The sequence below is a fragment of the Pseudomonas sp. GW821-FHT02H09 genome (genome assembly GCF_059421425.1).
Window position 1 is genome coordinate 23,465 of record NZ_JBWKVA010000006.1, and the last position, 115,343, is coordinate 138,807.

Below are 115,343 nucleotides of genomic sequence, written 5' to 3' on the forward strand. Positions count from 1 at the left end.
TCTGCGTCACCGCAGAAGCGGACGCGGAGCGTCCATTGAGGCATTCCCACGCGGAGCGTGGGAACGATCATACGTAGCTACACCCCCAACTCCCCTTGCTGACGGCCAAAGACACCTCATTCTCGACCCTGGATGGAGTGAGTGCGGTGCGCTAAAGAGCTGCGCGCAACCCCACGCAGATCGTTCCCACGCTCTGCGTGGGAATGCAGCCCGTGACGCTCTGCGTCACCGCAGAAGCGGACGCGGAGCGTCCATTGAGGCATTCCCACGCGGAGCGTGGGAACGATCATACGTAGTTACACCCCCAACTCCCGCCACATATGGATCTTGTCGAAGTACTCCACACCCACCCTCACCGCCAACGGCTCGAGCCCGAACTGCACGAAACCGCAGCGTTGGTACAGGGTTAACGCCGCGTCATTGCCGGCGGTGACGGTCAGTTGAATCAGTTTCAACCCTTCACGCGCTCGCGCCTCGGCGAGTGCGGCTTGTACCAATTGGTAGCCCAACCCGATATGACGAGACGCAGCGGATACATACATGCCAAACAGCGTGGCCTTGTGCCGGGCTTTTTCCTGCGGTTCGAAGGCCAGACCGACGATGCCCACCAGGTTGTCGCCTTCAAACGCGCCGAGCACCAGATCCAGATCGCTGGTCAGGCGCGACTCCCACCAGGCCAATGGCATTGTGGCGCGCTCGGCGACGCTGGAGGTAAACGCCTCGGGATGCAGACCGTAGGCTTCAAGCATCAACGCCCGATACTGCACGGCGTGTCGTTGGTTCAGGCGTTGGATGCTCATGGCGCGTTCAAACCGGCAATGAAAAATGGCTCATGTGGATTATCAGGCAGTCCGACGTTGTTCGAGCATCAAACGCACCGCGAGCGCGGCCAGCACAAAGCCCATGAAGTAGCGCTGCACCGCCAGCCACAGCGGGTTGTGGGCGAACCACGCTGCAATTCCGGAGGCAAACAATGCGATCAGCAAGTTGACTAAAAAGCTCACGCTGATCTGGGTCAGGCCGAGAATGATGCTCTGGCTGAACACCGAGCCGTGCTCGGGGTTGATGAACTGCGGAAACACCGACAGGTAGAACACCGCGATTTTCGGGTTCAGGGCACTGGTGAGAAAGCCCATCAAGATCAGTTTTCTTGAGGAATCCGGCGACAGTTGCTGGGCCTCGAACGGCGAGCGCGCTCCCGGTTTGAGTGCCTGCCAGGCCAGCCACAGCAGGTACAGCGCGCCAGCCCATTTCAGCACTTCATAGGCCATCGGCACGGCGAGAAACACCGCCGTCAAACCTGCCGCAGCCGCGAACAGGTGCACGAAGAATCCCGCCACCACCCCCAGCAATGAAGTCACGCCGGCCTTGCGGCCCTGGCAGATCGAACGGGAAATCAGGTAGATCATGTTCGGCCCTGGCGTGAGCACCATCAGCAGTGCGGCAGCGGCGAACAGCAATAAGTCTTGAGTGGGAATCATGGAGCAGTCCTTTGTCCGTTGAAGATCAGGCTGGGGTCGTTTGTGATGCCCGATAAAACGGCAAGATCAGGTCCCGTGTCAATGGCGCCAACACCAGACCGCCGTCGGTGGCCGGATCGATCCAGACCACCTCTTCGATCTCCGCTGCCGCAGTCACATCAGAGGCGATGTTCAACTGGAAAAGTTCGGCTTCCACCACAGAACCCGGCTCGTTGGCGGCTGGAGCGCAGAACTTGCCCAGGTAACGGGCTGCCGTCGTATCGATACGCAATCCGAGTTCTTCTGCAAGCTCACGCGCCAGCGCCGCCACCGGTTGTTCATGAACTTCGATCTTGCCGCCCGGCTGCATGAACGCCTGAGTGCCGCGCTTGCGTACCAGCAGGGTTCGACCGTCCGGACCAATCAACAGCGCCGCGGCAATGCGGATGATGGAGGAAAATGTTGCGGATGATGGAAGAGTCATGGGTGAGAAATGGCCTTGGACGCAAAGGCGCAAGGATCCCATGAGTTTCAGTTTGTCGGCAATTGAGGAGCCGGGTATCGCAGTCGTTCGAACTTCGAGCGGGTCATGACAGCCAGTCCGTTCCCCAAAAGGGAGAGAGCTGGGTTTCGAGACAGGCAACGATTTCCCGCCCCCACACAACCTCGCTTCACCTCAAACAACGTCTAACCAACCTGCTGCAACCCCCCCACCTCCTCCGGCACTTTGACAAAAATGCTGTATTTGCCCCCCTCCATGGCTTCGAAGGCGATCAGTTTCGCCACCAGCGGCCCATTGAGCTGCTTGCCGGCATTGAGCAGGAGCATGCCATTGTCGGCATTGAGGTTGCGTGCCAGCACCATGCCGGGCGCCAGTTCACGGGTGCTCAGCACTTTGACCGATGGATCACCGACAGTGACATCGCTCAGGTACGCTGCGCAGACTTGAACGAAATCTTCCACCAGCTCCGGATCGTAAAGCTTGCCGGCGTAGTTGCGGATGAATACCAGTGCTTCATCACTGTTCATCTGCCGCTCGAGGATCAGCCCGCGCTGCAACTCGATAAAGTCCACCGCCAGTTTCAGCAGCCGCGAACCGAAAGGAATCGCCTCGCCCTTGAGGTGATCGGGGAAACCGCTGCCGTCCCAACGCTCCTGATGGTGAAGAATCAAGCGGGCCGCATCCTTCATCGGGTCCAGAGTCATCAACAGCGACTCACTCTGTTTCGGATACCCCCGGTAACGCTCACGCTCGGTGTGGCGCAGCAAGTCGGCGGGGGCCGTCATCATGCTGTCGCTCCAGCTCAACTTACCGATGTTGTAGAGGGCCGCGGCCATGGTCAGGTCGCGACTGGTGGCCTCATCCAGCCCATGGGATTTGCAGTAGACGCGCACCAGTTCGATGATCTGCCGGTTGGTTTGCTTGGCCTTCGGTAAACGCAGATTGGCCAACAGCGAGAACACTTCGGTACCCGTGACATAGCTGTGTTTGAGCTCTTCGTAGGCCAGGTCGAGCATGTCCGCCGTTTGCTGCAGTTCAGCAGTGCGTGCAGCGACACGCTTTTCCAGCGTCGTGTTGAGCGACTTCAATTGCTCGTTCTGCTCCCAGGTCAACTGCACCAGGCGCAGCCGTTCGCGCTCGGAATGCTGATGGGCCAGGGATTGGCGCAAGGTCAACAGCATTTCCTCATCGTTCCAGGGTTTGCTGATGTACCGATGGATCTGCCCTTCGTTGATCGCTTTGATGATCATCGTCAGATCCGCATAACCGGTCAGCAAAATGCGCATGGTCGAAGGGTGACGCCGATGAATTTCCATCAGCAAGGTGGCGCCATCCATATTGGGCATGCGCGCATCGGTCATCACCAGATCGATCGGTTGCTGCCCCATGACCTCCAGGGCCTGAGCGCCACTATTGGCCAATACCACGTCGTAAGGCTGGCTGCGCAGCAGACGGCGCAGGCTGTTGAGGATCGACTCTTCATCATCGACCAGCAGAACCTTGGGTCTGTAGGCCGAAGCCATCGCAGATTGCTCATCCATGGCAGTACCTCAATTCAACACTGGGACGTTCATTCTTTGGGCAAATGAAAGGTAAACATCGGCTATTGCGTGGGTTTGAGCTAGAGGCTAGACGATTTTCAGCTAAATCGATGGCAATTTGAGCTCAAGCGCCCGGCGAACCCAAAGGAGCCGGACTATGCTCAAGAAAATAGGATCCAATATCTGCTCCCGCATAAGCCCGCGACAGGAAGGGATGCCATATGAATTCAACGCGCACAATGGCCGTATTCCTTGGTGTATACCAATGAAGGCGTTGCAGGAGCCGGTAAACCGACGAATCCTGATCGTCGATGATACCGCATCGATCCATCAGGACTTTTACAAGATCCTCAGCCCGCAAGCGCTTGATGAGGACGCACTGAACAGCGTCGAAGAGGCACTGTTCGGCTCCCCGGTGGCCGCTTCCCTCCAGAGCTTTTTGCTCGATTCGGCGTTTCAAGGCCTCGAAGCCCTGAACAAGGTGGAGTCGGCGCTGGCCAACGACTTGCCGTACGCCATGGCCTTCATCGATATGCGCATGCCGCCCGGTTGGGATGGGCTGGAAACCATCGAGCGACTCTGGCAGGCCGACCCCAGGCTGCAAATCGCACTCTGCACCGCGTATTCCGACTACTCGTGGGAGGACATCACCGAGCGTCTTGACTTGGGTGACCGGCTGCTGATCCTGAAAAAACCCTTCGATGCCATCGAAATTCGCCAGATGGCCAGTGCACTGACGGTCAAATGGCAGATGACCGAAAACGCCTCAATGAAAATGAACCTGCTGGAACAGGCAGTCGAGGAGCGCACCCGGGAACTGTCCGACGCCAATATCATTGTGCAGAACAGTCCGACCATCCTTTATCGCCTGCGCGGTGAGCCGTCGTTCCCGCTGATGTATATCTCCCACAACATCACCAAGTTCGGTCACGTCGCGGCCCAACTGGTCGCGTCGGCGAATTGGGCCAAGGAGCTGATTCACGTCGACGATCAGGAGAAAGTCGACGCCGCCATGGCCCGGGTGCTGGACCGCCACGCCGCAGGCGCATCCATCGAGTTCCGCATGCGCACCGGCGGCGGTGCCTGGCGCTGGGTCGAAAACCGCTATATCCCGGTGCGCGATAACGAAGGTCGGTTGCTGGAAGTCGAAGGCATCATCATCGACATCACCGAGCGCAAGGTGGCCGAAGAGAAGATCTTCCTGCTGGCGCGTACCGACGGGCTGACCGGTCTGGTCAACCGCGCCACACTGATCGAGCGCCTGCACCAGGCCTTTGCCGCGGCCCGACGCGGCGCTGCACCCTTTGCGATGTTCTATCTGGATCTGGATCACTTCAAGCGGATCAACGACACCCTCGGCCACCCGGTGGGTGATCTATTGCTGCAAGAAGTCTCCAGGCGCATCAAGGCCTGCGTACGCGAAAACGATGTAGTAGCGCGCCTGGGCGGCGACGAGTTCGCGATATTGCAGCTGGACGTGGGCGACCCGACCCATTCTGCGGCCCTGGCGGCGAAGGTCCGTGATGCGCTGGTTCTGCCCCACTCGCTGGATGGCAACGATGTTCGGGTGTCGGTCAGCATCGGTATCAGCACCTACACACCAGACAGCGCGAGCGCCGATAACTTGCTGATCCAGGCCGATATGGCGCTGTACCGTTCAAAGGAGGAGGGCCGCAACCAGTACCACTTCCACTCAGAGGAGATCAATCAGGAGGTGGTCGACCGGATTACCCTGGCCAATGACTTGAAAACGGCCATCGAACAAGGCGAGCTCGAACTGCACTATTTGCCTGAAGTCGATCTGAGTTCGGGGAAAATCCTCGGTATGGAAGCCCAGGTGCGCTGGAACCACCCCGAGCGCGGGCTGCTGGAGGCCGATGTATTCCTCCCGGCGGCGGAAAAAACCGGGACCATCATTGCCCTTGGGCATTGGCTTCTGGATCAGGCCTGCCAGCAAATGCGCCTATGGCGCGACCAGGGCATGGCGCCACCAGTGATTGCGATCAAGCTCTCTCTGGCCCAGCTCAAGAGCGGCCCGGACCTGATCTATGACGTCCTGCGGACCACCGCCCGCTGGACCCTGTGCCCTTGGGATCTGCGGTTCGACGTCACCGAAGCGACCCTGGCCCAGACCAAATGGACCCACAATGATGTGCTGCCGCGCCTGCGAGAGCTAGGAGTGAAAATCGCCATCGACGATTTCGGCACCGAATATTCCTCGTTCGACTACCTCAAGACGTACCAGGTCAACCACCTGAAGATTGCCCAGGCGTTTATCGACAGCGCCACGCGGGATCCGGCCAGTGCGACGACCCTGCGTGCCATCATCAATTTCGCCCGCGAAGTCGGCATCGGCATCATCGCCGAAGGGGTGGAAACCCAAGAGCAACGAACCTCCCTGATCTCTACCGGCTCGCCGATGAATGCTCAGGGTTACTACTTCAGTAAAGCGGTCAGCAGCCAGCAGGCCGCGCAACTGTTGATGAACGGCAGCATCGTGCCGACGCCCCCTGCCGACGCCGCAACCCTTGCGGTCGAAGACTCGCACCGACCACCGGAGGCCGCGAGATGAAGCCATCGTTAGCCATTACCAACCGGCGCATTCTGATCATTGACGACACACCGTCGATCCATGAGGACTTTCGCAAGATCCTCAGTCCTGTACCTGCGGGTGAACAGCCCCTGGCCGGCACCGAAGAGACCCTGTTCGGCACTGCTCAGCCTGTACGCCCGACCTTCGAGGTCGACTCGGCCTATCGGGGCCAGGAAGCTCTGGAGCTGGTCACGCGCGCCTTGGCCGAGGGCCGGCCTTACGCCATGGCGTTCACCGACATGCGCATGCCAACCGGCTGGGACGGACTGGAAACCATCGAACATCTATGGAAGACCGACCCTAACCTGCAGATCGCGCTGTGCACCGCCCACTCCGACTATTCCTGGGAAGCCATGGCCGAGCGCCTGGAGTTCAGCGACCAGTTACTGGTACTGAAAAAACCCTTCGACAGCCTGGTAATACGCCAGATGGCCAGTGCGCTGACCTGGAAATGGCAGATGGCTCAGGATGCGGCGCTAAAAATGCTCAGCCTGGAGCGAACCATCGAAGACCGCGTCCATGAGCTGTTGAAAGTCTCTCATCTGTTGCAGTACGACGTGCTCACCGAACTGCCCAACAGCACCCTGCTCGGTGACCGGCTGACCCAATCCCTGGCGCTCTCCAGGCGCCATGACAAGCAACTGGCGGTGATGTTCCTGGGCCTGGATCGCTTCAAGCGTATCAACAACGCCCTTGGGCATCCGATTGGCGATGAAATGCTCAAACGGGTTGCCCGCAGCCTGGCAGCGACCGTGCGTGAGTCCGATTCGGTATTTCGCTACGGTTCCGACGAGTTCGTGGTGATCCTCGCCGATGTCCATCATCCCCAGCAGACCAAAGGCATCGCCGAGAAACTCTTGAGCGCTGTGAGTACCCCTCAGCACATTGCCGGTCATGACCTGAGCGTGACCGCCAGCCTGGGTATCAGCATTTATCCCGAAGATGGCTTCGATGCCCTGGTGCTGATCAAGAAAGCCGAAACCGCCATGCGCAACATCAAGGAAAACGCGCCTAACGATTTCGGATTTTTCATCGACGACATGAATCAGCGCGCCCGTGAACAGCAAAGTATCGAGTCCGGCATCCGCCTGGCCCTGGAACGCAAGGAGTTCGTCCTGCACTACCAGCCCAAACTCGACCTCAGATCCGGCAAAGTGGTGGGCGCCGAAGCGCTGATTCGCTGGTTCAAACCCGGGCACGGCTGGGTCTACCCATCGGACTTCATTTCGGTTGCCGAAGACAGCGGCCTGATTGTCCCGCTGAGCAAATGGGTGTTGGCCGAGGCCTGCCGTCAAGCCTGCACCTGGCAGGCGGCCGGGCTGCCGCCGATCAGCATCTCGGTGAACGTTTCCGCCATCGATTTTCGTCAGCGCGGTTATGTCGACGGCATAGTGCAGATACTCGAACAAACCGGTCTCGATCCGACGCTGCTCGAACTTGAGATCACCGAAAGCGTACTGATGCAAAACGTCGACGCCACCGTGGCAACCCTGCGGTCCATCAAGGCGCTGGGAGTCCGGCTGGCCATCGATGATTTCGGCACCGGTTACTCGAGTCTGAGTTATCTGCGGCGCTTTCCCATCGATGTCTTGAAAATAGACCAGTCCTTCGTTCGCGGCCTGAGCAACGACAGCAATGACGCAGCGCTGGTCAGCGCCATCATCAGCCTGGGCAAAAGCCTCAACCTGAACATCATCGCCGAAGGTGTGGAAACCCTTGAGCAACTGGACTTCCTCAAGACCCATCACTGTGAGGAAGGTCAGGGCTATTACTTCAGCAAAGCGGTAGAACCTCTGGCGTTTGCCCAGTTGCTCAAGGCCGATGCGCAACCTGCACCACCGGACGAATAGATCAACGCTTTGCCCCTTCAGGTTTAACGACACTCAGGTACCCGGCCAAGGAATCATCAGATGTCGCCATACCGTCCCAACCTGATCGGCGCCCTGTTGATTGGGGTTTGCCTGACAGCCAGTGCCGAACCACTCGACGAGCCGCTAAAACCACTGCCGCCGGTCCCTCACCAGGATCCCCAACGCGTAGAGCTGGGCCGCCGGCTGTTCAACGAAACACGGTTATCGGTCAATAACAGCCTGTCCTGTGCCAGCTGTCATCACCTGGAAAAAGGCGGTGCCGATGACAAGCCGTTTTCCCTCGGCTTCGACGGCAAGCCGTTGGCGGTCAACACCCCTAGCGTGTTGAATGCCAGCCTGAATTTCAGACAGTTCTGGAACGGTCGGGCCGATACCCTGGAAGCGCAGGCCCACAGCGTCGTGCAAAGCCCCACCGAAATGGGCAGCAACTGGAAGAACGTGGTCGAAACACTTTCCGCCGACCCGGCCTACCACTCGACCTTCAGTGCGGCTTACCCCGACGGCGTGACAGTCGCTAATGTGCAGAATGCTCTGGCGACCTACGAACGCACCCTGTTGAGCAGCCGCTCTCGCTTCGACCAATACCTGCTGGGCAACACCGACATTCTGACCCTCGATGAAAAGTACGGTTACCAGCGTTTCAAGGATTACGGCTGCATCGCCTGCCATCAGGGCGTAAACATTGGCGGCAACATGTTCCAGAAGTTCGGTGTGATGGGCGACTACTTCCAGGCCCGGGGCAACCCGACCGAGTCCGATCTGGGACGTTACCTGGTGACCAAGGATGAAGAGGACCGCAATGTCTTCAAGGTTCCCAGTCTGCGTAATGTCGCGGTTACCGCCCCGTACTTTCACGACGCGTCGGCCAGGACACTCGAAGACGCGGTGGACGTGATGTTCAAGTACCAGCTGGGGCGCGTCCCTTCCGAGCAGGACAAGACCTTGATCATCAAATTCCTCAAAACCCTGACCGGTGAATGGGAAGGCAAGCCGTTATGAAAATGTCCCGCAGCCTCAGCCTGGTGTTGCTCACTGGTATGTCCCTGCTGCTCGCCTCGATTCTGCTGTTCCTGTACCTCAAGTCCAGCTCCGATCAAACCACGACCTATACCGAATCACGGGATCTGATCGCACAGATAAAACAGTTGAACGCGCAGTGGGAAACCGAGGTGCTCAAGGCCAGAGTCGCCATCACCCACAACTACGATCCACTGGTTTCGCCGCTGACCGAAATGACCCGCCTTTGGGACAGGTTCGACATGATGGAGTCCAGCCATGGCCGCAATGACTCAGTGTTATGGCAAGCCAGTCATGACGCCTACCTGAACGCGATCAAGGAAAAAACCCGGCTGGTGGAGCGGTTCAAATCGCACAACGCCGTGTTGCGTAACTCCCTGGCGTTTCTGCCGACCGCCGAGGACGATATTCAGGGCCAGCTCGCCCGCTTCCCGGACAGTGACAAGCTGCGGCTGCAAAACTTTGCCGCCGACACCTACGACTTGTTGCTCAGCAGCCTTGAATTCGCCCAGGTCACCTCCGATGACAAAGCTGCCGATATCCAGGTCGGCCTGAACAAACTGTCGGTGGACCGGGAGCGTCTACCGGTGGCGTTCCACGGCCCGGTGGAAATTCTGGGCAACCACATCGCGCTGATCCTGCGCGAACAGCCGGTGGTCAACTCCTTGCTGGATAATATCGCCGCGATCCCTGTGGCTGAGCGCCTGGATGACATCACCAACCTGCTCAACAAAGACGAGCAACAGAACGACATCAGCGACCGCAAATACCACTTCTACATGCTGCTGTTCTCGACCCTGCTGGTCGTCTTGCTGCTGTACCTGGCGATTCGGCTGTTGCGTAGTTTCGCGGTGATCAATCGCGTCAACAAGGACCTGCAATCGGCCAACGAGGAGCTCGAACAACGGGTAGAAAAGCGCACACGTGAGCTCAAAGACACCCAGAGCGAATTACTGCATACGGCGCGCCAGGCCGGAATGGCGGAGATTGCGACCAATGTGCTGCATAACGTCGGTAATGTGCTCAACAGCGTGAATATCTCTGCTGACCTGGTCACCCGCAAACTGCGCACCAGCAAGGCGCTCGGGTTGGGCAAGGCCATGCATTTGATCAACGAACACTCGCACGACCTCGGCGAATTCATCACCCGGGACGAAAAAGGCAAGCTGCTGCCGGGATACCTGAACCAGTTGGTCGACGCCATCGCCATCGAGCAAAAAAGCATCACCGACGAATTGACCCAGTTGAGCAAAAGCGTCGATCACATCAAAGACATCGTCTCGACCCAACAGTCCTACGCCGGTGCCTCCAGCCTGGTGGAACCGCTGCAGGTCAGTGACCTGCTCGAAGACGCCCTGCGCATGAACTCCGGCGCCCTGACCCGGCACCATGTAACGGTGATCAAGGACTACAGCGATGTGCCACAGGTGATGGGCGATAAACACCGGCTGCTGTTGATTCTGATCAACCTGATCAGCAACGCCAAATACGCGATGTCCGACCTCAGTGACCGGCCTCGGCAAATGACCCTGGGGGTGAGGGTCGTCAACGATGAAACGTTGCAGGTCAGCGTCAAGGATGAAGGCGAGGGGATCGCACCCGAAAACATGACACGGATCTTTGCCCACGGTTTCACCACCCGCAAGGAGGGTCACGGCTTCGGCCTGCACAGCTGCGCCCTGGCCGCCATCGAGATGAACGGCCACCTCACCGCCCATAGCGACGGGCCGGGCAAGGGTGCGCTGTTCACCTTGCAAATCCCTTTGAAAACCGTAGCAGGTCAAGCATGAACAACCTGTCGAACCGACGCATCCTGCTGATCGATGACACACCTTCGATCCATGAGGACTTTCGCAAGATCCTCAGCCCGCAGGCGCAGCAAAACGCCGATCTGGAGCTGATGGAAGCCGCGCTGTTCGGCAGCGAGGTCAAGCGCTCGAGCACCGCGTTCGAACTGGATTCGGCCTATGGAGGTCAGGAAGGTCTGAGCAAACTCTGCGAAGCCTTGAAAAACGATCGGCCTTACTCACTGGCCTTCGTCGATATGCGCATGCCCGAGGGCTGGGATGGTGCGCAAACCATCGAACATTTGTGGAAAGAAGATCCGCGCCTGCAAGTGGTGGTCTGCACCGCCTATTCCGACTATTCCTGGGAAGAACTGCTCGACCGGCTGCTGGCCCACGACCGGCTGTTGATCCTGAAAAAGCCCTTCGACAATATCGAAGTTCAGCAGATGGCCAATATCCTCACCACCAAATGGGAAATGACCGAGCGAGCGCAGATGCAGATGAGCCATCTGGAACAGATGGTCGAGCAATGGACTCAGGAATTCAAAATGGCCAGCGACGCCCTGCAACGGGAAACCGATGAGCGTAAACAATTGGAAGACCAGTTGGTGCAATCGGAGAAACTGGCCTCCCTTGGCCAAATGGCGGCCGGTGTCGCCCATGAAATCAACAACCCCATCGGTTTCATTTCCTCCAACCTCGGCACGCTGAGCGGCTACTTCAACCATTTGCAGGAAATGCTCGACGCTTATCGCAGTGCCGAAGAAGCCATCGGTTCAAACGAGCGTCTTGAACGCCTGAAAAGCCTGCGTGAGCGGATCGAACTGGACTTCCTCATGGAAGACATTCCATTGCTGATCAAGGAGTCCAAGGAAGGTATTGGCCGGGTTGGACAAATCGTCAAAGACTTGAAGGACTTCTCCCGGGTGGACGCCAGCCAGCAGTGGCAATGGGCAAATCTGCAGCATGGCATCGACTCGACCCTGAACATCGTCGCCAACGAACTCAAGTACAAGGCCGACGTGGTCAAGGAGTATCAAGATCTCCCCGAGATCGAATGCCTGCCATCACAGATCAATCAGGTGATCATGAACCTGATCGTCAACGCCGCTCAGTCCATGGGGCCTGAACGGGGCACGATCACGCTGCGCAACGGCATTGAAGGGGAATCCGTCTGGCTGGAGGTCGCCGATACTGGCTCAGGCATTGCGCCGGAGAGTTTGCAGAAAATCTTCGATCCTTTCTTCACCACCAAACCGATAGGACAAGGGACCGGGCTAGGCCTGTCACTGTCCTACGGTATTGTGAAAAAGCATCGCGGGGATATTTCAGTGCGCAGTGAAGTCGGTGTGGGGACAACGTTTCGGGTTCAATTGCCGGTCCGACAGATGCTTTTGAACGATTGAATGAACCGTTCAAAAGCATCGCGGTGTATCAGACAGCTTACGCCGCTTCCTGGAAATCCATCTCCGGTGGCTGGCGACGGAAACCGCCGGTGAGCACCCCCAGATACACGAAACCAATCGCCAGCCAACTCCCCCCCAGATAAATCGCCAGATGATCGAGACTGACCATCAGCCACAAGTCCGCTACCAGCCCGATCAACGGAAAAATCAGAAACAGCAGCAACTCGCGCGGGCCGCGTTTGTCGCCACCGATCCAGTAGTGAAAGATCACCGACAGATTCACCAGACTGAACGCCAGAAACGCACCGAAGTTGATGAACGAGGTGGAGGTCGTCACGTCCAGTTTCAATGCCAGCAAAGCCACCACGGCACAGAGCAGGATGCTGTTGACCGGTGTGTCGAAGCGCTCATGCAAGGCGCCGAAAAAGGATTTGGGCAATACACCGTCACGCCCCATGGCGAACAGCAGACGCGAACCGCTGGCCTGCGCCGCCAGGCCCGAAGCGAACTGGCCGACGATCAGACCGATCAGAAAGATCGAAACGAACAGATCACCGCCAACGTTGCGGGCAATCTCATAGGCCGCCGAGTCGGCGTTGTCGAACTGAAACGACGGATGTGCGATCTGCACGAAGTACGACACGCCGACAAAAATCAGCCCGCCGATGAGAGTGATCAACATGATCGCCCGGGGGATGGTGCGACGAGGCTCACGGGTTTCTTCAGTGAGCGTGCTGACCGCATCGAAACCGAGGAACGAGTAACAGGCGATAGCCGCCCCGCTCATGACCAGCGGCATCTGCATGTCGCCGCTGAAGAACGGTGCGACCGTCCACAACGGTTTGCTGGCGTCACCACCGATGTAATGGATGCACAGCGCGACGAATGCCACCAACACCAGAAACTGCACCACCATCAGCAAGGCGTTGATACCGTTGGCCAGTTTCAGGCCGACGATGTTGATCGCACTGGTGATCCCAATGAACGCCAACACCCAGATCCACTGCGGCACCGCCGGGAATGCCGAGCTCAGGTATGCCGCACCGATCAACCAGATTGCCATCGGCAGGAACAGGTAATCGAGCAACACCGCCCAGCCAGCGATGAAACCGAGTTTGGGGCTGATGGCTTTGCGCACATAGCTGTAAGCGGACCCCGCAACCGGGAACGCTGCAGCCATTCGCCCGTAGCTCATGGCGGTAAAGAACATCGCCACCAGCGCCGCCAGATACGCGGCCGGGACCATGCCGGCGGTGGATTGCGCGAGAATGCCAAAGGTGCCGAGAACGATGATCGGCGTCATATAAGCGATGCCAAACAGCACCACCGACCCTAACGACAGGGTGCGTTGCAAACGAGCCATGAGCGACTACTCCGATTTATTAGATTTATGGCAGAGCCGAGTTCGGCGAAAACAGCAGGTGTTGCTTGTTGTTATTGGGTATTGATCGTTCCCACGCTCCGCGTGGTAACGCCTCTAAGGACGCTCCGCGTCCGCTTCTGTGACGCGAAGCGTCACGGGTTGCATTCCCACGCAGAGCGTGGGAACGATCTATGCCGCAGGAATCATCAACTCCCGCAGCCCATCAGCATGCTCAATCACCTCACCAGGCAACCTGAGCCGCTGGTCATCCAGGTACCGATAATCGCGCCGCGCTGCCGCCAGCCGACTCACATCCAGCTCAACAGCGAATGTCCCTTCTTCCCGTCCAGCCTCGAACAACAGGCTGCCGAACGGATCCACCAGCGCACTGCCACCGGCAAACAGCAGCCCGCCATCACCCTCTTCCACCCGGTTGACCATCAGCGCAAACGCCTGGTTTTCCTGGGCGCGAGCCATGATCGCGGTGCGGTGGGTCAGACCGTAGGGGTCCATGTTGCCGTTGGTGACAATCAGCAGCTCAGCCCCCAGCTGCGCCAACGCACGGGCGGTTTCCGGGAATTCGATGTCGTAGCAGATCAGTAAGCCCACCCGCACACCGTTCCACTGGCAGGTCGCGTAACGATCACCGGCACTGAACACCCCTCGATCCGAGGCCCAGAGGTGGGTCTTGCGGTACTTCAGGGCGATGCCTTCAGGCGTGATCAGCAAGGTGGTGTTGTAGAAATGCCCGTGATCGTTCTCCGCGACGCCGATCACCACAGCGATATTGCGCTCACGCGCGGCCTGCAGCACGGCAGTGACGGTCGGACCGTCCAGCGGCTCGGCGATCCGGGCCACGGTCTCGGCAGACGGGAAGCCCATCAAGTGGGTTTCCGGGAACACAATCAACTGCGTATCGACGGCGCAGGCAGCAATCGCCACCAAGGCTCGCTCAAGGTTGTAAGCTGTGCCGTTGTCACGGCCCGCCAATTGGGCTAATTCGACCTTCATGGGTTTTCCTTGTTCTATTCGCCGGACTGGCAGAATGTTGCCCGGCCACTGGATCTGCGTTCAGTATGCGCAGCTGCAAGCAGCCGGGGGAATTACGCGGCTGGGGTAACCCGATAGGGGTAGACATATGACGCTCACGCTTGAAGACATCGCCTGGCACCGCTCGGTCGGGCAAATGATCGATACCCTCGACAAACCCAACTTCTGGACGCAACTGGTGCGCCTGCTCGATCAGTACGTGGCCTTCGACAGCTGGGTCGCGCTGCTTTTCAGCAATGCTCAGCGCCCGCAAGTGTTCGCCGAATGCCCGGGCGAGGACGGCAGCCCCGATCAATTGTTTCAGGATTACCTCAAGGGCCTGTACCTGCTCGACCCGTTCTACATCGCCAGCCGCGAGCAATCCCAAACGGGTCTCTATCGCCTGGCCGAAGTCGCGCCAGAGCACTTCGAACTGACCGAGTATTACCAGCGCTACTTTCGTCTGAATGTGGTGGCCGATGAAATCCAGTTCAATTGCCAGCTCGATGGCGACCGGACGTTGTGCCTGTCGCTGGGCTCCCGGCAATGCTTCAGCCCCGAGCAGATCGCCCTGTTGTCGCTGATCCAGCCCTGGGTGCTTGGCCTGTTGCGCCAGCGCTTACCCTATGAAATCAACGAAGTGCTGGTGGCACCACAAACCGCGCCACAGGGCGACTGGCGGATTCAGCTGGAAGCTTCGGTGCAGCAGCTCAAGGGCGCGCAACTGACAGCCCGCGAGCTGGATGTCGGGCGTTTGATGCTCAGCGGCTGCTCAAGCAAGGAAATCGCCCGCAAACTGGAAATCTCCGTCGAAACCGTGAAGGTCCATAAGAAACACATGTACAGCAAGCTGGGGATCAAGTCCCAGTCCGAGCTGTTCTCGATATTTCTCCAGGCGCAAAGTGCCTGACACTGTAGGAGCAGCCGGTCGACGCTCGATTGCTCGCGATGGACGTTAACGATAACGCATGTTTTCTGAATAAACGCGTCGCCCTTGAGTCCATCGTCGGAACGCCGCCCGGAGCAAGCTCGCTCCTACAAGGGGGCGATTGACAGTCACGTCAGCGCCCGCTTCCAAGGATAAAAAGACGGGCTTCGACCTCCCCGCCCTTGATCGTCAACGTCTGTTTCCACTCCATTGGAAATGTCACGACATCTTCGGGCTGGGGTTTTCCCGTCACCCACCAGACTCTGCTGGCACTCAGTTTCAATGCGGAAACATCGTTGAAAAAAATCCAGTCCAGACGTTGGGGGATGAGCACCCATCCACCGTAATTGTAAGGTCCTCGGGACTCACCGGATGACGATCTGGAAACGTACAGCCTCGGCTGGATGCCCGTAGTGTTGTAGTACATGAACGGTAAATACCAGTACAAACCGTCGACCACGATCTCGTCATCTGGACGAGCCTGGCGATTGATACCGGCCGCCACAGTGTCCAGCCTGGCCACTTTGCGAACGGATGTCCCGTTCAGCCCATCCGTTTGCTCATAGACAATCAGCAGCCCCTGTATTTCCCCCATGACAAAAACAACCATGGCAATAAACGCGATGACCGCTCGTCGTTCGGCCAATGCATCCAGCGCAACCGCTGCGATGAGGGGCAATCCGACGGCCGCAAACACCAGGTACCTGGCGACAAACACTGGAACGACCAAGGACATCAGAAAGACAGTGAGTACCGGCACAAAAAAATAACCGACCAGCAACAGACTGAACCTTCGATCGTTGCGATCCTTCAGGACCACCATTGCCGCCGCCAAAACGACTAACGCTGACAGGACTATTGCCCACAACACCGAGCCATCCGCAGCATCCTTCATCACGGTGAATTGCGCTACAGCGCCCAACAATGTCTGCCAGGTGACAGGCGGTATCCATCCGAGCCCGCCTATATGTAGCAGTTGATCAATGAAATGGGGCAGCCAAGGTAAATAGAGCAAGACAATTGCACCATTAGCCAGTCCCCATGCCCGGGCGGGTAGCGCCGTGCCACGACCAGCGATTTGCCCCCTCCACCAGTAAAGCCAATGAACCAATGCGCAAAGAGCCGCGAAGTAATTCGTATAAAACGCGGACGTCATCAGCAACACGTAAATAACCGGATAACGTATGTGCTGCGGTGTTTTGACCCAACACACAAAAGCCACGGTTGCGCCCATGAGCCAAAAACCCACCATCGTGTACATTCGAACTTCCTGGCTGTAGCGAACCGAGATCGGCAGCAACGCCAGCAGCAAGGCTGCCATCCAGGTTGCTCTGCGGGTTGCAACCAGACTCATCAGTTTCATGCAGAGCAACAGTGTTCCCACATCGACCAGCGCACTCAGACCTCGTACAGACACGACGCTGTTTCCAAACAATCTCATCCAGTAATGCAGCAGGAGATAATAGAGAGGTGGATGAACGTCCCGCGCAGTATTGAACCAGATCAGCCTGGGAGACTTTTCGCTTAGCAGCAGGCTGTACGCTTCGTCGTACCAGATGACCGGCACACTAATACCGTGGAAGCGCACAATCAACGCGAGTGTGACTATAGCGACCAGGCCAAGGCCGTCGACGAACAGCTGCCGAGGGTTTGCTCGATCAACGGAATAAAGTCTCATCGCGTTAAACAATCCTTTTCAGAAAGGCTCGTTCATTTGACGCACTATTGCGCCTAGCGCTATTTACATATGAACTTTTCGATTCATGGTGGTTCTTTCATGACAATGAATCCATAGTCGCCCACCAAGTAGATGTTATAGAACTTGCTATCCACCACCGCTGGATAGCCTCTATAACCTACCCGCGTCGCATTTCGCCGTTCTCCTTCGGTGACCACATTAGTGATGCCTACCCTGGGCAAATTTTCGGACAACATGAAAAAGTCCACATTTAAAATATAAGCCAGCACCGGCATCAACTCAAAAGAGCCTGTCGCACCCGACAGCCAGTGATCGGAATAATTAACCGACATATATATTCGCTTGGCTTCTCGCAGGCGCTGATTGGACGCGATGTCATGCTCAAGCGAAAACAGTGCACTGGTGGCGAATTCTTTCTGCACATTCAGAACGCGTCCATACGCATAGGACAGAGAAAGCATGCTTAGCAGAGGTACCGCCAGTAGAACGCTCAGTCGCGGATCAATAGCCTCCAGCACCAGATGACTCAAATAAAACAAAAACACCAGCAATACGGCAAAGCCCATCAAGGTTCTTGCGCCCTCATTGAAATCCCTGAAAACCAGCGTGGCACCCGGAACAAGCAACAGCAGAACAGGCAGGGTCAGGAGACAGATCAAACTCAGTATTATTTTTTTCAGAACACTCTCTTTCCGTTTAACTATGGTGAACCCGACCCGTATTGTCCCGGCTCCGGCACAAAGCAGCACAGCCCAAAGCAACCAGAAATTCCCTCCATGAAAAAGCAGAGCAACTTTGTTTGCCAGGACACCGAGACTGGTTTCAACCTGGAGAAATCCATTAATACTCCATTCCAGCAGTGGCAAGCGCTCCTGAATAATAAATGGATAAGCTACCACGTAATAAACAACCCCGCCCACCATCAACTGTGCAATTTTCCACTTAACCAACGAACATAACGAACCCCATGACACTTCGTCATTGACAGCCCTGATCAGTTCGACACAGCAAAGTCCCAGAAATACATTAATACTCAACTGATAAAGCCCTATCCCCGTTGCTATCAGTATGCCGGGCACCACAACTTGCAGCACCGCAGACTTCGCCCGAAAGGTCATCGCATAAATAATGGCGACCAGACTTAACGTCATGGCAGGTCCATCGTATTGATAAGACAGGTTCTGCAGGAAAAACGGGTTATACCAAAGGGGTAACAGCACAAAGCAACATGAAACGGTGATTTTTTTGTAGTAGTGCATCGTCAGGCTCGTCAAGGCGTGGGCCATTGCGAACGTTGCAATTAAAAGTGGTAATGGGAAAATATTTGGCGCGCCCGACGAAAACGTCAACGCATTGTAAAACAGATCAGCCCATAACCGCCCCTGACCTGCCCAGGCTGTTCCGGCAGCCAATGACCGCCAGTTATCGTCAATATAATAGTAATCTGTCAGAACCAGAGGAAATATGTAAATGAAAGCGCTGATCAAAAAAAACACCCGTACTTCACGCCCATCCAGTTTCTTGTCCAAAAAACTGACCACACTCATTTCAGCGCTCCTTTCTCAGCCCTGAACTTCACTGGATTTTTTATAGCCCGGGCCTGTTTTTGCCGCCTATGACATCCTTCACCACGTATCTGGGCCGATGCTTCGCTTCAATATAAATTCTGCCGACATACTCACCGAGTATGCCGATACCAATAAGCTGCACACCGCCCAGAAACAGAATAGCGGTCATCAACGAAGGGTAGCCAGGCACACTGTTACCAAAGAAAATTTTATCCAGCACCATATAAATCGCGTAAAGGATCGCAAACAAGGAAATCCCGGTACCGATATAAGTCCACAACCGCAACGGCACAGTACTGAAAGAAGTAATACCCTCCAGTGCCAGGTTCCACAGTTTCCAACCGTTGAACTTGCTCGTTCCCGCCACTCGCTCGGCCCGCTCATACTCGATGACCACGGTATTGAATCCCGCCCACGACAGGACGCCCTTCATGAATAGCTGGTGTTCCGGAAGCGTGCGGATCACATTCACGACCTTGCGGTCCATCAGCCGGAAATCACCCACGTTTTCTTCGATCCTGGTGTAGGCGATCCTGTTTAGCAGGTGGTAAAACAGTGCCGCGCTATGCCGTTTCAGATAACCGTCGGCGGCGCGACCATGACGTTTGGCGAGAACCACATCGGCCCCGTTCTTCCACTCCTGGATCAACTGAGGAATTACATTGATCGGGTCCTGCAGATCGACATCCATCGGAATCACAGCGTCCCCTGTGGCGTACTCAAGCCCGGCAAACAACGCCGGCTCCTTGCCAAAGTTGCGCGAGAAATTGATGACCAACACATTGTCATCGGCCAACGCGAGGGCTTTGGCCTGCTCGGCGGTCTGGTCCGAACTGCCGTCGTTTACAAAAACGATCTCGACCTCGCACTCATCGAGCGACAATTGCTGGCGGACAGCGTTATAAAACAGGTTAATCGCCTGTTCCTCATTGAACACTGGAACGATCAGCGAAACTTTCACGTCTCACGCTCCTGGAAAACGAAGAATTTCGAGTAAAAGAAACCGCACACCAGACTGATGGCGGAAAAGACAACCAGGGTGATCAACCCCGGCAGCTGTAATCGGTCCCCCGCATAACCCACGCCAAGACTCAACACGCCCATAAACCCGACAAACAGCAGATAGCGCGAAGCAGTGGCTTTTAGTTTGAAGGTGTATCGCGCATTGGCATAAAAGGAAAATGAAACTGCCACACAAAAGGCCGCGAGGTTACTTGGCGCCTGACGAAAGCCCATGAGCGCGTGTAGAACAAAAAACGTCGACCAGTGAATCAACGTATTAAGAAGACCGACTGAGACGAATCTGTAAAAGCCGTGAAACACAGGCTTTACATCCATGGCCATGGCGTTTATTTCCGATTAACCTGCTGGCACCTGTTCCATTGACTTGAGTGGTCAATCCACGACTCACCGAACGACACCTTCCTGCTCCAGGAGATATGACGTACGCACCGTTCTTTGCGAACACTGCTGCGGCTTTCAGACAAGAGCGGTCTGTACTCCACGCTAGGCACCCTGTGCCCACTTGTCTACTTTCAGACCCGCAATTAGACCAGTGGACAAAACGCCATTCTACCGACTCGTTTTAATTAACAGATCACTGACAGCCCCCTGCGTTCCTGCGTCTGAGACATCCAGTAATACCCATCCTTTGCAATTGCCGGCGAACCACGCCACCCTGCGCGCCGCCGATGTGCGGCACGCAATCTTTTGTTTTGTCCGCCACTCCTTGCTTAATATTCGCTCAAGAGCCCGCTGTGATGCTTAACGGACGCGACCCTCGCATAGATTTCTTTCGCGGCCTGGCGCTGATCTTCATTTTCTGGGATCACGTGCCGCAAAGTCCGCTTGCCCATTTCACCGTGCGCAATTTCGGTTTCAGCGACGCGGCGGAAATCTTCGTGTTTCTGGCAGGTTATGCAGCGGTACTGGCCTACGGCAGGATCGTCCAGCGCGATGGTTATCTGATCGCCGGTGTGAAGATCCTGCGACGCGCCTGGGTGCTGTACGTGGTGCATATCTTCCTGCTGGCGCTGCTGATGGGCATCGTATTTTTCGCCAACAGCCATGTGCAAACCCGCGATCTGGTGCAGGAAATGGGTCTCCAGTATTTCCTGAGCAATCCGCAGCAAGCATTGGTCGATGAGCTGTTGCTGCGCTTCAAACCGAACCTGATGGACCCGCTGCCGCTGTACATCCTGTTGTTGCTCGGCTTGCCGCTGGTTTTGCCAATGCTGTTGCACAAGGCTGAATACGTGGTGCTGCTATCGGTGGCAGTGTATCTGCTGGCGCCGTGGTTCCAGTGGAACCTGGCGGCTACGGACGGCGGCGTGTGGTTCTTCAATCCGATGGCCTGGCAACTGCTGTTTATCCTCGGTGGTGCAACGGCAATTCACGGACAGCGGCCAGCCATGCCGCAAAACCGTTCCTTGCCTCGCCAGCCGTTGTTTGTCGCAGCGGCGATCTATCTGCTGATCACAGGGTTGATCGCACTCTCGTGGAAATGGCCGACCGTGCATGACGCCTTCATGCCAAAAATGCTCGGTGAATGGCTCTACCCGATCAGCAAGACCAACCTTTCGCCGACGCGTCTGCTGCACTTCCTGGCCCTCGCCTACGTCACCGCAAAGCTGTTGCCAAGCAGCGGCTGGACACAAAACTGGTTGGCGCAGCAAAGCTGCCGCATGGGTCGTTATTCGCTGGAGGTATTTTGTTTAGGCGTGCTGCTCGCGCCGCTGGCGGACATGCTCAACGCCCTGGCCGGAGATACCTTGGCGATGCAGGTATTCAGCGCCGTGCTGGGGGTGGGATTGATGGCCGTGCTGGCGGCGTGGCTGGATTTGAACAAGCGCTTGAACCGCCCGGTACAGGTCGTAGCGGCTTAACGTCAAAAGATCTTGAAAAACAAAAAGCCCCGATCACTCGGCCGGGGCTTTTGCTTTTCTCAATCTACCAATTACGACGCCGAACGCACCGCACCCTGCAGCGCATTGGCCGGTTGCAGCTTGAACACGTAGAACAGCACCGTCAGCAGCACCAGAAACGCCGGGCCGACATACAGGGCGATGCGAGTATCCGGGAAGTAAGCCATCAGGCCCACCACCAGCACCAGGAACGCCAGCGCCAGGTACGAACTTACCGGGTACAGCCACATGCGGTATTTGAGACCCGCACGTTCAGCCGGGCTCAGGCCTTTACGGAACTTGAGCTGTGCCAGCAGGATCATCACCCAGGTCCAGATTGCGCCGAAGGTGGCAATCGCGGTAACCCAGACGAAGACCTTCTCAGGCACCAGATAGTTGAGTAACACGCCCAGCAGCAAAGCACCGATCGACAGCAGCAACGCGCGACGTGGCACACCGTTGCTCGTCTTGGCAAAGACTGCCGGGGCCTGGCCATTCTGGGCCAGGCTGTAGAGCATGCGACCGGTGCTGAAGATGCCGCCGTTGCAGGAGGACAGCGCCGCAGTGATCACCACGAAGTTGATGATACCGGCAGCAGTCTTGATCCCCAGACGCTCAAAGGTCATCACAAACGGGCTGCCTTGAGTGCCGATTTCATTCCACGGGTAAATCGACAGGATCACCAACAGCGCGCCGACGTAGAACAGCAGGATGCGCCAGAACACCGAGCCGATTGCATTCGGAATAGTCTTCTGCGGGTTCTTCGCTTCACCGGCGGTCAGGCCGATCATCTCGACGCCCAGGTAGGCGAACATCACCATTTGCAGGGACATCAACACACCCTGGATGCCGTTAGGCATGAAACCGCCATGGTTCCACAAGTTGGAAATCCCCAGCGCCACGCCGTCGTTGCCGAAACCGAAAGCAATCACACCGATGCCGCCGACGACCATCGCGATAATCGTGACGATTTTGATCAGGGCAAACCAGAACTCGAATTCACCGAAGGCCTTGACCGCGATCAGGTTGATCGAGCCCATGCTCACCAACGCCGCCAACGCCCAGATCCAGCGCGGCACATCGGGGAACCAGATGCCCATGTAAACGGCGACCGCTGTGATTTCCGCGACGCAGGTCACCAGCCACAGGAACCAGTAATTCCAGCCAGTGAGAAAACCCGCCAACGGGCCAAGGTAGTCTTGAGCGTAGCGGCTGAAAGAGCCGGCTACCGGGTTATGCACGGCCATCTCACCGAGGGCGCGCATGATCACCAGAATCGCCAGGCCGCCGATGATGTAGGACAGCATGATCGCCGGGCCGGCCATTTCGATAGCCTTGGCCGAACCCAGGAACAAACCGACACCGATACAGGCGCCAAGCGCCATCAAGCGAATATGCCGTTCACCGAGTTCGCGTTTGAGCGGGCCGCCCTGAGCGGTCTCGCCGTGGGGCAGATGATTGCCAACTGGCATGGGTACAACCTCGTCTTGTTATTGGATATGAACCACTGGTATTCGAAATACCGACCGATAAGCCTGTACTTCCTGATACCGGGCCAACTTCGTGGGTTGGCACGTCTTGCAGGGCAAATCCTGCAAGATCAGCGGGCGTGCAGTATAAAAAGCTCTTATCAGGGCTTTTCACTATATAAACGACTGGATTCAGCGAGAACTCGCGGTATAAGCCGCTTGAACGGAGGGGGCATTACCTGGGTTTCGGGCCTCATCGCGTCTGCAAAACGGCATCGAGTATTGCACAGAAATGGTGCATCGCAATGCCCCCTACCTACGCCGTATTTACCTGAGCGATGGCTCTATTCAGATGCTTCCAGGGGCATGACCTATCAAGCCAAGTGCTCCCCCCTGTGGTGAGTGGTCGTCTCAAAACACATTCTCCTTCACATATTTTTCACCAGTTCCAACCACCGTCTAAGCTTCAAGCAAGTCCGATAAATCTGCGTGAATGGATCAGTCGACTATGGGCGCTTTGTGGCAATCCGATTCGAGTAAAACTATGGAGCCAACTGACCGCGTGGATGAAGCGCCTATACAGAAAAGACCTCGTCGCCGCCGGCACTGGTGGCGGCTGTTCTGGTTGTTACTGCTGATTACCTTGATTGTTCTGGGCTTCGCCGCCACCAAGGAGATGCGAACCTCGAAAGTGCAGGCGCGCGAGTTCAGCAAATTCGCCTCGTCGCTGAGTTACTCCATCGAGCCCGGCGCCAGCGATTCGATTTTCTATCCGGGCGCCGGCCCGTTCGACAAACGCCTGGGCTACAGCTCCCTGGGTGAATTCCTGCCGCGGCTGCTCAAGCGCAACTATATGATCCAGTCGCAGACCCGTTTTTCCCCGGCGTTATTCGGTTACAGCGAAAAAGGCTTCTTTGTGCCGTATACGGAGAAAATCCAGGCCGGGCTGTCGATAACCGATTGCCGCGCTGCGCCGCTGTACCAGTACAACTATCCGCAGCAGCTCTATTCAAGCTTTTCGGCGATTCCACCGCTGGTGATAAACAGCCTGCTGTTTATCGAAAACCGCGATCTGCTCGATCCCCAACAGCCATTGGCCAACCCGGCGGTGGACTGGCCGCGTTTTGGCAAAGCGGCGTGGTCACAAGTGGCGAAACTGCTTCATTTACCCGGCCAGACTGCTGGCGGCAGTACTCTGGCCACGCAACTCGAGAAGTATCGGCACTCTCCGGACGGTCTGACCGTTTCCGGCAGCGAGAAAATCCGGCAAATGATCTCCGCCAGCGTGCGCGCCTATCAGGATGGCCCGCAAACTCTTGAGGCACGGCAAAACATCGTCCGCGACTACCTCAACAGCGTGCCGCTGTCAGCGGTGCCTGGCCATGGTGAAGTGCATGGCATGGCCGAGGGCCTGCGGGTCTGGTATGGCGCGGACTTCAATCAGGTCAACCAGGACCTGGCCAGCAACGCGAGCGATCCGAAGAGTCTGGCGAAAAAAGGTCTGGCCTTGCGTGAGGTATTGTCGCTGATGATCGCCCAGCGCCGACCTTCGCATTACTTGGCCAAGGGTCGCAATGAACTGGCGGACCTCACCGACAGCCATATCCGCCTGCTCGCGCAAAACGGCGTGATAGATGATCAGTTGTCGGCCGCAGCCCTGGCCAGCAAGGTGACTTACCGCGACTGGCAGACACAACCGACCATCCAGCCGATTGAATCCAACAAGGGCATCAGCGTTGCCCGCAGTCGTCTGGCGGCCATGCTCAACCGTCCGTTGTATGACCTGGACCGCCTTGACCTGTCCGCCACGAGCACCTTGCAGAACGAACTGCAAACCAAGGCCACCGCGTACCTCAAGCATCTGGCCGACCCGGCGTACGCCGCACAACTGGGCCTGTTTGGCGAACACCTGCTGACGCCCACCAGCACCACGCAAGTGCGCTACAGCTTCACCCTGTTCGAACGCACCCCCGACGGTTCGCGGGTCCGGGTACAGACCGACAGCACCGATCAGCCGTTCGATATCAACGAAGGCAGCAAGCTGGAGCTGGGCTCCACCGCCAAGCTGCGGGTACTGACCACTTACCTGCAAATCATCTCCGAACTGCACGACCGTTATGGAGAGAAAACCCCGGCAGAGCTGAAAAATACCGAAGTCGCCGACCAGGACCGGATCACCCGCTGGGCTGTCGACTACATGATCCAGAACACCGACCGCAGCCTGCCAAAAATGCTCTCCGCGGCCCTCGATCGCACATACTCGGCGAGCCCCGGCGAGGCCTTTTTCACCGGCGGCGGGCTACACACGTTCCACAACTTCCGCAGCGAAGACAACGGTCGCAGCCCGACCCTGCGCGATGCCATACGCGAGTCGATCAACCTGCCGTTCATTCGCTTGATGCGCGACCTGGTGCGCTACAGCACCTACTCGAGCCCCAATAGCAGCGCCCTATTGCTCAAGGACGACGGTGACCCACGGCGTCAGGAGTATCTGGCCCAATTCGCCGACCGCGAGGGCACTGCGTTCCTGTTGCGCTTCTGGAAGAAATACCAGAAAAAGGACACCCAGGCCCGCCTCGAGACCTTCCTGGACGGCATGCACCCGACACCGATCCGCCTCGCAGCGGTACACCGCTACCTGCTGCCGGAGGCCAGTCAGGAGAGCTTCAACCGCTTCGTGCGCTCGCATTTGAAAACCGCCAAGAGCATCGACAAAGACAAAAAGGTCACCGAGAAACTCACTGACGAGCGCCTGGAAAAGCTCTATCGAAGCTACGGCCCCGGTACCTATGACCTGCCGGATCAGGGCTTCATTGCCAAAGTTCACCCTCTGGACTTGTGGCTGATGGGGTATTTGCTGAACAACCCTGACGCCAAGTTCAGCCAGATCGTGAAGGCCAGTGAATTCGAACGTCAGGAAGTCTATAGCTGGCTGTTCAAGAGCAAACACAAGAGCGCTCGCGACAGTCGGATCCGCACCATGCTGGAGATAGAGGCGTTCCTCGATATCCATCAGCGCTGGCAGAAAGTCGGCTACCCATTCGATCACCTGGTACCGTCACTGGCCACGGCCATCGGCAGCTCCGGCGATCGCCCGGCGGCTCTGGCAGAACTGATCGGCACCATCCTCAACGATGGCGTGCGTATGCCGACCCTGCGCATCGACAGCCTGCACTTTGCCGCCGGCACGCCCTACGAAACCTGGCTGATCAATGACCCGGACAAAGGTAAGCGCGTGATGCCTTCGGAAGTGGCGACGGCGATGCGCGAAGTGTTGTCGCAAGTGGTGGATGCCGGCACCGCGAAACGGGTCGCCGGCACTTTCAAACTGCCTAATGGCACACCACTGGCCATGGGTGGCAAGACCGGCACTGGCGACAACCGCATTGAAGCCTTCGGCCCCGGTGGGCGAGTTCTGAGCTCCAAGTCGATCAACCGCACCGCGACCTTTGTGTTCTACATCGGTGAGCATCACTTTGGCACGTTGACCGCGTTCGTTCCGGGCGCCTCGGCCCAAGCCTACAAATTCACCTCCGCGTTGCCAGTGCAAGTGCTCAAAGGTATGGCGCCGATTCTCACGCCTTACCTGCTGCCAGGTGGCAACACGTTATGCAAAGGAACGGTGGCAGGACGTTGAGGCCGGGTTGATCCGGCCCCAACCTTGCGCGTGAAAAACACAACATCAGCCGGCGCGGATCTTGCTGATCGACCGTATCGCCTCGTAAACGCCGCATCGCTGCAACGGTGAACGGCAGTTTTACTCCAGCCTCGCCCTGAACTCTGAAACAGCCAAGCGGCTGCAATCGATGCCTCGCCCAAGCAATATGGCCCCCCGAGCAATTCGTGAATCCGACCAATGAAGTACCCGATCGAGGGCCCACAGGTTTTGCGCGCAAGTCTGTCGAGATCCCTCAGTCAGAAGAAGAGCCCCACGCCGCCTCACATGCACTCAAAAAACACCACCGGTCTTGTCTTCTTGCTTTCTCTATAAGATATATCTTAAGTTGTATCTAAGTCCGAAGAGAGAACGGGAAAATGAGAGAGCATCATCCCCATCGAGAGCATGTTGACGGCCGCGACGGCTTCGCCCCCGGGCGTTTACGCGGTAGCCGTGGGCCGCGGGTCTTCGCCCCCGGTGATCTGAAATTATTGTTGCTGGCGCTGATCGCCGAACAGCCGTGCCACGGCTACGATCTGATCCGCCAGATCGAAGGCATGTTCGAGGGCGCCTACAGCCCAAGCCCGGGCGTGATTTACCCGACGCTGACCTTCCTGGAAGAAAGCGAACTGATTCTGGGTGACGCCGAAGGCGGGAAAAAACGCTACAGCGTGACCGACGCCGGTCGTCTTTCTTTAAGCGAGCAAGCGATTGCCCTGGATGGCGTGCGCATGCGCATTGATGTCAGCAAGCGCTCATTGCGCGGGCATGACCGTCCGGCGGAGATCCACGAAGCCGTGCACAACCTGCGCCATGCCCTGCATATGCATCACGGGCGCTGGAGCCCGGAAGAAATCCTGCGTGTTCGCGATCTGCTGAACAACACCGCCAAGGCCATCGTCGACGGCCCGGCCGTTCAATCTGCACCGGAGAAAGCCGAATGACTGCAGTTAATGTGCAAACGATTAATGTGCAAACGATTCACCGTGTCAGCCATGAGATCAAACGTCGTCGCCTGGAAGTGCTGCGAGTAGTCGACCTGACGCCACGCATGCGCCGGATCACGCTGGGTGGGCCGCAGCTGGCCGGGTTTGTCAGCCTGGGCACCGATGATCATGTAAAGCTGCTATTCCCCCAGACGGCCGCCGAACAGGCAGCGCTGGAAACCCTGGTGCTCGGCGCTGGCAAAGATGGCGGCCCAATGCCTGCCATGCGCGACTACACGCCACGACGCTATGACCTGGAAACCCTTGAACTGGACATCGACTTTGTCCTGCACGGCGACGGCCCTGCGTCGACCTGGGCCGAGCAGGCCAAGCCCGGCCAGTACCTGCATATCGGCGGGCCGCGCGGTTCGATGGTTGTACCGGACATCTTCGACAGCTATCTGCTGATCGGCGACGAAACCGCCCTGCCCGCCATCGCCCGCCGCCTTGAAGGCCTGAGTGCCAATCGTCGCGCGCTGGTGGTCGTTGAAGTGGAAAACGCTGCCGAACAGCAAACACTGGACAGCGCCGCGCAGGTCGAGGTGATCTGGGTGCTGCGCCAGGGCGGTCAACAGGATCTGTTGAGCACCGTGCAGCAACTGCAAATGCCGACCGGCGAGCTCTATGCCTGGGTGGCGACTGAAACCAAGGTGTCCCGACAGATTCGCCGGGTGCTGCTCGATGAACACCGGCTCAATGAAGCGTTCGTCAAGGCCGTCGGGTATTGGCGATTGGAGGGCAGTGACGAAGAGTGACTCCGAAAGGATCTGTTGTAGCAACTGCCGCCAGGCTGCGTTCGGCCACGAAGTGGTCGTAATCCAGACGACTCAATCTTCACGTCGAAACGCAGCATGGTTTTTAACGACTGCTGCGCTCGAACGCGACTGCGAAGCGAACACAGCCTTCGGTAGCTGCTACAGGACTTGCATCGCTTAACGTCTCCCCCGCCACCGATCCACCCCAACCAGCACCAGCGAAACCAGCACAAACCCCATCCATATCCCACCGGCATTGATGAACACCTGTGGGTAACCCAACCGGTCAACATCGATAAAGGGATATTGGTACAACCCCAGCGAATGCCCGCGCAGCAGGGCGTAGGCGAAATACACCAGCGGGTAGATCGCCCACCCTGCGATGTGCTTGAGACGCAATGTCCCTTTCGGTACACACCACCACCAATACAGGATGAACAACAAGGGCATCACGTCATGCAGCAACTCGTCAGCCAGCAGTTGCCAGCCTTGCGGATGCCAGAGATGGCGCAGCAACAGGCTGTAAGCCAGATTGACCACCGCAATGCTTACCGCGATCCCGCTGCTGACCCACGGCTGAAGAAAGAAATCCCGTCCCTTCGACACTCGCCTACTCAGCGCGTAGGTCAGCACCACTGCGACCAGCGTGTTGTTGAGTACTGTAAAGAAACTGAAGAAGTTCACCAGCCCGCCCAGCAGGCTGGCTTCAGCCGTCCAGCGAGAGTAAAGGATCAGATACTGCTGAATGGCTAGTCCCGACCAGCCCAACACTGCGGCAACCGCTATAAAACCACGCATCCGGCGTGAAGGCTGAGATTGTCCGTTGTGCATCCATTTTCCCTAGATTGGGCGTTTTGTGCGCTGCAATTTTACGTACAAGGCTTCAACTTTCTCACGCGCCCATGGAGTTTTGCGCAGGAAGGTCAGGCTCGATTTGATGCTCGGATCGCTCTTGAAGCAGCGAATATCAATGCGCTCGGCCAGCCCCGACCATCCGTAGTGTTCAACCAGTGCGGTGAGAATCTGTTCCAGGGTCACGCCGTGCAGCGGGTTGTTGTTCGGTGCAGTCATGCCAGGCCTTTGAACGAAGAAAGAAAAGGAAGCCGCGCACCTTAGCCGAGGGCATCGTCGGGTGGAAGGGCTCTATGCGCTAGAAAGTGAACTGTAGGTGAAATGGAAAAGATCGGCGCCCGAACCCTATGCGCAGGTCGGGGGCCTACGAACAAAACCCGTCGTATGTTGATCGCGGCAACGGTCTCAAGTTCAAAGGCAGCCGCGTCCAGGGGGCGATCCTGCCGATAGAGCAGGTCTGGACACCAACGTTCAACGGCCTGCCGGGGAATATCGCGCGGGTTACTACTACGGTAATGCCAAGGCCACTGACGTTTATAAAGACCGCAACGACCAGCCTGCTGCGTTGAATGGCCAAGCCTATCGCAGCAGTTCGAGTAAACACGGGGTCTGGCTGGGTGTGCAGCAGCTCATCAACCAGGCCCGCGCCTGATCCTCATCTACAGTAAACATGCGTGGGAATACCCTTAACGTCACGGAGAACCACACAATGAGCACTGACGGTCCTTTCAGTCCAAGCCGCCTGCCGCCGAGCCTGCTCGGTATCCTGCTGCTGCTAATGGGCTTGGCCTTGTTGGCCGGAGGGATCAAGCTGAGCATGCTCGGCGGCTCGCTGTATTACCTGCTGGCCGGTATCGGCCTGGTCGTGACCGGTTTTTTGCTGCTCGCTGCACGCCGTGCCGCTCTGAGCCTGTACGCACTGGTGCTGTTCGCCAGTACGGTGTGGGCATTGTGGGAAGTCGGCCTGGACTGGTGGCAACTGGTGCCACGTCTGGCGCTGTTGTTTGCCTTCGGTATCGTTCTGCTGCTGCCGTGGTTGCGCCGTCCGTTGCAGAGCGGCCAAAACGCGACGATGGGTACCAGCGCGCTGAGCATGGCCGTGGTCCTCGCCGGCGCTACGGCGCTGGCCAGCCAGTACACCAACCCAGGTGAAATCAAGGGCCAGCTGGCGCGCGATGCAGTACCCGGCATGACCAACACCGCCCCGGCCATGCCCGACGGTGACTGGAATTCCTATGGTCGCAGCGCTCATGGCGACCGTTACTCGCCGCTGACGCAGATCACTGTGCAAAACGTCAGTAAGCTGGTGCCGGCCTGGACCTATCGCACCGGTGACCTTCCAGGGCCTGGCGATCCAGGTGAAACCACCGCCGAAAACACCCCGCTGAAAGTCAACGGCATGCTCTATGTCTGCACGCCCCACAGCCGGGTGATCGCGCTGGACCCGGACACCGGCAAGGAAATCTGGCGCTTCGATCCGAAGTTGAGCACGCAGAATGCGGCGAATTTCAAAGGTTGGGCACACATGACCTGCCGTGGCGTGTCATACCACGATGACGCGGCCTACGCCGCCACTGCCACTAAGAAAATCCCGGCCAAGCCAGCTACCAAGCCAGCGACCAGGAAGCCAGCTGCAACGCCAACTGCCATTCCAGTCGCTGCGATTGTCGCCAACGTGTGCCCGCGTCGCATATTCCTGCCGACCGCCGACACGCGTCTGATCGCCCTGAACGCCGACACCGGCAAGATGTGCGAAGACTTCGGCGACAAGGGTCAAGTCGACCTGCGCGCCAACATCGGCACCTTCGCCCCTGGCGGCTACTACTCCACCTCGCCACCGGCGGTGACCAAGAACCTGGTGGTCATTGGCGGCCACGTCACCGACAACGTCTCCACCGATGAGCCAAGCGGCGTGATCCGCGCGTTCGACGTGCACACCGGTCGCCTGGTGTGGAACTGGGACAGCGGCAATCCGGAAAACACCACCCCGATTATTGAAGGCCAGACCTACACCCGCAACTCACCGAACATGTGGTCCATGTTCAGCGTCGACGAAAAACTCGGCATGCTTTACCTGCCGATGGGCAACCAGACACCTGACCAGTGGGGCGGTGGTCGCACCCCTGAATCGGAAAAATACAGCGCGGGCCTGACCGCACTCGACATCGACACCGGCCACGTACGCTGGACCTTCCAGTTCACTCACCATGACCTGTGGGACATGGACGTCGGTGGTCAACCTACGCTCGTGGACATGAAAACCACTGACGGTGTAAAAAAGGCGGTCCTCGCGTCGACCAAGCAAGGCAGCATCTACGTGCTGGATCGCAGCACCGGCAGACCAATTGTCCCGATCAATGAAGTGCCGGTTCCGCAAGGCGCGGTAGCTAGCGACCATACCTCCCCGACTCAGCCCAGGTCCGACCTGAACTTCATGCCGCCGCCCCTCAAAGAGCGCGATATGTGGGGCGTGACGCCATTCGATCAGATGCTCTGCCGGATCACTTTCAAATCCATGCGTTATGACGGCCCGTTCACCCCGCCATCGCTGCAAGGTTCGGTCATCTATCCCGGCAACTTCGGTGTGTTCGACTGGGGCGGTTTGTCTATCGACCCGGTGCGGCAAATCGCCTTCGTGAACCCTAGCTACATGGCGTTCAAATCCAGGTTGATCCCGGCTGCGCAAATCGCCGCCCAAGGCCCACGCAAAAGCGAAACCCAAGGCGTCCAGCCGAATAAAGGCGCGCCATATGGCGTGATCCTCGAAGCGTTGCTGTCACCGATGGGCTTGCCTTGTCAGGCTCCGGCCTGGGGTTATGTGGCCGCAGTGGACTTGACCACGCAAAAAACCATCTGGAAACACAAAAACGGCACCGTACGTGACAGCTCGCCGATTCCGATCCCTCTGAGCATGGGCGTGCCAAGTCTGGGCGGGACCTTCACCACCGCAGGAGGCGTTGCCTTCCTCAGCGGCACCCTCGACCAGTACCTGCGTGCCTACGACGTTAAAAACGGCAAGCAGCTGTGGGAAGGTCGCCTGCCAGCAGGTGCCCAAACCACCCCGATGACCTACACCGGTAAAGATGGCAAGCAATACGTGCTGGTCATGGCTGGCGGTCACGGCTCGCTGGGCACCAAACAGGGCGACTACGTCCTGGCGTTCAAACTGCCGGATTAAGCCTTGGCGGCAGTAAAGGAAGGGCGGCTACCGAGAAGTGGCCGCCTTTTTTCCGGGCGATGGCTAAAGATCACGGCCTGCGGTGAACCTGTCTGCCACCTGCAGCCTTGCATGAAATACCTGCCAACAACCGCTCCCCATTGAAACCACCGCTCACCTGCCCCATCTATCTTCCATACCCAATTGTGCAGGTGCCCCCATGAGCGACCAGCAAGAATTCCCGGAAAACCCGAGCGACTACGCCGATCCAGAAAACGCCGAACACCACGCCACGGGCACCGGTCTGGCCCTCCCCGGGCAGAATCTGCCGGACAAGGTCTACATCATCCCGATCCATAATCGGCCGTTCTTCCCCGCGCAAGTGTTGCCGGTGATCGTCAACGAAGAGCCCTGGGCCGAAACCCTGGACCTGGTCAGCAAATCCGATCATCACTCCCTGGCCCTGTTCTACATGGACACCCCCCAGGAAGATCCTCGGCATTTCGACACCTCGAGCCTGCCGCTCTACGGCACCCTGGTGAAGGTCCATCACGCCAGCCGCGAGGGCGGCAAACTGCAATTCGTCGCCCAAGGCCTGACTCGCGTGCGCATTCGCACCTGGCTCAAACACCATCGCCCACCGTATCTGGTGGAAGTCGAATACCCGCACCAACCGAGCGATCCGACCGACGAGGTCAAGGCTTACGGCATGGCGCTGATCAACGCGATCAAGGAACTGCTGCCGCTCAACCCGCTGTACAGCGAAGAGTTGAAGAACTACCTCAACCGCTTTAGCCCCAACGATCCGTCACCGTTGACCGACTTCGCCGCGGCACTGACCTCGGCCACCGGCAACGAGCTGCAAGAAGTGCTCGACTGCGTGCCGATGCTCAAGCGCATGGAAAAAGTCTTGCCGATGCTGCGCAAGGAAGTCGAAGTCGCGCGGTTGCAGAAAGAAATCTCTGCCGAAGTGAACCGCAAGATCGGCGAGCACCAACGTGAGTTTTTCCTCAAGGAACAGCTCAAGGTCATCCAGCAGGAGCTAGGTCTTACGAAGGACGACCGCAGCGCCGATATTGAACAATTCGAGCAGCGGCTGGTGGGCAAAGTCCTGCCGCCTCAAGCGCAAAAGCGTGTCGAAGAGGAAATGAGCAAGCTGTCGATCCTCGAAACCGGCTCGCCGGAATACGCAGTGACCCGCAACTATCTGGAGTGGGCAACCGCAGTGCCGTGGGGCGTGTATGGCGAGGACAAACTCGACCTCAAATACGCACGCAAAGTGCTCGATCAACACCACGCCGGGCTCGGCGACATCAAGACCCGGATCCTCGAATTCCTCGCGGTGGGCGCCTACAAAGGCGAGATCAGCGGTTCCATCGTGCTGCTGGTGGGGCCGCCGGGTGTGGGCAAGACCAGCGTCGGCAAATCCATCGCCGAATCCCTCGGGCGGCCGTTCTATCGCTTCAGTGTCGGCGGCATGCGCGATGAGGCGGAGATCAAAGGCCACCGCCGGACCTACATCGGCGCCCTGCCGGGCAAGCTGGTGCAGGCACTTAAAGAAGTCGAAGTGATGAACCCGGTGATCATGCTCGACGAGATCGACAAGATGGGCCAGAGCTACCAGGGCGACCCGGCCTCGGCACTGCTGGAAACCCTCGATCCGGAACAGAACGTAGAGTTTCTCGACCACTACCTGGACCTGCGTCTGGACCTGTCGAAAGTACTGTTCGTCTGCACGGCCAACACCCTGGATTCGATTCCCGGCCCGCTGCTTGACCGCATGGAAGTGATCCGCCTGTCGGGCTATATCACCGAAGAAAAGATCGCCATCGCCAAGCGCCACCTGTGGCCAAAACAGCTGGAAAAGGCCGGTGTATCCAAAGGCAGTCTGTCCATCAGCGACGGCGCCCTGCGCGCGGTGATCGACGGTTATGCACGCGAGGCCGGGGTGCGACAGTTGGAAAAGCAACTGGGCAAACTGGTGCGCAAATCGGTGATGAAGCTGATCGACGATCCGAATGCGCTGATCAAGATCGGCAACAAGGACCTGGAAGCCTCCCTCGGCATGCCGGTGTTTCGCAATGAGCAAGTGCTCAGTGGCACCGGGGTGATCACCGGGCTGGCGTGGACCAGCATGGGCGGCGCGACCCTGCCGATTGAAGCAACGCGGATTCACACGCTTAATCGCGGCTTCAAACTCACCGGGCAACTGGGTGACGTGATGAAGGAGTCAGCCGAGATCGCCTATAGCTACATCAGCTCCCACCTCAAGCAGTTCGGCGGTGATGCGAAGTTCTTCGACGAAGCCTTTGTCCATCTGCATGTACCCGAAGGTGCCACACCGAAAGACGGCCCAAGCGCCGGGGTAACCATGGCCAGCGCACTGCTGTCACTGGCACGCAACCAGCCACCGAAAAAAGGTGTGGCCATGACCGGCGAACTGACCCTGACCGGCCATGTACTGCCGATCGGCGGCGTGCGCGAGAAAGTCATCGCCGCACGACGACAGAAGATCCACGAACTGATCCTGCCGGAGCCCAACCGCGGAAACTTCGAAGAGCTGCCGGAATATCTGAAGGAAGGGATTACCGTGCACTTTGCCAAGCGCTTTGCGGATGTGGCGAAGGTGTTGTTCTGATAGAGCTGCGGTGCCTAGGCTGACGCTATCGCGAGCAAGCTCGCTCCTACATGGATTGCATTAACCCTGTAGGAGCGAGCTTGCTCGCGATGACGTCATAACTGCCGATGATGAACCGTCGCCCGTCCCGCTCGTCACACTTTGTCTTATCTTCGGTTATGCTCGCCGTTCGTCGTGTATGACCGGAGTTTTCTGACCCATGTCCCCCACCCGCCTGCTGCTCCCCCTCAGCCTCGCCCTGCTCGCCGCCTGCGCCAGTCAACCCAGGCAGAATGTCAGTGTGGATAAACAGAGCGAGTGCCCTGTGCAGTTGAAGACCGGGCAGAACCTGATCCTGACCCTGCCGAGCAATCCGACCACTGGCTATCGCTGGGCGATTCAGGACTCGGCTGGGGGCGTGCTGCGCAGCCTCAGCCCCGAGGTCTATAGCAACCCGCAAGACACAGGGCTGGTAGGCAGCGGCGGGCAGTCGACCTGGCGTTTTCAGAGCTTCGCGGCCGGTAACGGACGCTTGCGTCTGACTTATTCACAGCCATGGGCGCCGGAGGTGCCGGCGGTGGAAACCTTCGACTGCCCGATTTTGGTTAACTGATCATGGGCTGGCTGATTCTTGCACTGATGGGCACGGTGACATTCATCTACGGGCTGAGCGTTCATGCCGAACTGCTGTGCCTGGTGGTCAAGCCGTTGCCGGTGCTGGCGTTGCTCGGCTGGTTGCACGATGCACCACCGCGCGACTATCGACGCTGGATCAGCCTGGGCCTGCTGTTTTCCCTACTCGGCGATGTGCTGCTGGCATGGCCGGCAGACTTGTTTGTATTCGGCCTCGCAGCATTTTTGATCGCGCACCTGGTCTATCTGAAAGCGTATTTGAGTGACTGCCGTCGGCTGGCGCTGTTGCCGCTGTTACTGGCTTTCGGTGTCGGGGCGCTGTTGCTGGGAGTCCTGATATCCCATGGCCTTGGCCCGTTGCTGATTCCGGTGATTGTTTACGGCCTGGCCATCAGCGCCATGCTCTGGAGGGCGCTGGCACGCTTGGGCAGCACGGCGCCCAAGCGTTCGGCTTTGCTCGCGGCCGGCGGTGCCGTGGCGTTTGTGTTCTCCGACAGTGTGATTGGCATCAGCCGCTTTGTGGTGGCCTTCGAGGCCGCGCCGTACCTGATCATCCTCAGTTACTGGCTGGGGCAATGGGGGATTGCGGCGTCGGCGTTTGCGCAGCCTCGCCACGAGCAGGTTTAGATAGATCGTTCCCACGCTCCCGCGTGGGAATGCAGCCCGTGACGCTGCGCGTCACAAGAGCGGACGCGGAGCGTCCAGTGAGGCATTCCCACGCAGAGCGTGGGAACGATCAGCGTGGGGACGTGGGAACGATCATTGTGTGAACCCCGCGCTTTATCAGACAGAACGCGCATCCCCTCGTTAACCCGGCTAAAATGCCGGCCTTTTCCACCTACACCGCTGGAACCGCCGTGAGCAAAGAATCCGATCGCCTTTTCGCCCAGCCCCTGCCTCAGGTGCCGGACTTCGCCTTCAATGAGGACGTGGTGCGGGTGTTCCCGGACATGATCAAGCGTTCTGTGCCGGGTTATCCGACCATTGTCGAGAACCTGGGCGTGCTGGCAGCACAGTTCGCCCAGCCCAACAGCATACTGTACGACCTGGGTTCCTCCCTCGGTGCAGTGACCCAAGCCTTGCGCCGTCACGTGCGCACCGACGGTTGCCGGGTGATCGCAGTGGATAACTCGGCGGCGATGGTCGAGCGCTGCCGCGAATACCTGAACGGGCAGGACTCGATGTTCCAGGAGCTGCTGCCGGTAGAAGTGATCGAGGGCGATATCCTCGCGCTGCAGTTCCAACCGGCCTCGGTGGTGGCGCTGAACTTCACTCTGCAATTCATTGCCCCTGAACAGCGCCTGGCGCTGCTGAGCCGTATTCGCCAGTCCTTGTTGCCGGGCGGCGCGCTGATTCTCTCGGAGAAGCTGCGCTTCGTTGACGCCCAGGAGCATGCGCTGCTCACCGACCTGCATATCGCCTTCAAACGCGCCAACGGCTACAGCGAACTGGAAATTGCCCAGAAACGCAGTGCCATTGAAAACGTAATGAAACCCGACAGCCTCGAAGAACACCGCGAACGCCTGCTGGCGGCCGGGTTCTCGAAAGTCGTGCCGTGGTTCCAGTGTCTTAACTTTGCCTCGTTGATTGCCTTGCCATGATTGATCTGTCTCCCCTCGCCCGCCGTCTGGCCGGCACCCCGTTGGCCGAATGGGCCAACGGCCTGCAAGCGCAACTGGACACCAAAATGCAAAAGGGTCACGGCGACCTGGAGCGCTGGCAAAGTGCGCTGGATGCCCTGCCGAAGATTATGCCGAGCCAGGTCGACTTGCGGGACGGCTTGACCCTCGACACCGACTGCGACGACGAAACCCGCGCGCAGATGCGCACCGCGCTGATGGGCCTGTGCCCGTGGCGCAAGGGGCCGTTCGACCTGTTCGGTGTACACGTCGACACAGAATGGCGCTCTGACTGGAAATGGTCACGGGTCGCCCCGCATCTGGACCTCAAGGGCAAACGGGTGCTGGATGTCGGCTGCGGCAACGGCTACTACATGTGGCGCATGCTCGGCGCCGGCGCCGACAGCGTGATCGGCGTCGATCCGAACTGGCTGTTCTTCTGTCAGTTTCAAGCGGTACAGCGTTATCTGTCAGAACCGTCGGCGTGGCATCTGCCGTTTCCCTTTGAAGACCTGCCAGCGAATCTGGAAGGCTTCGACATGGTGTTTTCCATGGGGGTGTTCTACCACCGGCGCTCGCCGATCGAGCATTTGCTGGCGCTCAAGGATTGCCTGGTAAAAGGTGGTGAGCTGGTGCTGGAGACCTTGGTGGTGGAAGGCGATGTTCATCAAGTGCTGGTACCGGAAGACCGCTACGCGCAGATGCGCAATGTCTGGTTCCTGCCGTCGGTGCCGGCACTGATGCTATGGCTGCGCCGCGCCGGGTTCAGCGATGTGCGCTGCGTGGATGTCAGTGTGACCAGTGTCGAGGAACAACGCGGGACTGAGTGGATGAAGTACCAGTCGCTGAGTGACTTCCTTGATCCCGATGATCACAGCAAAACCATTGAAGGTCTTCCAGCGCCGATGCGTGCGGTGATTGTGGCCCGCAAATAGGAATTATGGAGATCTAATGTGGGAAGGGCCGGGCGACGTTCGCTTGCTCGCGATAGCATCACTGCGGTCGTTCAGATACACCGCGGTGCCTGCATCGCGAGCAAGCCCGCTCCCACACTCGATCCTCGCTGTTTTAAAGAGTGCATTCCTGAGTTAGTCCGCCGGTTTCGCCCTGCGCGCCTTGAAAAACTCGCTCAGGACCGTGCCGCATTCTTCGGCCAGGACCCCACCTTCGAACAACACCCGATGGTTGAGAAAGTCCTGGCTGAAGAACTGCCCCTGGCTTTGCACAATCCCCGCCTTGGGCTCCAGCGCCCCATACACCACCCGCGCAATCCGCGAATGCACGATCAAACCGGCGCACATGCTGCACGGCTCCAGCGTCACGTACAGCGTGCTGCCCGGCAGACGGTAATTGCTCGCAGCCTGCGCTGCAGCACGGATCGCGACCATCTCGGCGTGTGCGCTGGGGTCGCTGCCGCTGATCGGGCAATTGAAGCCGCGACCGATGATTTCACCATCCTGCACCAGCACCGCGCCCACTGGCACTTCACCCAGCGCGGCGCCTTCGGCGGCCAGGGCCAGGGCTTCGCGCATGAAGTCCTGATCACGGCTGCGATCAATGATTTTCGGTTGACGCATCTGGCGCATCAGGAGACCTCGATGGCGGCCATCAGACCGGTTTCCATATGGTCGATCACATGGCAGTGGAACATCCACACACCCGGATTATCCGCCACCAGCGCGACACGGGCGCGCTCGTTTTTACCCAGCAGGTAGGTGTCAGTGAAGTACGGAATGATCGTCTTGCGGTTCGAGGAAATGACCTTGAAGCTCATGCCGTGCAAATGGACCGGGTGCTGATACTGAGTCATGTTTTTCAATTCGAAAATGTAGCTTTTGCCCTTCTTGAGCGTGGCAATCGGGCGGTCGGCGCAGGTCCTGTCGGTGATGTCCCAGGCCTTGCCGTTGATCTGCCACAGACTCGGCGGTTTGCCATTGTCCACGTTCACCGAGACTGAGCCAACCCACTCGAAGTTGAAGTTGAGTTTCTCGGCGTTGGCAATGTCCGGCTCGGAGATCGGATTGGCCGGCAGCGCCGGTGGCCATTGGGTCGGGGCATCAGTGTTGGCCACCGAACGGAAAGTGCCGATACGTACCGGCCCGTTGCGCAGGGAGAGCTCTTCGCCGGCTGGCGGTGCCTTGATCGCCAGGCAGATACGCATGCCAGGTCCCAGCCAGTATTCCTTGCCCAGTGGTCGAGGCTCGATGGGGTTGCCGTCCAGCGCGTAGATCTGCGCTTCGACGCCGGGAATGTTGATCCGATAGGTCAGGGTGTTGTCGAGGTTGAGCAAACGCACCCGCGTGACCTGCCCGGCCGGGAGGTCGACCACCGCCTGCGATACGCCGTTGATGGTCGCCAGCCGGCCGGCCGTCCCGCCACGTGCAGCTTCGCGGGGAACGCTGAAGGCAACGAACGCGCCCTCTTCGTCGACGTGCCAGCTCTTCAGGCTCAGGGTCCGCTCGTACTTGAAACCGGTGGGTTGACGCTCTTCGACGATCAACGGCCCGACCAGCCCGCGGCCCAGCTCCTTGCTGCTGTTCACGTGCGGGTGATACCAGAAGCTGCCGGCGTCCGGCGCACGGAATTTGTAATCGAAATATTCGCCGGGCAAGACCGGCAATTGCGAGACGTAGGGTACGCCGTCCATCTCCAGCGGCAGGCGAATACCATGCCAATGAATGGTGGTGGCGACCGGCAAATGGTTGATGAAGCGCACCCGCAGCCACTCGCCCTGGCGCACTCGCAACTCGGTACCCGGCGCCGAGGGGCCAAAGGCCCAGGCTTCGGTTTTGTGCCCGGCAACCAGTTCGACGTCCAGGGGGGCGGCGATCAGCTCGTAGTCGTGGCCTGCATCGGCGTCAGCCATCTTCCCCAGCCAATAGCGCGACGCGCCACCAGCCCCGACGCCAACCACTACAAGACCGGCCAGACCACCGAGTATCTGTCGACGGGAAAAGGACATGAATTCAACTACCTCACGTATCAGCAGCGGGCCTGAGCCCGCAAAAAGGCGAATACGATACACCTGCAGATGAGAAACAGTAAGGGTGGCGTGGTGACTGGCCGCAGGGGCCCCGTAGCAGCTGCCGAGCCCGCGAGGCTGCGTTCGGCTGCGCAGCAGCTGCCGAGCCCGCGAGGCTGCGTTCGGCTGCGCAGCAGTCGCAATCCGGCACATGCGGCGTATATGAAAGATCGCAGTGGATGGTCTTGCGACCGCTTCGCGCTCGAACGCAGCCTCGCGGGCTCGGCAGCTGCTACAGGAGCTTGGTCAATTCGACTGCGGGTTTAGCCCGATCAAATGCACCACCCCACCCGCCAACACCATCACCGCCGGGACACCGGCCGCACGCAAGGCCACCGGGTCCATTTGCGTGTCATCGTGCAGCTCCACCCGCACCCGCGTCAGAGCAATTCGTTGCCGGGATTTGAGGTTATTGGCACCACCCAATGCGGCCACGACTTCTGGCTCCAACGATGAAGAGCTTTGCGGATCAATAACAACCTTGGGCTGATCCACCACCAGATCCGGTGTCAGGGCTTTCCAGAACGCCCGCTGCATTTTCTCGAACATATTCAGTTCTCCAGAACCAATGAGGTGACGACTGCCGTCTGTTGATGCCCGTGCAAGGCTTCACGCACCTGCTCGGCGCTTTCCAGGTTCAAGACCCGTTGAGCAATGGCCTGGCATTCCCTCAGGTCCACTTCGCGGATTGTCGCTTTGATCGCCGGAATCAACGGCACACTGACCGACAGTTCATCCACCCCCAGCCCCAGTAATAGCGGCACCGCCAGGGTCTCGGAGGCCAGTGCGCCGCACACCCCGACCCACTTGCCGTGGGCGTGAGCGGCTTTCACGGTGTTGGCGATCAGGCGCAGCACTGCCGGATGGAGACTGTCGGCCTGGCTGGCCAGCCGCGGATGATCACGGTCCATGGCCAGGGTGTATTGGGTCAGGTCATTGGTGCCGATGGAGAAGAAGTCCACTTCGGGAGCGAACAGATCGGCCATCAACGCCGCGGCTGGAACTTCGATCATGATGCCGAGCTTGGGCAATGCCTTGAGCCCCAGTGTCAGCGCTTCCTCTTCGAGCATCTGCCGGGCCTGGCGCAGCTCGGACAGCTGGGTGACCATCGGCAGCATGATGTGCAAACGGGCCAGTCCGGCGCAGGTCAGGATCGCTCTGAACTGCTCACGCAACAGCTCGGGGCGCTCCAGGCACAGGCGAATCCCGCGCATGCCCAGGAACGGATTGGCCTCACTCTCCATCGGCACGTAGGCCAGCGGTTTGTCGCCGCCAACGTCCAGGGTGCGCACCACCAGATTGCGCTCCGTCCCCAACGCGCGGGCGATGGCACTGTAGGTGACCGCTTGTTCATCATGGCTTGGTGCACTGTTACGCTCCAGATAGAGAAACTCCGAACGCAGCAGACCGACACCCTCACCGCCCAGCGTCACCGCCTGCTCAACCTCTGGCAGCGAAGCGACGTTGGCCGTCACCTCGAAGTGATGACCGTCACGGGTACAGGCTGCCAGTGAAGCCTGTTCGAGTTCGCGCTGACGCCGTAGCTGTTGCTGCTGACGTTTGGTCTGTAACTGTTCGATAGCCGACAGATCCGGGTCCAGGTGTAGCTCGCCCTTGTCGGCATCGAGCAAGACTTGAGTGCCGCTGGCAAGCTGCAGCACTTGCGCCGGTAACCCGCACAAGGCCGGCAGGCCAAAGGCCCGGGCGAGAATCGCCACATGACTGGTGGCGCCGCCACCCACGGTGACAAAGCCCAGCACCTTGCCGGTATCAAGGCCTGCGGTCTGCGAAGGCGTCAGTTGTTCGGCGATCAGGATCGCCTGCTCCGGCAAGACCCAGGCGTTGTCCTGCACACCGAGAATCAGTTTGAGCACCCGCTGGCCAACGTCCGCCAGGTCCAGAGCGCGCTCGGCCAGTAATGGACTGCCCAGGCTTTTGAACAGCTGCGAAGTCGTCTCGGTCGAACTGCGCCAGGCGAACGCGGCGCTTTTCCCTTCAGCGATCAAGGCGTGGGCCTGCTCCAGCAAGCCTGGGTCTTCCAGCAATTCCTGATGCGCCTTGAAAATCTCCGCTTGCGCACTGCCTGTCGCGTTGTCGCGCAAGCGTTGCAATGCTTGCGCAGACTGGAGCAATGCACGCTCCAGATGCCTGCGCTCTTCGGCTTGATCCGAGCCTGCCTCAACCACTTCAAGGGTCTGCTCCGCCACTTGGACGACCTGCCCGAACGCCGAGCCCGGCGAGGCACAGACGCCACGCAACAGCTTCGCCGAAGACGCTTCAACCAGCGCAACCGGCTCACTCATCGCCACCGCAACGATCGTTTCACCACAACCCGCCGCCAGCAACTCGGCCAGGGTCTTGATCGCCAGCTCGGCATCCTCACCCGCCGCACTGACCTGCAAGGTATCGCCCTGCGCAGTCTGCAACGCCATGATCGCAACCAGGGATTTGGCGTTGGCACTGGCCTGTTGTTTATGCAGACAAATGCTCGCCGAAAACCCCTTCGCCGCCTGGGCAAATACCGCCGCAGGACGTGCATGCAAACCGTTCAGGTTGGGCAGGGTCAGCGGTTTGGAGAACAGCGCTTCGCCCTCTTGCGCCACCACAGCATCCGAGGCCTGATCGCCCGGACTCAGACGCAACAACGGCTGACCGCTCTCGACCAAACCCGTGTCCGACGTCAGTGCCGTAAAGGGCTCAGCGCTGACCACCAGCATCAAGGTCAGCAGGCTGCGGGCATGCAAGCCAACGTAGTCGGCGTCGAACACGATCAATGCCTGCCCGGCCTCAACCCGCTGGCCCTCTTCCACCAACCGTTTGAAACCCTTGCCGGCAAGGTTCACCGTGTCCAGACCAATGTGCATCAACACCTGCACACCGCTGTCGTCGGTGATGCTGACCGCATGGCCACTCTGTTGCACATTGCTGACCACCCCGGCCAGCGGCGCGCAGAGGGTTTGCGACGTCGGATCGATGCACAGACCGTCACCGATCAGACGGCTGGAAAACACCGGGTCCGGCACTTGATCGAGCGGCATCAGCACCCCGGACAAGGGCGCTAGCAGTTGCAAATGTTGGGTTGTGGCCATGACGTCACCTGCTGTTTTGTTCTTTTAAGTGCTGATGGAGCACGCGCCCCGACAGCATCGCTTATTTCCACCAGTACTCGACCTGCAAACCGACATTCGAGCCATGCAACGCCGTACCGAAAGCGCCGGTATCGGACAATGCCGAACCCGCCGCCAATTCGTTCGCCGCGCGTTTGGCTGCTTCGTTCCAGCTGGCATAGGTGTAATACAGGCGCACTTCCGGGCGCGCCCAGAAATCCGGGCCCTTGGGCGACCAGGTCGGGGCGAAGGTGAACTTGCTCAATTTACGCGTGCCGCCGGGGGCCTCGACCTGATCGTGACCGAGTTCGGTGACCAGTTTGAACTGTTCAGTGATGGCATAGGCCGGACGAATGCCGAGGGAAATCCAGTTCTGATCGTTGCCGTCCGGGCGAATGTCTTTCTGATAGACCGCTTCGACCTGGCCACCGAAGCGCGGTGTCACTTGCCAGTCGAAGAATTCCACCACACGGTAGCTCTTGTTGCTGTCGTCGAGGCCGACATTGCCGGTATAGCCCAACCCGGTGCCAGGACCTTCGCCGTACTGGAATGCCAGTTTGTTCTTGCCGCCCAAAAAGTCTTTCTGCACATGCTGGGTGGTAATCGCCCAGCCACTGTGAGCGTCGCGACTGCCCGGTTTGTCGATGTAGCTCAGGCCGAACTCCAGCTCACCACCGGGGTTGGTCTTGAACCCGGCGACGTTGAAGTCGTGCCGGCTGATGTAGTCCTTCTGGAACAGGTTGTCCTTGCGCGAGAAGGCGTAGCTGTACTTCAGATCGCCGATCAGTACGTCCTCGACCCCACCGCCCGTGGCGCTCTGGTTCCAGTAGTAGAAGTCGGAAATATGGATGTCATTACGCTTGTAGTAACGCCGACCGGCCCACAACGAACCGCCGTTCAGGCTGGGCATCTTCGACCACTGGGCGTACATCTGCGGCATGCGCACCGAGCCGTTGTCGCCCTCGAACGTCAGGCTGCGATCGTATCGGTTAAACAGCGACGCCATGCCATCGACGCTGAGCACCGAACCGTCGTCAAGGGTGAACAGATCCTGGCGCAACTCCAGCTCTGCGTACTGCTCGCATTCGTTGCCGAGCCGGTATTTCGACTGCGCGCCGGGCAATTGAAAGCACGACTGCGAACTGCTGTTGACCGAGGTCCCCACGCCGCTGCGCAAGTAACCGGCGAACTCCAGGGCCTGGGCCGAGAACGGCAATGCCAGGCACACGCACGATGCTGCAAGGCTGCGATTTATGGTTGTTTTCATGAGCCACCCCATTATTTTTATTGTGTTTGCTCTGCAAAAGCGGCGCGCAACACTCCCCCGCTCGGCGCTCTGCGAGTTGTTTGAAACAGTGCTTGTCAGTGGTCGGTCAGGTGCAGGACGAACGACTCGTAAGGCCGCAAGAAGAGCTGTCGGCTGCGCGTTGGGCAGTCGCCATAGTTACTGATCACCAGGCGCTGCCCCATCCCGTCAGTGATCACCCCTTCCGGCAAATCAACTTCGCAGGCCGCGGCATAGAAGTTGTTCACCACCAGCAAGCGTTCACCGTCACCTTCGCGCAGGTAGGCCCAGACCTGGGTGTGGTCGGCCAGGAGCTGGCGATACACGCCGTCCTGAATCAGCGACTCGGTGCGGCGCAAAGCGATCAGTTGGCGGTAGTGATGCAGCACCGACGCCGGGTCGTCGAACTGCTGTTCGACGTTGATCAGCGCCGCATTTTCCGGCACGCCGATCCAGGGTTCGGCAGTGCTGAAACCGGCGTGGGCTTGAGCGTTCCATTGCATCGGCGTGCGGCTGTTGTCGCGGGACTTCTGCATGATCGCCGCCATGTTTTCAGCCTCGGATTCACCGGCCTCACGCTTGAGGCGATAGATGTTCAGCGTCTCGACATCGCGGTACTGGTCAATGTGATCAAAACCCGGATTGGTCATGCCCAGCTCTTCACCCTGGTACACAAAAGGCGTGCCCTGAAGGAAGTGCAGCGCGGTGCCGAGCATCTTCGCCGAGACCACTCGGTGTTCACCGTCATCACCAAAACGCGAGACCACCCGCGGTTGATCGTGGTTACACCAGAACAGTGCATTCCAGCCACCGCCGGCCTGCATGCCGGTCTGCCAATCGGAGAGGATGCGTTTGAGATCGAGGAAATCGAAATCGGCGCGTATCCATTTCTGCTGGTTCGGGTAATCGACTTTCAAATGGTGAAAGTTGAAGGTCATCGACAACTCGTTCGAGTCGGGACGCGAATAACGAATGCAGTGTTCGAGGCTGGTGGAGGACATCTCACCAACATTGATCAGGTCGCTACCTTCGAAGACTTCGCGGTGCATTTCCTGCAAATAGTCGTGGACGTTCGGGCCATCGGTATAGAAGCGTCGACCGTCACTGTTGTCCTCGGGAAAGTCCGCCGGTTTCGAGATCAGATTGATCACGTCCAGACGGAACCCGCCGACGCCCTTGTCACGCCAGAAGCGCATCATTTTGAACACTTCAGCACGCACCTGCGGGTTGTCCCAGTTCAGATCCGCCTGGGTGTGGTCGAACAGATGCAGATAGTACTGACCAGTTTGTGCCTCGTATTCCCAGGCCGAACCGCCGAACTTGGATTCCCAGTTGTTCGGCTGATCGCGCCAGATATAAAAGTCGCGGTACGGATTATCGAGACTGCTGCGGGCCTGCTGGAACCACGTGTGTTCGATGGAGGTGTGGTTGACCACGATATCGAGCATCAACTTGATACCGCGTTTGCCCGCCTCGGCAATCAACAGCTCACAGTCAGTCATGGTCCCGTAGCTCGGGTCGATGGCGTAGTAATCGCTGATGTCGTAACCGTTGTCGCGCTGTGGCGAACGCAGGAACGGCGTGATCCACAGGCAGTCGACGCCCAACCATTTCAGGTAATCGAGCTTGGCGACCACACCGAGCAAATCGCCCGTAGCGTTGCCTGCGTGGCTGTGAAAACTCTTCGGGTAGATCTGGTAGATCACCGAACGCTGCCAGTTCTGCATTGCGTATTCCTTCATTTAGTTTTGCGGTGGCAGGTCAGGCCCCATCGCGGGCAAGCCTCGCTCCTACGGGAGACCGATCGCCCCAAAATTTGCGGATCACCGCATCCCCCTGCTGGAGCGAGCTTGCTCGCGATAGCGATCCATCAGGCGACGCGATACCCCGGCCGGACGATCTTCATGCTCAACCCACAGGTCAAAACGAACGGCACCACCATCGCGATCACCATGCCGATCACAAACATCGGAATGAATTGCGGAATGATCGAAATGAACCCTGGCAGCCCGCCGACGCCAATCGCCGAGGCCTGGACCTTGTTCAGCGATAGGAACATGCCGCCCAGCGCCGAACCGGTCAACGCGGCGTAGAACGGAAACTTGTAGCGCAGGTTGACGCCGAACATCGCCGGCTCAGTGATACCGAAGTAGGCGGAAATCGCCGAGGTCGAGGCCATGCTCCGATCCCGCGCATTACGGCTCATGTAGAACACCGCCAGCGCCGAACTGCCCTGGGCCAGGTTGGACATGACGATCATCGGCCAGATGAAGGTGCCGCCCTGGGTCGAGATCAACTGCAGGTCCACGGCGAGGAACATGTGGTGCATGCCAGTGATCACCAGCGGTGCATAGAGCAGACCGAAAATCGCCCCGCCGACCATCGGCGCCAGATCGAACAGGGTGACCACGCCTTCGGTGATGAGGATCCCCAGATGCCGCGTGACCGGGCCAATCACGGCCAGCGCCAACACGCCAGTCACCACGATGGTGGTGATCGGCACGACAAGCAGCTGAATAGCGTTCGGGATACGCGCTCGCAGCCATTTTTCGAGGGTGCTCATCACCCACGCCGCCAGCAGAATCGGCAGGATCTGCCCCTGGTAACCGACTTTCTCGATCTGGAACCAACCGAAGATGTCGAAGTACGGCAGGCTCTGACCGTCCAGCCCCGCTACCGCCTTGCCATAGTTCCAGGCATTGAGCAGATCGGGGTGCACCAGCATCAGGCCCAGGACGATGCCGAGGATCTCGCTGCCACCAAAACGCTTGGCCGCCGACCAGCCCACCAGCGCCGGCAGGAACACGAACGAGGTGTTGGCCATCAGATTGATCAGGCTCCAGACCCCGTCCAGCGTCGGGTAAGCCTCAAGCAAAGTCTTGCCGGCGATGAACATGCCTTTGGCGCCGATCAGGTTGTTCACCCCCATCAGCAGGCCGGCAATGATCAGCGCCGGCAGAATCGGCATGAACACATCGGAGAACACCCGCACCAGACGCTGCATGGCATTGGTCTTGTCAGCACCCTTCTGTTTCACGTCCGCGATGGTCGACGCCGCAAGACCGGTCTGCTGACGCAGGGCCGCGTAAACCTTTTCCACTTCGCCGGGACCGATGACCACCTGAAACAGGCCACCGGTAAAGAACGAGCCTTTGACCAGATCGATCTGGTTCAGCGTCGCGCTGTCGACCCGACTCGGGTCTTTGAGCGCCAGCCGCAGTCGGGTGACACAGTGCGCAGCTTGTTCGAGGTTGTCTGCACCACCGAGGCTCTGAAGGATCTCGCTGGCGATATTCGGATAATCGTGGCTCATGCTTTTTCTTCCACTTGGATTCTTGTTATTGGAGAGCGCTATTGGCAGCACGCCGAAGTGAAAAGTACTCGTCTGTACGAGTTAAAGCAACAACTCGTACAGACGAGTTACAATTTGTTTATCCTGAACCCGACCAGCGGTGAGTTTTCCTGTGCGATCCATCTACATGGACAAACCCCAACTCTGCCCTTAAGGTTCCAGACCTTGAGCGCAGCGGGCACAGAGCCATCCCATGAGTAAATACAACCAGATCTACACCGATCTGCTTGCCAGCATCACCACCGAACGTCTGGAACGTGGCGCGCGGCTGCCCTCTGAAACCGAATTGATGGACAGCTACCAGGCCAGTCGCGGCACTGTGCGCAAGGCCATAGAGCAACTTCAGGAACGCGGCTTCGCCCAGAAAGTCCACGGCAAAGGCACCTTTGTTCTGTCGCCCAACCCGATCGAATTCCAATTGGGCGGAATTGTCAGTTTCCAGGAAACCTACCCGCGGCTGGGCAACGACGTCAGCACCGAGGTGGTCGAGTTCAGCCAGTTCCCCCTCGAAGGCACCCTGCTCGAACACATCCAGGCGCAAGAAGGCAGCCTGATCACCCGTATCAAGCGCGTACGCCGAATCGACGGCAAGCGAGTGATCCTCGACATCAACCACTTTGTCGCCGATGTGATCCCAGGCCTGAATCGCGAGATCGCCGAGCACTCGATCTACGCCTTCATCGAGCAAACCCTGCAACTGCAAATCAGCTATGCCCAGCGGACCATCGAAGCGGTACCGCGCAGCAAGGATGACCAACAACACCTGGATCTTGAGGGCCAGAGCCATGTCATCGTGGTCAGCAACCAGACCTTTCTGCAGGACGGTCGCCAGTTCGAGTACACCGAATCACGGCATACGCTGGACAAGTTCTACTTCTCGGACGTTGCGCGGCGCTGAGAGGGGAGCGTCAAACCAGCGCCTGCCACTCGGCGCTCAGGGCCACAACCCGGCGTGACTCCTTGACGAGATTGACGCTTTGCGCGATCCGGGCGACGTCGATCACCGGTTGTTCGAGGCTGTAGCCGCCCTTTGCATCCAGCCAGCTCAATACCTCAGCCAGGTGCCAGACGGATGTCTTGCCCTCATGAACGGCCAACGGGAAGCTGTTGGAATGGGTCAGCATCAGTTTGCGCATGTTCTGCCGCGAAACGCCGACGATGTCGGCAATATCCGTCAGACCGACGAAGTCCGGTGCCACCTCCACCAGACGAGCGTCAGGAATGATGCGCTTGACGTCCATCAGTGCGCTCAACAGCGCCGTTTCCGCAGTCGCGGCCTCACGGGTGAACGCCAAGGCCAACCGGCCCGGCAATCCGATACCGACCAACGCATCATCGCAGCCTGCCGCGTATAGACGTTCGACCAACTGGTCGGGATCGCAATCGCACTCCGCGAGCTGATACTTGAGGGTGAAAATGTAGTCCATTGATTTACTCCTTGAGTCGAGGTGCTGATTTCCCGTCAATCACCTGCTGCGTCGTACAGTTATCAACCACCCGCCGTAGCGCCCTCGCGTGATTGAACGAGTTTCTCGGTGTGCTGCACACGCTGGTAATACAGAATTCACCACAGCGGCAAAGGTCATGTCTGAAAGGGCAGTAGATCTTTCCCCAGGCGTGACTGCCACCGACTTCTATCCGCCAGCCTTGTTCTTCGGCATGACGCAGGGCCATTTCGATTTCTTTTTCAGGATGAGATGCACGAGCCATCCATAGCCTCCAGTCTCGTCAAGAACTGCAAGGTTGTCAAATGACAACCAACCAAAATCCACCGCCCCTTTCCCGAAACTTGAGCTGCCAAGGCCGCTCGGACAGGGCTGGAAGATTATCTGGAGAGCGTACAGACGAGACTGATAGCAGGCTTGGCCTATGTCTTTCAGAGTATTGCGAAGGGTTTTTACAGCAGCTGAAACGCCAGCGGCGATCGACACCAAGGTGCCGATCGCCGCTGTTTAAACGCGCAGATCACAGGCCGGCGAGCCGGTCTGGATCATTCCCACTCGATGGTCGCAGGCGGCTTGCTCGACACGTCGTAAGTGACGCGGGAGATGCCTTCGATTTCATTGATGATCCGGCCGCTGACGGTTTCCAGCAGCTCGTAAGGCAGGTGCGCCCAACGTGCGGTCATGAAGTCGATGGTTTCTACTGCACGCAGGGCCACGACCCAGGCGTAACGACGGCCATCACCGACCACGCCTACCGATTTCACCGGCTGGAACACTACGAAGGCCTGGCTGACTTTGTGGTACCAGTCGGCCTTGCGCAGCTCTTCGATGAAGATATGGTCCGCGCGACGCAGCAGGTCGGCGTATTCCTTCTTCACTTCACCCAGGATCCGCACGCCCAGGCCCGGGCCCGGGAACGGGTGACGGTAGACCATGTCGTACGGCAGGCCGAGTTCCAGGCCCAGACGACGGACTTCGTCCTTGAACAGCTCGCGCAGGGGTTCAACCAGCTTGAGGTTCATTTCGTCCGGCAGGCCACCCACGTTGTGGTGCGACTTGATCACGTGAGCCTTGCCGCTTTTCGCGCCAGCCGACTCGATCACGTCCGGGTAGATGGTGCCCTGGGCCAGGTACTTGATGTTGTCCAGCTTGTTGGACTGGGCATCGAACACGTCAATGAACGTACGGCCGATGATCTTGCGTTTCTTCTCAGGGTCCGACTCGCCGGCCAGGTTGTTCAGGAACTGCTCTTCAGCGTTGGCGCGAATCACTTTGACGCCCATGTTCTCGGCGAACATGGCCATCACTTGCTCACCTTCGTGCAGACGCAGCAGGCCGTTGTCGACGAAGACGCAGGTCAGTTGGTTGCCAATGGCTTTGTGCAACAGCGCGGCAACCACCGAGGAATCCACACCACCGGACAGGCCGAGCAGCACGTTGTCGGTGCCAACCTGGGCACGGATTTGCGCGATGGCGTCATCAGCGATGTGCGACGGCGTCCACAGGGCTTCGCAGCCGCAGATGTCGAGGATGAAACGCGAAAGGATGCGACCGCCCTGCTTGGTGTGGGTCACTTCCGGGTGGAACTGCACGCCGTAGTAGCCGCGGGTGTCGTCGGCCATGCCGGCGATCGGGCAGCTCGGGGTGCTGGCCAGAATGTGGAAGCCTTTCGGGATTTCGGTAACTTTGTCGCCGTGGCTCATCCACACATCGAGACCGAAGACGCCATCGGCATCGACATGGTCTTCGATGCCGTCCAGGACGCGGCTCTTGCCGACCACGTCGACACGGGCGTAACCGAACTCACGCAGCTCGGAACCTTCAACACGGCCGCCCAGTTGCTCGGCCATGGTCTGCATGCCGTAGCAGATACCGAAAACCGGTACGCCGAGGTCCCAGACCGCTTGTGGCGCGCGTGGGCTGTCGGCTTCGTGCACGGACTCCGGGCCGCCGGCGAGGATGATCCCGCGCGGCGCGAATTCGCGGATCGCTTCGTCGTCCATGTCGAACGGATGCAGCTCGCAGTAAACGCCGATTTCACGCACGCGGCGGGCGATCAGCTGGGTGTACTGGGAACCGAAGTCGAGGATCAGGATGCGGTGAGCGTGAATGTCGAGGGCCATGATTCAGTCTCGTCTAAGTAATTCAAAAACAGTCTTGATTCAGAAACAACTCGGGGCTGAAAACAGCCCCGGTTACTTAACGTTTTGCTGGAAGCATCAACCTACGCGGTAGTTTGGCGCTTCTTTGGTGATTTGCACGTCGTGGACATGCGATTCAGCCATGCCGGCGCCGGTGATGCGCACGAACTCTGGCTTGGTACGCATCTCTTCGATGTTGGCGCTACCGGTATAACCCATCGAAGAACGCAGGCCGCCCATCAGCTGGTGGATGATGGCGCTCAGGGTGCCCTTGTACGGAACACGCCCTTCGATGCCTTCCGGAACCAGCTTCTCGGCACCCGCGGAGGAGTCCTGGAAGTAACGGTCGGAGGAGCCTTGAGCCTGGGACATGGCGCCCAGCGAACCCATGCCACGGTATGCCTTGTACGAACGGCCCTGGAACAGTTCGATCTCGCCTGGAGCTTCTTCGGTACCGGCGAACATCGAGCCCATCATCACGCAGGAAGCACCGGCAACGATGGCCTTGGACAGGTCACCGGAGAAACGGATGCCGCCGTCGGCGATCAGAGGGACGCCAGTGCCTTCAAGGGCAGCGGCGACGTTGGCGATGGCGCTGATTTGCGGCACACCAACACCGGCAACGATACGCGTGGTGCAGATCGAGCCAGGGCCGATACCGACCTTGACCGCGTCAGCGCCGGCTTCGGCCAGGGCCTTGGCAGCAGCGCCGGTGGCAATGTTGCCGCCGATCACCTGGACTTCAGGGAAGTTCTCTTTGACCCAGCGAACGCGGTCGATCACGCCTTTGGAGTGACCGTGGGCGGTGTCGACCACCACCACGTCAACGCCGGCAGCAACCAGTGCCGCGACGCGATCGCCGGTGTCTTTACCGGTACCGACCGCAGCGCCGACACGCAGACGACCCTGGTCGTCCTTGCTGGCCAGCGGGTAGGCCTTGGCTTTTTCGATGTCTTTGACGGTCATCATGCCTTTGAGGGCAAACTTGTCGTCGACGATCAGGACTTTTTCCAGGCGGTGCTTGTGCAGCAGCTCGCGGACTTCGTTCTTGTTGGCGCCTTCGCGAACAGTGACCAGACGCTCTTTCGGCGTCATGACTTCACGAACGGTAGCTTCCAGACGGGTTTCGAAACGCACGTCACGGGAGGTGACGATGCCGACCAGGTCGCCATCGTGCAGCACCGGAACGCCGGAAATGTTGTGCATGCGGGTCAGTTCGAACAGATCACGTACCGTGGCGTCAGCCTCGATGGTGATCGGGTCCTTGACCACGCCGGCTTCGAACTTCTTGACCTTGCGCACTTCGGCAGCTTGCTGCTCGACGGTCATGTTCTTGTGAATGATGCCGATGCCGCCTTCCTGAGCCATGGCAATTGCCAGACGGGCTTCAGTGACGGTGTCCATAGCGGCGGAAACCAGTGGAATATTCAGCTCGATGCCACGGGTAAGACGGGTTTTGAGACTGACTTCGTTAGGAAGAACCTCGGAATAACCGGGCACTAAGAGAATGTCGTCGAAGGTCAGAGCTTCTTGGCTGATACGCAGCATCGCGGGGGCTCCCGAGCGGGAAAATGGAAGCGCGCCATTATACTCAGACACCCCCTTCGGCTCAATGTAAAACTCTGCCTATTATCGGCGGGGTGATGGGAGGGTCATTTGAAGACCGCAGCGTCTGCATCGCGAGCAAGCTTCGCTCCTGCAGGAGCGACTTTGTTCTAACCTGGTTAAAGCTCGACCTTGACCCAGGTCACCGGCTGATCAAGCCATTCGGCAAACTCATCGAGAAAGCTCTGTTTGAATCCCGCTTCGGCCCAGTTATTAAAGATGAAGCCCAGATTGGAAAAACCGCATTCCTGCAAAAACAGAAAGCCGTTGATGTCGTCTTCATGGCCACATTCCGGGCAGGTGAAGTTATCCGTGCGTCCGGGCATCCAGTCTTCCAGGCTGTCGAACAGGGCTTCACCCACTTCTTTTCGGCACTCAGCACAGCCGGCTTCTTCGAGAAAGCCTTTGGCCGGTGTATAGATGCAGCGCTTGGTGATGATCTCCAGACCATTCACCGGCTCACCGAAAGGTAACGCCTCAGGGTGCAGCACCACGCTGCAAGCCCCCGGCGCAATCGCATGGGCCATGCGGTTGCCCGTACGACCGCAGGTGGTCAGTTCTTCTTCGATGATGTTCTTGCGCACCAGCCAACGCACGATCGCCCGCGCTCGGGGTTCGTGCACCGGCAGTGTGGAAATTTTCGGGACGATGATGCTTTGGGAGTTCATGGTGGGGCCTGAAGCGATGAATGAGATTTTTGCGTTGTCCGGTCAGCCGTCTCGCCGGCGAGTCTCCTGCATGAATCGATAAATCTGCAGGAGCAAGGCTTGCCCGCGAATGGATCTGGCGGCCGGCAGCTTAATCCCTGACACCATCAGGTCAAGTACTCAGATAACGAGTGATCAAGGCAATGCCGCTGGCCAGTACCAGCCAGGTCACCAGCCGCACAAAGGCGTCCCGGGACAGCTTCATGGTCAATCGGCGACCGATCAACAGCCCCAGCGCCATTGCTGGCAGTAAACACAGAGCCAACAACAGTAAGGGTAGTTCGGCATACACACCCGCGAGCGTAAACAGACTCAAACGCACCACCGTGCTGCAACTGATCAGCGCACTCTGGGTCGCCCGCGCGGCATCCTTCGGCAAACGGCTGTTCAAATAGATCGCATATAAAAAGCCGCCACTGCCAAACAACGCACCAAACAACCCGCCCACCGTGCCCATCGGGATCGACCACCCGGCAGCAAGCTGGGCGGGACGGATTTTCACCGACAGGCTGTAGATCGCATAAGCACTGATAAACAGCCCCATGAGCAGCAACAACACGTCGGCTTTGAGACTGAGTAGAAAAATCACCCCCAAGGTGCAACCCACGGCCATGCACGGCAGCAGCCTCAGTAACTCAGGCTTGACCACATTGCGTCGTGAAGGCAACAAATTGCCAAACGCCGCGACAAAATCCAGCAACACCAGCAGCGGCACAATCTTCGACAGCGGCATGAACAGAATCAATATCGGTCCCGCCACTAGCGCCGTGCCGAAGCCGGCGATGCCGAACACGATATAGGCCAGGGCTATGCCCAGCTCGATCACCAGCCATTCCACCGCGCCGAACGGCCATTGATTTAACAGTGCGACAACACTCATTGGTACGACTTCCTTGATCCTTTTCAGGATGACTTGTAGCAGCTGGCTGCGCCAGCTGCTACGCAGGATCGCGCGATCCCATAGAGTCGTGGAGATTGACCGCCGAATGCCTTTATCATGCGCCCCATGATTAAAGACCCCTTTGCAAGACTCGGCCTCGACCGCGAAGTCCTGACTGTCAGCCAGCTCAACGGCCGGGCACGGGTGTTGCTGGAAGATGTGTTCAGCAACATCTGGGTCGAAGGCGAAATCTCCAACCTCGCCCGCCCGGCCTCCGGTCACGTGTATTTCACCCTCAAGGACAGCGGTGCCCAGGTGCGTTGCGCGCTGTTCCGGCAGAATGCCGCGCGGGTTCGTCAGGTGTTGAAGGACGGCCTGGCGGTCAAGGTGCGCGGCAAGGTTTCGTTGTTCGAAGGCCGTGGCGACTATCAACTGATTCTTGACACCGTGGAGCCTGCCGGCGATGGCGCGCTGCGTCTGGCCTTCGATGCACTGAAGGAAAAACTCAGTGCCGAAGGCCTGTTCAGCGCCGAACGAAAAGTGCCGCTGCCTGCCCATCCACAACGCATCGGTATCATCAGCTCACCAACCGGCGCGGTGATACGCGACATCATCAGCGTGTTCCGCCGCCGTGCCCCGCAAGTCCGGCTGACCCTGATCCCGACTGCCGTGCAGGGCCGTGAAGCCACGGCGCAGATCGTCCGCGCCCTGCAGCTGGCCGACGCCCGCGGCTTCGATGCACTGATCCTGGCGCGCGGCGGCGGTTCGCTGGAAGACCTTTGGTGTTTCAACGAAGAAGCCGTCGCCCGTGCGGTGGATGCCTGCGTGACACCCATTGTCAGCGCCGTGGGCCATGAAACCGATGTGTCGATCAGCGACTTCGTCGCCGACGTCCGTGCGCCAACGCCTTCCGCCGCCGCCGAATTGCTGGCACCGGATTCCAGCGATCTACAACGCCGGGTCGAAAGCCTGCACCGCCGCCTGGTGATGCGTATTCGCGATCGGCTGATGCGCGACCGCCTGCGCCTGGAAGGCATGGCGCGTCGCTTGCGTCATCCCGGCGAACGCCTGCGCCAGCAAGCGCAACGTCTGGATGACCTGGACATGCGCATGCGCCGCGCTTTCGAGCGCAGCCTCAATATCCGTCGCGAGCGGCTGATCCGCCTGGAAACCCGCCTCGCCGGGCAGCATCCCGGTCGGCAGTTGGCCATGCTGCGCCAACGCCTCGAAAGCCTCGCCGAACGCTTGCCGCGTGCGATGCGCGAAGGTTTGAAGACCCGTCGCCTGCAACTGCAAAGCCAGATGCAAACACTGCATGTGGTCAGCCCGCTGGCGACCCTCAGCCGTGGTTACAGCATTTTGCTGGACGAGCGCGGCCAGGCCATTCGCAGCGCCGCACAGACCCACACCGGTCAGCGCCTGAAGGCCAGGCTCGGCGAAGGTGAATTGCAGGTGCGCGTCGAAGACAATCACCTGACGCCTGTCACCCTTTCTTTACTGGATTGATCCATGCTGCGTTTTCTTGGCTCCCTGCTGTTACTTTGCTTGTCTTTCAACGCCCATGCCGACAGTTACATCACCCGTCTGCTGAACAAACCGGTGCCCGGTGGCGTCGCAGTCGTCGATCTCGGTCCTTCGGCTCAAGTGCCAAAAGCCAGCTATCAGGACAAACCGTTGCTGGTGATCAAGGAACAGAACAACTGGCTGGCGATTGTTGGCGTGCCTTTGACGGCCAAACCGGGCAGCCAGCAGATCAGTGCGGGCGGCCGCAGCCTGAGTTTCACCGTCGGCAACAAGCACTACCCGGAACAGCGCATTACCCTGAAAAACCAGCGGCAGGTCAATCCAAACCCGGCGGATCTGAAACGCATCGACGCTGAATTGGCCGAACAGATTCGCGCCTACCGCAGCTTCAGTCCGAACACACCGAGCAACCTGTTACTGGACAAACCGGTCGATGGCCCGCTTTCCAGCAAGTTTGGTGTGCGCCGTTTCTTCAACGGCGAGGAACGCAATCCCCACGCCGGGCTGGACTTCGCCGTGCCCGCTGGCACACCGATCAAAACCCCGGCCGCCGGCAAGGTGATCCTGATCGGCAACTATTTCTTCAATGGCAATACAGTGTTCGTTGACCACGGCCAGGGCTTTATCAGCATGTTCTGCCATATGTCTAAAATCGACGTGAAGGTAGGCCAGCAACTGGCCCGCAGTAGCGTGGTTGGCAAAGTCGGCTCCACCGGCCGGGCGACTGGACCACATATGCATTGGAACGTAAGTTTGAATGACACCCGGGTTGATCCGGCGATCTTTATCGGTGCCTTCCAGCCGTAATCGCCGCCGATTCAGGGATCGTTCCCACGCAGAGCGCAGGAACGATCATTGCTGACCTTTTAACATCAACGCAATTAATCCAACAACAAGAACAATTTAGCGCCACAAAATCTCGAAACACGCCTTAAAAACAGAAATTATCTCAATTTTTTTCACCAGCTTGCCATCCTTCACCCCAATGGTTAGGGTTGAAGGCATGAAAACCTCTCACACCCTCATTCAGCGTCGTCAACACCGCAGCCTCTGCCTCGTCAGTGCACGACTGCCAGGGTGAATCGCGGTGCCTCGTCCCCTGCTTCATCCATAGAAAATTTGATTCAACGGCAGGCCGCCTCTTTTCGGCCAACTCAATAAGGATTTCCTGATGACCATGCTCAAAGACCCGTCTTCGAAATACCGCGCGTTCCCTACCATCAACTTGCCGGACCGCACCTGGCCATCGAAAACCATCACCGCCGCGCCGATCTGGTGCAGCTCCGACTTGCGCGACGGCAACCAGTCGTTGATCGAGCCGATGGACGCGGTCAAGAAGCTGCGCTTCTGGAAAACCCTGGTCGCCGTTGGCGTGAAGGAAATCGAAGCCTCCTTCCCTGCCGCTTCGCAAACCGATTTCGACTTCGTACGGACCCTGATCGAAGGCAACCACATCCCGGACGACACCACCATCCAGGTGCTGACCCAAGGCCGTGAAGACCTGATCGAGCGCACGTTCGAATCCCTGCGCGGCGCGAAAAAAGCCATCGTTCACTTGTACAACGCCACCAGCCCATCCTTCCGCAAGATTGTCTTCAATCAGGACAAGGAAGGGATCAAGGCAATCGCCGTGAACGCCGCCAAGCTGTTCGTCAAATACGCAGCCCGGCAGCCGGAAACCCAGTGGACCTTCGAATACTCGCCGGAGACCTTCAGCGCCACCGAGCTGGAGTTCTCCAAGGAAGTCTGCGACGCCGTGATCGAGGTCTGGAACCCGACGCCTGAAAACAAGGTGATCCTCAACCTGCCAGCTACCGTCGAATGCGCGACCCCGAACATCTATGCCGACCAGATCGAGTGGTTCGGTCGTCACATCCACCGCCGTGACAGCGTGGTGATCAGCCTGCACACCCACAACGACCGTGGCACTGGCGTTGCCGCCACAGAGCTGGGTCTGATGGCTGGTGCCGATCGCGTCGAAGGCTGCCTGTTCGGCAACGGTGAGCGTACCGGTAACGTCGACCTGGTGACCGTGGCGTTGAACCTCTACACCCAGGGCGTCGATCCCGAGCTGGACTTTTCCGACATCGACGGCGTGCGCAAAGTCGTTGAAGAGTGCAACCAGATCCCCGTGCACCCGCGTCACCCGTATGTCGGCGACCTGGTTCACACCGCATTCTCCGGCTCGCACCAGGACGCTATCCGCAAAGGCTTCACTCAACAAAAACCGGACACCCTCTGGGAAGTGCCGTACTTGCCGATCGACCCGGCCGACATCGGTCGCAGCTACGAGGCGGTGATCCGCGTCAACAGCCAGTCGGGCAAAGGCGGTATCGCTTACTTGCTGGAACAGGAATACGGGATCAACTTGCCGCGTCGCATGCAGATCGAGTTCAGCCAGGTGGTACAGCGTGAAACCGACCGCCTGGGCCTTGAAATGACTGCCCAGCAGATCCATGCCTTGCTCCACAGCGAGTACTTGCAGGCCAACCTGCCTTACGCGCTGGTCAGCCATCGTTTGCAGGAAGAGAACGGCCACAGCACAGTCGAGATCGAGGTTCACTGCGACGGAGAAACCCAACATTGGCGCGGCAAGGGTAATGGCGCCCTGGAAGCCCTGGTGGCCGGTCTGCCGATTGCCGTGGAGATCATGGACTACAACGAACACGCTATCGGCGCGGGCACCAATGCCAAGGCTGCGGCCTACATTGAACTGCGCGTGAACGGCGAACGTGCAGTACACGGTGTGGGCATCGATGAAAACATCACCACCGCCAGCTTCAAGGCCCTGTTCAGCGCGCTGAACCGCTCCCTGAGCCAGACACCAGCCCAAGAAGCGGCATAACCAGTTGAAATACAAAAGGCCCCGGGGTTAACACCTCGGGGCCTTTTTGTTGGGCTGATCGTTCCCACGCTCCGCGTGGGAATGCCTCACTGGACGCTCCGCGTCCGCTCTGAATGTGACGCGCAGTGTCACGGGCTGCTTTCCCACGCAGAGCGTGGGAATGATCTAGAAGCGCCTATGTGAGCTGAAAGGTATCCGCATCCAGGTTAGCCGGAAACCGCGTCCGGTAAGCCGCCAGCTCGGCAGCGTTCAGGCAGACCTGAAACACCCCATCCGCCTCCCCGGCGCTGAGCAGGGTTTCGCCCTGGAAATCCAGCACCTGGCTGTCGCCGGTATAGGCGAAGCCTTTGCCATCGGTGCCAATCCGATTCACCGCCGCCACGTAGCAGAGGTTTTCGATGGCGCGCGCCGGCAACAGGCGGTTCCAGTGCTGACGCCGGGCGCCAGGCCAGTTGGCGGTGTACAGCAGCAAATCGGTGTCCTGAGCATCGCGGCTCCACACCGGGAAGCGCAGGTCATAGCAAATCAGCGGACGCACCCGCCAGCCTTTGAGCTCGAACTGCACCTGACGCTCGCCCGGCGTGAAGTGGTTGTGTTCCCCGGCCATACGGAACAAGTGGCGCTTGTCGTAATGCCAGACTTCACCGTCGGGACGCGCCCACAGCAAGCGATTGCGATGGCTGCCATCGGCGGCCTGGACAATCACGCTACCGGTGATCACCGCATCCAGCTTTTTTGCCTGGCTACGCAGCCACTTGCTGGTGGGGCCGTTTTCCGGCTCGGCCAGGGCTTCGGACGCCATGGAAAAGCCAGTGGTGAACATTTCCGGCAGAATGATCAGGTCCGCGCCCCGGGCTTGTTCGAGCAGTTGCTCGAAATGCTCGAGGTTCGCCTGACGGTCATGCCAGGCCAGCGTTGTCTGAATCAGCGCTATGTTCAGATTTGGTAGTGCACTCAGATCACGCATAGTTTTTCCGCAGCCTGGCGCAGCGTCTCCTCGCGCTTGGCAAAACACAGACGTACCAGACGCTGCCCTTGCGGTGGGTTCTGGTAGAACACCGAGATCGGAATCGTCGCCACACCGTGCTCACGAGTCATCCATAGCGCCATATCGACGTCATTAAGATCAGGGCGAATCCGCGAATAGTCCACCAACTGGAAATAGGTCCCGGCGACCCGAGTGAAACTGAACCGCGAAGGTGTCAGCAAGTCGCAGAACAGATCACGCTTGGCCTGATAGAAGCCCGGCAGTTCTTCGACATGCTCAGGGTGTTCGGCCATGTAATCGGCCAAGGCATATTGCAACGGCGTGACGCCACAGAAACTGACGTACTGGTGCACCTTGCGCAGCTCAGCGGTCAAGGCGGGCGGGGCCACCACGTAGCCGGTTTTCCAGCCTGTGACGTGGTAAGTCTTGCCGAAGGAACTCACGACAAAGGCCCGCTGATACAGCTCTTCATGGGCCAGCACGCTGACGTGAGGCACACCGTCGAACACCAGATGCTCGTAGACCTCATCGCTGATCAAATAAATATCGCGATCGCGGATCAGCGCCGCCAACTGGTCCAGCTCGGCGCGAGTAATCAGTGCGCCACTTGGGTTGTGCGGAGAGTTGAGGATGATCATCCGCGTACGTGGACTCAGCGCTTCGCCAAGCTTCTGCCAGTCGATGGCGAAGTCATCCAGGCCCAACTGAACGTGCACGCAACGACCGCCGGCCAGTTCCACCGACGGTTCATAACTGTCGTAGCACGGGTCGAAAACGATGACTTCGTCGCCGCTGTGAATCACCGCTTGAATGGCACAGAAAATCGCCTGAGTCGCGCCGGGAGTGATGGTCACTTCGCTGTCGGCGTCCACCGTGCAGCCATAGCTGCGGGCGATCTTGGCCGCGACTTGCTGGCGCAGCGCCGGCAGGCCGGTCATGGGTGAATACTGGTTGTGGCCACTGGCGATATGCCGGCCTACGGCATCACGCAGGGCCTGCGGGCCGTCGAAATCGGGAAAACCCTGGGACAGATTGAGCGCGCCGGTTTCTACCGCGAGCTGTGACATGCGAGTAAAGATGGTGGTGCCGACATTCGGCAGCTTACTGGTGATCATGGGTAATTCCCTGCTGAACACCCGGCTCTACGGCGGCACGGGAGAGCCCGAGGATAGCCCAAACGGCAGGTATGAAAAAGGGCGCCATGGGCGCCCTTTTTCCGATGCAGCAATTGATCGTTCCCACGCTCTGCGTGGGAATGCCGCCATGGACGCTCCGCGTCCAGGTGACGCGGAGCGTCACGAGATGCATTCCCACGCGGGAGCATGGGAACGATCATTTCACATAGCCCAATCAGCGTTTGTCTTTACGCTTCTTCTCGGCTTTCTTGTGGTGAGTCATCAAACGACGCTTCTTGTTGACCTGGCGGTCGGTAAGCGTGTTCTTGTTGCCTTCGTACGGGTTCTCGCCACCTTTGAACTCGATCCGGATCGGCGTACCGACCAGTTTCAAGACACGGCGGTAAGTGTTTTCCAGATAACGGACGTAGGACTTCGGAACGCGCTCGACCTGGTTACCGTGGATCACGATGATCGGCGGGTTGGCTCCGCCCAAGTGGGCATAACGCAGTTTGATCCGACGGTTGTTGACCATCGGTGGCGCGTGTTCACCCACCGCATCTTCAAGAATCTGAGTCAGACGGTTGGTCGGCCAGCGGGTAACCGCGGACTTGAACGAGTTCTGCACCGACTGGTAGAGGTTGCCCACGCCAGTGCCGTGCAAGGCCGAGATGAAGTGAATGTCGGCGAAGTCTACGAAGAACAACCGGCGTTGCAGCTCGATCTTCACGAACTCGCGTTCGCTCGGCTCCATGCCATCCCACTTGTTCAGTGCGATAACCAGCGCACGACCCGCTTCCAGCACGAAGCCCAGCAGGTTGAGGTCGTGGTCGACCACCCCTTCGCGGGCGTCCATCACGAAAACCACCACGTTGGCGTCTTTGATCGCCTGCAGGGTTTTCACCACGGAGAACTTTTCGACTTCCTCGTGGATCTTGCCGCGCTTGCGCACACCCGCGGTGTCGATCAGCGTGTACTTCTCTTCGTTACGCTCGAAGGGAATATAGATACTGTCGCGCGTGGTGCCGGGCTCGTCATAAACGATAACCCGGTCTTCACCGAGCATACGGTTGACCAACGTCGATTTGCCGACGTTCGGACGACCGATGATGGCGATCTTGATACCGTCTTTTTCGCTCGGACCTGGAATGCGCTTGGCTTCCTGACCTTCCTCGACGATTTCAGCTTCGCCCTCTTCCGGCTCTTCCTCATCTTTGGGGAATTCGCGCAGGCAGATTTCCAGCATCTGAGTGATGCCGCGGCCGTGAGCACCGGCGATCGGGATCGCGTCGCCCATGCCCAACGGGCTGAACTCGGCGCGGGCCAGCTCAGGATCGATGTTGTCGACCTTGTTGGCGACCACGTAGGAACGCTTGTTACGCTTGCGCAGGTGCTCGCCAATCATTTGGTCAGCAGCAGTGAAACCTGCGCGGGCGTCTACCAGGAACAGGACGACATCGGCTTCTTCAATGGCCAGCAGCGACTGCTCGGCCATTTTTTCGTCCATGCCATGCTCGTCACCGGAAATACCACCGGTGTCGACCAGAATGTAGGAGCGCCCTTGCCACTTTGCCTCACCGTATTGGCGATCACGGGTCAGACCGGACAGGTCGCCGACAATGGCGTCACGGGTCCTGGTCAGGCGGTTGAACAAGGTGGACTTGCCGACGTTCGGTCGGCCCACCAGGGCGATTACGGGAACCATGCGGCTCTCCACTTCGTTATTTCAGAAAATACAAAAGCCGCTGCTAGGCAGCGGCTGGTGCTCGTGTAGGAGCGAACTTGTTCGCGAAGAACGTCACAACACCGCGAATATCCAGACTGTACGCGTTATCGTTGACGTCCTTCGCGAGCGAGCTCGCTCCTACCTATAGGTCCAGCATAGTTCTTACTTGATGGTCAGGGCTTCCAGCTTGCCACTGTTGCCATACACATAAATCGTGTCGCCCACCACCAGCGGACGAGCACGCAGGCCGTCGCTGTCGATGCGTTCACGGCCGACGAAACGGCCATCCACCTGGCTCAGCAGGTGCAGGTAGCCTTCCATGTCACCGACTGCAACGTAGCTGGAGAACACTTCCGGTGCCGACAGTTGACGGCGGGCCAGCGAGTCGTTGCTCCACAATGCAGTGGTGGAGCGCTCGTCGACACCTTCAACGGTACCCGAAGACAGGCTCACGTAAACGCTGCCAAAGCCTTGAGCGACGCCTGCATAACTGGAAGCATCACGCTGCCAGAGCGGACGACCGCTTTCCAGGTCCAGAGCCGCAACGCGACCTTGATAGCTGGCCACATACAGGGTGCCACCGGACAACAGCAGGCCGCCGTCGATGTCGACCACACGCTCGAGCTCCGAACGTCCTTGCGGAATCGCGATGCGTTGCTCCCAGACCGGCACGCCGTTGCGAATATCAAGAGCAACGACTTTACCCGTCGACAAGCCGGCAATCGCCAGGCGGTTGGTGACGATCGGCGCACTGGTGCCACGCAGGGTCAGGACCGCCGGGGTACTGTCGTAGAGCCAGCGTTGATTACCGGTAGCAGCGTCGAGGCCGATCAGACGGTCATCCTGAGTCTGGACCACAACCACATCACCGTTGGTGGCAGGCGGTGCGAGGACTTCACTGGTCACGCGAGCGCGCCATTTCTCTTCACCGGTGCTGGAATCCAGCGCTACCACCTGGCCTTTCAGCGTACCGATCAGGACCAGACCGTAACCAACGCCAACGGCGCCGGAAACACGCAGATCAAGATTTTTCTTCCATTTGACGTCGCCATTGCTTCGATCCAGCGCCATCACCACGCCAGTTACATCGCCAGCATAGAGGGTGTCGCCGTCGATAGCCGGCACCAACATGTTGTAGGTATCGCCCTGGCCATTACCGATCGAACGGCTCCACTGCTTTTGCAGAACAACTTCTTCTTTGAAGTTGACCAGTTCAGCCGGTGGCAGTTCTTTTTTGCTGTTGCTGCTGCAACCCGCGGCCAGAATGGCCAGAGCCAGCAATGCTGCATGTTTCCAACGGATCACGTCACGCATCCCCTTTGGCCAGGTCGTCCAGCTTGATTTGTAAGCCATCGACCGCTGCTTCATCAGACAGCGCAGCCTTGGCCTTTTGATACGCAGCATGGGCTTCGTCGGTACGACCCAATTGGACCAGCAGGTCACCCTTGAGCTCTTCACGAGTAGCCAGGAATGCCTTGTCAGCATCGCCTTCGAGCAGCTTCAGCGCTTCGTCAGGCTTGTTCTGTGCTGCCAGCACCTGAGCCAGACGCTGACGCGCGATTTCGCCCAGGGCCGGGTTGGCCGGTTTGTCGGCGACGGCTTTGAGCTCGCTCGCCGCGTCGTCCAGCTTGCCGGTATCGACCGCGACTTTCGCCACGAACAGGCTGCCGTATTGCGCGTAGGCAGTGCCCGCGAACTCGCTGTTGAGCTTGCCGGCCAGATCCGCAACACGGGCCGCATCCGGCTTGCCATCAGGGGTCAGCGTGGTTTCCAGCAATTGCTGGTAGAGCATCGAGGCACCTTGCGACTGGTTGCTCTGATACTTATGAAACGCCTGCCAGCCGAACACGATGACCAGCGCCAACAGGCCGCCGGTCACTAGAGGTTTGCCGTTACGCTGCCACCAGTCTTTGAATTCCGCCAGATGTTCGTCTTCGGTACTCGACACCCCAATACTCCTTATTCGCTAAATCGGCTGTTTGACAGCTTCAACCCTGCACGACGCAGGTGGCCAGGTGAGCGGCAAGCGCATCCCAGGCAATGCTTTGTTGTTCGCCCTGGCCACGCAAGGGTTTGAAACCGACCACTTGCTGGGCCATTTCGTCGTCACCGAGGATCAATGCATACAGCGCACCGCTCTTGTCGGCCTTCTTGAACTGGCTTTTGAAGCTACCGGCGCCGGCGTTGATCTGCAGACGCAGGTTTGGCAATTGATCACGTACCCGCTCGCTCAATGCCAGCGCTGCGAGTTCAGCAGCTTCACCGAAGGCGCAAAGGTAGACATCAACCTGACGGGAGATTTCTTCCGGGATCTGCTCCAGGGTTTCGAGCAGCAGCACCAAACGCTCGATGCCCATGGCGAAACCAACGCCCGGGGTCGGCTTGCCGCCCATCTGCTCGACCAGACCGTCGTAACGGCCACCCGCGCAGACAGTGCCCTGGGCACCGAGCTTGTCGGTGACCCATTCGAATACGGTTTTGCTGTAGTAATCCAGCCCGCGCACCAGCTTCGGGTTGATCACATAAGGAATGCCGGCAGCGTCCAGACGCGCCTTCAGGCCCTCGAAGTGAGTGAGGGACTCTTCGTCGAGGTAGTCAGCCATCTTCGGTGCATCGAGCAGTGCCGCCTGGGTATCGGCGTTCTTGGTATCCAGCACTCGCAGCGGATTGGTTTTCAGACGGCGCTGGCTGTCTTCGTCCAGCTGGTCCAGACGTGCCGTCAGGTACTCGACCAGTGCTTCGCGGTAACGACCGCGAGATTCGCTGGTGCCCAGGCTGTTGAGTTCGAGCTTGACCGCGTCACGGATGCCCAGCTCGCCCCACAGGCGCCAGGTCAGCACGATCAGTTCGGCGTCGATGTCCGGACCATCAAGGTTGAAGACCTCGCAACCAATCTGGTGGAACTGGCGATAACGGCCTTTCTGCGGACGCTCGTGGCGGAACATCGGGCCGATGTACCAGAGTTTCTGCACCTGGCCACCGCCGGTGATGCCGTGCTCAAGCACAGCACGCACGCAGGCCGCTGTGCCTTCAGGGCGCAGGGTCAGAGAGTCGCCGTTGCGGTCGTCGAAGGTGTACATCTCTTTTTCGACGATGTCGGTCACTTCACCGATGGAGCGCTTGAACAGCTCGGTGAATTCAACGATCGGCATGCGGATCTGCTTGTAACCGTAGTTATCCAGCAGACGCGAGACGGTACCTTCGAAATGACGCCACAGGGGGGTCTGCTCGGGCAGGATGTCGTTCATGCCACGAATGGCTTGCAGAGACTTGCTCACTATAAATCCTTAAATTCGTTCGATCAGCCGCGGGCGATCAGCGCCGCGTCGGCTTCGACCTTTTCGGCCGCCTTCTGGCGGATCAGCCGTTCCAGCTCATCCACCAGATTGTCATTCGTCAATTTCTGCGCCGGCTTGCCGTCGATATAGATCAGGTTCGGTGTACCACCGGTCAGGCCGATGTGAGCCTCTTTGGCTTCGCCCGGACCGTTCACTACACAACCGATGACCGCAACATCCAGTGGCACCAGCAAGTCTTCAAGGCGCACTTCCAGTTCATTCATGGTTTTCACCACATCGAAGTTCTGCCGCGAACAGCTTGGGCAGGCGATGAAGTTGATACCACGGGACCGCAGGTGCAGGGATTTGAGAATGTCGTAGCCGACTTTCACTTCCTCTACCGGGTCGGCCGCCAACGAGATGCGAATAGTATCGCCAATCCCGTCGGCCAGCAGCATACCGAGGCCCACGGCAGATTTCACTGTGCCTGAACGCAAACCACCGGCTTCGGTGATACCCAGGTGCAGGGGTTGAATGATTTCCTTGGCCAGCAGGCGATAAGCTTCGACGGCCATGAACACATCGGAGGCTTTTACGCTGACTTTGAAATCCTTGTAGTTCAAGCGCTCGAGGTGCTCGACATGACGCAATGCAGACTCGACCAGCGCAGCAGGGGTCGGTTCGCCGTATTTCTTTTGCAGGTCTTTTTCCAGCGAGCCGGCGTTGACGCCGATACGGATCGGGATCCCGCGATCACGGGCGGCATCGACCACGGCACGCACACGGTCTTCACGACCAATGTTGCCCGGGTTGATTCGCAGGCAGTCGACACCGAGTTCGGCCACGCGCAGTGCAATCTTGTAGTCGAAGTGGATATCGGCGACCAAAGGCACTTTGACCAGTTGCTTAATCCGGCCAAAGGCTTCGGCGGCGTCCATATCCGGCACGGAAATGCGCACGATATCGACGCCGGCAGCTTCCAGGCGATTGATCTGGGCTACTGTCGCTGCGACATCATTGGTGTCACTGTTGGTCATGCTCTGCACCGCGATGGGCGCATCGCCGCCCACGGGTACGGAGCCAACCCAGATTTTGCGGGACTCGCGACGTTTGATTGGAGATTCGCCGTGCATGACTTATTGACCTAACTTCAGGCGAGCAGTCTCGCCACTGGTGAACGGAGCGATATCGACCGCCTGGCCGTTGTAGCTGACCTGCGCCCCACGGGCATAGCCCAGACGCACGGAAAACGGTGGTTTACCGCTGACCTCGGCGGTCGAGCCTTTGCGCTTGAGACCGCTCAACAGCACTTTGCCGGTGCCGTCGGTAACCTGAGCCCAGCAATCGGAGGTAAATTGCAGCCGAACCTGACCGGTACCAGCAACTGGCGCCGTCGCGGCAGCCGCAGGCGCTGCAGGAACTACCGGTTTAGTCACAGGCGCAGCAGGAGCTGGCGTCGCAACAACCGGAACAGGTGCGGTGTGAGTTGCAGCGGTCGGTACGCTTGGCGCTACGACGACTGGAGCGCCTGGAGTCGGTGCAGCCGCATTGGCCTGGACTTCAGCCGGCGGCTGGCCCTCAGGCAAAGCGAGACTGGTCGAAGCTTCGGTTTGAGCTTCGACTACCGCTTGATCTTCCGGCTCGTCGAGCGGGTGAATCTGCGTGGTGCCATCGGCCCCTTCGACTTCGACGTGTTCCGGGGTGATTGCAATCAGGTCCTTGGTGCGCAAGGAGGTCTGATCCTGCCACCAGACAAAGCCGCCGCCGATTACGGCAATCAGCAACAGCAGGCTGACGATACGCAAAATGGTGTGGGAAACCCGTACAGGTTCTTCGATGCGACCCAGGCTGTGCACGCTGCTGCCTTGGGCGTCGGTACCGGAGTATTGGTCGAATTGCTGGACCAATACGGCCTGGTCCATGCCCAGCAACTTGGCGTAGGCACGAATATAGCCACGGGCAAAGGTATGCCCTGGCAACTTGTCGAAAGCACCCGTTTCCAGATTGCTCAATGAGCCTACGGTAAGGTTGAGCTTCAGAGCCACTTCCGCCAGCGACCAACCATTGCTTTCGCGGGCCTGACGCAAGGTCTCACCAGGGTTTACGCGAGTCGCTGCTACAACTTCGGGATGCGCCGCTTTCATCATTGCTCCGACAGGTATTGCTGATATTCCGGCGTACCGGGATAGAGTCGTTTTAATTGCAGGCCTGCACTTGCGGCCTTGTCGCGATCTTCGAACACTTTTGCCAGCCGAACGCCGAGCAATAGACTACGTGCATTTTGCTCAGCCAGCAGGCTAAAACGATCGTAGTAACCACGCGCGGGCACATAATGCCTGTCTTCGAATGACAACTCAGCCATTTCCAGCAATGCGCGGGGTTGTTGGCGGTTCAAACGCAGGGCTTTTTCCAGTTGCTGCCTGGCCAGATCACGCTGACCGAGCATTGAAGCAGTCATACCCAGGTTCTCGAAAACCCGCGAGCGCTCAGGATAAAGCGTATCGGCAGCGGCTTGTTCGAAGCGCTGGTAAGCGTCTTCATAACGCTTTTCTTCAAAAAGAAAGCTGCCGTAATTGTTCAGGATACGCGCATCACCGGGACGCGAGGACAATGCCTTGCGAAAATGCTGGTCAGCGAGTTCAGGCTCCATCTCGGCCTGGAACACCAGCCCCAGGGCCGCATTCGCATCGGCGTCCGAGCCATCCAGATCCAGGGCTTTCTTCAACGGAGCTTTCGCCCGCTCGGTCATCCCCTGCTGCAGATACCCAAGACCCAGCTGCACGTATGCCGCACGCGCCTCGTCCCGCCCCTTGCTCGTTTTCATCGGACTGAAATCACCCGATGAAACACAACCAGCCGACAGACTGGCGAAAAGCACAAGCAGCGCGACGCGCAGAGACATAGAGATCCTCTCTTAAGTACGATTCGTAGCGCTTTGCGGCATATCAGACTCAGCGTTCAACTCACGCACAGCGATATAACGCTCGCTACGACGGGTGCGATCCAGCACCTGTCCTACCAACTGGCCACACGCGGCGTCGATGTCTTCGCCACGGGTGGTACGCACGGTGACATTGAAGCCAGCGTGATGAAGTTGATCCTGGAAACGACGGATGGCGTTGTTGCTCGGCCGCTCGTAACCGGAATGGGGGAACGGGTTGAACGGGATCAGGTTGATCTTGCAAGGCGTGTCCTTGAGCAACTCGATCATTTCAACCGCATGCTCGACCTTGTCATTGATGTCCTTGAGCAAGGTGTACTCGATGGTCAGCACGCGCTTTTCGCCCAGGGACGACATGTAGCGGCGGCAGGACTCGAGGAGCATTTTCAGCGGATACTTCTTGTTGATTGGTACCAACTGGTTACGCAGCGCATCGTTCGGTGCGTGCAGGGACAACGCCAGGGAAACGTCGATGTGCTTGGACAGCTCATCGATCATCGGCACCACGCCCGAGGTCGACAGGGTCACACGGCGCTTGGAGATGCCGTAACCCAGGTCGTCCATCATCAGGTGCATGGCGGCAACGACGTTGTCGAAGTTCAGCAGCGGCTCACCCATGCCCATCATCACCACGTTGGTGATGGCACGGTCGGCGGTTGCCGGGATGCTGCCAAACGATTTATTGGCAATCCACACCTGGCCGATAACTTCGGCGGCGGTGAGGTTGCTGTTGAAACCTTGCTTGCCGGTGGAGCAGAAACTGCAATCCAGGGCACAGCCTGCCTGGGACGAAACGCACAGAGTGCCGCGTTTGCCCTGGGGAATGTACACGGTCTCGACGCAGCTGCCGGACGCCACGCGCACCACCCACTTACGGGTGCCGTCGCTGGAGATGTCCTCGCTGACCACTTCGGGGCCGCGAACTTCGGCAATAGCCTTGAGCTTGTCGCGCAAGGCCTTGCTGACGTTCGTCATGGCGTCGAAATCATCGACGCCAAGGTGGTGAATCCACTTCATTACCTGACCGGCACGGAAACGCTTCTCCCCGATTGAGTCGAAGAATTTTTCCATTTCCAGCTGAGTCAGACCCAGCAGGTTAGTTTTTGCAGTCGATGTAGTCATGGATTCACCTTCACTCATAAGCCAATGCTTAGCGAGTGGTTACTTCAGTAGCTGCGAAAAAGTACGAGATTTCGCGAGCGGCAGCGGCTTCGGAGTCCGAACCGTGCACAGCGTTGGCGTCGATGGAATCAGCGAAGTCAGCGCGGATGGTGCCGGCAGCAGCTTCTTTTGGGTTGGTAGCGCCCATCAGCTCACGGTTCAGAGCGATAGCGTTTTCGCCTTCCAGAACCTGAACGACAACCGGACCGGAGATCATGAAAGCAACCAGGTCGCCGAAGAAACCACGAGCGCTGTGCTCAGCGTAGAAGCCTTCAGCTTCAGCTTTGGACAGTTGCTTCATTTTCGAAGCTACAACGCGCAGGCCAGCTTTTTCGAAACGGGTGATGATCTCGCCAGTCACGTTTTTTGCAACTGCGTCAGGCTTGATGATGGAGAAAGTACGTTGAACAGCCATGGTGTAACTCCAGAAACGGTAATTTGCGAAAAATTAAACCCGCGAATTATACGCGGGTTTAGAGGGATTGCCTAACTGCGTAGGGTGCGTTCAGTCTGCTTCTTCGATCCAGGCAGCTTGAATGGCCTCGAGCACTTTCTCGCCACCATGCTTGGGATCGTCACTGAAATCCGGCAATTCCAGAACCCAGCGGTGCAGATCGACGAAGTTGACCGAAAGCGGATCAACATCCGGCTTGCTCTCAGCCAGCTGGATCGCGATTTCCAGTACATCAACCCATTTAAGACTCATGACGGTTCCTTGAATCAGTGCGGCGCTTCGGCTGCATGGTTAAGCGAGTATTTCGGAATTTCGACAGTCAGGTCTTCAGTCCCGACGATTGCCTGGCAGGTCAGACGCGACTGCGCTTCCAGACCCCAGGCCCGATCAAGATAGTCCTCTTCCAGCTCATCGGCCTCTTCCAGCGAGTCAAAACCTTCGCGGATGATGCAGTGACAGGTGGTGCAGGCACAGACGCCGCCGCAGGCGCTCTCGATCTCGATATGGTTGTCATGGGCCACTTCGAGGATGGACTGACCGGTCTCAGCCTCTACAACCAAACCGTCCGGGCAATGCTCGGCGTGTGGCAGAAAAATGATCTGCGGCATCAGTTATTCCTCGATTTCATTCAGGTTGCGCCCCGCCAGAGCGGCTTTCACCGTCGAGTCCAGGCGGCGGGCAGCAAAGGCATCGGTCACTTGCGACAGACGCTTGGTCTGCTGCTCGATGGCATAGCCATCGGTGCCTTGCATCAATTCAGTCAATTCTTGCATCTGCAATTCGATAACCATGCGCTCTTCGGCATCGAGCAGGCGCTCGCCGTCGACATCGAGGGCGCCCTGCACCGCTTCGATCAGACGCTGGGCATCGACTTGCTGCTCACGCAGCACCCGGGCGACCTTATCGTCGTTGGCGTACTGGAACGAATCCTTGAGCATCCGGGCGATTTCGCCGTCGGTCAGGCCGTAGGACGGCTTGACCTGGATACTGGCTTCAACGCCCGAACCCAATTCACGGGCCGCAACGCTGAGCAAGCCGTCGGCATCGACCTGGAAGGTCACACGAATTTTCGCTGCGCCAGCGACCATGGCCGGAATGCCGCGCAATTCAAAACGCGCCAGGGAGCGGCAATCGCTGATCAGCTCGCGCTCACCCTGCAACACATGAATCATCATGGCCGACTGGCCATCTTTGTACGTCGTGAAGTCCTGAGCCCGCGCGACAGGGATGGTGGTGTTGCGTGGAATCACCTTCTCCATCAACCCGCCCATGGTTTCCAGCCCCAGGGACAGCGGAATCACGTCAAGCAGCAACAGTTCGTCGCCATCACGCTTGTTGCCGGCGAGGGTATCGGCCTGGATCGCGGCTCCAATGGCCACTACTTGATCCGGATCGATCTCGGTCAACGGCTGACGAGCAAACATCTCGGCCACCGCATCACGAATACGCGGAACACGGGTAGAACCACCGACCATGACCACGGCCTGAACATCTTCCAGCTCAATACCCGAATCGCGAACAGCGCGTCGGCAAGCTTTCAGGCTTTGCGCGACCATCGGCTCGATCAGCACATCGAACGCCTGACGGCTCAATTCGGCACGCCAGTCGCCGTAGACGACTTCGACCGAATCAGATTCCGTCAGCTTTTCCTTGGCGGCACAAGCGGTTTGCAACAGGTTGCGCTGAGCACCTGGATCGAGGTCGGCGGACAAGCCGGCCTGCCCGATAATCCAGCCGGCGATCGCGTGATCGAAGTCATCGCCACCCAGGGCGCTGTCGCCGCCAGTGGCCAGCACTTCGAAAACACCGCCAGTCAGACGCAATATCGAAATATCGAAGGTACCGCCGCCCAGGTCATAGATCGCAACGACGCCTTCGGCGTGTTGATCCAGACCATAAGCCACCGCCGCAGCGGTAGGCTCGTTGAGCAGACGCAGGACATTTAGACCGGCCAGTTTGGCCGCATCCTTGGTTGCCTGACGCTGGGCATCGTCGAAATAGGCCGGAACGGTAATCACCGCGCCCACCAGCTCGCCGCCCAGAGCCAATTCGGCACGCTGACGCAGCACCTTGAGGATATCGGCGGAGACTTCGACCGGGCTTTTCGGCCCTTGCACCGTGTCGATGAACGGCATATGCGATTCGCCATCGACAAAGCGGTACGGCAATTGTTCGCCCAACAGCTTGACGTCGGACAGACCACGACCCATCAAGCGCTTGACCGACAACACGGTATTGAACGGGTCACTTGCAGCAGCCAGTTTGGCCGCCATGCCCACTTCAATGCGATCGGCGTGATAGCGAACGGCAGACGGCATTATGACCTGCCCGTCAGCGTCGGCCAGAGGTTCGGAAAGACCACTGCGCAATGCAGCGACCAGCGAATTGGTAGTGCCCAAGTCGATACCCACAGCCAGACGACGCTGGTGCGGTTGGGGACTTTGGCCGGGTTCGGCGATCTGCAGTAGGGCCATGCTTATCTGGACTTATCTGTATATCAGGCGTGCGACCGAGGCGGCACTGGGTTAATCGTCGAGGCGCTCTTCTAACTGGCGCACTTCGTAGGTGAGCTTGTCGAGGAATTGCATGCGCCGCATCAGGCGTTCGGCCTGTTCACGCTGCACTGCAACATTCCAGCAAGCCGCGAAGCTTTCGTTCAGTTCATCCTGAGCAACTTTCAAGCGACGCTTGAATACCGCAATCCCGGCCAGATCGGCACTGTCTTGCAGATCTTCGAGCTCTTCGCGCCATTGCATCTGCTGCAGAAGAAACTCGGGATCATGCACCGTGACCTCCAGCGGTAGCTCACGACCACCCATGGCGAGCAGGTATCGCGCGCGTTTCGGGGGATTCTTGAGCGTCTGGTAAGCCTCGTTGAGGCTCGCGGATTGCTCTAGCGCCAGCCGTTGCTCACGCTCGGAAGCGTCAGCGAAGCGGTCCGGATGAACGCCGCGCGCCAACTCACGGTAGCGCGTAGCCAACTGGTCGAGATCCAGACGGAAACTCGGCTGCAGTTCAAATAAAGCGAAATGACAAAGAGTACCCACGACCAGCCTCAGATGTTGAAGCTTTCGCCGCAGCCACATTCACCGCGCACGTTGGGGTTATTGAACTTGAAGCCTTCGTTCAATCCTTCCTTGACGAAATCGAGCTCGGTGCCATCCAGGTAAACCAGGCTTTTCGCGTCGATGATCACTTTAACGCCGTGACTTTCGAATACCTGATCTTCGGCGTCCGCCTTATCGACAAACTCCAGCACATAGGCAAGGCCGGAACAGCCCGTGGTGCGAACACCCAGACGAATCCCATCACCCTTGCCGCGCCCTTCAAGGGAGCGTCGTACGTGTTGAGCAGCCGCTTCTGTCATGCTGATAGCCATCGGGACTCCTTACTTGATACCAGGATCTTTGAAAACTGATCCCCGGAAAAAAACTCAGATCAAGCCTTTCTTCTGCTTGTAATCGCGAACGGCAGCCTTGATGGCGTCTTCAGCGAGTACGGAGCAGTGAATTTTTACCGGCGGCAAGGCCAGCTCTTCAGCCAGCTGAGTGTTCTTGATGGTCTCTGCTTCGTCCAGAGTCTTGCCTTTCATCCACTCGGTCGCCAGGGAGCTCGAGGCAATGGCCGAACCGCAACCATAAGTCTTGAACTTGGCGTCTTCGATGATGCCTTGTTCGTTGACCTTGATTTGCAGGCGCATTACGTCGCCGCATGCTGGAGCGCCAACCATGCCGGTGCCGACATCAGGATCTTCTGCGTCCATCTTGCCGACGTTGCGCGGGTTTTCGTAGTGGTCGATGACCTTTTCGCTGTAAGCCATGATTCTTAATCCTCACTCATCAGAGAGTCGCTCTTGAGGCTCTGTAAAAACGCGGTATTCGACATTTTTACAGAGCCCGTTTGCGGCGACTTATATTCAGTGTGCCGCCCACTCGATTTTCGAAATGTCGACGCCATCTTTGTACATGTCCCACAGCGGCGACAGAGCGCGCAACTTGGTAACGGCCTCACAAACTTTCTTCGCGGCGTAGTCGATTTCTTCTTCGGTGGTGAAACGGCCGAAGGTGAAACGGATCGAGCTGTGCGCCAGTTCGTCGTTGCGGCCCAGGGCGCGCAGAACGTACGAAGGCTCGAGGGACGCCGAGGTGCAGGCCGAACCGGAAGAAACTGCCAGATCCTTGAGTGCCATGATCAGCGACTCGCCTTCAACGTAGTTGAAGCTCAGGTTCAGGTTGTGCGGTACACGGGAAGTCATGCTGCCATTGATGTACAGCTCTTCCAGCTCTTCGACCTGCTTGAAGAAACGGTCGCTCAGGGCTTTGATTCGTACGTTTTCGGCAGCCATGTCTTCCTTGGCTACGCGGAACGCTTCGCCCATGCCAACAATCTGGTGAGTCGCCAGAGTGCCGGAACGCATGCCACGCTCGTGACCGCCGCCGTGCATGGTCGCTTCGATGCGAACACGCGGCTTGCGGCTCACGTACAGTGCGCCAATGCCTTTAGGGCCGTAGGTTTTGTGGGCAGAGAAGGACATCAGGTCGACTTTAAGCTTCGACAGGTCGATCTCGACCTTGCCGGTGGACTGCGCAGCGTCGACGTGGAACAGGATCCCTTTGGAACGGGTCAGTTCGCCGATGGCTGCGATGTCGTTGATGGTGCCAATTTCGTTGTTCACGTGCATGACCGACACCAGGATGGTGTCCTCACGCAGTGCAGCTTCAACCATTTCCGGAGTCACCAGACCATCTTCACGAGGCTCGATGTAGGTCACTTCGAAACCTTCACGCTCCAGTTGGCGCATGGTGTCGAGGACAGCCTTGTGTTCGATCTTGGTGGTGATCAGGTGCTTGCCTTTAGTGGCATAGAAATGCGCGACACCCTTGATTGCCAGGTTGTCGGACTCGGTGGCACCGGAGGTCCAGACGATTTCACGTGGGTCGGCGTTGACCAGGTCTGCGACCTGACGACGAGCGTTTTCCACGGACTCCTCGGCTTTCCAGCCGAATACGTGGGAACGGGACGCCGGGTTTCCGAAGTTTCCGTCGACCAGCAGGCATTCACTCATCTTTTGTGCGACACGCGGATCAACCGGGGTGGTCGCAGAGTAATCAAGGTAAATCGGCAATTTCATGGACTATCTCCTAAATCAGGCTGGCTGGCGTGCCGCTAGCTCTTTGGCTGTCATTCGACGGCGGACGCTTCAATCTTGTCCAGACGTGACGCCTTGCCATTACAGCGGCGCTGGTCCTGACGCTGGGCTACTTCTTGCACCTCACGGCGAGTCACAAGGTCAGCCAAGCTGATACCGCTCAGAAATTCATGGATCTGCAGGCTCAGATCGCACCACAAGTGGTGGGTCAGACAGGTGTCGCCGGAATGGCAATCGCCCTGCCCCTGGCAACGGGTTGCATCGACCGATTCGTTCACCGCATCGATCACCTGAGCGACCTGGATCCCCTGCATGTCGCGGGACAGCTGATAGCCACCACCGGGACCACGAACACTGGACACCAGATTGCTACGGCGCAATTTGGCGAAGAGTTGCTCGAGGTAGGACAGGGAGATGCCTTGGCGCTCGGAGATATCGGCCAGGGACACCGGCCCGTTTTGCGCGTGCAACGCCAGGTCAAGCATGGCGGTTACGGCGTATCGGCCTTTTGTAGTCAGTCTCATGGACAGGTACCGCGGAGGTTCGGAATGGAGGCGAGTATGCAATTCCCGAGTATTCAAGTCAACTATAAGACCTAGTGAATTACTCGGGTTTACCCGCAAAAATAGCGCGCGAATGATAGCAAAGTCCGCAGCATAATGGCACGCCAGCGACACGCGGCATTTAGCTGTAGCAGCTGGCGAAGCCTGCGTTCGAGCGCGAAGCGGTCGCAAAACCTGTATGCGAATTCTTCCGGATACACTGCGTCAACCGAATCACGACCGCTTCGCGGCCGAACGCAGTCTTCGCCAGCTGCTACAGAAAACCATGCGGTCAACTGGCCTTGCTTTCATCCTTGTTCTTTACACAGGCGAAGTCTTCTTCGCGCAGTTCGGGCAAGTCTTTGGCGCAGTAATTACTGCCCAGATCCTTGAGCGCACCACACATGCCTTCGAGACGACCGTCTACGGCCTGCAGGTGGTCGAGCAACTGACCAATGGCCCGCGCAATCGGGTCCGGCATGTCTTCGCTGACGCCATAAGCATCGAAGCCGAGTTTTTCCGCCATCGCCTTGCGCTTGGCTTCCTGCTCGTCATCGGACTTCATGATGATCCGCCCCGGTATGCCGACCACCGTTGCACCGGCCGGCACTGCCTTGGTCACCACCGCATTGGAACCAACCTTGGCCCCGGCACCGACCGTGAACGGCCCGAGAACCTTGGCGCCCGCCCCTACCACTACGCCGTCTTCCAGCGTCGGGTGGCGCTTGCCTTTATTCCAGCTGGTGCCGCCGAGGGTCACCCCCTGGTAAAGCGTGACGTCATTGCCGATCTCGGCGGTTTCGCCGATCACAATGCCCATGCCGTGGTCGATAAAGAAGCGCCGACCGACCCTGGCCCCCGGATGGATCTCGATCCCGGTCAACCAGCGACCGAAGTTCGACACTACTCGCGCCAGCCACTTCCAGCCCATCCCCCACAACGCCGATGCCAGGCGGTGAATCCAGATCGCATGCATACCGGGATAGCAGGTCAGCACCTCAAACGCATTACGCGCCGCCGGGTCACGGTGGAAAACGCTCTGGATATCTTCACGCAAACGCTCGAACATCATTAATCCTTCCGCTTAAGAAGCTCACCACGGGCCGCTTTTTGGGTTTCCGTGAGGATGCCACGCAAAATATTCATTTCCGCCCGACTGACCGAGCTTCGTCCGTACAACCGACGCAGGCGCGCCATCAAGTGTCGCGGTTTTTCAGGATCGAGAAACTCAATGGCCACCAGGGTCTGCTCCAGGTGCTCATAGAATCGCTCCAACTCATCCATGGTCGCCAACTCGCCACTCTTGGTCGACGCCACTTCTTCCTTCTCGAGCTTGCTCGGCTGGCCTTGCGCCGCCAGCCAGGACATGCGTACTTCATAGCTCAGCACCTGCACCGCCGCCCCCAGGTTCAGCGAGCTGAACTCAGGGTCCGATGGGATATGCACGTGATAATGACATCGCTGCAGCTCTTCGTTGGTCAGGCCGGAATCCTCACGACCGAACACCAGAGCAATCTCGGCGCCCTGCGCCGCTTCTTCGACCACCTTCACACCAGACTCACGCGGATCGAGCAGCGGCCAGGGAATGCGGCGATCACGGGCGCTGGTGCCGAACACCAGATTGCAGCCGACCAAGGCCTCTTCCAAGGTGGTGACGACTTGCGCATTTTCAAGGATGTCCCCGGCACCCGAGGCCCGTGCATCAGCCTCGTGGTGCGGGAACAAGCGCGGTTCGACCAGTACCAGCCGCGACAGCCCCATGTTCTTCATGGCACGCGCAGCCCCTCCGATGTTCCCCGGATGGCTGGTATTGACCAGGACGACACGAATGTTCTGCAGCAAGGGAGGCGCTCTCTGACAGGGAAATGGGGAGCAAATCTTACAGAGCATCAGAGTGTCCCGCCTCAAAAATAACTGTTCACTTTTGACGGCGTTCAATGTCGGCATGCTGCGTTGCCGCTTCCCCCATAGCAAGCCATGAGTCGGCGCGGCGCCTTGCCTGCCAACATTGACCACTCGTCAAAATATGAACGTATTTCCGAGGCGGGACACACCGTTAAGCTATGAAAGCGAACGTCGACCTTCATCTGTAGAAAGTTTCTGATAGAATGCCCGGCTTTCTTTAACAACCTTAGGTGACACATCCATGCAGCCCATGCTGAATATCGCGCTGCGCGCCGCCCGCAGCGCCAGTGAATTGATTTTCCGCTCCATCGAGCGCCTGGATACCATCAAGGTCGACGAAAAAGACGCCAAGGACTACGTGTCCGAAGTGGATCGCGCTGCCGAGCAGAAGATCATCGACGCGTTGCGCAAGGCTTACCCGACTCACGCCATCCTCGGCGAAGAGACCGGTATGCACGCCGGTAGCGGCGAAGGTGAAGAATACCTGTGGATCATCGACCCACTGGACGGCACCACCAACTTCCTGCGCGGTGTTCCGCACTTCGCTGTCAGCATCGCCTGCAAATACCGTGGCCGCCTGGAACACGCAGTGGTTCTGGACCCGGTTCGCCAGGAAGAATTCACCGCCAGCCGTGGTCGCGGCGCTCAGCTCAACGGCCGTCGCCTGCGTGTCAGCGGTCGCACCAGCCTTGAAGGCGCCCTGCTAGGCACGGGCTTCCCGTTCCGTGATGACCAGATGGACAACCTCGACAACTACCTGGGCATGTTCCGCAGCCTGGTTGGCCAGACCGCCGGCATTCGCCGCGCCGGTGCCGCCAGCCTCGACCTGGCCTACGTTGCCGCTGGTCGCTACGACGCGTTCTGGGAGTCAGGCCTGTCCGAGTGGGACATGGCTGCAGGCGCCCTGCTGATCCAGGAAGCTGGCGGCCTGGTGAGCGACTTCACCGGCGGTCACGACTTCCTTGAAAAAGGCCACGTTGTTGCCGGCAACACCAAATGCTTCAAGGCTGTACTGACGGCCATCCAGCCGCACCTGCCGGCTTCGCTGAAACGCTAAGCATCAGGCAAAAAAAAAGCACCCTTCGGGGTGCTTTTTTTATGACCAGGATTTGGGTATTAAACTTGCACACCACAACCCCTGCAGGAGCGAGCTTGCTCCGGGCGGCGTTCCGACGATGGACTCAAAGGCGACGCGTTTATTCAGAAAACGCGCGTTATCGGTAACGTATATCGCGAGCAAGCTCGCTCCTACATTATTAGATCCCGAGCATTAGATCCCCAGCGCATTCGCTTACTGGGCAGGCTGGTTCTGACCGAGAATCAGCTGACCGTCTTTGTTGACCGGAATCTGGTTGCCTGGATCACGATCCATACGCACCTTGCCTTCCTTGCCATTCAACGAATACCTCACGTCATAACCCACGACCTTGTCGCTGATGTCATTGACCGTGTTGCAGCGAGTCTGAGTCGTGGTGTAGGTGTCCTTGTTCTGCATGTTTTCCTGGACCTTGTTGCCGGCATAACCGCCGCCAACTGCACCTGCGACGGTGGCGAGCTTCTTGCCATTACCGCCACCCACCATGTTGCCCAACAAACCACCGCCGACAGCACCGATCACCGTCCCCAGGATCTGGTGTTGATCCTTCACTGGCGCCTGCCGGGTCACGGCGACATCCCTGCAAACCTCACGTGGAGTCTTGATCTGTTGTTTGACCGGCTCAACAGCCAGCACTTGCGCATACTCAGGGCCGCTTTTAACCAGCTTATAGGTGGCAACAGCACCCCCGGCAGTAACACCGACAGCACCCAGTACCGCACCAACCAGTAACGACTTGTTCATCATGAACCTCCTGACCATCACAAGCGGGACATGCCCGCGCTTCTCCTAGCCTTGGAGCACAAAAAAAGGCGCGAGTTCAATACTCGCGCCTTTTTGGATGGAGCCAGAGAGACAATTACCGTTATGGGCGGTCGTCGACTTCCTTCTCGGTATTAGCCGGAGGAATCAAATCCTCGGTGCTCAGGCTCAGCCAGATCAGCACCACGTTGGCGATGTAGATCGACGAGTAAGTACCCGCCAGAACACCGATAAACAGGGCGATGGAGAAGCCGAACAGGTTGTCGCCACCAAAGAACAGCAGAGCGGTGATCGCCAGCAAGGTGGAGATCGACGTGGCCATGGTCCGCAGCAAGGTTTGCGTGGTCGAGATGTTGATGTTCTCGATCAGGCTGGCCTTGCGCAGCACACGGAAGTTCTCACGAACCCGGTCGAATACCACGATGGTGTCGTTGAGCGAGTAACCGATGATCGCCAGTACCGCCGCCAAAACCGTCAGGTCGAAGGTGACCTGGAAGAACGAGAGTATACCCACGGTCACGATCACGTCGTGGATCAGTGAGACAATGGCACCGACCGCGAACTTCCACTGAAAGCGGAAAGCCAGGTAGATCAGGATACCGCCCAGCGCCATCAGCATGCCGAGGCCGCCCTGGTCGCGCAGTTCTTCACCGACCTGCGGGCCGACGAACTCGACACGCTTGACCTGAGCCGGGTTGTCGCCGCCGACTTTCTGCAGCGCTTCAGCCACCTGGTGACCCAGTTGCGGGTCTTCGCCAGGCATGCGCACCAGCAGATCGGTGGTTGCACCGAAGTTCTGCACGATGGCTTCGTGATAACCGGCTGTAACCAGTTGCTCACGCACCTTGGTGACATCGGCCGGACGCTCGTAGGTCAGCTCGATGAGCGTACCGCCGGTGAAGTCCAGGCCCCAGTTCATGCCCTTATGAAAGACACTGAACATTGCCAGTGCGGTAAGGAACAATGTGACGCCGAACGCAAAGTTGCGAACGCCCATGAAGTTGATTGTACGTAACATGGCAGCCCCTTAAATCCACAACTTCTTGAAGTCACGACCGCCGAAGATCAGGTTGACCATCGCGCGGGTCACCATGATGGCCGTGAACATCGAGGTAAAGATCCCGAGGGACATGGTCACGGCGAAACCCTTGACCGGGCCGGTGCCCATGGCAAAGAGAATCCCGCCGACCAACAGTGTTGTCAGGTTGGCGTCGAGAATCGCGGTGAATGCCCGGCCGAAGCCTTCGTTGATTGCCCGTTGCACGGTCATGCCGGCAGCGATCTCTTCACGTATCCGCGAGAAGATCAGTACGTTGGCGTCGACCGCCATACCCATGGTCAAAACGATACCGGCGATACCTGGCAGGGTCAGCGTCGCACCCAGCAAGGACATCAAGGCCAGCAGCATCACCATGTTCACCGCCAGTGCGACCGTGGCAATGACGCCGAAGAAGCGGTAAATAGCCATGATAAACAGCGAAACGAACAGCATGCCCCACAGGGATGCATCGATACCTTTGGTGATGTTGTCAGCACCCAGGCTCGGACCGATAGTGCGTTCTTCAGCGAAGTACATCGGCGCCGCCAGACCACCGGCACGCAGCAACAGTGCCAGCTCGGAAGACTCGCCCTGACCGTTCAGGCCAGTGATGCGGAACTGCGCACCCAGTGGCGACTGAATGGTCGCCAGGCTGATGATCTTCTTCTCTTCTTTAAACGTCTGAACCGGCACGTCTTTCTCGACGCCGTTGACCACTTGCTTGACGTAAGTGGTGACCGGACGCTGTTCGATGAAGATCACCGCCATGCTGCGACCGACGTTGCTGCGAGTCGCACGACTCATCAGCTCGCCGCCGTGGCCATCCAGACGGATGTTCACTTCTGGTGTGCCGTGCTCGCCGAAGCCCGCCTTGGCGTCAGTCACCTGGTCACCCGTGATGATCAGGCCACGCTCGATCAGCGCTGGAGGACGCTTGCCTTCACGGAACTCGAACTCCTCGGAAGTGGCTTTCGAAGCGCCAGGCTCAGCCGCCAGACGGAACTCAAGGTTGGCCGTCTTGCCGAGGATTCGCTTGGCTTCGGCAGTATCCTGCACGCCCGGCAGCTCAACCACGATACGGTTAGGCCCCTGGCGCTGAACGATAGGCTCGGCAACACCCAGCTCGTTGACGCGGTTACGTACCGTGGTCAAGTTCTGCTTGATGGAGTATTCACGGATTTCCGCCAGCTTGGCCGGGGTCATCGCCAGACGCAGCACCGGCTGACCATTGAGGTCGGCTGGAACAATGTCGAAATCTTTGAAATTCTTGCGAACCAGTGCACGGGCCTCTTCGCGGGAAGCATCATCACTGAAGCCCAGCTGAATGGCACCGCCGAGTTGCGGCAGACTGCGATAGCGCACACGCTCCTTACGCAGCAGGCTCTTGACGTCGCCTTCGTAGACTTTCAGGCGTGCATCGAGGGCTTTTTCCATGTCCACTTCCAGCAGGAAGTGCACACCACCAGACAAGTCCAGACCCAGCTTCATCGGATGCGCGCCAAGGCTGCGCAGCCATTTTGGCGTGGTCTGTGCCAGGTTCAGTGCAACAACATAGTCATCACCCAACGCCTTGCGCACGATGTCTTTGGCTGGAAGCTGATCTTCCTGCCTGTTCAGACGCAACAGGCCGCCCTTGCCGTTCGCGGCCAGAGAGGAGGCCTTTACAGTGATCCCGGCATCGGCAAGCGCTTTGCTTACGCGATCCAGATCGGCCTGATTGACCTGCAGCGCAGTACTTGCGCCACTGACCTGAATGGCCGGATCGTCAGGATATAAATTGGGAGCGGAATAAATAGAGCCGATCGCCAGCACCGCCAGGATCAGTATGTATTTCCACAGAGGGTATTTGTTCAGCATCACGCCGCCCGCTTATGACGCGGGGCGCCTTGCGCGCCCCGTCGATTGGTAAAAGATGAAACTTAGATCGCTTTCAGCGTGCCTTTTGGCAGCGTGGCAGCGATAGCGCCTTTCTGGAACTTCAACTCTACCGAGTCGGAAACTTCGAGAACAACGAAATCATCAGCTACTTTGGTGATCTTGCCGGCGATACCGCCAGAGGTCACAACTTCGTCACCTTTTTGCAAGTTACCGAGCAGGTTCTTCTGCTCTTTGGCGCGCTTGGCCTGTGGACGCCAGATCATCAGATAGAAGATGACCAGGAAGCCGACCAGGAAAATCCACTCAAAACCGCCGCCCATCGGGCCAGCAGCGGCAGGTGCACCAGCATCCGCGAAAGCGGCAGGGATCAAAAAGCTCATACAGCACTCCAGTTGCAAAAATTGATCTTAAAACCGTCAAATATCGGCTGCGCTCGTCCATGCTGCGTTGAAAGCAGGCTCAGAATGCTCATTTACTGACGTAAACTCCGCATTTTCGCCGGCTTTCGCCTTGTCTGAACTTCGACTGCCTAAATATTGAACAGGTTTTCGGGTCAGAAAACTTAGTCCAGAGGCGGAACAGGTAACCCGCGTTTGGCATAGAAGGCATCAACAAAGGCGGCCAATGTACCCTGTTGAATAGACTCGCGCAAACCAGCCATAAGCACCTGGTAATGGCGCAAATTGTGGATCGTATTCAACATGCTACCCAGCATTTCGCCGCACTTGTCCAGATGATGCAGGTAAGCGCGGGAGAAGTTCTGGCAGGTATAGCAATCACAGGTCGGATCCAGCGGCGAATCATCATGACGATGGAACGCATTGCGGATCTTCAGCACGCCAGTATCAATGAACAGATGCCCATTGCGGGCATTGCGGGTTGGCATCACGCAATCGAACATGTCCACACCGCGGCGCACACCCTCAACCAGATCTTCCGGTTTGCCAACACCCATAAGGTAACGAGGTTTGTCTGCGGGCATCAAGCCTGGCAGGTAATCCAGCACCTTGATCATTTCGTGCTTGGGCTCGCCCACCGACAAACCGCCAATGGCCAGGCCATCGAAGCCGATCTTGTCCAGGCCTTCCAGGGAGCGCATGCGCAGGTCCTGGTGCATACCGCCCTGAACGATACCGAACAGTGCAGCGGTATTGTCGGCATGGGCATTCTTCGAACGCTGAGCCCAGCGCAACGACAGCTCCATGGACACCCGAGCAACGTCTTCATCGGCCGGATACGGCGTGCATTCGTCGAAAATCATTACGATATCCGAGCCCAGATCGCGCTGAACCTGCATCGACTCTTCCGGACCCATGAACACTTTCGCGCCATCGACCGGCGAGGCGAAGGTCACGCCCTCCTCCTTGATCTTGCGCATGGCGCCCAGGCTGAACACCTGGAAACCACCGGAGTCGGTCAGAATCGGGCCTTTCCACTGCATGAAGTCATGCAGGTCGCCGTGCTTCTTGATCACTTCAGTGCCAGGGCGCAGCCACAGGTGAAAAGTGTTGCCAAGGATGATTTCAGCACCGGTAGCGGAGATATCCCGCGGCAGCATGCCCTTGACCGTGCCGTAAGTGCCGACCGGCATGAACGCTGGGGTTTCAACGGTACCGCGGGGAAAGGTCAGACGACCACGACGAGCCTTGCCATCAGTGGCGAGCAACTCAAAAGACATACGACTCATGCTTGATCCTCAGGGGCCAAACCCTTGGGGGCAGTTGGCGCAGGGTTACGGGTAATGAACATCGCATCACCGTAGCTGAAAAAGCGGTACCCATGTTCGACGGCCGCTGCATAGGCAGCCATGGTTTCGGGATAACCGGCGAACGCCGAAACCAGCATCAACAATGTGGATTCGGGCAAATGGAAGTTGGTCACCAGGGCATCGACCACATGGAACGGCCGGCCCGGGTAGATAAAGATATCGGTGTCGCCACTGAACGGCTTGAGCACACCATCGCGAGCAGCACTTTCCAGCGAACGCACGCTGGTGGTGCCAACCGCAATCACCCGCCCGCCACGGGCACGGCAAGCGGCGACTGCATCCACCACATCCTGACCGACTTCCAGCCATTCTTTGTGCATGTGGTGATCTTCGATACGCTCCACGCGCACCGGCTGAAAGGTCCCGGCACCGACGTGCAGGGTCACGAACGCGGTCTCGACGCCCTTGGCGGCAATTGCCTCCAGCAGCGGCTGATCAAAATGCAGCCCCGCCGTCGGCGCTGCCACCGCGCCCAGGCGCTCGGCATAAACCGTCTGATAACGCTCGCGGTCCGAGCCTTCATCCGGGCGGTCTATATAAGGAGGCAACGGCATGTGCCCGACGCGATCGAGCAGCGGCAGCACTTCCTCGGCAAACCCCAACTCGAACAGCGCGTCATGGCGCGCCAGCATCTCGGCTTCGCCACCACCGTCGATAAGGATCCTGGAACCTGGCTTGGGCGACTTGCTGGAGCGCACATGGGCCAGCACGCGATGACTGTCGAGCACCCGCTCGACCAGAATTTCCAGCTTGCCGCCGGAAGCTTTCTGGCCAAACAGCCGCGCCGGAATCACCCGGGTATTGTTGAACACCATCAAATCGCCCGGGCACAAATGCTCAAGCAAATCAGTGAATTGACGGTGTGCGAGGGCGCCGCTGACCCCATCCAGGGTCAACAGGCGACTACCACGACGCTCGGCCAAAGGATGGCGAGCAATCAAGGAATCAGGGAGCTCGAAGGTAAAGTCAGCAACGCGCATGATGGGGTTCGTCTAGCAGGGCCGGAAAGTTTAGCGGAAATAGTAAAAATTCACCACGAAACGTGATTGACCAACGGTAATCACCTCTCTATACTTCGCCGCCATTGAGCCCTGATGGCGGAATTGGTAGACGCGGCGGATTCAAAATCCGTTTTCGAAAGGAGTGGGAGTTCGAGTCTCCCTCGGGGCACCAAAATTAAGAAAGGTCTTGCTTTGCAAGGCCTTTTTTTTCGCCCAAAGAAAAGCCACCACCGCCCCGTGCAGGAGCTGCCGAAGGCTGCGACTTTTGATCTTGCCCTTCCACACCTCCCGCACCACCGGGACATTTCAAAAGGATTCCCCTCATGGAATTGCCACTGGAAAGCGTCGCCCTCTTCTCCCTCAAGCTCGCTTACGAGACGGAAGATCAAAGTCCGATCCTGCGTGACGATCTGATCATGAGCGATTACCAGCGGGATGTATTCGAGTTACTGGTGCGCCGGGGTGATGTCGAGGCTATCCAGCTTAAAGTGGATCAATGCCTGGGTTTGGCGCTGAACGCTTTAGGCGGTGTTAATACACCGCTAGGTCGCGAGCTGAACAGGTTATCAGCTGATTTCGGCGGTGCTCAGACCATGGCGCAGCTTGATACCCCGCTGATCGCGCTCAAGGACTACCTGAAAGACATTCAGTGAATGATGGGGCCGCCCGAGACGATAAGGGTGGTGGCTGGGGTTTGATCGTTCCCACGCTCCGCGTGGTAACGCATCCCGTGACGCTGCGCGTCACAAATCGCCGCTGCACCCGACAACTCTCCCCAAACACAGCGACTTGATCCAACGACCTTCCGCCGTCATCCACTGACTACACCTCCTTGCGCCATTGCCTACAAATCCCCCAGAATCGCCCCGCTTGTGCGCCTTGCCCCACGCCACTAAGGTTCTCCAGTCGCTGCCCATCAGCGATCGGGTTTAGTCGCCCGAGGTGATAACAAGGTGTGAACGCTTCATCCAGTCAGGTATTCCCTATCCCTGCACTTGATGGTGGCTGTGCGCAGGGCGCCCTCGGGCGCGCCGGTTTCTTGTTTCCCCGGTCGACTAACCTGCGTACAGCTGCCACCCCTTCGTTTAGTCGCGAGTCGGGTGGCAGCTCCACTAACAAGGAAGCAAGAAAATGTTCAAAGTAACCCCCAATCCACCCGAAATCCCAAACGTTTCGCCCTACGAAGCCCTCGATTCGAAAAATCTCCACCAAGCCGCGCACCGGGCCCTCGATCACTATCTGACCCCGCCGCTATCAGGCAAACCGCATTCCAGCGACGAGCGTCCGCCCCAGTTCTTCACTGTCGCCCCGGACATCAACCCCGAAGCCTTGATCGCCCACACCTACGAAACCTTCTGCTCGGCCAGCACCCTGACCCTGGACCTTTCCGAAGATCTGGAGGGCAAACACCGCAACCTCGCCCTGGCGATTTATAGCCTCATGGAGTTGGGGTTGTTGTTGGTCGAAAAAATGATGGATCGCGAGCATTCGGTGAAGGTGTAGACAAGTGGAGCAAGCGCGCCCGCGTCAATCGCAGGCGCGCCAGAGTTGAAGGGGTTTGGCGCGGGACTTCGGCGCGCCCTGAGCCAGTCAGTAGAACAAAGGGGACACCCATTTCCGTCTCTGGGCGAGAAGCAGTCAAGTGCGATCACCCGAGATGACTGCACCACTCTGCAGGCCAGCATCGAAAAACGGGGCGCCTTCAACGTTGCAGACAAAATCCAATGCTAACGGTTATTTCGAAAACTGCCAGGCGTCACGCCGACAACCTTCTTGAAGGCTCTGGTCATATGGCTCTGATCAAAAAATCCGCAACTAAAAGAAGCTTCCGCAATACTCGCGCCCCTGCGTAGAAGGTGTTGTACGTGGGCGATTCTTTTCTGGATTTGATAGCTGTGGGGAGAGATGCCGACGTTCTTTTTGAACACCCGGATCATGTACAGAGGATCGAGATCAACGAGCCTGGCGAGGTCTTCCAGCGATATGTTTTTTTCAAATTCATCTTCCAGCTTCTTCTTGATGCGTTTTACCGCGTCACGTTCAGCGGCATCTGAAGACTTGACGTTCACTCCATTCCTCTGAAAAAGCTGTGTGACCAGCTCCAGCAGGAGGGTCTCGCGCTCAAGGCTTGGGTTGGACTTCTCAATGATCTGATGGTGATTCAAGAACGACTGGGCAAACACTTCGTCTTGAGTCAGCGCATGTTGAAAAAGATGAATGTGCTCGGAAGAGAACCTGTCCTGAAAGACCACGTTATTAAGCCATGCCGGGTCAATGTAGAGCATCCGATACATCCAGCCTTCGTCGCTTGCGGGAAGGCCGTCATGTATCTCTCCAGGGCTGATAGTGACCACGCTCCCGGCAGTTCCCAAGTGATGGGCGCCACGATAGAAGAGTTTTTCAACGCCGCTGCTTATGACGCCGATCGCATAGCGCTCATGTGAATGCCGACCAAATGACTGGGTACTGTAGCGAGCCGACAGCAATTCGCAATCGCCCTCAGGTATCCGCCAGAACCGAGAGAAATCCTCATTGATTCTTGGGGAGTTTTTTCCGCGCCGGCGCTCTTCCATGACCTGTCCAGTTTTGTGCAATACGTTCGAAAAATGGCCGAATAAACTTAGCACCCATTCCATAATGCAAGCTAGAGAAAATAATGCCGACAAAACTGGTTATCGGGGATTTCAATAAGTCCTCTTGGTCATTTCGGGCGTGGCTGGTTCTTGTGACGGCTGACGTTTCGTTTGAAACCGTTCAAATCAAACTGGAAGAAAAAGATACTCGCGAACGCATTCTGAAGTACTCCCCTTCAGGAAAGGTACCGGCGCTGCTTCAGGACGATATTGTTATCAACGACAGTCTGGCAATTTCTGAGCATATTGCGAGTGTCTACCCTGAAGCAAACTTGTGGCCGCAAGAACAACACATCAGAGCGCTGGCTCGGTCCGCGGCGGCGGAAATGCATTCCGGCTTTACTCATGTACGTACCCAGATGTCGTTTGGTTTGAACACCGGTGACACCCCAGAAGTTTTGACGACTGAAACGAAAGATGAAATTCAGCGTATCTTCAATATCTGGAGCCACTTAAGAAAGGTGAGCGGTTCCACGAAATTCCTCTGCGGTGAGTTTGGGGTTGTGGACGCAATGTTTGTCCCTGTAGTTTTTCGCTTTCGTCGCTACGGGATTGCCGTGCCAGCGCCGCTGCAAGCCTACGTCGATGCGGTGCTGGCTTACCCGCCGGTGCAGCAATGGCTGCATCTGGCCGCCGAAGAGATCTAGCGTGCCCGTAGCGTTAATGCTGCGCGGCTGAATCAGGGTGTTGCCTAACCATCAGTGGAGTCGCTATGTCGACCAACAGGGCTGTGCTTGAGTTGACGGTGGGTGGCTTGATGCTCAGCCTTTCTGCCTTGGCCGTGGCCTTCGCCCATATCGGAGCGGGGGGCGCCGGATTTTATCGAATGTTGTTTGCCTCGGTGTTGTTTTATCTGTCCTTGAAACTTCGCAAGATCCCGGTAAAGTTACAAAATAGCAAGGCCAGGTTATACACCGCGCTGGCGGGCGTGTTTTTAGCGGTTGATTTGATTCTTTGGCACCAGAGTATTTATATCGTCGGCCCGGGCATCGGTTCGATTCTGACCAATTGCCAAATCTTCTTTATGACCCTCTTGGGACTTTATCTACTGAAGGAAAAGCCCTCGTTCTACTTTGTGATATCGATCACTTTGGCGTTCGTTGGGCTGTATATGTTGTTGCTGCCCGAGACAACCACGACGGTAGGGATAAAAGGCGTTGTATTTGGCGTGCTGTCAGGCTTGGCTTATGCCATTTGCGTGTATTTTCTGAAGATCAACACCCAATTACCGGAGGGCGGTGGAGACAAGATCGCCCAAATGCTAAACCTGAGTGTTTGGGCGGCTCTCGTTTTGCTGGGCTACGCCGTCGCGAATGGAGAAAGCCTGGTTATTGCGGATCAACAGACGCTGTTCATGTTGATTATCTATGGCGTGCTTGTGCAGTTTGTTGGCTGGCTATTGGTCAACCGTTCGATTGGCTCCATTAGTTTGGGCTTGGCCGGCTTGATTCTGCTGCTGGAGCCGGTGATCACCTACTTCATCGATGTCGCCGTCTTGAATAAAGCCAGTTCTGTGCTTCAAATCAGCGGTGCATTGATCACCATCCTTGCAGTTTACATTGGTTCGATAAAACCACCGGAGAAGGCTGTACCACTGACTGAGCCGGCTTGACGTTGTGGCAACAAAATTAAGAAGGGCCTTGCATTGCGAGGTCTTTTTTATGCCTGTAGAAAAGTGTTCACCACCGCTCTGATCGTTCCCATGCGCAGCAAAGGAATGCATCCCGTGACGCTGCGCGTCACAAATTGCCGCCCCACCAAAATCGCCAACCAAGCGACTTGATCCAACAACTTTCCAGGCACTATCCACCGACTACACCGCCATGCGCCATTGCGTACACATCCCCCAGAATCGCCCCGCTTGTGCGCCTTACCCCACGCCACTAAGGCTCTCCTGTCGCTGCCCATCAGCGATCGGGTTTAGTAGCCCGTGGTAATTAGGCAAGTTGCATTAGCTTCACTCAGTCAGGCTTCCCTATCGCCTGCACTTGATGGTGGCTGTGCGCAGGGCGCTTCGGCGCGCCGGTAATGGTGACTCCCCGGTCGACTAACCTGCGTACAGCCGCCACCCCTTCGTTTAGTAGCGAGTCGGTGGCAGCCAATGACGAGAAAACGGGTACGACGGGTTCAACCGGGCAGGTTGCGAGAGAGGGACAACCCTGCAGTTAACAACTGCAGGGAGAGTTGGCTTTGAGCCTTGACTGGAGACCGGCTAATGGGTGTCCCCTTTCCCCTTCCTGCGCGTTGCGTAGCCAGTGCCTGCGCACATCCCCGCGAACGCGGGTATCCAATGAACTGTCACTCGATCTCGAACAGACCGTTGCGCACCGGCGTGGCGGCCAGGCGCTGGCGGATGTCCTCATCGATGCGCGCATCGTCCGGACGATAGAGCATCACCTGGCGGTAGGCGCTGACCCGGTTGATCTCCGGCCCCAGGTACTCCCAAACCACGCGGGTGCAGGCCGGAGTGCGCCGGTCGCCGCTGGAGACACCGGTCTTCAGGCCATTCAAGCGGGTGATGCGGCTCTTGAAGCTGGGGATGAGAATGGTCTGACTCATCTCGTTGACGGTCAGCGACTCGTAGTCGATGAGGAACAAGCGGTCCTGCAGGTGGAACGCCGCGCCCAAGTAGCGGCAGCGCACCCAGTCTTCCGCCTGCACGTCAGTGCTGCTGGAGCGCTCTTGGCGTTCCTGGCGCTCGAACAGGAAGTTGCCGCGCTCCTCGCGCAGATGCACCAGCGACAACAGGATGCTGCCAGGCACCGACATGCAATTGGCGTATTCAAAGTAGTAGCCGCAGTAGCGCGATAGGCTACTGGAGTGCTCACGCAGTGGTTGCAGCAGGCTGTAGAGCGGGTCATCGGTCGGACTCGAAGCGCTGTCCGTATTGCGCGCGCCGATGAGGCGGGCGAACTGCTCAGGCGGCAGGCCCAGTTCGTAGTCCTCGACCCCGAAGAAATCTCCGATGCGCCTGAGGTTGTAGGCAGTCGGCTGGCTCTGGCCACTGAGGTACTTGTTGAACTGCGCGCGGTTGATCGCCAGTTTGCGACAAACCTCGGCGATCGAGCGGTAATGGCTGCACAACAGCTTGAGATTGGTGCCCAGGTTGTTCGACATGCGCCGGCCTCCAGTGATGCGAGCTGCGCGAATATAGCATCAACTAGCATCAGATCAAGCAAACCTGCGAAATGGCCTGACCGTCGGCGCTGGCCCATCATGCTCGCCACACTCACGGCACCGTTGTCGTGCAGTCCATATTCGAACAATAAGAATCGAGGAATCCTCCATGCTCGAAGCGCTTAACGATTTCCTGTCCGGGAAACTGCTCATCGTGCTTATCGTCGGGTTGGGCAGCTACTTCACCCTACGCTCCCGCTTCGTCCAATTCCGTCACTTCGTCCATATGTTCAGCGTGTTCAAGGACTCCCTGCGCAGCAGCTCCGGCCAGTTGAGCTCGTTTCAGGCGCTGATGCTCAGCCTCGCTGGCCGTGTCGGTGCGGGCAATATTGCAGGCGTTGGCATCGCCGTGACCCTGGGCGGCCCCGGCGCAGTGTTCTGGATGTGGGTGACCGCGCTGGTCGGCATGTCCAGCAGCTTCTTCGAGTGTTCCCTGGCCCAACTCTACAAGCGCAGTGACGGCAACGGCCTTTACCGTGGCGGCCCGGCCTACTACATCCAGCACGGCCTCGGCCAGCGCTGGCTGGGCATGGTCTTCGCCGCCCTGCTGCTGGTGACCTTCGGCTTCGCCTTCAACGGCCTGCAATCCCACGCAGTGACTCACTCGCTGGAAAACGCCTTCGCCTTCCCCGTACAGTACAGCGGCATCGCCCTGGCCGCGCTGCTGTGCCTGGTGTTCATTGGCGGCATCAAGCGCATTGCCGCAGTGGCCGACCTACTGGTGCCGGTCAAGACCCTGATCTACATCGCAGTGACCCTCTACGTGATCGTGCTGCAATTCGACCATGTACCGGGCATGCTTGTGACCATCGTAAAGAGTGCCTTCGGCCTCGATCCGGCCTTTGGTGGCCTGATCGGCAGCGCCATCGTGATGGGCGTGAAGCGCGGCGTATTCGCCAACGAAGCGGGCCTCGGTAGCGCACCCAACGTCGCCGCCGTGGCTGCCGTGCGCCATCCGGTGGCACAAGGCGTGGTGCAGGCGTTCAGCGTGTTCCTCGACACCTTTGTCATCTGCACCTGCACCGCCCTGCTGATCCTGCTCTCGGGCTTCTACACCCCGGGCTTCGAGGGTGACGGCATCGTCCTGACCCAGAACTCCCTGGCCGCAGTGGTCGGTGACTGGGGGCGGATCTTCGTCAGCGTGGCGCTGGCGCTCTTCGTGTTCACCTCAATCCTCTACAACTACTACCTCGGCGAGAACAGCCTGCAATACCTGTTCGGCCGCAGCCGTATTGCACTCATCGGCTACCGTGCCCTGGTGGTGGTGCTGATCCTCTGGGGCTCCATCCAGAACCTGTCTACGGTGTTCGCTTTTGCCGACATCACCATGACCTGCCTCGCCTTCGTCAACCTGATCGCACTGGCCCTGCTGTTCAAGGTCGGTCTGCGGTTGATGCGCGACTACGACGAACAGCGCCGCTCCGGGATCCAGACCCCAGTGTTCGATTCGGCGAAGTTCGCCGACCTCGACATCGACCGTGACGCCTGGCCCGCCGGGCAGGTCGCCGAGGCGCCCGTAGAACAACCTGTAGCGAGCCTGGTGCAAAGCCGCCGCTAACCCTTTAACAACGCTTCATAGGGTGCCGCTTTCCCGCTTGGCGCGGGGGAGTGGCATCGTCGCATCAGACAACAGTGCTCCCTGGCCCTGGCCGAATCCGCTAAAGCGATCCGCTGCATGCTGGCCCACCTGTTTCATTTCACGAGTTCCCAAGGACCACGGCATGAGCGCAGTCAAAAACCTTTTCGTACTCTATACCGGCGGCACCATCGGCATGCTGCAGACTCCTCAAGGGCTGGCCCCTGGTAGCGGTTTCGAAGCGCGCATGCGTGCGCACCCGGGAAGCCAGGCGTCGGCCCTGAACTGGCAGTTTCACGACCTGCTGCCGCTGCTCGATAGCGCCAACATGAGCCAGGCCAACTGGCTGGCCATGCGTGACGTCATTGTCGATGCGGTGACCAATGGCGGCCATGACGCGGTGCTACTGTTGCACGGCACCGACACCCTGGCCTACAGCGCTGCCGCACTGAGCTTCCTGCTGCTCGGCCTACCGGTGCCAGTGGTGCTGACCGGCGCCATGCTGCCCGCCGGCGCCGAGGGCAGCGATGCCTGGTCCAACCTGTGTGGCGCCATGCAGGCCCTGGAAGCGGGCATCGCGCCCGGGGTGCATCTGTATTTCAGTGGCGAGCTGATGCACGGCGCGCGGGTCAGCAAGCTGCGCAGCGATGCCTTTAACGCCTTCACCGTGCTGCCACGGCAACGTGATGGCGAACGCGCCGATGCGATCCCTTCGGCCCTGGACTACCTCCAGCCGCGCCAGCCGGTGAACCTCGCGGTGCTGCCGTTCTTCCCGGGCATCCAGGCTTGCCATGTGCAGGCCCTGCTCGATAGCGGCGTACGCGGGCTGCTGCTGGAGTGCTACGGCAGCGGCACCGGTCCCTCGGACAACGCCGAACTGCTGGCAGTCCTGCACGCAGCCCATGAGCGCGGCGTGGTGCTCGCGGCCATCAGCCAGTGCCCGCACGGCCATGTCGAGTTCGGCATCTATGCCGCCGGCAGCCAGCTCCTCGCCAGCGGCCTGGTTTGCGCGGGCGGCATGACCCGCGAGGCGGCGCTGGGCAAGCTGTTCGCCCTGCTAGGCGCAGGTCTGGAGCAGGCCGAAGTGGAACGCTGGTTCGCCCTCGACCTGTGCGGTGAGCGGGTGGACTGAAAGATCGCTCCTCAGGATCGCGCTTAATGACCCGGTCCTCCCTGAAGTGGGGAGGCCGGCCAGAGGATTCTCAAGTTTATTTACCGCACACTGCGCTTCACCAATCGCCGCCGCACCCGACAACTCCCCCCAACCACAGCAACTTGATCCAACGACTTTCCGGCGTCATCCACTGACTACACCACCTTGCGCCATTGCCTACAAATCCCCCAGAATCGCCCCGCTTGTGCGCCTTGCCCCACGCCACTAAGGTTCTCCAGTCGCTGCCCATCAGCGATCGGGTTTAGTAGCCCGGAGGTTGTCATTACGGTGTACAAGCATCATTCAGTCAGGCATTCCCTATCCCTGCACTTGATGGTGGCTGTGCGCAGGGCGCTTCGGCGCGCCGGTAATGGTGACTCCCCGGTCTACTAACCTGCGTACAGCCGCCACCCCTTCGTTTAGTAGCGAGGTGGTTGCGGCTCCACTCAAGGAGCACCAACCATGTTCAAAGTAACCCCCAACCCACCCGAAACCCCAAACGTTTCGCCCTACGAAACCCTCGATTCGAAAAATCTCCACCAAGCCGCGCATCGGGCCCTCGATCACTACCTGACCCCGCCGCCATCGGGCAAGTGGCGCTCCAGCGAAGAACGTCCGCCCCAGTTTTTCACTGTCGCCCCGGACATCAACCCCGAAGCCTTGATCGCCCACACCTACGAAACCTTCTGCTCGGCCAGTACCCTGACCCTGGACCTTTCCGAAGATCTGGAAGGCAAACACCGCAACCTCGCCCTGGCGATTTATAGCCTCATGGAGCTGGGGTTGTTGTTGGTCGAAAAAATGATGGATCGCGAGCATTCGGTGAAGGTGTAGGCAGGTAGAGTAAGCGCGCCCGCGTCAAGTGCGGGCGCACCAGAGTTGAAGGGGTTTGGGTTTGGGGCCAGTGGCGCCGAGCGGCAGGCAGGCAGGCAGGCAGGCAGGCAGGCAGGCTAGATGATTCTCAGATTCACTTTTCAAAAAGTTGACAAAGCCCACAAATAAATCTGTCCCCTTTCCCATTGTTCCCATTGGTCCCCTTTCCCATTGTTCAACTTGCCGCGCGGTTGCGGCAAGTTGATCGGAGCTTCCCTAAATCTGGTAACACCAGTATCTAATAATGTTATCAGACGGATAATATTGTTCTATGGTAACCTTCGGGAAGATTGATCTCATCAAGGCTATTGAGTTTATGCATTCCAATTTCTTTATGCTCGCTGCTTAGCCTAATGTCAGAGAAGTTTTCAACAAAACATTCGAATGGAATAATCAGTACAGGTGTAATATCTAGAACCTTATAAATATAGGGTGCCAGCGGTCGATTAATTGTGGCAACTAAGCCAGTTTCTTCCATTATTTCGCGGATCAAGCAAGATTCGACACTTTCGTTAATTTCAAGTTTCCCACCGGGAAGTTCCCACTCATCTCGCTCGTTTTTTAGAAGTAGAACTGCACCATTATTAATCAAGACGGCTTTTACTGAAACGGGAAACTTTTCTGCCATGCTGTCGCTTGTGATGTTGCCCATAATTTGCACCTTCAGTTAGTAATTTAATTTTAATTTTAGCTGTTAATTATGACTCTCAATCTATTGGGTTATTATTGGCGTTGATGCATAATCCGCTAGCATCGTCTTGCAGCTTTACTCTTGGGAATAATACTCCATGCTCATCACTGCTTTCAATTTTTCGCAACTCATTTATAAGATTATTTAGTCCGTCCTGGCTAAAGGCCTTTTTAAAAAAATCGCTTTCGCTATATATAAAATAAGTATCAACTAATCGATAAAGACCATCAGAGGTTAACAGGATTTTTATGTTTTTTTCATATGGGATTGAAATGCTTTCAATATGACTTATTCCTGAGCCGTCCGGACTTAGTATCCAATACCCATCAGGCTTATTCATTAATGATCTGTTTTTCCTTATTTCAGGAACCAGAGTCATCCATATATCCTTATGAGGGATTTCTGGCGAACTCCTCCTGATTGAGATATAAGAATTAAGTAAGTTTCTATCAAGCCTGTCTACACTACAGGAACCAAAGGCTTCGACTTTTCCGCCATCGACGCTGTATTGAATTCTACAATCCCCAAGATTATTTAAATTGGCTATTTTTTCATCTACGCAGGCATAGCTGAAGCTAGAGGACGGAACATCCTGATCATTCCATTCGCCCCATACTATGCTAGCCTGTCTCCTGATATCCTGAAGGATTTTATAAGACTCATCTAAAAAGTTTTCGGAGTCTGAAAGTTTATAAAGTGCTGAAGAGAATTCTTGTACAAACCAAGAAGCATCACTTTTTAAATTACCATCGAAAAGTTTTTTTCGACCCGATAGGCTTGTGGCTCCATCAAGAATCCAGCCTCGGGTGCCGCTATGGTTAACTTCATCTTCATTTATGGCTGATGGGCCATCAGTAGCAAAAGAAAAAGCTATATTATTTATATTCTTGTTCATTTTTTAGCCTCTCATTAAGCAATAGTCTATAAGCAGAGCGCGCTCCTGAGTAATGAGTACGTCCATGAAGCCATCGATGGTTATCGATAAGATAACCCTCATTTTCTGCCAGGCGTATAGTAATCATTTCACTTTTTATCGTATCCAAGAGTAATTGGATAACACTGGCCACGTCCGGTGATAGGTATACCATCCTATCGAAGCGAAAGCGTATAAATAGCTTTCCTTCTTCGATATATAAGATGCTTCCCTCAAAAAATCCAGCGTCTTATTTGAATACAACAGAATTTGGTCGAGTCAATATTTCAATGACATTAGGATAGTGCGCAGACAATTTCTCAAAAATTCGGTGACTATCTGAAAAAATACTAGACCCACCAACGCCGGATTGCTGCTCAACCCAGAAGGCAAGTAAGCGTGGCGGCACAGGTAGCCCGCTGCGATCGGTATGAGGGATAAGAGCTCCCTGAGTGAATCCTAATTTATTAGTATTTGCTGCATTGGTATTGGTATGGTCTTTGTCTTTATTCCCATAGCCGTAAGTGATATGTGTTAGCCCGCTGGGTAAGTAGTCACTATGGCGATAAATTTCTCCTAGAGTCGAAAATCGAGATAAAAAATCATTTGAACTTTTTACGTTCTTAAAAAAAACTATACCCTGCTCATGGAAAGCATCGAGTAGGGAACTAGCCCCGTGTGAAGGCTCCCAAAAATTATATTTTTCGATTTCACTCATCATACTCACCAGTCCATGTGGAAATGAATGTTAACGTTACCAGTCAAGGAAGCTCCGAACAAGTCCTCAGGTGTGCTGAAATACACTTTCACCACTTGATCCGAGCCACGCTGAGCCAGATGAGCTTTTCCGACGTTGAATTTGACGGCAAGCGCAAGCAAACCCGCCGTGGACGCTTCCTTGCCGAAATGGATCAGGTGGTGCCTTGGAGTGGTTTGCTCGAGTTGATCGAACCGTATTACGAAGCTGCCAGGCGTCACGCCGACGTTTTTTTTGAACACCCGGATCATGTACAGAGGATCGAGATCAACGAGCCTGGCGAAGTCTTACCCTGCAGTTTTTAACTGCCGGGTTTTCCCTCTAACTCAACCTGATCGGTTGAACCCATCGACCCCGTTTCCTCTGCATGGGTACGGCCTGGGCCGTGTGGTCAAGGCACTAGAGGGAGCTGGCGTTTTAGCGCGCCGCGACAACGAGCGGAAAACGAAGAACTACCACCTATACGAAAGTACGCTTTCGTGGTCTGGCGAAAACATCGCTCAGCAGACGACATTGTTCGCGTTGTCGAGTCTGTGGATGGCACGAAAGCGGTTGTTGAGTGCAGGAGAGGTGCTCCTGTAATGCGGACTCATCGCCCTGAAACAGCGCAATTAGAGGAAAAACCATGAGTTAAGAGCAGAAAAGGTCTGGTTTTCGACCGAGTAAACGTTTTTTTAACTTCAAACAGAGAGGGCATCAAAAACCGGGGGAACTTCAGACCTTCCTTAGTAGCAGCTCAGGCGATATTCATGTATAAAACGCGCCGATAAAACATTTCATGGAATGCCGAGCAGGAATAATGGAGAGAAACTTTACACCGCACAGCCTAGCCTACAACCCAGCTTTAGACGGACTGCGCGGCGTTGCTGTCTCCATTGTTTTTCTAACTCATTTACATATTTTTTCAGGGGGGAAATTCGGCGTCGACGTGTTTTTTGTACTCAGCGGATATTTGATTACTGAAGTTCTTAGCCATTCTCGGGAGAATAAAAACTTTCTCTGGGTCTTTTATTTTAAGCGTTTTTTAAGGTTATTTCCTCCGCTTGCCATTTTGTGTATCGTCGTAGCTGTCATCTGCGGAATTTCGGGCGGTCACAGCAACATATATAAAGATGTCTTATCGTCAATTTTGTACTCGCAGTCGTGGACATCAGGATTCAAAGACGGGTTCAGCCACTACCTTGGGCATACCTGGTCTCTTTCTGTAGAAGAACAATTCTACCTTTTATGGCCGTTCGTGTGGATACTTGCGACACGTGCAGATGTAAAGACAACGCTCGTTATTTCCTTATTATTGCTCGCCCTTGCCATCGCGTATGAAATTTACATGAGCCAATTACCACTCTCTTATGACCGGATATACTTCTCAGCCGATACAAGATTTCAAGCGATTTTGATTGGCGCCGTCGGGTCTGTAGCCTGTAGAACACCAGGAGCTCAGAAGTTTCTAAAGCGTTTTATAGCGTCGATTCCACTTCTGCCAATGGTAGCGATCGGCTTGATTTGCAGTTCCTTGGGGTGGAACATATACAGTAGTTTTATGGTATCAGTCTTCAGCCTGATGCTTATTCTACGACTGACAATGAAGAGTGGAACCATCGATGCAAAATTATTGAGCCTGCCTCCTCTCGTCAAGCTCGGCCAGATTTCGTATGGCTTTTACCTCTGGCACGTTCCGATATTGATACTACTCCAACATCATTTTGAACTTGGCTTCTGGTATGCCTTTATTATAGGATTGACGGCCTCTCTCCTGGTAAGCGTCGCTTCGTATGTGTTGGTCGAGCAACCCATACTCAAACTTCGAACCATAGCCTCACCTGAGACACAGTCTAAAGTCGGATTATTGGCAGTGTCGGCATCCGTATTGTCGATTAGTATTGGACTTGTGTATTTCCAGTTTTCGGATATCGATAACTTTGTGCGGGGCACGAAACTCGAAGTGACAGCTTACGGCCCTAAAGTCTACCAAATGGGTGACAAAGGACCGCTACAACCGGATGGATCTCTTGTAATGTGGATGAGCCTAAACAGTCGGCCGGACATGAGGTCGAAATCGACGGTATCCGGGATAAAATCCATTACTGTGGTCGCGAATGACGGGATCAACATTGTTATTCCCCAGTCAGTTTTGGTAACCCCCGGAAAACATACGATCCAGGTCTTCACGTCGGATCAAAAGCTTCAACTACCGCCGATGGAACTTGATGTCATAGCTGCGCAGCAATAGATGATGTTGGCATCGGGGCACAAAGCCGGATGGTCATATTGACCGATGACCATGAAGCCTATTGTAGGTAGCAGACCCGCCGCGAACACTTCCTGATCGAGATGGATCAGGTGGTGCCCTGCAAGGGTTTGATTGCCTTGATCGAGCCGTATTATCCAAAGGGTGAAGGCGATCGTCCGGCGTATCAGTTGATGGCCATGTTGCGGGTTCATTTGATGCAGAACGGGTTCGGCTACAGCGACCCGACGATGGAAGAAGCGCTTTACGAAACCACGATCCTGCGCCAGTTTTCGAGTCTGCATCTGGATCGGATTCCCGATGCGGGTTACACCGGTGTGGACAAGCGTCCCGAACATCAGGCTCGCAAGATGATCTGGTCGATTGCCGACCGGCCCAGCAGCTATAAAAAGCACGCGATGAAGAGCTTGATTGGTCGCCTGTGGCGCAAGATTGAATACGCGAAAGCGCAGATCAGAGCCAAGGTTGAACATCCGCTTCGAGTGATCAAGCGTCAGTTTGGTTATGTGGCGTGACATGCATCAGAGTAGATGGCGCGGGTTGAGTGAATAGCCACGCACTCGTTCGAACAACGTGAAATGGAGATTCAAATGAAAACTGACTGGAATCAGATCCGCGAAATGATGAACACCGTTATCGACAGCTGCGAGCAGATCGAAAACGCGGGTTACAGCGAGCAGCATCGATCCGCCACTGTCGAGATCAAGGGCCAGGAATACTCGGTTCAGGAGTTTCTGATCAGCGCCTGGACGCTGCCGGAAAGCATTCGCTCCAGGATCATTCAGGAGCGCCACGATAAGGGAGTTGCCCTGCCCTATGTGCCTGAGGCCGCCCGCATATTGGTCGCCATGGCCCAGGCCTGCGGCGAGCTGATCGGCGCGCACGATGCTGCGCCCGCGCAGCAGGCCATCCGCGGTATGAATCATTGGTACAGCAACTACGCAGTACCGAATATCAAGGCGGCGATTGATAAGGCTAAAGCCGGGGCGGGCGAGTAGTTTCCACGCGCTCGTGCGACGGGATCTGAGCGAGCGCAAGACGATGCCAAGGGTTATGGCAGAGGAATGTGTACACCGTCAGATTAGATGGGCACTGTAGCGCCGCTATCGCGAGCAAGCTCGCTCCTACAGGGGCCGGGATAATCCGCAGGCAGGGCGGCGTAGAAAACGTTGTCGTCCTCGGGTGGGTGCGCTGTCAGCTCCGTAGATCGCCTTCGTGTACGTTCCATTGCGCCCGGTATTCCATCAGGAAATCGACAAAGGCTCTGAGTCGCAAAGGCGTATGCCGTCCGCCAGGGTAGAGCAGCGTAAATGGCCGGGATCGTCCGTTGAACGCTTCAAGGACTTCGACCAACGAGCCTTCTGCCAACTCTTTTTCAACGATGAATTTGTAGGTCTGAAAGAGGCCCGCACCATGTTTGGCCAGCGTTACGCCGCCCAGGACATCGTCCGAACAGCTATAGCCGCCTTCAGTGAGTATCTCCTTGTCCTTGGCGTTTTCCTTGAACAACCAGGCAATGCGCCTACCGCTGCTGGGCAGCTCGAATTGAATGCACTCATGGTTGTGCAAGTCATCCAGGGTTTGCGGTCTACCCGCGCGCTGCAAGTATTCGGGACTCGCCATCGTGACCAGTTGCGCGTCTTCCAGGTGCCGGGCGATCAATCCTGAGTCGGGCAGGACCCGGACCCTGATCGCCATGTCGTAGCCTTCTTCAATGAAGTCGACGTTACGATTGCTGATGTTTACATCGACCTTTACCGCCGGGAAGCGCGCTCGAAAGGCCGGCAGCAACGGCAAGATGCGGTGATGGCCGTAGGTGGTGGGCACGCTGATACGCAACGTCCCGGAAGGTGTTTGCTGCTTGCCCATCACTTCACGCTGGGCTTCGACCAACTGGGCCAACGCCTGGCGGCATTGCTCGAAATACGCTCGACCACTTTCCGTCAGTTTTACGCTGCGGGTGGTTCGGGTGAAAAGGCGCACGCCCATGCGCGCCTCCATGCGCGACACCGAGCGACTGACCGCCGCTGGTGTTACCCCGGCTACCGCTGCCGCGGTGGTGAAACTTCCTGATTCAGCCGCCAGGCAAAACAACTCGATACTGCCCAGCAGAATGTCGTCGAACTGTCGCTTCATGATTGATTACGCCATGGTTCAAATGAAGTGCTCTGACTGGTATCTATCAAACAAAGGTAAATAAATACAGTTGTTTCACCGGAGCAGCTACTTGAAGGCAAGGACTCCGGGACACCCCGTGAATCCTTATTTTGAAGTTCCAGAACTGTTGTGATCAGCGGCGCATCGAGCGGCATTGGCCCCCTACAACATCAAGGTCAACGCCGTGGCTCCAGGCATTGCGAAATTACCGATGCTGTGCTTTACCTGACCAACGCGAACTTCACCACAGGCGTCGTTTTAGCCGTCGATGGCGGGATGAGCAGCGGCAAGCGGTAAACACCAGGGGAGACGCTACCGGCTCCCTGGTTCAGATCTTATCGATAACATCACAGGAGCACGATCATGCCTTTCGTCAGTGTGCGCATCACCCGAGACGGTGTTACCCAGCAGCAAAAAGCCCAGGTCATCGCCGAAATCACCGAAACCCTGGAGCGGGTGTTGGGCAAGCGTCCTGACCTGACCCATATCGTTATAGAGGAAATCGATACCGACAATTGGGGGTATGCCGGAATGACCACCACTGAATATCGCAAGAACCTGAAAACCTGACAGGAATCGAGCGCCTACCCTGTGGCGAGGGAGCAAGCGCCTTCGCCACAGGGTAGGCGACGGCTCGTCCTTAAATGATTGGCCCGCTACCTCCCCGCCTTCACCAACACTGGTTTCTCTTGATAGCGCTCGGGATACAACTGTTTCAGCTGCGCCACCTTGGGCAGATCGTTGATCACGATGTAGGGATACGTCGGATGCTCGGTCAGGAAGTCCTGGTGGTAGGCCTCGGCCGGGTAGAAACCTTTGTAGGTTTCGAGCTTGGTAACGATGGGTTTATTGAACGAATGCGCTGCATCGAGCTGGGTGATATAGGCCTGGGCGACGCGTTGCTGTTCGCTGTTTTCCGGGAAGATCGCCGAGCGGTATTGAGTACCGGTGTCAGGGCCCTGGCGATTCAGTTCAGTCGGGTTATGGGCAACTGAGAAGTAGATCTGCAGCAAGGTGCCGTAAGTGACTTGGGCGGGGTCGAAGGTGACCTCGACGGATTCGGCGTGGCCGGTGTTGCCGTCACTGACGCGCTCGTATTGTGCGGTGTTGGCAGCGCCGCCGGCGTAACCGGAGACGGCTCGCTTCACGCCTTTGACGTGTTGGAACACGCCTTGTACGCCCCAGAAGCAGCCACCGGCGAATACTGCGGTTTCGGTGCTGGATTTAGTCGCTGGCTCGTCCAGGGCAGGCGGCGGGATAAGCACTGCGTCCTCCGTGGTGCCGAAGGAAAATGCAGAGCATTGGCCGATGAAGGTGGCGGCGGCAAGCCCCAAAAGAGCCCGGCGCCAGATTGGGCGTGAAAGATTGAATGTGCTTTTCATGGTGCTGACTCCTTGATATATGGGTCCGGCGAGAGCTCTTCGCTGCATGTCACGGCGCCTTCGCGGGCAAGCCTCGCTCCTACGAAATCGGTGGTCGGACTTGCGATCAACCAAACGTAAACGCATACGCCGACACACCCGGATCGAGGAATTCAATGCTGAACGTTCGATCCGCCACATCACCCGGTTGGCGAACCAACTGATAAAGCCGTTGCTCGGTCACGGTGCCGGTGCCGTCGGGGGCTACGTCGGTGCCGTGGGCAGCGCCGGGCATCTGGCCGTCGACGGTGACTTTGAAGCGCACCGGTTTGCCGTCAGCGCCGGGGCCCAGCACCAGGTGCAAATCCCGGGCATGGAAGCGGTAGACGATCCGGCCCGCCGGAGCTGCCAGCGTGGCCCGTTCGGCGCCGACGTTCCATTTGCCCTCCAGCCCCCAATCGTTGAGGGACGGTGCAGACGGCGGGCTGTAAGCCGTTACCTGATCAGGCGCCAGGCTGTCGGCCGGGACAAAATGTTCGGAGCGCTGGTAGCCAAGGTAGGTCTCCGGCGATTGTACTTCTTTCATGTCCGGGGCCAGCTGCACGCCCTGGGCGCTGGCATTGATCAGGCCATCGGCAACTTTCGCGGCACCGGCCTCGCGCAGCAATTGCTGAATCACCCGCTCCGACTCGGCGTAGTTGCCCTCACCAAAATGGTGATAGCGAATACGCCCCTGAGCATCGGCAAAGTAATGCGCCGGCCAGTATTCGTTGTTGAAGGCGCGCCAGATCTTGTAGTCGTTGTCGATGGCCACCGGGTAGTTGATGCCCAGATCCTTCATGGCTTTGGTCACGTTGCCCACGTCACGCTCGAAGGCGAATTCCGGGGCGTGCACGCCGATCACCACCAACCCTTGATCGCGATACTTCTCGGCCCAGGCTTTGACGTACGGCAACGTGCGCAAGCAATTGATGCAGGAGTAAGTCCAGAAATCCACCAAAACCACTTTACCCTTCAAGGCCTGGGTGGTCAGTGGTGGCGAATTGAGCCATTGCACGGCACCGTCGAGCGACGGCAGATTGCCTTCGATTGGCAACGCCGCAGCCTCTTTCGCCGCCATCTTCATGGCGCCGCCGGAGGCCATCATGCTCGAGCCTGGCAGGGCGTCCTGAGACTGAGGGATTTGCGCCTTCATCGCCCCGCTGCTGGCCAGCGTTTTCCCGGCAAGACGGCCGACCAACGCCTGTTCGATACCGCCGGTGGACGCTGTCGAGACCCGCGCCAGAATCCCGGTGTCCAGACCCAGGGCGATGGCCACGACGCCTGCCAGCATCGCTGCGCCCAAACCGCGGCGCACCCATTCACCGGCACCGATTGAGCGCTTCATCGCCGCGAAAACCTTACCACCAATCAGCAATGCACCGGCGAGCGAGGTCGCGGCACCTGCGGCGTAAGCCAGCAACAGCAAGGTAGTGCCGATGCTGGCCCCCTGCAGTGCTGCACCGGTCAGCACCAACCCGAGAATCGGTCCCGCGCACGGTGCCCAGAGCAGGCCGGTGGCGACGCCGATCAAGAACGAGGCGCCGGGACGTGGTCGCGCATCGGCGCCCGCAGCTTGCGACAGACGACCGCCGGCCGCCACCAGTGGCCGGGTCAGCCGCTCGGCGAGGTGCGGCAGCAACAGCGTCAGCCCGAATAGCGCAACGAACAGCAACGCGAGCCAGCGACCGTACTGATTGACTTGCACCACCCAACCGCCGCCGACCGCCGCCAGTGAGGCGACGAGCGCGAAGGTCAGGGCCATCCCCGCCAGCAGCGGCAAGCCACTGCGCAAAAACGGCTGCCCGGTGCGAGCGAAGACAAAGGGCAATACCGGCAGAATGCACGGGCTGACAATCGTCAGCACGCCACCGAGATACGCGAGAACCAGAAGCCACATAGTGTCGACCCGAATGAGGTGAGAGAAAAAGCATGCCCATGGCTTATGCCGATAATGGCTCGAAGGTCATCGCAAGGCCGTTCATGCAGTAGCGCAGGCCGGTCGGTTTTGGCCCATCGTCGAAGACATGCCCCAGATGGCCGCCGCAACGCCGACAGTGGACTTCTTCGCGCAAGACGCCGAATGAACGGTCCTCGCGGGTCGCCACCGCGTTGTTCAACGGTGCCCAGAAGCTCGGCCAACCGGTGCGGCTGTCGAACTTGGTGCTCGATGAAAACAACGGCAAGTCGCAACCGGCGCAGGCAAAGGTGCCTTCGCGGTGTTCATCATTCAGCGGGCTGGTGTAGGCGCGCTCGGTGCCTTCCTTGCGCAAAATGTCGTACTGCTCAGCGCTGAGCAGTGCCCGCCACTCGGCATCGGTATGGGTGACTTCAAAGGTTTCGCCAGCGCTGGCATCGCTGACCAGTGCCGAGCTTGCGGTAAACTTTGGCAATAAGCCGATGGCCAGCGCCGCAACGCCCAGGCCGCCGCCCGCTATCAGGAACTGTCGCCGAGAAAACATGGCTCTCTCCAAAATATCGCAGTGTTTTGCATTGAAGACAGCCTAGGCTTGAGGTGGTCGCTAAATCCTCACGCAGAGTTAAACAATTCGTGATAACTCGGCCCCTGGAAAAGCCGCACAATGCCGATCATTGCCTGGCGCAGGATTAAGTTTCGATGGATCAGCCCAAACGTGTCCTGGTGGTCGAGGACGATATGCACATCGCCGACCTGATCTCGCTGCATCTGCGCGATGAGCAGTTCGAGGTCGTGCACAGTGCCGATGGCAATGAAGGCTTGCGCCTGCTGGAGCAAGGCGGCTGGGACGCGCTGATCCTCGACCTGATGCTGCCCGGTGTCGATGGCCTGGAAATCTGCCGCCGCGCCCGCGCCATGGCTCGCTACACGCCGATCATCATCACCAGTGCGCGGTCGAGCGAACTGCACCGCATTCTTGGTCTGGAGCTGGGTGCCGACGATTACCTGGCCAAACCCTTTTCGATGCTGGAGCTGGTGGCGCGGGTCAAGGCGCTGCTGCGACGGGTCGACGCAATGGCCCGCAACCTGAAAATGGACGCCGGCAGCCTGACCTCCGGCGGGCTGTTTATCGACCCGTTGACCCGTGATGTGTCACTCGACGGCCGGCACCTGGATCTCACCCCGCGCGAGTTCGACCTGCTGTATTTCTTCGCCCGCCAACCCGGCAAAGTGTTTTCGCGCATGGACCTGCTCAATGCCGTGTGGGGTTACAGCCACGAAGGCTACGAGCACACGGTCAACACCCACATCAATCGTTTGCGGGCCAAGATCGAGGCCGATCCGGCGCAACCGGTGCGGATCCTGACGGTGTGGGGCCGAGGTTATAAATTCGCGGCACCGGAGGATCAGCCATGAGACTGACCCTCACGCAGCGCCTGTCGGCGGTGTTCGCCCTGCTGTTGCTGGTGTGCTGCGGCACCTCGGCGTGGATGCAGGTGCGCTCCAACAAGATGCACGAACTTGAAGTGGTGCAAGGGCTGTCCCGCGATCTGGCCCAGCACATTGCCCACGACACCCAACTGATGGACGCCAACGGCCTGATGCCAAACGCCGTGCGCCAGCTGTTCAGCCAGTTGATGCTGGTCAATCCCAGCGTCGAGGTCTATCTGCTTGATGCCAGCGGGCGCATCGTCGGCAATGCCGCGCCAGAGGGACGAATGCGCCGCGAACAGGTCGATCTGGCGCCGGTGCATCGCTTGCTCAACGGCGACGCTTTGCCGATTCTCGGCGACGACCCGCGCAGTGTCGACGGACGCAAGGTGTTCAGCGCCGCGCCGTTACGGGTCAACGGTCAGCAGGCCGGCTACCTCTATGTGGTGCTGCTCAGCGAGGAACACGACCGCTTTGCCGAGCGCGGCGCCACCAGCGTAGCCCTCAATACCGCGCTCTGGTCGATTGGTCTGGTTGCGCTGCTGTGCCTGATTGCCGGTCTCACAGCGTTTGCCCTGATCACCCGCCCCTTGCGCCGGTTGACCGAGACCGTTGCCCATTTCGACATCGACGGCGCACCCGTTGTCCCTCCTTCACCGCCTGCATCAGACAAGCCGGAAAAGACCGCCAGCCATGACGAAATCGCCATGCTCGACGCGGCGTTCCGGCAAATGCAAACCCGCCTGGGCGAACAATGGCGCTCGCTGACGCGCCAGGATCAGGAGCGTCGGGAGCTGGTGGCGAATATCTCCCACGACCTGCGCACACCGCTGGCGTCGTTGCATGGTTATCTCGAAACCCTGTCACTCAAGGACGCCTCGCTGACCCCGGAGGAGCGGCGCCGCTACTTGGGCATCGCCCTGGATCAGAGCCGCAAGGTTGGCGGTCTGGCGCAATCGCTGCTGGACCTGGTGCGTCTGGAACATGGCTTCGTGCAGCCGGTACTGGAACGATTTTCGCTGACAGATCTGGTGCAGGACGTCTTCCAGAAATTCGAACTCACTGCCGAGGCGCGACAGACTGCGCTGAAAGCCAACTTCGCCCCTAGCGGGTTGGCCGTGTGTGCCGACCTCGGCCTGATCGAACGCGTGTTGACCAACCTGCTGGACAACGCGTTGCGCCATACGCCAATCAATGGAGACGTCGAAGTCAGCCTCGTGCCCCAAGGGTCATTCGTAGACGTGACGATCAGCGACAGCGGCCCGGGCATCGCTGCGCAATTGCGTGAAGGGTTGTTCCTGCGCCCGTTCAACATCGGCGGCGCACGGCGTGATGGCGGGCTGGGCTTGCGCATCGTGCACCGGATCCTGCAACTGCATGGTCGCGAGATCCGGCTGATCGATGTTCCCGGGCGGGGCGCGACCTTCCGCTTCTCGCTGCCGGTGGATGAGGAAACAGCGGCTCAGTTGGCGATTCGGTCCATGAATTTGAACTCGCCGGGGAAGTAGAGCGCGCAAGACATAGCGAGTAGTGAGGCTTGCCCCGGTACCGGTCAGTTAAGCCGCTACGCGCTCCGTAGCAGCTGCCGCCAGGCTGCGTTCGGCCGCGCAGCGGTCGTAAAATCATGCACTGCGGTTTTGCAGGTTAACCGTAATGGCCTGATTGGCGACTGCTTCGCAGCCGAACGCAGGCTTCGCCAGCTGCTACGGGGAATGTGCGCCCTACGACGCCAGGTACACCGCCGCATCCAGCTCAATCATCACCGGCTCCTTGGTGGTCGCCATTTTCAGCAACAACGTGCGCAACGCCTCCGGCCCCTGCGGCGCATGGTGGTCGATGTGGAAACTGCGGGCCATGGCGGCGAAGTCCGGGGTCATGATGTCTACACCCAGTGGCGGGATCTCGCGGGCCTGCATGTAGTCGCGGATTTCGGCGTAGCACTGGTTGTTCCACAGCACCATGATGACGCCCACTCCCGCTTCTCGCGCAGCGATCAATTCAGCGCAGGAAAACTGCAAACCGCCATCCCCCACTAACGCGACAACTGCACGCTCAGGCTTGGCCAGCTTGGCGCCAATCGCCGCAGGCAAGCCGTAACCAAGGGTGCCGTAGCCACTGCCGGCGTTGAACCAGCTGTTGGGTTTCGGCGACCGGTAGCCCACCGCGCCCTGATACACCGGTTGCGTGGAATCACCGACGATCAGCGGATCGACCAGGCTGTCACGCAGCAGGTCGAGCAGCCCTTGCAACCCCTGTTGTTTGGCCGTCCAGCTATCGCGTTCGCACTGGTTGACGCGCTGCACACTGTCCAGCGCCCAACGGCCACTTTGAACCGGCGCCGCAACATTGGCCAATAGCGCAAGCAAGCCTTCGCGGGCATCGCCGACCAATCCGACGTGAGCTCGCTGCACGCCCATGACCTGCATCGGATCGATGTCCAGACGAATCAACGACGCCTTGAATTTCAGTGGCCCGAGGCCGAAAAAATCGTAGTCCGTCTCACCCAGTTCAGTACCGACGGCGAGGATCACATCGGCCTCGTCGAACAGCGACCGACCATGGGCCGACGACTGCACACCGTCGAGCAGCAACGGATGGCCGACCGGCAACAAGCCCCGGGCATTCGTCGTCAACGCCACCGGCGCTTGCAGGCGCTCGGCCAGTTGCTGCAGGACTTCGGCACAGTCACGCGCCCCGCCACCGCCCAAAGCTCTGCGCGAATGGCTGGCCAGGCTTCCCAAAGATATCTTCCGCCTCAAGGGGCTGGTGCAACTGCAAGGCAACGAACAGCCTTATTGGCTGCAACATGTCGGTGCCCGCAGCCAGTTCAGCCTGGCCACCGGACAAACGCCGGAACACGCTGTACAAATGGTGTTCATCGCCCGCCGCGGCTGTGGCCTTCGTGAAACATTGGAAGCGGGGTTGGCGGATATTCAGGCAGTGTGAACGACGCAGGAACCTCATGGCCGCTGTGGCTGGCGGCATATCCCGCAACAATCTGATCTACGCCAGCCCCTTATATCTTTCGCACACCGAACTACGCTGGGTTTCATCGTCTTGAAGCGCGTCTTTGAGCCTCTTTTTGAATTCCACGAAGTCCCCTTATGAAAGATCAGACCAGTCCCGCTTCCCCAGCAGAACGACCGCTCATAGGGAGCACCTTGCCAATATGTACGTATTTCTGTACGTTTAAATCATTGAGCGAGGACCCCGTCATGCAAACCATCAATTACACCAATGCCCGTGCGCACCTGTCTGAAACCATGGATCGAGTAAACGAAGATCGTGTTCCGCTGCTGGTGACACGCCAAAAAGGCGAACCGGTCGTCATGATTTCTCTGGCCGAATTCAACGCCCTCGAAGAAACCGCTTACCTGCTCCGCTCCCCTGCCAACGCCGAGCGCTTGATCAAATCGATCAACAGCCTTAGCGCCGGTAAAGCCAAAGCCAGGCAACTGATTGAAGAATGAAGATTCTCTTTACCCCTGAAGGCTGGGATGACTACCTCTGGTTCCAGCAGAACGATAAGGCCGGACTCCAGCGTATCAACCTTTTGATCAAAGCGATCCAGCGTGATCCTTTCGACGGACTCGGCAAACCTGAACCCCTCAAACATTACCTCAGCGGGTTTTGGTCGCGTCGGATCACGACCGAACATCGATTGGTCTATGGGGTAGAAGACGATGAGATGCAGATACTGATGTGCCGATATCACTACTGAACCCAAACATCAGATTTCAGGCATTCTCCACTCGGCGACGCGAACAGTCGCCACCTTACTGAACGTCCACGCAAGGAAGCTGACGATGAAAACCTGTAGCGCCCTCTCGATCTCCCTTCGATCAGCGCCCTGGGGATAACTCATGCTCGATATCCTGCAAGGCACGCCGCTGTGGGTTTTCGCTGTTTATCTGCTGCTCTGTTATTACGGGTTCAAGGCCTGCTCGAGCAGCAGGGAAAGCAGGAAATCGTTGCTGATCACCCCATTGATTCTGGTTATCTGGTCGCTGTTTTCGCTGAATCACACCGCCTTGTCGACAGCTTTCTGGATGGGCGGCGTGGCCCTTGGCAGTCTGGTGGCGATGGGCATGTTCTCTCGCAAAGGTGCCGTACTGGAGGCTGATGGCAACGGGCTGATCGTCCCCGGAACCCTGAAGATCCTGCTTATCTCCCAGCTGTTCTTCGCCGTGAAGTACTACACCGGCTATCAGGATGCCGTTCACCCTGAGTTGACGGCGACTATGCAAATGCTGGCACTGACTGGAGTGGCTTCGGGGTTCACGGTCGGTCTGTTTTGCGGGCGGGCGATCACCTTGTATCGGGCGTTGTCATCACTGCAAGCGCGATCCTGGCAGCACAGCCGTTAAAAACCGTCACTCAGGCATGGTTCCTTGACGCCGCTGCACACGCGCCCTGAAAATGCCCGGCGCGTTTCCCGTCTCAAACCTTGTTAAATGAAGTAGTGAAATTTCAATGCCCGAATCCAACACCGATGAATCCGTAATCACCTTGTCGTCCAAAGTGGAATACGAAAACGCCATCAATCTTTCGCAGCATGTGCCGCAGGCCAAGACCATCAGTGAAATGGTGCTCGATGCTTTTCACACCTCGAAAGAAAGCGACCAGATTCGTGAGTTACGCATTGCGATTCGCCAGGCACATGACCAGTTTGACGACGACAAAGCCTACGAACTGATGGGCGAGCTGAAACAGCTTAAAGACGCAGAGGCCGCCGACATCGCCGCTCTGGAAGACTTGAGCAGCAAATTTTCCATCAGCCGGATTCTGTCCAGCTTCAAAGACGATCCTGAGTTCCAGGAGCTGGTGTATGGCCTGGCGCTGAAAGTGTTGAACCAGACCCATCAAGCGGTCAGCAACCCCAGCAGCGGCAAAACCAAAACGGCTCGCGCCAAGAAAGAAATCGAAGTGTTCTCCATCAGCAAGGACGGCGTGAGCGTCACCCTGCCCCTGCGCACACCTCGCTCCAAGCCGAACATGGACCGTGAAGCCTTCGAATTCCTCGGTTTTGCGTTTGTCGGTGAAGGCGATCAAGCGGAACTGGAAAACGAAACCTTCATGGATAACGAAGGTGCCGAACAGCCCGCTACTCGGAAAAGCATCATCACTGCCCTTCAGCAGCAGACGGCGTTCGACGGTTACAGCATCGCTCAGCAGTAACACCGGAAGATCAAAAGATCGCGGCCTGCGGCAGCTCCTGCGCCGGTCGCGTTCCCCAACGGAATCGAAGGATAGAGGCCGGTCCTGTAAATACCGTCTTACCCCTCGCCGGTAAACCGCGAACTCGCAGCTCATGACGGTCAGAGTCGTGATGCCTCTGCCTCAGACGAGCAGGCCTGCGAGTCGGGAACACAGAAAAGTTGCTCGAACAGCAATTTAGTCACACGATCATTGCCCTTCGCCCCCAAGTGATCATGATCTGCAATTTCATCATCCATGAAGCGTGCTTCATTCATATACAACGTCCGAGTGCCTGTCTGTTTTTCCAACTCGTGATTAATCAGCAAGTGTTCGACAGGCGCGGCTTCAATAATGAAAACAGGGGTTTTCCCTGCGACACGAACACTATCAGCCAACTCGCGTAGAAAATTCACGACTTCCGTTTGAAAGGCTGTCTGTCGTCTATCCAGCCAATGCACTTCGGCCTGTCTCGCTGGATAACCATCGGGGATTATCAAGCCGTCGCCATTGTGGAAAACAGCCACCCAACGTCTACTGTAGCGTAATAGCATTAACCCTCTCGGATCATTACAGACATCAGGGCCATGTAATACCTCAAGTTGCTTCAGTGACTGATCAGCCTCATCACGGCATGGGGAATAGTGAACATTGGTAAAGGTTTCACTAAAAAAAGCATTGATGGGCAAGGGCTTCAGCCATTGAGCCAACGACAAGGATTTCAAGCACGCAGGCGCATGCCTGGCATAGAACACCAGGTCAGTGCCCGTCCAGTGATTTGGACAGCCAAGAGGAGCAAAAAGGATATCGGCGGGAATACTGATAACCACCGTCTTTCCCGCAACCTCGGAGGCCTGCTGCACCATGGAGGGGAACTCCCAAGGCATCAGGCCTGGAGCCCCCATATTGAATGTCTTGTGACCATGCGTATTGAAATAGTCAGTGTTGAAATGGTTTTGCACCCTGGAAGAGCCCACCAGTACAACTTCGGGCGCTGGCGTCTGCGCTTCCAGCAAAAGCCCCTTCCAGACTTTGCTTTCCTGCCAATAACCTTGCCCGATCAAAAACTTCGCGAACACAACAGTGAACAGGTTAGCCAGCACCACCACCATAATGGTCGCGACCAACGTCCAGCCAATGGTGCGGCGTAAACGGGTATGAACAGAAGAACTCGGGCGTGTGGTCATGTCAGTAGTTGTAGTAGTTGAAAGGGCTGGAGGCATTGGACAGCACGCGTAGCATGGTCAGCCCCAGCAGCAAGGCAAGGATCAGCCCCCAGCCCACGCCAGGCGCAGCCAGGAGCTGTCCGGCAATTCGAACGCCAGGCAACTTGGGTTTGAGCCCCTGGCGCAGGAAGTTGGTCGAGTCGAGTACGGGACGATAGCGCCCCATTATCTCCACCGAGTTCGGCGCAAACAGGCAGATACCCCACGCGAAAAAAATCAGCAGGAGCGCCTCAATGGTGCCCGGCAGAACAGGCAGCGCACTTGTCGGAGTCCCTCCCAGAATCACCACAATGCCGTCCGCCCAGGTTTGATGGAAATTCGACGGCAGAATGACCGGTTGAGCAGGCCCTCCGAATCCGGCCAAAGCACGCAACGTCAGCCAGGCCCCATGAATGGTGTGGGTTTGGAAGACGCAGCCCAGACCGATCAACATCAGTTGCGTCTGCCCCCAGCTTATGAAGCGCCGTCCTTGGGACAGATTGCGCGGAGCCGGTGTGCGCAACACCAGACGACGCGCATGCTGGCAGGTCACGATAAGACCATGCAGGGCTCCCCATAGTAGAAAGTTCAAGGTTGCACCATGCCAGAATCCGGCGATGATCATGGTCAGGGGCAATGCCGCCAGATGGCGACGCACCACCAGCCGGCGCCCCGCCAAAGGCCGGAATACATGATCGCGAATGAACTGGGTAACGGTAATGTTCCAGCGATTCCAGAACTCATCCATGCTCACGGCTTTCAGGGGCGAGTAGAAATTCATCGGCAAACGAATTCCGACGATCAACGCCAACCCGCAGGCCATGTCGGAGTAGCCGGAAAAGTCGAAATAGAAATTGAGAAATCCTGCCAACGCCGCGATCCAGGCGTAAAGAAAGTCCAGCGCCTGTCCGCTGTCGGCAATACCGAAAAGGCGGTGTGAATAACTGCCCAAGGGGTCGGCGAGCAGCACTTTCTTGCTCAGACCGATAATGAACAAGCTGCTTCCGGCGAACAGGTTGGCGGAACGCAACGCAAAAGTACTGGGTTGGTTAAGCTGCTGGATCATGTCTCGATGACGCACCAGCGGGCCGGCCACGAGATGCGGGAAGAAGCAAATGACAAAGGTGTAGTCGGCACCCTTGGCCCGGGCATTGTTGCGATAAAGCGAAACCAGGTAGGCGATTTGCTGGAAGGTAAAAAACGAGATGCCCAAGGGCAAGGGCCGCTCTGCAGGAACTGGAACCTCTGGCCAAAATGTACTGACCAACCCCATGCAAACCGGACCGACCTTGAACCAAAGGAGCAATAGTAGATTGGCGACTATGCCTAGCCCAAGTAAAAGACGTCGTTGAGTACCCTGCGCCCGGAAAAGCCAACCGGCCAGCAACCAGTTGGCGAACAGGGACGATAGCAGTACCGGAACATCCGATGGATTCCATATGCAGTAGAAACCCAGCGAGGCAAAAATCAGCAAGTACTTTGATGCCTGAAACCCAAATCGATGAAGGTTCAGAGTCATCAGCAGGACAACACCGGCAAGTACCATGAAAGGCAGGCTATTGAACAACATATCAAGTCCCGGAAGTCAGAAATTCGGCGCTGTAAAACCGACACCGATACCACTCGTCTTTTCCCGTTTCCGGGGGATAAAAGCAAATAGCCATTACTGCAAATTTCCCGTACAAGATCCCATAGATTGTCGAACAATCAAACAGCTTAAATCCCCTAATACATAAATGTGCCGTGCGCGCCCTCTTCCTCGAAAACGTAGCACTCTAAAGATCAGGAACATTACATGGACAGTACTAAGCAGGGTGACAATTCCCGCGCATTTTTCGACTACCTGCGCAAGCAGGTTCTTCCGATTCGTCCTTCTCAGTACGATC

At 57.9% G+C, this 115,343-nt stretch carries 104 protein-coding genes, 1 tRNA gene and 5 pseudogenes (1 of these 110 cut by a window edge); 45 read left to right on the plus strand and 65 right to left on the minus strand.

Features of this window, described 5'->3' with window-relative positions; all coding sequences use genetic code 11:
* Positions 1-296: 296 nt before the first annotated feature.
* The 4 genes from AC07VR_RS09445 to nosR all read right to left on the minus strand — a co-directional run bounded on the left by AC07VR_RS09445 (position 297) and on the right by nosR (position 3,503).
* Positions 297-800: a GNAT family N-acetyltransferase gene (locus AC07VR_RS09445; RefSeq protein ID WP_495011099.1), complete on the minus strand. Its 504-nt coding sequence runs from the start codon at positions 798-800 to the stop codon at positions 297-299.
* Between the two features lie 42 nt (positions 801-842).
* Entirely contained in the window at positions 843-1,481 is a 639-nt protein-coding gene (locus AC07VR_RS09450) for a LysE family translocator (protein ID WP_495011100.1), read from the minus strand.
* 25 nt (positions 1,482-1,506) lie between these two features.
* A complete protein-coding gene (locus tag AC07VR_RS09455) occupies positions 1,507-1,944 on the minus strand; it encodes an NUDIX hydrolase (RefSeq protein WP_494991978.1) in 438 nt (145 codons plus the stop codon).
* Between the two features lie 203 nt (positions 1,945-2,147).
* A complete protein-coding gene (gene nosR / locus AC07VR_RS09460) occupies positions 2,148-3,503 on the minus strand; it encodes a response regulator c-di-GMP phosphodiesterase, NosR family (RefSeq protein WP_495011101.1) in 1,356 nt (451 codons plus the stop codon).
* 265 nt (positions 3,504-3,768) lie between these two features.
* On the opposite strand from nosR, the gene AC07VR_RS09465 reads away from it, so the two are divergent.
* Genes AC07VR_RS09465 through AC07VR_RS09485 form a run of 5 tightly spaced genes read left to right on the plus strand, consistent with a single transcriptional unit; the run spans position 3,769 to position 12,177 of the window.
* Complete coding sequence (locus AC07VR_RS09465; protein WP_495011102.1) at positions 3,769-6,075, plus strand: GGDEF/EAL domain-containing response regulator; 2,307 nt, start codon at positions 3,769-3,771, stop codon at positions 6,073-6,075.
* Complete coding sequence (locus tag AC07VR_RS09470; protein WP_495011103.1) at positions 6,072-7,946, plus strand: GGDEF/EAL domain-containing response regulator; 1,875 nt, start codon at positions 6,072-6,074, stop codon at positions 7,944-7,946. The genes AC07VR_RS09465 and AC07VR_RS09470 overlap by 4 nt, the downstream gene beginning before the upstream one ends.
* 60 nt (positions 7,947-8,006) lie before the next feature.
* Entirely contained in the window at positions 8,007-8,966 is a 960-nt protein-coding gene (locus AC07VR_RS09475; protein WP_495011104.1) for a cytochrome-c peroxidase, read from the plus strand.
* Positions 8,963-10,774, plus strand: a complete 1,812-nt coding sequence (locus AC07VR_RS09480; RefSeq protein ID WP_495011105.1) for a DAHL domain-containing sensor histidine kinase — start codon at positions 8,963-8,965, stop codon at positions 10,772-10,774. Before AC07VR_RS09475 ends, AC07VR_RS09480 begins: the two co-directional genes overlap by 4 nt.
* Positions 10,771-12,177, plus strand: a complete 1,407-nt coding sequence (locus tag AC07VR_RS09485) for an ATP-binding protein (protein WP_495011106.1) — start codon at positions 10,771-10,773, stop codon at positions 12,175-12,177. The genes AC07VR_RS09480 and AC07VR_RS09485 overlap by 4 nt, the downstream gene beginning before the upstream one ends.
* Positions 12,178-12,214: 37 nt before the next feature.
* Here AC07VR_RS09485 and AC07VR_RS09490 read toward each other — a convergent pair whose 3' ends face one another.
* Positions 12,215-13,540: an APC family permease gene (locus AC07VR_RS09490; RefSeq protein WP_495011107.1), complete on the minus strand. Its 1,326-nt coding sequence runs from the start codon at positions 13,538-13,540 to the stop codon at positions 12,215-12,217.
* Between the two features lie 189 nt (positions 13,541-13,729).
* Positions 13,730-14,551: a carbon-nitrogen hydrolase family protein gene (locus AC07VR_RS09495; protein ID WP_494991970.1), complete on the minus strand. Its 822-nt coding sequence runs from the start codon at positions 14,549-14,551 to the stop codon at positions 13,730-13,732.
* 127 nt (positions 14,552-14,678) lie between these two features.
* Here AC07VR_RS09495 and AC07VR_RS09500 point away from each other — a divergent pair, with 127 nt between their 5' ends.
* Positions 14,679-15,479, plus strand: coding sequence for a helix-turn-helix transcriptional regulator (locus AC07VR_RS09500; protein ID WP_494991969.1), 801 nt, complete (start codon positions 14,679-14,681; stop codon positions 15,477-15,479).
* A 151-nt stretch (positions 15,480-15,630) separates the two neighbouring features.
* On the opposite strand, the gene AC07VR_RS09505 is transcribed toward AC07VR_RS09500, so the two are convergent.
* From AC07VR_RS09505 to AC07VR_RS09520, 4 genes are all read right to left on the minus strand, one after another.
* The gene (locus AC07VR_RS09505; RefSeq protein ID WP_495011108.1) at positions 15,631-17,175 is read right to left on the minus strand and encodes a glycosyltransferase family 39 protein; all 1,545 of its coding nucleotides are present in this window, start codon (positions 17,173-17,175) and stop codon (positions 15,631-15,633) included.
* Between the two features lie 83 nt (positions 17,176-17,258).
* Positions 17,259-18,743 (minus strand): glucosyltransferase domain-containing protein, encoded by a 1,485-nt coding sequence (locus tag AC07VR_RS09510; protein ID WP_495011109.1) that lies wholly within the window; start codon positions 18,741-18,743, stop codon positions 17,259-17,261.
* A gap of 40 nt (positions 18,744-18,783) precedes the next feature.
* Entirely contained in the window at positions 18,784-19,725 is a 942-nt protein-coding gene (locus AC07VR_RS09515) for a glycosyltransferase family 2 protein (RefSeq protein WP_494991966.1), read from the minus strand.
* Positions 19,722-20,102: a GtrA family protein gene (locus AC07VR_RS09520; RefSeq protein WP_494992144.1), complete on the minus strand. Its 381-nt coding sequence runs from the start codon at positions 20,100-20,102 to the stop codon at positions 19,722-19,724. The genes AC07VR_RS09515 and AC07VR_RS09520 overlap by 4 nt, the downstream gene beginning before the upstream one ends.
* Positions 20,103-20,524: 422 nt before the next feature.
* Here AC07VR_RS09520 and AC07VR_RS09525 point away from each other — a divergent pair, with 422 nt between their 5' ends.
* On the plus strand, positions 20,525-21,649 hold the full coding sequence (locus AC07VR_RS09525) for an OpgC family protein (protein WP_495011110.1): 1,125 nt from the start codon (positions 20,525-20,527) through the stop codon (positions 21,647-21,649).
* Positions 21,650-21,720: 71 nt separating this feature from the next.
* Here AC07VR_RS09525 and AC07VR_RS09530 read toward each other — a convergent pair whose 3' ends face one another.
* Positions 21,721-23,139 carry an amino acid permease gene (locus tag AC07VR_RS09530; protein WP_495011111.1) on the minus strand — a complete coding sequence of 473 codons (1,419 nt, stop codon included), beginning with the start codon at positions 23,137-23,139 and terminating at the stop codon, positions 21,721-21,723.
* A gap of 505 nt (positions 23,140-23,644) precedes the next feature.
* Between AC07VR_RS09530 and AC07VR_RS09535 the strand changes: the two genes are divergently transcribed.
* The 3 genes from AC07VR_RS09535 (at position 23,645) to AC07VR_RS09545 (ending at position 28,535) form a co-directional block, all read left to right on the plus strand.
* Positions 23,645-26,773, plus strand: a complete 3,129-nt coding sequence (locus AC07VR_RS09535; protein ID WP_495011112.1) for a biosynthetic peptidoglycan transglycosylase — start codon at positions 23,645-23,647, stop codon at positions 26,771-26,773.
* Between the two features lie 398 nt (positions 26,774-27,171).
* Positions 27,172-27,738, plus strand: a complete 567-nt coding sequence (locus tag AC07VR_RS09540; RefSeq protein ID WP_494991962.1) for a PadR family transcriptional regulator — start codon at positions 27,172-27,174, stop codon at positions 27,736-27,738.
* Complete coding sequence (locus tag AC07VR_RS09545) at positions 27,735-28,535, plus strand: siderophore-interacting protein (RefSeq protein WP_495011113.1); 801 nt, start codon at positions 27,735-27,737, stop codon at positions 28,533-28,535. The genes AC07VR_RS09540 and AC07VR_RS09545 overlap by 4 nt, the downstream gene beginning before the upstream one ends.
* A gap of 177 nt (positions 28,536-28,712) precedes the next feature.
* On the opposite strand, the gene AC07VR_RS09550 is transcribed toward AC07VR_RS09545, so the two are convergent.
* A complete protein-coding gene (locus AC07VR_RS09550) occupies positions 28,713-29,366 on the minus strand; it encodes a Pr6Pr family membrane protein (protein ID WP_495011114.1) in 654 nt (217 codons plus the stop codon).
* Between the two features lie 9 nt (positions 29,367-29,375).
* The gene (locus tag AC07VR_RS09555; RefSeq protein WP_494991959.1) at positions 29,376-29,606 is read right to left on the minus strand and encodes a VF530 family protein; all 231 of its coding nucleotides are present in this window, start codon (positions 29,604-29,606) and stop codon (positions 29,376-29,378) included.
* Between the two features lie 118 nt (positions 29,607-29,724).
* On the opposite strand from AC07VR_RS09555, the pseudogene AC07VR_RS09560 reads away from it, so the two are divergent.
* The 7 genes and pseudogenes from AC07VR_RS09560 to cmoB form a co-directional block, all read left to right on the plus strand.
* Positions 29,725-30,021 (plus strand): annotated as a pseudogene (locus AC07VR_RS09560) (carbohydrate porin); the annotation flags it as partial.
* A gap of 144 nt (positions 30,022-30,165) precedes the next feature.
* The gene (locus tag AC07VR_RS09565) at positions 30,166-32,565 is read left to right on the plus strand and encodes a glucose/quinate/shikimate family membrane-bound PQQ-dependent dehydrogenase (protein WP_495011225.1); all 2,400 of its coding nucleotides are present in this window, start codon (positions 30,166-30,168) and stop codon (positions 32,563-32,565) included.
* Positions 32,566-32,764: 199 nt separating this feature from the next.
* A complete protein-coding gene (lon, locus tag AC07VR_RS09570) occupies positions 32,765-35,182 on the plus strand; it encodes an endopeptidase La (RefSeq protein ID WP_494991957.1) in 2,418 nt (805 codons plus the stop codon).
* Positions 35,183-35,381: 199 nt separating this feature from the next.
* Positions 35,382-35,774 (plus strand): protease inhibitor I42 family protein, encoded by a 393-nt coding sequence (locus AC07VR_RS09575; RefSeq protein ID WP_495011115.1) that lies wholly within the window; start codon positions 35,382-35,384, stop codon positions 35,772-35,774.
* Positions 35,775-35,776: 2 nt separating this feature from the next.
* Positions 35,777-36,421 carry a lysoplasmalogenase gene (locus AC07VR_RS09580; protein ID WP_495011116.1) on the plus strand — a complete coding sequence of 215 codons (645 nt, stop codon included), beginning with the start codon at positions 35,777-35,779 and terminating at the stop codon, positions 36,419-36,421.
* Positions 36,422-36,615: 194 nt separating this feature from the next.
* Positions 36,616-37,395, plus strand: a complete 780-nt coding sequence (cmoA, locus tag AC07VR_RS09585; RefSeq protein ID WP_495011117.1) for a carboxy-S-adenosyl-L-methionine synthase CmoA — start codon at positions 36,616-36,618, stop codon at positions 37,393-37,395.
* The gene (gene cmoB / locus AC07VR_RS09590; protein ID WP_495011118.1) at positions 37,392-38,348 is read left to right on the plus strand and encodes a tRNA 5-methoxyuridine(34)/uridine 5-oxyacetic acid(34) synthase CmoB; all 957 of its coding nucleotides are present in this window, start codon (positions 37,392-37,394) and stop codon (positions 38,346-38,348) included. The genes cmoA and cmoB overlap by 4 nt, the downstream gene beginning before the upstream one ends.
* Before the next feature lie 153 nt (positions 38,349-38,501).
* Here the strand turns inward: cmoB and tadA are convergent, their stop codons facing one another.
* The 7 genes from tadA to treP form a co-directional block, all read right to left on the minus strand.
* Positions 38,502-38,999 carry a tRNA adenosine(34) deaminase TadA gene (gene tadA / locus AC07VR_RS09595; RefSeq protein ID WP_495011119.1) on the minus strand — a complete coding sequence of 166 codons (498 nt, stop codon included), beginning with the start codon at positions 38,997-38,999 and terminating at the stop codon, positions 38,502-38,504.
* Positions 38,999-40,375, minus strand: coding sequence for a multicopper oxidase family protein (locus AC07VR_RS09600; RefSeq protein WP_495011120.1), 1,377 nt, complete (start codon positions 40,373-40,375; stop codon positions 38,999-39,001). Before AC07VR_RS09600 ends, tadA begins: the two co-directional genes overlap by 1 nt.
* Before the next feature lie 306 nt (positions 40,376-40,681).
* Positions 40,682-40,984 carry a PTS sugar transporter subunit IIB gene (locus tag AC07VR_RS09605; protein WP_495011121.1) on the minus strand — a complete coding sequence of 101 codons (303 nt, stop codon included), beginning with the start codon at positions 40,982-40,984 and terminating at the stop codon, positions 40,682-40,684.
* 2 nt (positions 40,985-40,986) lie between these two features.
* Positions 40,987-43,524 (minus strand): phosphoenolpyruvate--protein phosphotransferase, encoded by a 2,538-nt coding sequence (gene ptsP / locus AC07VR_RS09610; protein WP_495011122.1) that lies wholly within the window; start codon positions 43,522-43,524, stop codon positions 40,987-40,989.
* Positions 43,525-43,585: 61 nt separating this feature from the next.
* Entirely contained in the window at positions 43,586-44,809 is a 1,224-nt protein-coding gene (locus tag AC07VR_RS09615; protein WP_495011123.1) for a maltoporin, read from the minus strand.
* Positions 44,810-44,904: 95 nt separating this feature from the next.
* The gene (gene treC / locus AC07VR_RS09620; protein ID WP_495011124.1) at positions 44,905-46,554 is read right to left on the minus strand and encodes an alpha,alpha-phosphotrehalase; all 1,650 of its coding nucleotides are present in this window, start codon (positions 46,552-46,554) and stop codon (positions 44,905-44,907) included.
* Between the two features lie 143 nt (positions 46,555-46,697).
* Entirely contained in the window at positions 46,698-48,140 is a 1,443-nt protein-coding gene (gene treP, locus AC07VR_RS09625) for a PTS system trehalose-specific EIIBC component (protein ID WP_495011125.1), read from the minus strand.
* A gap of 232 nt (positions 48,141-48,372) precedes the next feature.
* Between treP and treR the strand changes: the two genes are divergently transcribed.
* Positions 48,373-49,077, plus strand: coding sequence for a trehalose operon repressor (treR, locus tag AC07VR_RS09630; RefSeq protein ID WP_495011126.1), 705 nt, complete (start codon positions 48,373-48,375; stop codon positions 49,075-49,077).
* Between the two features lie 10 nt (positions 49,078-49,087).
* Here treR and AC07VR_RS09635 read toward each other — a convergent pair whose 3' ends face one another.
* The 6 genes from AC07VR_RS09635 to AC07VR_RS09660 all read right to left on the minus strand — a co-directional run bounded on the left by AC07VR_RS09635 (position 49,088) and on the right by AC07VR_RS09660 (position 54,957).
* The gene (locus AC07VR_RS09635) at positions 49,088-49,606 is read right to left on the minus strand and encodes a helix-turn-helix transcriptional regulator (protein WP_495011127.1); all 519 of its coding nucleotides are present in this window, start codon (positions 49,604-49,606) and stop codon (positions 49,088-49,090) included.
* Positions 49,607-49,610: 4 nt separating this feature from the next.
* A complete protein-coding gene (locus AC07VR_RS09640; protein WP_494991944.1) occupies positions 49,611-49,889 on the minus strand; it encodes a hypothetical protein in 279 nt (92 codons plus the stop codon).
* A gap of 280 nt (positions 49,890-50,169) precedes the next feature.
* Positions 50,170-51,747: a glutamine-hydrolyzing GMP synthase gene (gene guaA / locus AC07VR_RS09645; RefSeq protein WP_494991943.1), complete on the minus strand. Its 1,578-nt coding sequence runs from the start codon at positions 51,745-51,747 to the stop codon at positions 50,170-50,172.
* A 96-nt stretch (positions 51,748-51,843) separates the two neighbouring features.
* Positions 51,844-53,313: an IMP dehydrogenase gene (guaB, locus tag AC07VR_RS09650; protein ID WP_495011128.1), complete on the minus strand. Its 1,470-nt coding sequence runs from the start codon at positions 53,311-53,313 to the stop codon at positions 51,844-51,846.
* Positions 53,314-53,489: 176 nt separating this feature from the next.
* Positions 53,490-54,038, minus strand: a complete 549-nt coding sequence (locus AC07VR_RS09655) for a sugar ABC transporter ATPase (protein ID WP_495011129.1) — start codon at positions 54,036-54,038, stop codon at positions 53,490-53,492.
* 151 nt (positions 54,039-54,189) lie between these two features.
* On the minus strand, positions 54,190-54,957 hold the full coding sequence (locus AC07VR_RS09660; RefSeq protein WP_495011130.1) for a sulfite exporter TauE/SafE family protein: 768 nt from the start codon (positions 54,955-54,957) through the stop codon (positions 54,190-54,192).
* Positions 54,958-55,083: 126 nt separating this feature from the next.
* Between AC07VR_RS09660 and xseA the strand changes: the two genes are divergently transcribed.
* The 3 genes from xseA to leuA all read left to right on the plus strand — a co-directional run bounded on the left by xseA (position 55,084) and on the right by leuA (position 59,326).
* Entirely contained in the window at positions 55,084-56,463 is a 1,380-nt protein-coding gene (gene xseA, locus AC07VR_RS09665) for an exodeoxyribonuclease VII large subunit (protein ID WP_494992143.1), read from the plus strand.
* 3 nt (positions 56,464-56,466) lie between these two features.
* Positions 56,467-57,288, plus strand: a complete 822-nt coding sequence (locus tag AC07VR_RS09670; protein ID WP_494991939.1) for a peptidoglycan DD-metalloendopeptidase family protein — start codon at positions 56,467-56,469, stop codon at positions 57,286-57,288.
* A gap of 364 nt (positions 57,289-57,652) precedes the next feature.
* Positions 57,653-59,326: a 2-isopropylmalate synthase gene (leuA, locus tag AC07VR_RS09675; protein ID WP_494991938.1), complete on the plus strand. Its 1,674-nt coding sequence runs from the start codon at positions 57,653-57,655 to the stop codon at positions 59,324-59,326.
* Between the two features lie 175 nt (positions 59,327-59,501).
* Here leuA and AC07VR_RS09680 read toward each other — a convergent pair whose 3' ends face one another.
* From AC07VR_RS09680 to trmJ, 21 genes are all read right to left on the minus strand, one after another.
* On the minus strand, positions 59,502-60,293 hold the full coding sequence (locus AC07VR_RS09680; protein WP_494991937.1) for an amidohydrolase: 792 nt from the start codon (positions 60,291-60,293) through the stop codon (positions 59,502-59,504).
* Complete coding sequence (locus AC07VR_RS09685) at positions 60,281-61,429, minus strand: pyridoxal phosphate-dependent aminotransferase (protein ID WP_494991936.1); 1,149 nt, start codon at positions 61,427-61,429, stop codon at positions 60,281-60,283. Before AC07VR_RS09685 ends, AC07VR_RS09680 begins: the two co-directional genes overlap by 13 nt.
* 235 nt (positions 61,430-61,664) lie before the next feature.
* The gene (gene der / locus AC07VR_RS09690; RefSeq protein ID WP_495011131.1) at positions 61,665-63,134 is read right to left on the minus strand and encodes a ribosome biogenesis GTPase Der; all 1,470 of its coding nucleotides are present in this window, start codon (positions 63,132-63,134) and stop codon (positions 61,665-61,667) included.
* Positions 63,135-63,317: 183 nt separating this feature from the next.
* Entirely contained in the window at positions 63,318-64,469 is a 1,152-nt protein-coding gene (bamB, locus tag AC07VR_RS09695) for an outer membrane protein assembly factor BamB (protein WP_494992142.1), read from the minus strand.
* Complete coding sequence (locus AC07VR_RS09700; RefSeq protein WP_494991934.1) at positions 64,462-65,103, minus strand: tetratricopeptide repeat protein; 642 nt, start codon at positions 65,101-65,103, stop codon at positions 64,462-64,464. The genes bamB and AC07VR_RS09700 overlap by 8 nt, the downstream gene beginning before the upstream one ends.
* A 40-nt stretch (positions 65,104-65,143) precedes the next feature.
* Positions 65,144-66,433 carry a histidine--tRNA ligase gene (gene hisS / locus AC07VR_RS09705; RefSeq protein WP_494991933.1) on the minus strand — a complete coding sequence of 430 codons (1,290 nt, stop codon included), beginning with the start codon at positions 66,431-66,433 and terminating at the stop codon, positions 65,144-65,146.
* 23 nt (positions 66,434-66,456) lie between these two features.
* Positions 66,457-67,566 (minus strand): flavodoxin-dependent (E)-4-hydroxy-3-methylbut-2-enyl-diphosphate synthase, encoded by a 1,110-nt coding sequence (gene ispG, locus AC07VR_RS09710; protein ID WP_494991932.1) that lies wholly within the window; start codon positions 67,564-67,566, stop codon positions 66,457-66,459.
* Between the two features lie 3 nt (positions 67,567-67,569).
* A complete protein-coding gene (locus AC07VR_RS09715; protein ID WP_495011132.1) occupies positions 67,570-68,577 on the minus strand; it encodes a RodZ domain-containing protein in 1,008 nt (335 codons plus the stop codon).
* Positions 68,577-69,335, minus strand: a complete 759-nt coding sequence (gene pilW, locus AC07VR_RS09720) for a type IV pilus biogenesis/stability protein PilW (RefSeq protein WP_495011133.1) — start codon at positions 69,333-69,335, stop codon at positions 68,577-68,579. The genes AC07VR_RS09715 and pilW overlap by 1 nt, the downstream gene beginning before the upstream one ends.
* Positions 69,336-69,347: 12 nt before the next feature.
* On the minus strand, positions 69,348-70,496 hold the full coding sequence (gene rlmN / locus AC07VR_RS09725) for a dual-specificity RNA methyltransferase RlmN (protein ID WP_494991929.1): 1,149 nt from the start codon (positions 70,494-70,496) through the stop codon (positions 69,348-69,350).
* A gap of 28 nt (positions 70,497-70,524) precedes the next feature.
* Positions 70,525-70,950 (minus strand): nucleoside-diphosphate kinase, encoded by a 426-nt coding sequence (gene ndk, locus AC07VR_RS09730; protein WP_347901853.1) that lies wholly within the window; start codon positions 70,948-70,950, stop codon positions 70,525-70,527.
* 90 nt (positions 70,951-71,040) lie between these two features.
* Positions 71,041-71,241, minus strand: a complete 201-nt coding sequence (gene iscX, locus AC07VR_RS09735; protein ID WP_419118411.1) for a Fe-S cluster assembly protein IscX — start codon at positions 71,239-71,241, stop codon at positions 71,041-71,043.
* A 14-nt stretch (positions 71,242-71,255) separates the two neighbouring features.
* Positions 71,256-71,597: an ISC system 2Fe-2S type ferredoxin gene (gene fdx / locus AC07VR_RS09740; RefSeq protein WP_494991928.1), complete on the minus strand. Its 342-nt coding sequence runs from the start codon at positions 71,595-71,597 to the stop codon at positions 71,256-71,258.
* Positions 71,598-71,600: 3 nt separating this feature from the next.
* Positions 71,601-73,463, minus strand: a complete 1,863-nt coding sequence (gene hscA / locus AC07VR_RS09745) for a Fe-S protein assembly chaperone HscA (RefSeq protein ID WP_495011134.1) — start codon at positions 73,461-73,463, stop codon at positions 71,601-71,603.
* Positions 73,464-73,514: 51 nt separating this feature from the next.
* Complete coding sequence (hscB, locus tag AC07VR_RS09750; RefSeq protein ID WP_494991926.1) at positions 73,515-74,036, minus strand: co-chaperone HscB; 522 nt, start codon at positions 74,034-74,036, stop codon at positions 73,515-73,517.
* Between the two features lie 8 nt (positions 74,037-74,044).
* A complete protein-coding gene (gene iscA / locus AC07VR_RS09755) occupies positions 74,045-74,368 on the minus strand; it encodes an iron-sulfur cluster assembly protein IscA (protein ID WP_494991925.1) in 324 nt (107 codons plus the stop codon).
* A gap of 54 nt (positions 74,369-74,422) precedes the next feature.
* Entirely contained in the window at positions 74,423-74,809 is a 387-nt protein-coding gene (iscU, locus tag AC07VR_RS09760; RefSeq protein ID WP_003443374.1) for a Fe-S cluster assembly scaffold IscU, read from the minus strand.
* A 96-nt stretch (positions 74,810-74,905) separates the two neighbouring features.
* Positions 74,906-76,120, minus strand: a complete 1,215-nt coding sequence (locus AC07VR_RS09765; protein WP_494991924.1) for an IscS subfamily cysteine desulfurase — start codon at positions 76,118-76,120, stop codon at positions 74,906-74,908.
* Between the two features lie 50 nt (positions 76,121-76,170).
* The gene (gene iscR, locus AC07VR_RS09770; protein WP_494991923.1) at positions 76,171-76,662 is read right to left on the minus strand and encodes a Fe-S cluster assembly transcriptional regulator IscR; all 492 of its coding nucleotides are present in this window, start codon (positions 76,660-76,662) and stop codon (positions 76,171-76,173) included.
* Positions 76,663-76,972: 310 nt separating this feature from the next.
* Positions 76,973-77,749 carry a serine O-acetyltransferase gene (gene cysE, locus AC07VR_RS09775; protein ID WP_494991922.1) on the minus strand — a complete coding sequence of 259 codons (777 nt, stop codon included), beginning with the start codon at positions 77,747-77,749 and terminating at the stop codon, positions 76,973-76,975.
* Between the two features lie 2 nt (positions 77,750-77,751).
* Positions 77,752-78,522: a tRNA (cytosine(32)/uridine(32)-2'-O)-methyltransferase TrmJ gene (trmJ, locus tag AC07VR_RS09780; protein WP_494991921.1), complete on the minus strand. Its 771-nt coding sequence runs from the start codon at positions 78,520-78,522 to the stop codon at positions 77,752-77,754.
* Positions 78,523-78,826: 304 nt separating this feature from the next.
* Here trmJ and suhB point away from each other — a divergent pair, with 304 nt between their 5' ends.
* On the plus strand, positions 78,827-79,642 hold the full coding sequence (gene suhB / locus AC07VR_RS09785) for a type III secretion system regulator SuhB (protein ID WP_494991920.1): 816 nt from the start codon (positions 78,827-78,829) through the stop codon (positions 79,640-79,642).
* A 234-nt stretch (positions 79,643-79,876) separates the two neighbouring features.
* On the opposite strand, the gene AC07VR_RS09790 is transcribed toward suhB, so the two are convergent.
* The 6 genes from AC07VR_RS09790 to queA form a co-directional block, all read right to left on the minus strand.
* Positions 79,877-80,425 (minus strand): glycine zipper 2TM domain-containing protein, encoded by a 549-nt coding sequence (locus AC07VR_RS09790; RefSeq protein WP_494991919.1) that lies wholly within the window; start codon positions 80,423-80,425, stop codon positions 79,877-79,879.
* Between the two features lie 121 nt (positions 80,426-80,546).
* Entirely contained in the window at positions 80,547-81,461 is a 915-nt protein-coding gene (gene secF, locus AC07VR_RS09795; protein ID WP_495011135.1) for a protein translocase subunit SecF, read from the minus strand.
* Positions 81,462-81,470: 9 nt separating this feature from the next.
* Positions 81,471-83,339 (minus strand): protein translocase subunit SecD, encoded by a 1,869-nt coding sequence (secD, locus tag AC07VR_RS09800; RefSeq protein ID WP_494991917.1) that lies wholly within the window; start codon positions 83,337-83,339, stop codon positions 81,471-81,473.
* Positions 83,340-83,401: 62 nt separating this feature from the next.
* Positions 83,402-83,740: a preprotein translocase subunit YajC gene (gene yajC, locus AC07VR_RS09805; RefSeq protein ID WP_495011136.1), complete on the minus strand. Its 339-nt coding sequence runs from the start codon at positions 83,738-83,740 to the stop codon at positions 83,402-83,404.
* A 182-nt stretch (positions 83,741-83,922) separates the two neighbouring features.
* The gene (gene tgt / locus AC07VR_RS09810) at positions 83,923-85,038 is read right to left on the minus strand and encodes a tRNA guanosine(34) transglycosylase Tgt (protein WP_494992141.1); all 1,116 of its coding nucleotides are present in this window, start codon (positions 85,036-85,038) and stop codon (positions 83,923-83,925) included.
* A gap of 5 nt (positions 85,039-85,043) precedes the next feature.
* Positions 85,044-86,108, minus strand: a complete 1,065-nt coding sequence (queA, locus tag AC07VR_RS09815) for a tRNA preQ1(34) S-adenosylmethionine ribosyltransferase-isomerase QueA (protein WP_495011137.1) — start codon at positions 86,106-86,108, stop codon at positions 85,044-85,046.
* Positions 86,109-86,216: 108 nt separating this feature from the next.
* On the opposite strand from queA, the gene AC07VR_RS09820 reads away from it, so the two are divergent.
* The 3 genes from AC07VR_RS09820 to AC07VR_RS09830 all read left to right on the plus strand — a co-directional run bounded on the left by AC07VR_RS09820 (position 86,217) and on the right by AC07VR_RS09830 (position 87,632).
* Positions 86,217-86,301 (plus strand) — tRNA-Leu (locus AC07VR_RS09820).
* 151 nt (positions 86,302-86,452) lie between these two features.
* Positions 86,453-86,782: a hypothetical protein gene (locus tag AC07VR_RS09825; RefSeq protein ID WP_494991914.1), complete on the plus strand. Its 330-nt coding sequence runs from the start codon at positions 86,453-86,455 to the stop codon at positions 86,780-86,782.
* A 478-nt stretch (positions 86,783-87,260) separates the two neighbouring features.
* Positions 87,261-87,632, plus strand: a complete 372-nt coding sequence (locus AC07VR_RS09830) for a DUF6124 family protein (RefSeq protein WP_495011138.1) — start codon at positions 87,261-87,263, stop codon at positions 87,630-87,632.
* 224 nt (positions 87,633-87,856) lie between these two features.
* On the opposite strand, the gene AC07VR_RS09835 is transcribed toward AC07VR_RS09830, so the two are convergent.
* Complete coding sequence (locus AC07VR_RS09835; protein ID WP_495011139.1) at positions 87,857-88,702, minus strand: helix-turn-helix domain-containing protein; 846 nt, start codon at positions 88,700-88,702, stop codon at positions 87,857-87,859.
* Between the two features lie 83 nt (positions 88,703-88,785).
* Between AC07VR_RS09835 and AC07VR_RS09840 the strand changes: the two genes are divergently transcribed.
* Positions 88,786-89,409: a glutathione S-transferase family protein gene (locus tag AC07VR_RS09840; RefSeq protein WP_495011140.1), complete on the plus strand. Its 624-nt coding sequence runs from the start codon at positions 88,786-88,788 to the stop codon at positions 89,407-89,409.
* A gap of 65 nt (positions 89,410-89,474) precedes the next feature.
* Positions 89,475-90,374: a DMT family transporter gene (locus AC07VR_RS09845; RefSeq protein ID WP_495011141.1), complete on the plus strand. Its 900-nt coding sequence runs from the start codon at positions 89,475-89,477 to the stop codon at positions 90,372-90,374.
* Positions 90,375-91,060: 686 nt separating this feature from the next.
* Here AC07VR_RS09845 and AC07VR_RS09850 read toward each other — a convergent pair.
* Positions 91,061-91,879, minus strand: coding sequence for a helix-turn-helix domain-containing protein (locus AC07VR_RS09850; RefSeq protein WP_495011142.1), 819 nt, complete (start codon positions 91,877-91,879; stop codon positions 91,061-91,063).
* Between the two features lie 169 nt (positions 91,880-92,048).
* Between AC07VR_RS09850 and AC07VR_RS09855 the strand changes: the two genes are divergently transcribed.
* From AC07VR_RS09855 to AC07VR_RS09865, 3 genes are all read left to right on the plus strand, one after another.
* On the plus strand, positions 92,049-93,497 hold the full coding sequence (locus AC07VR_RS09855) for an alanine/glycine:cation symporter family protein (RefSeq protein ID WP_495011143.1): 1,449 nt from the start codon (positions 92,049-92,051) through the stop codon (positions 93,495-93,497).
* Positions 93,498-93,660: 163 nt separating this feature from the next.
* Positions 93,661-94,647, plus strand: coding sequence for an asparaginase (locus AC07VR_RS09860; protein WP_495011144.1), 987 nt, complete (start codon positions 93,661-93,663; stop codon positions 94,645-94,647).
* A gap of 483 nt (positions 94,648-95,130) precedes the next feature.
* Positions 95,131-95,502, plus strand: a complete 372-nt coding sequence (locus tag AC07VR_RS09865) for a DUF6124 family protein (RefSeq protein WP_495011145.1) — start codon at positions 95,131-95,133, stop codon at positions 95,500-95,502.
* A gap of 289 nt (positions 95,503-95,791) precedes the next feature.
* Here AC07VR_RS09865 and AC07VR_RS09870 read toward each other — a convergent pair whose 3' ends face one another.
* The 3 genes from AC07VR_RS09870 to AC07VR_RS09880 form a co-directional block, all read right to left on the minus strand.
* A complete protein-coding gene (locus AC07VR_RS09870) occupies positions 95,792-96,193 on the minus strand; it encodes an NUDIX domain-containing protein (protein ID WP_495011146.1) in 402 nt (133 codons plus the stop codon).
* Positions 96,194-96,248: 55 nt separating this feature from the next.
* On the minus strand, positions 96,249-97,127 hold the full coding sequence (locus AC07VR_RS09875) for an SH2 domain-containing protein (protein ID WP_495011147.1): 879 nt from the start codon (positions 97,125-97,127) through the stop codon (positions 96,249-96,251).
* 268 nt (positions 97,128-97,395) lie between these two features.
* A complete protein-coding gene (locus AC07VR_RS09880; protein ID WP_495011148.1) occupies positions 97,396-97,863 on the minus strand; it encodes a TauD/TfdA family dioxygenase in 468 nt (155 codons plus the stop codon).
* Between the two features lie 110 nt (positions 97,864-97,973).
* Here AC07VR_RS09880 and AC07VR_RS09885 point away from each other — a divergent pair.
* The 5 genes and pseudogenes from AC07VR_RS09885 to AC07VR_RS09905 all read left to right on the plus strand — a co-directional run.
* Positions 97,974-98,114: pseudogene (locus AC07VR_RS09885) on the plus strand (IS5/IS1182 family transposase); the annotation flags it as partial.
* Between the two features lie 245 nt (positions 98,115-98,359).
* Positions 98,360-98,484: pseudogene (locus AC07VR_RS09890) on the plus strand (IS5/IS1182 family transposase); the annotation flags it as partial.
* Positions 98,485-98,701: 217 nt separating this feature from the next.
* The gene (locus AC07VR_RS09895) at positions 98,702-100,132 is read left to right on the plus strand and encodes an acyltransferase family protein (protein ID WP_495011149.1); all 1,431 of its coding nucleotides are present in this window, start codon (positions 98,702-98,704) and stop codon (positions 100,130-100,132) included.
* A gap of 92 nt (positions 100,133-100,224) precedes the next feature.
* A pseudogene (locus AC07VR_RS09900) lies at positions 100,225-100,656 on the plus strand (transposase); the annotation flags it as partial.
* A gap of 84 nt (positions 100,657-100,740) precedes the next feature.
* The gene (locus tag AC07VR_RS09905) at positions 100,741-101,148 is read left to right on the plus strand and encodes a hypothetical protein (RefSeq protein WP_495011150.1); all 408 of its coding nucleotides are present in this window, start codon (positions 100,741-100,743) and stop codon (positions 101,146-101,148) included.
* Between the two features lie 196 nt (positions 101,149-101,344).
* Here AC07VR_RS09905 and AC07VR_RS09910 read toward each other — a convergent pair whose 3' ends face one another.
* Complete coding sequence (locus AC07VR_RS09910; RefSeq protein WP_494991901.1) at positions 101,345-102,286, minus strand: LysR family transcriptional regulator; 942 nt, start codon at positions 102,284-102,286, stop codon at positions 101,345-101,347.
* Positions 102,287-102,461: 175 nt separating this feature from the next.
* On the opposite strand from AC07VR_RS09910, the pseudogene AC07VR_RS09915 reads away from it, so the two are divergent.
* Positions 102,462-102,604, plus strand: a pseudogene (locus tag AC07VR_RS09915) (3-oxoacyl-ACP reductase); the annotation flags it as partial.
* Positions 102,605-102,670: 66 nt separating this feature from the next.
* Positions 102,671-102,877: a tautomerase family protein gene (locus AC07VR_RS09920; protein WP_494991900.1), complete on the plus strand. Its 207-nt coding sequence runs from the start codon at positions 102,671-102,673 to the stop codon at positions 102,875-102,877.
* An 86-nt stretch (positions 102,878-102,963) separates the two neighbouring features.
* Here the strand turns inward: AC07VR_RS09920 and msrA are convergent, their stop codons facing one another.
* The 3 genes from msrA to msrB all read right to left on the minus strand — a co-directional run bounded on the left by msrA (position 102,964) and on the right by msrB (position 106,169).
* Positions 102,964-103,689: a peptide-methionine (S)-S-oxide reductase MsrA gene (gene msrA, locus AC07VR_RS09925; protein ID WP_494991899.1), complete on the minus strand. Its 726-nt coding sequence runs from the start codon at positions 103,687-103,689 to the stop codon at positions 102,964-102,966.
* A gap of 106 nt (positions 103,690-103,795) precedes the next feature.
* The gene (locus tag AC07VR_RS09930; protein WP_494991898.1) at positions 103,796-105,607 is read right to left on the minus strand and encodes a cytochrome c biogenesis protein DipZ; all 1,812 of its coding nucleotides are present in this window, start codon (positions 105,605-105,607) and stop codon (positions 103,796-103,798) included.
* Between the two features lie 43 nt (positions 105,608-105,650).
* A complete protein-coding gene (msrB, locus tag AC07VR_RS09935) occupies positions 105,651-106,169 on the minus strand; it encodes a peptide-methionine (R)-S-oxide reductase MsrB (RefSeq protein ID WP_495011151.1) in 519 nt (172 codons plus the stop codon).
* 155 nt (positions 106,170-106,324) lie between these two features.
* Here msrB and AC07VR_RS09940 point away from each other — a divergent pair, with 155 nt between their 5' ends.
* Positions 106,325-107,041, plus strand: coding sequence for a response regulator transcription factor (locus AC07VR_RS09940; protein WP_494991896.1), 717 nt, complete (start codon positions 106,325-106,327; stop codon positions 107,039-107,041).
* Positions 107,038-108,564, plus strand: coding sequence for a sensor histidine kinase (locus AC07VR_RS09945; protein ID WP_494991895.1), 1,527 nt, complete (start codon positions 107,038-107,040; stop codon positions 108,562-108,564). The genes AC07VR_RS09940 and AC07VR_RS09945 overlap by 4 nt, the downstream gene beginning before the upstream one ends.
* 213 nt (positions 108,565-108,777) lie before the next feature.
* On the opposite strand, the gene AC07VR_RS09950 is transcribed toward AC07VR_RS09945, so the two are convergent.
* Entirely contained in the window at positions 108,778-109,797 is a 1,020-nt protein-coding gene (locus AC07VR_RS09950; protein ID WP_495011152.1) for a thiamine pyrophosphate-dependent enzyme, read from the minus strand.
* On the opposite strand from AC07VR_RS09950, the gene AC07VR_RS09955 reads away from it, so the two are divergent.
* The 5 genes from AC07VR_RS09955 (at position 109,781) to AC07VR_RS09975 (ending at position 112,234) form a co-directional block, all read left to right on the plus strand.
* The gene (locus AC07VR_RS09955; RefSeq protein ID WP_495011226.1) at positions 109,781-110,002 is read left to right on the plus strand and encodes a CobW C-terminal domain-containing protein; all 222 of its coding nucleotides are present in this window, start codon (positions 109,781-109,783) and stop codon (positions 110,000-110,002) included. The genes AC07VR_RS09950 and AC07VR_RS09955 overlap by 17 nt on opposite strands.
* 269 nt (positions 110,003-110,271) lie before the next feature.
* Entirely contained in the window at positions 110,272-110,526 is a 255-nt protein-coding gene (locus AC07VR_RS09960; RefSeq protein WP_495011153.1) for a type II toxin-antitoxin system prevent-host-death family antitoxin, read from the plus strand.
* Positions 110,523-110,777: a Txe/YoeB family addiction module toxin gene (locus AC07VR_RS09965; RefSeq protein ID WP_495011154.1), complete on the plus strand. Its 255-nt coding sequence runs from the start codon at positions 110,523-110,525 to the stop codon at positions 110,775-110,777. Before AC07VR_RS09960 ends, AC07VR_RS09965 begins: the two co-directional genes overlap by 4 nt.
* A gap of 142 nt (positions 110,778-110,919) precedes the next feature.
* Entirely contained in the window at positions 110,920-111,423 is a 504-nt protein-coding gene (locus AC07VR_RS09970; RefSeq protein WP_495011155.1) for a hypothetical protein, read from the plus strand.
* Between the two features lie 106 nt (positions 111,424-111,529).
* Complete coding sequence (locus AC07VR_RS09975) at positions 111,530-112,234, plus strand: hypothetical protein (protein WP_495011156.1); 705 nt, start codon at positions 111,530-111,532, stop codon at positions 112,232-112,234.
* 140 nt (positions 112,235-112,374) lie between these two features.
* On the opposite strand, the gene AC07VR_RS09980 is transcribed toward AC07VR_RS09975, so the two are convergent.
* A complete protein-coding gene (locus AC07VR_RS09980; RefSeq protein ID WP_495011157.1) occupies positions 112,375-113,439 on the minus strand; it encodes a hypothetical protein in 1,065 nt (354 codons plus the stop codon).
* A gap of 1 nt (position 113,440) precedes the next feature.
* The gene (locus tag AC07VR_RS09985) at positions 113,441-115,027 is read right to left on the minus strand and encodes an MBOAT family O-acyltransferase (protein WP_495011158.1); all 1,587 of its coding nucleotides are present in this window, start codon (positions 115,025-115,027) and stop codon (positions 113,441-113,443) included.
* A 225-nt stretch (positions 115,028-115,252) separates the two neighbouring features.
* On the opposite strand from AC07VR_RS09985, the gene AC07VR_RS09990 reads away from it, so the two are divergent.
* Positions 115,253-115,343 carry the start of a hypothetical protein gene (locus AC07VR_RS09990; protein ID WP_495011159.1) on the plus strand. The gene runs 1,043 nt beyond the window's last position, so the window shows 91 of its 1,134 coding nt (coding positions 1-91); the start codon lies at positions 115,253-115,255; its stop codon lies off the right edge, out of view.

Bases quoted from the DNA above. Each gene is read 5' to 3' on its own strand.
- AC07VR_RS09525 (WP_495011110.1), top strand. From the start codon at position 20,525: ATGCTTAACGGACGCGACCCTCGCATAGATTTCTTTCGCGGCCTGGCG.
- AC07VR_RS09540 (WP_494991962.1), top strand. From the start codon at position 27,172: ATGAGAGAGCATCATCCCCATCGAGAGCATGTTGACGGCCGCGACGGC.
- cmoB (WP_495011118.1), top strand. From the start codon at position 37,392: ATGATTGATCTGTCTCCCCTCGCCCGCCGTCTGGCCGGCACCCCGTTG.
- treC (WP_495011124.1), bottom strand. From the start codon at position 46,554: ATGCAGAACTGGCAGCGTTCGGTGATCTACCAGATCTACCCGAAGAGT.
- AC07VR_RS09850 (WP_495011142.1), bottom strand. From the start codon at position 91,879: ATGTCGAACAACCTGGGCACCAATCTCAAGCTGTTGTGCAGCCATTAC.
- AC07VR_RS09865 (WP_495011145.1), top strand. From the start codon at position 95,131: ATGTTCAAAGTAACCCCCAACCCACCCGAAACCCCAAACGTTTCGCCC.
- nosR (WP_495011101.1), bottom strand. From the start codon at position 3,503: ATGGATGAGCAATCTGCGATGGCTTCGGCCTACAGACCCAAGGTTCTG.
- tgt (WP_494992141.1), bottom strand. From the start codon at position 85,038: ATGTCTTTTGAGTTGCTCGCCACTGATGGCAAGGCTCGTCGTGGTCGT.
- AC07VR_RS09600 (WP_495011120.1), bottom strand. From the start codon at position 40,375: ATGTCCTTTTCCCGTCGACAGATACTCGGTGGTCTGGCCGGTCTTGTA.
- guaB (WP_495011128.1), bottom strand. From the start codon at position 53,313: ATGCTGCGTATCAGCCAAGAAGCTCTGACCTTCGACGACATTCTCTTA.
- treP (WP_495011125.1), bottom strand. From the start codon at position 48,140: ATGAGCCACGATTATCCGAATATCGCCAGCGAGATCCTTCAGAGCCTC.
- iscU (WP_003443374.1), bottom strand. From the start codon at position 74,809: ATGGCTTACAGCGAAAAGGTCATCGACCACTACGAAAACCCGCGCAAC.
- AC07VR_RS09660 (WP_495011130.1), bottom strand. From the start codon at position 54,957: ATGAGTGTTGTCGCACTGTTAAATCAATGGCCGTTCGGCGCGGTGGAA.
- AC07VR_RS09680 (WP_494991937.1), bottom strand. From the start codon at position 60,293: ATGCGTGATCTGAGTGCACTACCAAATCTGAACATAGCGCTGATTCAG.
- AC07VR_RS09615 (WP_495011123.1), bottom strand. From the start codon at position 44,809: ATGAAAACAACCATAAATCGCAGCCTTGCAGCATCGTGCGTGTGCCTG.
- msrA (WP_494991899.1), bottom strand. From the start codon at position 103,689: ATGAAAAGCACATTCAATCTTTCACGCCCAATCTGGCGCCGGGCTCTT.
- AC07VR_RS09970 (WP_495011155.1), top strand. From the start codon at position 110,920: ATGCTCGATATCCTGCAAGGCACGCCGCTGTGGGTTTTCGCTGTTTAT.
- AC07VR_RS09940 (WP_494991896.1), top strand. From the start codon at position 106,325: ATGGATCAGCCCAAACGTGTCCTGGTGGTCGAGGACGATATGCACATC.
- AC07VR_RS09975 (WP_495011156.1), top strand. From the start codon at position 111,530: ATGCCCGAATCCAACACCGATGAATCCGTAATCACCTTGTCGTCCAAA.
- AC07VR_RS09960 (WP_495011153.1), top strand. From the start codon at position 110,272: ATGCAAACCATCAATTACACCAATGCCCGTGCGCACCTGTCTGAAACC.
- iscR (WP_494991923.1), bottom strand. From the start codon at position 76,662: ATGAGACTGACTACAAAAGGCCGATACGCCGTAACCGCCATGCTTGAC.
- AC07VR_RS09830 (WP_495011138.1), top strand. From the start codon at position 87,261: ATGTTCAAAGTAACCCCCAATCCACCCGAAATCCCAAACGTTTCGCCC.
- fdx (WP_494991928.1), bottom strand. From the start codon at position 71,597: ATGCCGCAGATCATTTTTCTGCCACACGCCGAGCATTGCCCGGACGGT.
- AC07VR_RS09580 (WP_495011116.1), top strand. From the start codon at position 35,777: ATGGGCTGGCTGATTCTTGCACTGATGGGCACGGTGACATTCATCTAC.
- AC07VR_RS09545 (WP_495011113.1), top strand. From the start codon at position 27,735: ATGACTGCAGTTAATGTGCAAACGATTAATGTGCAAACGATTCACCGT.
- AC07VR_RS09860 (WP_495011144.1), top strand. From the start codon at position 93,661: ATGAGCGCAGTCAAAAACCTTTTCGTACTCTATACCGGCGGCACCATC.
- AC07VR_RS09920 (WP_494991900.1), top strand. From the start codon at position 102,671: ATGCCTTTCGTCAGTGTGCGCATCACCCGAGACGGTGTTACCCAGCAG.
- AC07VR_RS09465 (WP_495011102.1), top strand. From the start codon at position 3,769: ATGAAGGCGTTGCAGGAGCCGGTAAACCGACGAATCCTGATCGTCGAT.
- AC07VR_RS09640 (WP_494991944.1), bottom strand. From the start codon at position 49,889: ATGGCTCGTGCATCTCATCCTGAAAAAGAAATCGAAATGGCCCTGCGT.
- AC07VR_RS09575 (WP_495011115.1), top strand. From the start codon at position 35,382: ATGTCCCCCACCCGCCTGCTGCTCCCCCTCAGCCTCGCCCTGCTCGCC.
- AC07VR_RS09790 (WP_494991919.1), bottom strand. From the start codon at position 80,425: ATGAACAAGTCGTTACTGGTTGGTGCGGTACTGGGTGCTGTCGGTGTT.
- AC07VR_RS09445 (WP_495011099.1), bottom strand. From the start codon at position 800: ATGAGCATCCAACGCCTGAACCAACGACACGCCGTGCAGTATCGGGCG.
- AC07VR_RS09945 (WP_494991895.1), top strand. From the start codon at position 107,038: ATGAGACTGACCCTCACGCAGCGCCTGTCGGCGGTGTTCGCCCTGCTG.
- AC07VR_RS09475 (WP_495011104.1), top strand. From the start codon at position 8,007: ATGTCGCCATACCGTCCCAACCTGATCGGCGCCCTGTTGATTGGGGTT.
- AC07VR_RS09840 (WP_495011140.1), top strand. From the start codon at position 88,786: ATGCCGACAAAACTGGTTATCGGGGATTTCAATAAGTCCTCTTGGTCA.
- AC07VR_RS09670 (WP_494991939.1), top strand. From the start codon at position 56,467: ATGCTGCGTTTTCTTGGCTCCCTGCTGTTACTTTGCTTGTCTTTCAAC.
- AC07VR_RS09635 (WP_495011127.1), bottom strand. From the start codon at position 49,606: ATGGACTACATTTTCACCCTCAAGTATCAGCTCGCGGAGTGCGATTGC.
- AC07VR_RS09870 (WP_495011146.1), bottom strand. From the start codon at position 96,193: ATGGGCAACATCACAAGCGACAGCATGGCAGAAAAGTTTCCCGTTTCA.
- AC07VR_RS09485 (WP_495011106.1), top strand. From the start codon at position 10,771: ATGAACAACCTGTCGAACCGACGCATCCTGCTGATCGATGACACACCT.
- AC07VR_RS09520 (WP_494992144.1), bottom strand. From the start codon at position 20,102: ATGGATGTAAAGCCTGTGTTTCACGGCTTTTACAGATTCGTCTCAGTC.
- queA (WP_495011137.1), bottom strand. From the start codon at position 86,108: ATGCGCGTTGCTGACTTTACCTTCGAGCTCCCTGATTCCTTGATTGCT.
- AC07VR_RS09550 (WP_495011114.1), bottom strand. From the start codon at position 29,366: ATGCACAACGGACAATCTCAGCCTTCACGCCGGATGCGTGGTTTTATA.
- AC07VR_RS09495 (WP_494991970.1), bottom strand. From the start codon at position 14,551: ATGAAGGTCGAATTAGCCCAATTGGCGGGCCGTGACAACGGCACAGCT.
- guaA (WP_494991943.1), bottom strand. From the start codon at position 51,747: ATGGCCCTCGACATTCACGCTCACCGCATCCTGATCCTCGACTTCGGT.
- AC07VR_RS09980 (WP_495011157.1), bottom strand. From the start codon at position 113,439: ATGACCACACGCCCGAGTTCTTCTGTTCATACCCGTTTACGCCGCACC.
- lon (WP_494991957.1), top strand. From the start codon at position 32,765: ATGAGCGACCAGCAAGAATTCCCGGAAAACCCGAGCGACTACGCCGAT.
- ndk (WP_347901853.1), bottom strand. From the start codon at position 70,950: ATGGCTGTTCAACGTACTTTCTCCATCATCAAGCCTGACGCAGTTGCA.
- suhB (WP_494991920.1), top strand. From the start codon at position 78,827: ATGCAGCCCATGCTGAATATCGCGCTGCGCGCCGCCCGCAGCGCCAGT.
- AC07VR_RS09535 (WP_495011112.1), top strand. From the start codon at position 23,645: ATGGGCGCTTTGTGGCAATCCGATTCGAGTAAAACTATGGAGCCAACT.
- AC07VR_RS09825 (WP_494991914.1), top strand. From the start codon at position 86,453: ATGGAATTGCCACTGGAAAGCGTCGCCCTCTTCTCCCTCAAGCTCGCT.
- AC07VR_RS09505 (WP_495011108.1), bottom strand. From the start codon at position 17,175: ATGAGACTTTATTCCGTTGATCGAGCAAACCCTCGGCAGCTGTTCGTC.
- rlmN (WP_494991929.1), bottom strand. From the start codon at position 70,496: ATGACTACATCGACTGCAAAAACTAACCTGCTGGGTCTGACTCAGCTG.
- AC07VR_RS09895 (WP_495011149.1), top strand. From the start codon at position 98,702: ATGGAGAGAAACTTTACACCGCACAGCCTAGCCTACAACCCAGCTTTA.
- AC07VR_RS09765 (WP_494991924.1), bottom strand. From the start codon at position 76,120: ATGAAATTGCCGATTTACCTTGATTACTCTGCGACCACCCCGGTTGAT.
- ptsP (WP_495011122.1), bottom strand. From the start codon at position 43,524: ATGGCCACAACCCAACATTTGCAACTGCTAGCGCCCTTGTCCGGGGTG.
- AC07VR_RS09470 (WP_495011103.1), top strand. From the start codon at position 6,072: ATGAAGCCATCGTTAGCCATTACCAACCGGCGCATTCTGATCATTGAC.
- AC07VR_RS09500 (WP_494991969.1), top strand. From the start codon at position 14,679: ATGACGCTCACGCTTGAAGACATCGCCTGGCACCGCTCGGTCGGGCAA.
- iscA (WP_494991925.1), bottom strand. From the start codon at position 74,368: ATGGCTATCAGCATGACAGAAGCGGCTGCTCAACACGTACGACGCTCC.
- AC07VR_RS09910 (WP_494991901.1), bottom strand. From the start codon at position 102,286: ATGAAGCGACAGTTCGACGACATTCTGCTGGGCAGTATCGAGTTGTTT.
- AC07VR_RS09835 (WP_495011139.1), bottom strand. From the start codon at position 88,702: ATGGAAGAGCGCCGGCGCGGAAAAAACTCCCCAAGAATCAATGAGGAT.
- treR (WP_495011126.1), top strand. From the start codon at position 48,373: ATGAGTAAATACAACCAGATCTACACCGATCTGCTTGCCAGCATCACC.
- AC07VR_RS09905 (WP_495011150.1), top strand. From the start codon at position 100,741: ATGAAAACTGACTGGAATCAGATCCGCGAAATGATGAACACCGTTATC.
- bamB (WP_494992142.1), bottom strand. From the start codon at position 64,469: ATGCGTGACGTGATCCGTTGGAAACATGCAGCATTGCTGGCTCTGGCC.
- AC07VR_RS09605 (WP_495011121.1), bottom strand. From the start codon at position 40,984: ATGTTCGAGAAAATGCAGCGGGCGTTCTGGAAAGCCCTGACACCGGAT.
- AC07VR_RS09555 (WP_494991959.1), bottom strand. From the start codon at position 29,606: ATGACTGCACCGAACAACAACCCGCTGCACGGCGTGACCCTGGAACAG.
- ispG (WP_494991932.1), bottom strand. From the start codon at position 67,566: ATGCACGGCGAATCTCCAATCAAACGTCGCGAGTCCCGCAAAATCTGG.
- AC07VR_RS09875 (WP_495011147.1), bottom strand. From the start codon at position 97,127: ATGAACAAGAATATAAATAATATAGCTTTTTCTTTTGCTACTGATGGC.
- AC07VR_RS09855 (WP_495011143.1), top strand. From the start codon at position 92,049: ATGCTCGAAGCGCTTAACGATTTCCTGTCCGGGAAACTGCTCATCGTG.
- AC07VR_RS09880 (WP_495011148.1), bottom strand. From the start codon at position 97,863: ATGAGTGAAATCGAAAAATATAATTTTTGGGAGCCTTCACACGGGGCT.
- AC07VR_RS09655 (WP_495011129.1), bottom strand. From the start codon at position 54,038: ATGAACTCCCAAAGCATCATCGTCCCGAAAATTTCCACACTGCCGGTG.
- pilW (WP_495011133.1), bottom strand. From the start codon at position 69,335: ATGTCTCTGCGCGTCGCGCTGCTTGTGCTTTTCGCCAGTCTGTCGGCT.
- AC07VR_RS09715 (WP_495011132.1), bottom strand. From the start codon at position 68,577: ATGAAAGCGGCGCATCCCGAAGTTGTAGCAGCGACTCGCGTAAACCCT.
- AC07VR_RS09565 (WP_495011225.1), top strand. From the start codon at position 30,166: ATGGGCTTGGCCTTGTTGGCCGGAGGGATCAAGCTGAGCATGCTCGGC.
- hscA (WP_495011134.1), bottom strand. From the start codon at position 73,463: ATGGCCCTACTGCAGATCGCCGAACCCGGCCAAAGTCCCCAACCGCAC.
- iscX (WP_419118411.1), bottom strand. From the start codon at position 71,241: ATGAGTCTTAAATGGGTTGATGTACTGGAAATCGCGATCCAGCTGGCT.
- AC07VR_RS09530 (WP_495011111.1), bottom strand. From the start codon at position 23,139: ATGCCAGTTGGCAATCATCTGCCCCACGGCGAGACCGCTCAGGGCGGC.
- AC07VR_RS09490 (WP_495011107.1), bottom strand. From the start codon at position 13,540: ATGGCTCGTTTGCAACGCACCCTGTCGTTAGGGTCGGTGGTGCTGTTT.
- tadA (WP_495011119.1), bottom strand. From the start codon at position 38,999: ATGCGCCAGATGCGTCAACCGAAAATCATTGATCGCAGCCGTGATCAG.
- leuA (WP_494991938.1), top strand. From the start codon at position 57,653: ATGACCATGCTCAAAGACCCGTCTTCGAAATACCGCGCGTTCCCTACC.
- der (WP_495011131.1), bottom strand. From the start codon at position 63,134: ATGGTTCCCGTAATCGCCCTGGTGGGCCGACCGAACGTCGGCAAGTCC.
- yajC (WP_495011136.1), bottom strand. From the start codon at position 83,740: ATGAGCTTTTTGATCCCTGCCGCTTTCGCGGATGCTGGTGCACCTGCC.
- AC07VR_RS09930 (WP_494991898.1), bottom strand. From the start codon at position 105,607: ATGTGGCTTCTGGTTCTCGCGTATCTCGGTGGCGTGCTGACGATTGTC.
- cysE (WP_494991922.1), bottom strand. From the start codon at position 77,749: ATGTTCGAGCGTTTGCGTGAAGATATCCAGAGCGTTTTCCACCGTGAC.
- AC07VR_RS09510 (WP_495011109.1), bottom strand. From the start codon at position 18,743: ATGAGTGTGGTCAGTTTTTTGGACAAGAAACTGGATGGGCGTGAAGTA.
- secF (WP_495011135.1), bottom strand. From the start codon at position 81,461: ATGTTACGTACAATCAACTTCATGGGCGTTCGCAACTTTGCGTTCGGC.
- AC07VR_RS09685 (WP_494991936.1), bottom strand. From the start codon at position 61,429: ATGATCACCAGTAAGCTGCCGAATGTCGGCACCACCATCTTTACTCGC.
- xseA (WP_494992143.1), top strand. From the start codon at position 55,084: ATGATTAAAGACCCCTTTGCAAGACTCGGCCTCGACCGCGAAGTCCTG.
- AC07VR_RS09450 (WP_495011100.1), bottom strand. From the start codon at position 1,481: ATGATTCCCACTCAAGACTTATTGCTGTTCGCCGCTGCCGCACTGCTG.
- AC07VR_RS09480 (WP_495011105.1), top strand. From the start codon at position 8,963: ATGAAAATGTCCCGCAGCCTCAGCCTGGTGTTGCTCACTGGTATGTCC.
- msrB (WP_495011151.1), bottom strand. From the start codon at position 106,169: ATGTTTTCTCGGCGACAGTTCCTGATAGCGGGCGGCGGCCTGGGCGTT.
- cmoA (WP_495011117.1), top strand. From the start codon at position 36,616: ATGCCGGCCTTTTCCACCTACACCGCTGGAACCGCCGTGAGCAAAGAA.
- AC07VR_RS09845 (WP_495011141.1), top strand. From the start codon at position 89,475: ATGTCGACCAACAGGGCTGTGCTTGAGTTGACGGTGGGTGGCTTGATG.
- secD (WP_494991917.1), bottom strand. From the start codon at position 83,339: ATGCTGAACAAATACCCTCTGTGGAAATACATACTGATCCTGGCGGTG.
- AC07VR_RS09455 (WP_494991978.1), bottom strand. From the start codon at position 1,944: ATGACTCTTCCATCATCCGCAACATTTTCCTCCATCATCCGCATTGCC.
- AC07VR_RS09985 (WP_495011158.1), bottom strand. From the start codon at position 115,027: ATGTTGTTCAATAGCCTGCCTTTCATGGTACTTGCCGGTGTTGTCCTG.
- AC07VR_RS09965 (WP_495011154.1), top strand. From the start codon at position 110,523: ATGAAGATTCTCTTTACCCCTGAAGGCTGGGATGACTACCTCTGGTTC.